Origin of the sequence: Paenibacillus xanthanilyticus, from assembly GCF_042682185.1 — a bacterium.
Classification (GTDB): domain Bacteria; phylum Bacillota; class Bacilli; order Paenibacillales; family Paenibacillaceae; genus Paenibacillus_Z; species Paenibacillus_Z xanthanilyticus.
Window position 1 is genome coordinate 3,720,001 of record NZ_JBHUHA010000001.1, and the last position, 115,343, is coordinate 3,835,343.

A 115,343-nucleotide genomic window follows, 5' to 3' on the forward strand; every position below is an offset into this window, starting at 1 on the left:
TTACCGTCGATTGCAGCGCTTGACCCGGCTGGGAGTCATGGTTCTCAACGAACGTGACCGCTTTCGTCGGATTGCCCTTCATAAGTGTGTTGTTTAAGAGGTTGCGCATATCGTACCCGCCGCCGCTGTTGGAAGCAGAATACATATTGTAATGCAGCGGGACGTCGAAGAGCGACATAGCGCCGTTTGTTTTGGTTATGTAATTGTTCAGCCTGTTAATGTCACTGCTCCAGTATTCGCCAACGGCAAACAGGCTTTTACCCGTGTCGGTGCGGACGCCATTCAGCCAATCGCGCATACGGTCAAACTTGATATGCTTCACTGCATCAATTCGCACGCCATCCAGCTTGGCCGTATTGACGAACCACTTGCCCCACGTACGTGTTTCGCTGATAACCTCCGGATGATCCCAGTCGATGTCGGCACCCATCAGATAGTCATAGTTGCCGTTATCCGAGTCCACTTCCCAGTCCCAGGCTTTGCCGGTACCGCGGAACTTGAAGATCTTGCTCGCATTGCGGGACTGATCATAATCTACACCGTCAAAATGATACCATTTCCACTTGAAGCTGGAGTACGTATTGTTCCGTCCCGGGAAATTAAACTGCGTCCAAGCAGAGATCGTATAATCGCCCGATGTCTCCTGGTTGCGGTTGGAAGAGTTAACCTCAACGGCTGTAACGTTCTCCGTCGCATCAGCGCTCATCCGGTGGTTCAGTACGACATCCCCATAAACCTGCATCCCGTTAGCATGAAGCGCGTCGACCGCGCTGGTGAGTTGGGCTTTCGTACCGTATTTCGTGCGCACAGTACCCTTCTGATTGAATTCGCCCAAATCGTACATGTCATACACACCGTAGCCGACGTCGTTGCTGCCGCCTCCTTTATAGGCTGGCGGGATCCAGATCGCTGTAACGCCTGCATTCTTAAGGGAGGCCGCATTATTTTGGAGCTTCGTCCAGAGCGTTCCGTCGTTTGGCAAGTACCATTCAAAGTACTGCATCATTACGCCATTCACACCGTCGGCGGCATACGCTTTTTCTTTACCTGGCACAATGGATATCGAGATTGCCATAGATACGCTTACAAAAACCAAAGCTGCCTTGCGAATGGTCTTGATTTTAAACATCATTACACGGCTCCTTCATGAGTATAGTTTGAGACCAAAGGTTGAACAAAATAAAAAAGGGCAATCTCCTCCTTTCTTTAATTGTTAGCGCTTTCAATTAGCTTGCTTTTCGAGTATATCTGTTTTTTCGGGTGAGAAAAGTGGAGAATGATGAAGAAATAGGTGGAGATTTTTGACCTGAATAGCAGCACCATGGATGCACAGGGTGAAGCACCAATCCGAAGGAAGGCGTGGTGACGCACAGTTGCATACGAAAGAGCACCCCTCTAGAATAGGGGCGCTCAACATTCGTATTTATTGGATCTTCGGAAAGTGTGCCTCCAGCTGCCTTCGGGTTCCCCCTCACGATGGACACCCTTGCTCTTGGCTAACGGTAGGTGTTCCCCCTCCCCCATTCCGGACTTTCACCCTAGAGATGACGCCCACCCTGGGCATACACGAAGAAAAAGCCTCCCCTGCTACAGGGAGACTTCTTCATGCATGTATCTACTTCCGCGTAACCGTGTAACCTTTATCTTGCAGCAGCTTCACGATCCCGGTATCGCCCAGATAGTGTGCGGCGCCGACGACGACGAAGTATTCGGCTTTCTCCGTTCCTTTCAAGAAGCCGTCGATTTTGGCCGCCATGGCGATATTACGGTCATCGAGCATCGCTTTACGATACTCCTCGTTCACGGACATGCTCTCGGTAAACTTGAGCAATGCGGCATCGTCGCCTTTCTTCCACATGTCCGCCATTTGATCGACGCTCTCGTCTACCAGTTCGAAGTTGTCCAGCGTAGTTTTCAGGTTTGCTTCCTGCAAGTCCTTCGAGAAGCTGTTGAACATGGTCAACTGCGATTCGTAGGTTTCCAGTTCGATCACCGGTATTTTGCGTTCCATCGCTTTCTGGATGAAATGCAGATCGATGCCGACCGTGCTCTGGTAGCCCGCTTCCATGGACTTCAGCGTCGCGATCGTCGTCTCAACGACCCATGGCTTGAACTTATCCAACGCATCGGCCTTCAGATTGTTCTTGACCAAGATCTCACCCAACTGCTTATACGTCTCCGCCGAGATATGATCCTTGAGCGTCGTCCCATCCTGGTACGAGCCAAGCTTCTCGACCAGCTTCTGCACGTCCGACTCATTCGCGCTCGTGATATCGACCTCCACGGCCAAATAGTCCGATTCCGCAAACGCTTCCTCAAAGGAAGGATGAAGCGGATAGAAGCTGTCGTCCGCAATGTGCATGGAGCCGACGAGGTAGATGGTGTTGCCGCCGTTCTTCACTTCCCAAAGAAAGCCCTTGCCGCCTTCTTTGACGATCTTCGACGTCAGTTCGATCGTGCGGGAGGCGGCATCCCAGCGTACCTCGTAACCGGCCGCCTCTCCAATAATGCGAACGGGAACATACGTCACGCCGCCGATCGTCTTCGGCTTCGCTTGCAGGGTGACCTGCTTGCCGTCGATGACGGCCGTGATCGTCCCGTTCTTGGCGTCTTGGAGCGAAAGATTAAGCGCCTTGGACGTCGATTCCAGCGGAACGAAGGTCGTACCATCTTGGGCGATCGGCGCGTTCGACGCGAATTCGATTTTTTTGCCGTTTACCTCGACGTCCAGCGTGGCCGGCGCGGCGATTGCCGGGAAGGCGGATGCAAGCATCGTGGCGGATAAAGCGACGGATAATAGCGCGGTTTTCTTCTTTCTGGACATTGTAAATCTTCCTCCCTAATTAAGAAACTTCCCGCTCTCATGCTGTTCGGGCCAAGGAGGATTCATCCGAGAGCGGGCCTTGCGGCATTTCAGACGCTTCGACTAAACTGCGGACGGCTTTCTTCTGAATGTCGCCAGCGCGTAGACGTTGAATGCGACGGACAGACCCATTATGCCGCCTGTAACCGCGTCGTGGATCGGCACTTCGAAACGCGTAAGCAACGAGTAGGCGGCCAGCAGCAACAGGCCCAGCATAGGAATATACGTTTTCATTTGAAAAACCTCCCAAATACTTTTCGATCTTTTTCGAGGTTGCACCCTGTAAAATGGAATTACCAAGCGTTGGAGGATATACGGTACAGATGCCTTACACTTTGTAAGCTTTCATCGCCTTGCGCAGCTCTTTGATCGTTGGGCGTTTGCCGTACATGAGCACCCCGGCGCGGTAAATGCGAGCCGACAGCCAGCCGGCGACCAAAATCATGATCAGCAGCAAGCCGATCGAGACCCACACTTCCCAGGCGGCCGGATTGGCCAGCCCCAATCGCACGACCATCGCATAAGGCGAGAACAGCGGAATGAACGAGAACACTTTCATGACCATCGTATCCGGGTTGCTTAAGCCGCCGAACATGCAGACGTAGAAGCCGACAAGGGAGACGACCGTGATCGGCATGACCGCTTGGCCCAGATCCTCGGTGCGGCTGACAAGCGAGCCGATCGCGGCGAAGAGCGTCGCGAACAGGAAGTAACCCATTAAGTAGAACACGAGCGCGTAGACCAAGAGCACGGGATCGATATCGGCTAAACGGATGTTCAGGTCGGCGAGCGGCTCTCTATTGTGCGGCAGCGCCATATTCAGCAGGATCACGCCCACGAACGCGAGCATCTGAGCCAAGCCGACGAGGAACATGCCGAAGATTTTGCCGAACATGCTCGTAACGGGCGCCACGCTCGTAATGAGAATTTCCATGACGCGCGAGCTCTTCTCGGCCGTAATTTCGCTGGCGATCATTTGGCCGGTGACCATGATGGCCATCACCAGCAGGATGAGGATGACGTAGACCAAGCCCATATCCATCGCTTGCTCGGAAGCCGTCTTGCCCTCGCCTACGTTGCCAGCGCCGGCGCTTGTCGTAATCTGCAGCGTCTGAACGCCCACCTGCGCCAGCAGCAGATCGCGCTTGGCCTGCGACAGGTTGGAGTCCTGCAGCACCATCTCGGTCTTCACGGCCTGCAGGGCGACGGTCAGCGATTCGGTCACGTTCGTGTCCATCAGCTTCTCGGATTTGTAGACCACGTCGGGGAAACCCTCCGGGAATTCGCCCGTCGCACCAGCTTGAAACTCGATATAGCCTTTGATTTTGCCATCGGCGATCGCTTGCTTGAACGCCTTCTCATCGCCTTCCGGCGTCCCGGTAGCTTGGAACGGAACGAGCTTCAGCTCCGGCTCCGGCTGAGCTTCGAAGTACTTATTAACCGCTTGGGCCAAATATGCGTTATTGAACGTCGAGGATTGAAGCGTATCTTCCGCCTTCTGAAGATATCCGACTGATGCCGCCTCGTTCTTATCGCTGCTGAATTGCGAAATGATATAAGGCAGGTTGATGCCGATGCTTAAAATGATTGCGATAACCAGCGTCGTAATAACGAATGCCTTGCCTCTGAATTTATTGCGAACCGTGAAGCCGACCACTGTCCAGAAACTACTATTCATGGCTCTCACCTACCGTCTTAATAAAGATTTCGTTAAGCGTGGGTTCCATCACTTCGAAGCGTTGGACGTTCGTCTGGGCCAGCGCCAGCTCCAAAATCGGCCGCGCCGCTTCTTCCCGGTCGATCAGCAGCTCGTATCCGTTCTCCCGACGGTCTACTCGCAACACGCCGCCGATCGCCTCCAGGCCGCTAACGTCTCCATCCGTATGCAGAATGACGCGCTCCCGCGGGAACTGCTTCTTGATCGCCTTCAAATTGCCCTGCAGCACCGGGTTGGACTTGTGCAAAATCGTTATGTTGCGGCACAGCTCCTCGACATGCTCCATCCGGTGCGTCGAGAACAGGATCGTCGTGCCCGAATCGCGCAGCTCCTTGACCGTGCTTTTCAACAGCTCGACGTTGACCGGATCGAGACCGCTGAACGCCTCGTCCATGATGATGATTTTCGGCTGATGGATGACCGCCGCGATGAATTGAATTTTCTGCTGATTGCCCTTAGACAGCTCTTCGACCCGCTTCCCGTAATACTCCGGCACGCCGAACCGATCAAGCCACCGCTTCAGGTTGGCGTCCGCGTCCTTGCGGCTCATGCCGCGCAGCTGGGCCAGGTAAAGAATCTGGTCGCTGACTTTGACCTTCGCGTACAGGCCTCGCTCCTCCGGCAAATATCCCAGCCCCCGCAGCTGTTCCGCGCTATAAGGCTTGCCATGGTACTGGATCGAGCCGCCATCCGGATAAATCAAGCCGAGCACCATCCGCATCGTCGTCGTCTTGCCCGCGCCGTTCCCGCCGAGCAGCCCGTAAATCTCGCCTTCGCCTACCTCAAAGCTGATGCCGTTCACCGCCGTTTTGTCGCCGTATTGCTTGAAAATTCGGTCTACTTTTAATGGATTCATTCCGTTTGGCTCCTTTTCCGAAATATGGCTATCCATCTCGTTCGCTATGAGTGCATGCGCAGGCGTTCCTGCTCGATGAGTACGGTCAAAATGTCATCCAGTTCCAATTTCTGTCTCCCCGTGATGCGCAGCCCTTGCTCGGCACACCATCGCTCGGCTTCGAGCACGTCGCTCGTGACGACCTTGCATTGCGCGCCGCCGGCCTGTTCGTGATTGCAATAGCCCGGTATTGCCTTCCAATTGGCGAGCGGAGTCCCCGCCTCGATATAGAGCGCGTACCACGATTCGAGCAGCGCGTCTTTCTCGAACATGCCGAGCACCCGGCCATGCACGATGAACACGATATAGTCAGCCAGCCGCTTCACCTCGTCGACGATGTGCGACGCCATCAGTATCGTACGGTCGCCCCGCTCCATGTAGCGGTGGAGCACCTCTATCATCGTTTTCCACGCGATCGGATCGAGGCCCGAAGAGGGCTCGTCGAGCAGCAGCAGCTCCGGATTGTGCGCCATGGCCAGCGCGATGTCGAACTTCCGCCGCATCCCTTTGGACATTTTGCCAAGCTTGATCGAAGGGTCGATCTCGAATCGCCGAAGCAGCTCCTGATAACGGTTCAGCTCCCAGCCCGGGTACCATTGGCTCGTGAAAGCCGCCTTCTCCTCGGCGCGCAAATGATCTTCGATGTCGATCGCTTGATCCGGCACATAGCCGATCCGGGCTTTCAACTGCCGGTCGTCTCCGCCGACGTGCTCGCCGAGCACCGTCATCTCGCCCTCGTCCGGCTTGCTCAGATCGAGCAGCAGCCGGAACAGCGAGCTTTTGCCGGAGCCGTTGGGCCCGACGATCGCCGTCACGTATCCCCTAGGCACCGCCAGCTCCACGGGTCCGAGCTGAAAATGCTTGTGCCGCTGCACGACGCCTTTCACTTCAATCGCCGTCTCTTCCATCAACATCCGTCATTCTCCTCCTTCGCTTACCCTTCGCGCCGCTTGCGCAAGATCTCCTCGAGTATCTCCCGCATCTCGTCCTCGCCGCACTGGACCCGAACGCCAGCTTCGACCGCCGACTCGAACGCCTCGATGACCGCGCTTCGGCGGTGTACGTCCCGCATCTCTTCCCCTACCTTCGCGACGAATGTGCCAGTCCCTTGCCGGGTACGCAGCAGCCCTTCGTTCTCTAGATCCTGATAGACGCGCCGTACCGTGATGACGCTGCATTTGACCATCGACGCCAGCTCTCGGATGGAAGGCAGCAGCGTCCCTTCCGCCAGTTGTCCGCTGACGATCAGCGCCCGAAGCTGTACTTCGATCTGGTGGTATAACGGCTCTGCGCTCTGTTCGTTAATTTGTATCGGAATCCACACCGTGCACACCTTCTATCGTATCGGCCGACGTCGCGCCATGATCGTAAGATGCGGACGCCGTCGCCGGAATCGTCATTCGTGAATTAAACTGCGTCTTTCAAGTCGCTGCCGAATATAGTGTCCCGATACGAGCAGCGCGCCGATGCCGACCACCACCATAATCAGCGCGCCCGCCGGGTTGCCCGCTTCCGCCAGTTCCATGGACAGCAGCGTCGGCGAGAAGTCCAGCGCCCATAATCCCCACACAATCAGCGCGAACAGCATGACGTAGCCCCAACATACGAGGAGGTACGTTCGGCCGCTGTAGCACTGCTCGGCGAACATGTATCCTGACGCAAACGTCAGCGCGTAGCCCATCCAGAAAAGGGCGAAGATCAGGTATTGCCCGAACGAGAGCGCCTCGCGCAATTCTGCGACCAGCGCATATTCGAGGCCGAAAAAGTACACGCCTACGAGGGATAGCATAACCACCAGCTGAAGCATTCGGGAGAGAACGATCGATTGAAACCCGATCGGCATCGTGCGCCAATAGGCGATTTTGCGCGTGAAGGAGTTCGTCTTCCAATAATGAAACAACGTGCGGTTCATCACGAAGCCCATATTCGGCAGCAGCGTCAGCATCAGGAAGTCGGCCGGGAATACGATCAACTCCTCGCCGGCTCCCCTCCCCTCGAACAAGTCGCCGAGCACCATGGTTAAGACGAAGCCGATATAAGTGAAAAACCCAATCGTAATCAGCACGCCCACCCAAGACCGTCGCATTTCGTGACGAAATAACCGGATCGCTCCTTGCCAGCTAGACATTCCCGTTTCCTCCAGTTCTATCTGTGCTCACTGTGTTTAGTGTGTTTACTGTGTATATCTTTATATACAGTATAATCACACCTCCACCTCACAGTCAACACTTTCCAGTAAAAAATCCCCAAATGCTCCAGACGCAGCTTGGCACCGAGGAACTGGCGAGAAGGCGAAGAAGGGAGCGGAGATTAGGCGGATCGATATGAGCGCCGTACTTGCCCCCGGCCGTCCGCTTGTATGGAAGTCTCACTCGTGCCAGGAGGCCCCAGTCGCTACACTTTACGAACATCCGTTCTTGCCAACTGGAGTCCTCGTGATATAATAAAACCAAAATTAACCAAAACGTGAGGAGGAGCGACGATGCCCGCTAAGGACTTTCCGCGAAACGAAATCGACAAACCGGGCTATGTCTTGGTTTTCCAGGACGATTTCGAGGGGAACGAGCTGAACCTTGCGAAGTGGCTGCCGTATTATTTGCCGCAATGGAGCAGCAGAATGCATACGCAAGCCAACTATCGTTTTGAAGACAGCCGGCTCATCCTGCAAATTACCGAGCATCAATCGCCTTGGAGTCCCGAATTCGACGGAGGCGTTAAAGTCAGCAGCCTGCAGACGGGCGTATTCTCCGGGCCACTAGGAACCGAATTCGGGCAGCACAATTACTCGGGGAACTGTATCGTTCGGGAAGAGCAGCCTGTGGAACGGCTCTTTACACAGCAATACGGCTACTTCGAGATCCGCGCCAAAGGGCTCGGAAATCCCAACAATGTTTGCGCCTTCTGGATGATTGGGTTCGAGGATGAGCCCTATAAATCGGCTGAAATTTGTCCTTTCGAGTTAAAGGGCTGGCAGGTGCAAGCGGACCGATGCACGGTCGGATTTGGCCTCCGCCCTTTTGGCGATCCCGACATCAAGGATGAATTTTTTGAACGCGAATATGCGATGGACCCGACCGCGTTTCATCTTTATGCCGTGGAGTGGACCGAGCAAGGCGTCGATTTTTATATCGATAACCAGCTCGTCCATCGCTCGGCGCAGTCGCCGCAATATCCGATGCAGTTGATGCTGAATATCTATGAACTCCCGCCCCAGAAGAGCGGTGCCACGACGGATCCGGTGTATCCTAGCGAGTTCGCGGTCGATTACGTGCGCTGTTACCGCAAACTTGCTGGAACTTAGGGCCATGAACCATTAAACGGATGCACGATCAGGGCGCGAGCGAAAGATTAACGACGTCAATAAATAAACCCATCGCCATGTACCGGCGATGGGTTTTCGATTCATCCTATGAATAATTCCCCTCGTTAATGCCCGGTCGCTTCCTTCACTTTGGCGATCGCGCCGGCTCTGTCGGCCACTTGCAGCTTGTTGAAAATGTTGGTCATATAGTTCGACACGGTCTTGGCGCTGAGCTCCAGCCGCTTGGAGATCTCGGCGTTGGCATGGCCCTCCACGACCATGCTGAGCACTTCCCGCTCCCGGTACGTGAGCTCGGTGAACATCTCGAGCGGCTGCATCGGCTTCGTCGCGAAATCGATCATGCGCGCGGCCACGTCCCCGCTGAAGATCGCTTCCCCGGAAGCGACGGCCCAGATCGCCCGGATAATGTCCTCTCGATCCGCATCCTTCAGAATATAGCCTCTCGCGCCGGCCTTCATCGCGGTAATGACGGAGGCGTCGTCTTTGAACATCGTGCAAATGAGCACGCCGATCTGCGGATTGGAAGCCCGGATACGCGCGGTCGCTTCGATGCCGTTCAAGCCGGGCATCCGGATATCCATCAGCACGACGTCCGGCGCAAGCTCCAACGCAAGCCGGACCACTTCCTCCCCCGTGGCCGCCTCGCCGACGACGGTCACATCCGGGGCGCTCTCCATGATGCTTCTGACCCCTTCCCTGAACATCGGGTGGTCATCGGCAAGCAAAACTCGCAGCATCTAATATCTTCCTCCTCTTAGCGTTGTACGAAGCGGTAGCTGCGCCACGACCTGCGTGCCGCCGCCGGCGACCTCCCGGATGCTGCAGCTGCCGCCCAGCTCTTCGGCCCTCTCCCGAAGGGAATAGAGGCCAAGTCCGCCTTCGGTTGGAACCGGATTGCGCTCGAATCCGATCCCGTTATCTGTCACTTCGATCATCATTGCGCCCTCTTTTTCGCGCAGCGTCATCCGGATGAGGCATCGGCTCGCGCGCGCATGCTTCACGACGTTAAGGAACGCCTCTGTCACGATCCGGTAAGCGCCCACCTCGATCGCCGCAGGCAGGATCGGCAGCTGATCAGGCAGCGCAAGCTCCACCTGCAGCGGCGGATTGCTGGCCGCGATGTCCCGGACCTGATTGATCTGCCCGATCTGCTCCACCCGCTGGCGGATCGCGCCGTTCAAGCCCAGCTCGTCGAGCGCCTGAGGCCTTAAATCATAGACGATCCCTCTAATTTCGTCCACGGTGTCTCCGATATCCTGCTTGAATTTGTTCATGATGTCGATCGCTCGGTTCGGGTCCTTCTGGATCCAGTCCACCACGAGGCTGGACGTCAGACGCATGGCCGCCAATCTCGGCGCGATATCGTCATGCAGGTTCTTGCGCATCGAGCGACGCTCCTCCTCCCGGGCGAAGACGAGCTGCTCCCGCGTATCCTGCAGATCGCCGAGCAGCCGCTCGATCTCCGTCGCCTGCTTGACGCCCTGCGCAACGGTGCCCGCCTGCCGGGCAAGCAGGCGAAGCAGCTTCCAATCGGCGTCGCTGAAGCTCTCCTCCGGGGCGCGCGCGCATACGAGCAGCCGGCCGATCTCTTCCCCGCCCGCGATCAGCGGGATGGCGATCGCGTCCCCTTGCTCCTCGCCAACCGATACCGCGCCCAACGGTTCGCCGCCGCGCATCAGATGGATGGCGGCGTAGGGCAGCCGAAGCGAATCTTTGACGGTCCGGACCACGATCTCGAGCACAGCGGCCGGGGAGGACGGCTCCTTGAGCCGGTTGCCCAGCTTCTCCAAGACGGAGAACGGATCATTGTGCGCGCCGTATATCATCCGGTTGGCGACCCGCTGCAGCCGCTCCTTGAGCGGGGCGAACGCGAAGGCGACCAGCGCGGCGCCCATAATCGAGAAGATCATGTTCGGTCCGGAGCGGAACAGCACCGACAGGTACCACACCGTGACCGAATACAGCGCAATAATGATGGCGCTCAGGCAGCCGTATACGAGCGTGCGGTTCACGAGCGGATCGATATCCCACAAACGTCTGCGCAGCATAGAGATGCCAAGCGTGATCGGGATCGGCAGCATGACGAGCATCACGGCCACGTCCAACACGAATAACACCGCGGGATCTGGCGACTGATAAAAATCGATGTCCCGGATTAACGGCAAAATCGACACGATGAACATGGCGGCGATCGCCATCAGCAAGCCGTAAAGCACCCATTTGGTCTGCTGCTTCTCGGTGACTTCGGCATAGCGGCGATAGCGAATGAGCTGATTCCATACGATCGTGCCGTAGAGCAGCGTCATCCACAGCAAGGTCAGCCAGATGGGCCAATGCGCGGCCCCCCAAGGATCGGGGACGTACCAGGACGCGTTGCGTATCACGACCAGCCCGATCGCCCCCCAGAACATGGGCCTGACCACGATTCTCCCATTCGGGAACAGCAGCAGGAAGAGCATGAACGACAGCGAAGACAGCTCCTCCAGCAGGTTGGTCAGCCACGGCAAGCCGGGCCATTGAATGACGATGAAGCTCGCGCTGTGAAAGGAAATCATGGCCGTCGCCGCGATCCACGACATGGGCTCATTCGGCCGTTTGCGCAAGACGAGCAGCGCGACCGCGAAATAAACGGCGAAATCGAACAGGGCGATGCACGTATACAAGGCGGCATACCCGCCGTTCGAAAGCCCCCAGCCGGCGGCGACGTCGGCCGGGAGCGGCGTTAGCACGGCCAACTCGCAGGACGATTGCAGGCAGCTGTCCCTAAGGTACACATAGTAAGACGGGATTTTCGCCAAAAATAGTCCCGCGTAAGCCGCGCATAAGAGGAAAGCGAACCAACGCGCGGCAGACCGCCACCCCGTAGGATAGCGGCCGGTTCTAAGCTCGCGTTGCGTCTGGATGCGGACGGATGTCATAGCATTCTCACCTTTGCGTTCAGCTCATGATTGAATAGCATTCGGCCTTGCGACGGAAGTCCCGGGAGCCAGCTGCCGGAGGACGACGACGACATAGACCAGCCCGTAGGCGATTGCGGCGGCGCCGCCCAACAGGCCCCAGCTTCCCGGATGCTCCGGCAACGTGATCGAGGCTGCGCCCATATAGACGTAGGTCGCGCCTTGCAGGATGCCCAGCGTGCGCGCCCCCGTGCGGGACGTCGCCGTCAAGTAACCCGCGTAGACGAGCGCCAGGCCGAGCGCCGTCCCTTCGCCCCATCGGAATTGCATGTCGTTGTCGCCGATCTGTCCCGTTACGCCGTTGATCATGAACGGAAGCAGGCCGAGCAGCGCCACGCCCGTCATGGCGAGCAGCGTGCGATTCATCGCCTTCGGTTCGCGCGGACGGAAGATGTCGCGCCGCTTCGGATACGCGGCGAACAATATGCCGAGCACCACCGCGAACAGAATAAAGACGAAGAACGACTGCTTGGCAAGCGCCGGATCCGTCAGCAGCAGCGTGCCGAGGAAAATCAGATGGCCGATCACATAAAACCGGAGCACGAGCGGCTTAGACAGCGGCGCGCGCAGCATCGCAAGCAAACTCACGCTGAACAAAATGCCGATGAGCGCGCCATGCGACGCCGCATGGAACCGCAGCTCATCCGGGAGCGGCGAGGAGGCCATGAAGCCGCGAACCCAAGGCTCCAGCCCTTCCGATAAGCCTTGGAGCATGATCAAGCCCGCTGCCGCGAATACGATCGCGAAAAATCGATAAACCACGCCAAGCCAAGATTTGTTTGTACTGTTGTCCGTTTTCATTGTACGCCTCCGTTATCGTGTTTTGAAGCAATTCTTTGTCTTCAGCATAACGGAGGCGTATTCCCGGTTATAGAGAGCCGTTCCCGGCGGGATGGGAAAAAGAGTTAGGAAAGCGGCACGGCGGGGGACGCGTGACGCGGGCGTCGGAGATTAAGCGCATGGGGACTTATCATAAGCGAAATATCAGTCCCCGTTGCACGCCAAAAAGGGCATTCCCGCGTCATGGCCTGACGATGGGATGCCCCTTGCATGGCGCCGTTCTGGGCGTGATCGAATTGCCTCCTGCGGCATGTTGGCGATGGTTGGCGCGATCCGGTTACCGTTTCCCGTTAAAGTCTCGCACCGTCTCGAACGACTTACGGCTGCGCGCCGCTTGGCGAATCCATTCAAGTACGATTTTGACGCCCGTCTCCGACCCTTGCGAGCCGTTCACGATGAGATCAGCGTGCCACTTGGTCGGTTCGACGAATTCGTCGTGGCGGTAGCGGACCAGCTCCAAATATTCGTTCACGATATCCTCGTACGCATAGCCCTTCTGCAGAAAACGAGCCGTCCGCCTTAGCAGCCGTTCGTCGGCCGGGCATTCGACGTACAGCTTGACGTCCATCCACTCGCGCAAATAGGCATGGTGCAGCACCAGTATGCCCTCCACGATGACAATCTCCGTCTCCCCGTCGTTGGCCGCGCGGAGGAGATCCTCCAGCATTTTCGGAAAATCGAGCGAGTCCGGATGGTTGAAATCATCGTACGTCTTGCCGGTGAACGGCGCCGCCGTCTTCATCCGCGTGCGGAAATAATACTTGTCGGCATGGATGCTCTTGACCCGGTAACCCTCCAGCTCCGCTTCCATCCGCGTGCACAACGTCGTCTTGCCGCTGCCGGAGCCGCCTCCTATGCCGATAATGATCGGTTTCCCCTGCTGCATCCTGCATGTCCTCCCATGCGCTAATCCTTTTCCGTATCTCTATATTACCATGAATGCCCAGCTAAAGCTTACGAAAACAAAAAACGCCCCGGACAGCCTTATTAGGCCATCCGGGACGAATCTTTGCGGCTAACGTTAGCTTATTAAGGCTGCAGCTTGCCGAGCAATGTAAATACGACTTGCGCGGCTTCCGCGCGGGTCAGCTTGGCTTGCGGGGCAAAGCGATTGCCGCTTTGGCCCTGCACGAGCCCGAGCTGCGCGGCCTTATCGACCGATGCCGCCGCCCATGCGCTAATCGCGGCGCGATCGGCGAATTCGCTGGCAGCTGCCGGCTCCGCGTCTTTGCCTTGCTTGGCTTCCAGCGCGCGAACGAGCATAACCGCCATCTCTTCGCGGCTGATCGTCCAGTTCGGCGCGAACTTGTCGCCGCCGACGCCGCCGACGATGCCCGCTTTCACGGCTGCCGCGACGTAGGCCGAATACCAGGCGCCGGAAGGCGTATCCGCGAAGGTCGCCTGGCCTTCCGCCGCAAGGCCCATCGCCCGCGCGAGCAGCGCGGTGAATTCCGCCCGGCTGATCGCTTGCCCCGGTTTGAAGGCGTCCGCCGTTACGCCGGTTACGATTTGCTTCGCTGCAAGCGACTGGATCGCGCCTTGCGCCCAGAAGCCCGCCGGTACATCCGTGAACGACTTGCGGATTTCAAGCGCCGCATACGTGCTGAAATGCTTCACTTGCGCGGTGACGATGCCGTCCTTCACCGTGCCGCCGATCCATTCCAGCTTCCCGTCCGCGCCGATGAAATACACGCCCAGCAGATCCGGGTTCGCGCCGTCCTTCAGACGGAACGACAGCGTGATCGGCTGCGCGAACGCGCTCACGTTCTGGCGCGTGCCGTCCTTCTTCACAAGCGCGAGCGTGAACGCAACGACTTCGGAGACGGCGCTCGCTTTGGTGCTGCCGTTCGAGAGTCCTTGCATAAGCGCTTGCGCTTCGCCGCTCGGCAGCGGCTTCGCCGCGAACGCGATGCGCGCTCCGGCCGCATCCGCGCCGGATACGAGCTTGCTAATGGCGCTCAATACTTCGTTCGGTACGACCGCCGTCATGTCGCCCGACTTCACGAGCAGGTCGCTCGCGCCAAGCGTCTTCGCCGCGTCGATCGGCAGCAGCGCTTCGGTTTTACCCGCCGGAAGCGTCACTGCCGCTTGGCCGTCCTTGCCGTTCTTGAGTTCGGCTTCGGTGACGATTTGCGCGTCTTCCGCCGCGTTCGGCGTGCTTGGCGCTGGCACGCTGCCCGAACCATTCGATACGAACGTGAAGATCGCGGTACCGCCGTCATTGCGGCTCGGCAGGTCAACCGTTACCGTTCCATCGTAAGCTACCGTATAGGTGGAACCGCCATAAATGTCTTTGATGATCGCGTAGGCGCCGAATGGCACCGGAATCGTCGCCTTGACGGCTTCCGCCTTCGTGTTGATGGCCGTGACGACGTCGACATTGCCGTAATGCTTGTTGAACGCGAGGTAGCCGAGGGCATCCGATCCCGCCAGCTTTGTCCGCGTGCCTTTGGCGAACACTTTGGAGTATTCCGCGCGGATGTTCAGCAGCTTCTGGTAGTGATCATGAAGCAACTTCTCTTCCTCGAGCTTATTCCATGGCATATCCTTCCGATTCTCGCTCAATTGGCCTGCCGTCATGTCGCCGGCGTTCCGACCCGAGTTACCCAGCTCTTCGCCGTAGTAGACGACCGGTTGGCCCTTCGCCGTAATCTGCAGCGCCGCCGCGATTTTGAGCTTGCCTTTATCCCCGCCCACATACTCGGAGAGGAAGCCGTGCTCGTCATGGCTGCTCAGGAACTGCGCCATCATCTTCGTGTTATCGATGCTTGCCTCGCGGTCCTGCAGGTACGCATCGACCGCCTCGACTTGCCCGTCCGTGAATTGTCTCGCCCGTTCCTTGAAGCCAAAGTCGAGCAAGCTGTCCATCTGGCCGGTCTGCAGCATGCCGCCGTTGTTGTTGACGGTGCCGCCGAAATACTCGCCGACCATTTTGAAGCTTGGATCGATCGCCGTCAGGGCGTTCTTGAACGCCTTCCACGTCGTGTCCTCGACATGCTTGACGGTATCGACGCGGAAGTAGTCGATTGTGTCGCCGCGCTCCGTACGGGCATTGTTCAGCCAGCCGGTCTGCCAGGCGATCACTTGATTGCGGACCGCCTCATCCTCGGTGATGAAGTCCGGCAGGTAGGCCAATTCGCCTTTGACCGGATTCACGTCCGCGCTCAAGCCGTCCGTGCGGAGCATGCCGTTGAACCGCTGCTTATCCGCGATCGATACATCTTCTGTATCGTCCCACTTCACCCCGTAGCCGGTGTGGTTCAACACGACGTCGACCATGATTTTAATGCCGCGGTCGTGCGCCTTGTCGATCAGCTCTTTGAAGGTGTCCATGTCGCCCAAATGCTCATCCAGTTGGGTAAAGTCCTTCGCCCAATAGCCGTGGTAGCCAAACTGCTTGCCCCAACCGGCACCCTGGTTAAAGTCGATGTTATCCACGATCGGCGAAATCCAGAGGGTATTGATGCCAAGCTCCTGCAGATAGTCCAGCTTGTCGATCATGCCTTTGAAGTCACCGCCGTGGTACGCTTCCAGATGCGTTTTGTCCACGTTCTGATTGTTCGTCGTATCGCCGTCATTGAACCGGTCGGTCAGCGCGAAGTAAATCCGTGCCTCATCCCAGTCAAAATCAAGCTCGCTGCCCGTGTACGTGCGGGCTTGCACCGTAACCGTCGCATTGTGACGGTGCGCATTGCCGTACTGATCGACGAGCACGACCGGAATTGTCTTCGCGCCGGCGCCGATCGAATCCTTCACCGCAATCGTATGCTTCATTAACGCGGTGTCGAAGTTCGCTTTGGCTGGTCCGCCAAGCGCGGTGAGATCCAAATAGCCTTTCGTGAACTGCACGCCTTCGGCCGTCTGCGCGTTCACGCTCAGCACCGCGTTCGTGTTGGCGTTCAGCACGTTCGGCGCCGCAGCCGATGTGAGGGTTACCGCCGGCTTGCGGTACACCAGCGCCGTATCGCCGTTCTTCGGATCGGCAATCTCGGTCGTCTCGCCGTTCTTCGTCACGAGGAACGTATACGGGTGATCGCCTTCCTGTACGCCGGTCAATTTGTACGCGAACCATTCTTTGTCCGCGTCGTAAACCATCTTATACACGTGGCCGCCGAATTTGACTTTGACGTCGGTAATCGCGGACATGCCGCCGCTCTTGAACAGCGCCTCGTCCCGGTAGACGAGCGTAATGCCGTCTTCCTCGTAGATCGGACCGTTGTTGGCCGGCACGAGGTGAATGTCCCGCTCCATGCTCGTCACGACAACCTTGGTCAGCGCTTGGCCGGCCGTGAGCGAAATGCTGCGGTCATCCGGAATATCCTGTTTCGCGGTATTCCAGTCCGTTCCTTTGCGAAGCACGAATCCGACGCTTGTCGCTTGCGGATGCACCTCGATCAGGACGCTGGCGGTGCCGTTCTCGAACGTCGTGAAGTTGATTTGATCGTTCTTGGCTCCTGTGCCCCATACCCACAGGTTCCAATCGGTGTAATTCTTGTCTGGACGAACATACGTGAAGAGCACGTACCGCTTGTTGTCTGCGGCTTCGTTCGTCACGTTCACGAGCAAGACCTTCGTTACGCCGCCGTAGGACACCGTAATTTTGGCCGTGCCCGTGCTAACGCCTTGAACGACGCCCGCGCTCGATACCGTCGCGACGCCCGGTTTGTTCGACGCGTATACGGCCGTGCCGGTTACCACGCGCTTGCTGCCATCCGCGTATTTCGCCGTTACCGTCGTTTGGTGCGTCTTGCCGACTTGCAGCGCATAGGCCTCGCTGTCGACTTCAAGAACGCGCAGTTCGGCGTTCGGCTCCATCCGAATGATCACGGTCGTCAACGGGTCGATCGTCAGCGTGGTTGCGGTCAGCGCAAAGCCCGATTGCTGCGCGGCCGGGATCGATTCCTTGCCTGCTTGGTCGTTGTCGGCCAGCACTTGCCCCGCCGTCAAGTTCTCCGGCAGCGTCAGTGTTCTGGATACGTTATCGGCATTGACGAACACGTAGTAGCTGCCCGTGCCGTCGGTCGACCGGTTCTTGTAGCCGATGACGAGGTCATTGGGTTTGATCTCCGGCGCCGTGATCAGCGTGACGTTCTGATCGACCGCTGCTTTGTCGCCGAGACGGAACGCGTTCGTCGACTTGCGCAGCTCGATCAGTCCGGCCGTATAGTCTTTCGTTTGATTCTGCACCGGATACGTCTGCGCATCCGTGACTTTGGACCAGTCGAACATGTTGACCGCGTCCGTCGAGTCGTAGGAATCGTGGATGAAATACCCGAAGGATTTGCCGCTCGCGTCTTTCAGCTCAGTATACTTCTGTTCTGGTACCGCTTCGCTCTTCCACTGCTTCGTACGGCCGTATTCCTGGCCTGCGTGCAGGAACGCCGTGCCTTGCGAGGTCATGATCAGCGTGTTGCCGAGTCGAATCCGCTTCTGGATTTCAAGCTCGTTCGCCGGTACCGCTGGATCCTTCTTGATCGACTGCGCGATGACGTCGTGCAGCGTCAAGTTATCATGAGCTTCGATATAGCTCACCATATCGCCCGGATCGTCGGCCGGCGTATTGGAAGGCTGCGCCTTGATATTGTTCAGGATCGTCGCGATCGGACGTGCGCCTCCCGTAATGAACCGCGGTTCCCCTTCCGAGCCGTAGCCGGATTTCAATTCATTGCGAATTTCGTCGGAGAATACGCCGACGTCGTTCGTTTTGTCCATCCAAGCCTGATCAGCGCCCTTGCCCGCCAATGACGGGTCGGCGGATGCGCCTTTAAACGTCTTCCAGCCTTCGCCGATGAACAGCGCCTTCGGATTGATTGCGATCGCCGCGTTGTACGCGTTCTGTACGGAATCCTGCGTCGCATCGCCCATCATGTCCCAGCGCATGCCATCGATTTTGTATTCCTCGAACCAATATTTTACGGAATCGATCATCAGCTTCTCGGCCATCTTGTGGCTGGTCGCCAGATTGTTGCCGAAGTCGCCGAGGAATTTCCCGTTCGCGTCCTGGAACGCGTAGTAGTTCGGCACGATGTCGCCAAGCAGCGTCTCCTTCGACATGTGCGTGTAGACGACGTCCAGCACGACGCCCATGCCCGCTTCATGCACGGCATCGATCAACCGCTTCAGTTCCCGGATACGCAGCTCGGGATCGGTAGGATCCTGCGAATACGCGCCGTCCGGCGAGAAGTAGCTGTGCGGATCATATCCCCAGTTGAACTCGTTGTCCTTCGTGGAGTAATCCAATTCGCGCTCGCTCATCTTCGTCTCGTCGCCATAGTACCAAGCCATGACGGGGAGCAGCTGAATATGCGTCACGCCGAGCGATTTAATGTAATCGAGCTTCTGAATAAAGGCATCGTACGAGCCCCATCTTTCGCCGTTCAAACTAATCTCGACGGACGGATCGGACGTAAAGTCGCGTACATGCACCTCGTACATGATCGCATCCTCACGCTTCTCGTAGCCGGCAATGTCGGCATATGCGAAGCCCTCCGGGTCGGTCCCGCTTAAGTCGACGATGGCGGCTTTGCCGACTTTGTCGCCGTCCGCGCCGGCCTCGTCCTTCGTATTGACGGTGAAGGCCGCCATCGACTTGGCATACGGGTCGAGCACTTGTTTCGTGACGCCGTTGTTCGTGACCTCGTACTGGTAGAAGTAGCCGCGCACATCCTGCACGCTCGTCAGGTCTGCCGGCTTCAATTCGACGGACCAGACGCCTTGCTCGCCTTTCGCGAGTTCGACGCTGCCGACCAGCTTTGAAGCATCCGCTATGTCGTAGACTTTCGCCACGACCTTGGTCGCAAGCGGCGCCCACAGCTTAAGCATCGCGGTCTTGTTCGCCGCATCATACGCGGCGCCCAAGTCGTCGCCCGTGTAATGGTACATCTCATCCAGCAGGCGCCAGCCCGATGCGGCGCTTACCGTCTTGCCCTCGTAGCTGACGCTAAGCGGCAGCTTCTCCAGCTCGAAAGGCTCGGTCGAGGCTTGAACCTGCGTCCCGTCGATAATGGTCGCGCCCGTCACTTTGATGGCTGCTCCAGTCTTGTCTTTCACGGTCAGGCCTTGAACCAGCGCGACATCGTTCAGACTGCTCGTGAGCGCAAATCCGAGCAGCAGCTTGTTCGTCGACAACACTTCGGCCGATTGGAAAATGTCGGCGGTTTCGCCGAACGGCGACACGTACACCTTCGTGTCATTCTCTTTCAGCCACAGCTGGTTGTAGCGACTGAGCATCGCGAACGTGCGATTCTCGCCGTCTTTGTCGCCGCCGACCGGCTTCATGACGATCATGCCGATCTTCTGCGCGTTCGCCTTCAGCGGCACGTCGACGTAAGCGCCGAACCGGTCCGTCTTCGCGAATGGCGTCGCGGCGCCCGGCCAATCGCCGTTCGCTTCCGATGTCTTCACGACATCGTCCCACAGCCACAGGCCGTAGTCGGTTGCCTTATCGTCTGAGCGGGTATAGTGGATCCGTACGGAGCCTTCCGCCAGATCGGCAGCCGGCGGGTACGGCGTGACCACATCCGAGCCCTGCTTGATCCAGATCTCGTTCGTTTGCGCGTTCGGGATGGTGTAGTTCTTGTCGCCGCCATCCTTAGCGCCCGATGTCGGAATCCGATTGACGACCAAGAAGGAGATCTTCTTCGCCCCGGCCTTCAACGGCACGTCGACATAAGCGCCGTAATCGTCCAACTGCCCTGCCGGGAATGGCATCGCGCCTTGCGGCCAGCCGCTCGTAGGCGTCTGCACGTCATTCCATGTCCATAAGCCTTGATCGGCATAGTCATGGTTGGTCCGCTGGTAGTGCACGCGCATATGGCCAGCCGGCACCGGCGGAGCCTCGAGCTGCGGCACTTCCGTCTCCGGCGTCTCCTCTTCCGGCGTCTCCTCTTCCGGCGTTTCAACCGGAGGAACCGTAAATTCGGCGTTCACATCGTGCGTTACCGCGTTGAGTTTGAACGTGACCTGCAGGTTCGATGGCAGCGTCAGATTCGCTGGTTCCGCCGGATACAGCGCGTTGTCCGCTCCATTCGCGCCGGGCACCGACACTTGGTACGTGTAGCTGCCTTGCGGTACGTAAACCTGTTTGGTGTAAACGTTATCAAAATCCGGATCGGTCAGCGCGATCGCCGCATCCGACGGTGTCGTATCCGAAGCGTCATCGAGCACCTTAACGTTGCCTGCCACGAGAGGCAGCTTGTCGGCCGCAATCGGGGCGTAGAAGGTAGAGTCCGCGATTTTCTTCGTTGTATCGTTGTAGTAGAAGGTGACCGTTCTCGCTTCGGTCAACGTGAATTGAATATTGCCGTCTTTGTTCGTTCCTTGCGGATTCGTATAGCTTCCGAACCCGTAGCTCTCGTCCCACTTGCCGTTCAAAGCGACTTTATACTGATACGTGCCCGCGGGTAATTTCCCGGTAAACGCATAATAACCGCCGCCAAGATCCGTCATTCGCGACGCTTCCGCATCCTGCTTCCAATCGGCCGGCGGCGTCTGTCCGTCGTCGAAGATCAGCTTCGACTGCAGATCGCCTACGAGGTAGGCTGTCCGGCTCTCCGCCCCCGCACCGTTCGGATACAATCCGATACTGGATATCAGCAGCGCGGCAATCATGACATATGCAAAAGCACGCCGCACATTTCCCCTGAATTTCATGTTCGCGTAACCTCCTATGTACTATTGCAAGCGATTTCAAAATGACCGATCAGCAGAATTCGCCATTTAAGCTTAGCGCTCGTTCTATCTATGCAGCCTGCGAGACAATCACACTTTCATGGCGCCTCTACTCCGAGTTCAACCCCCTCTCTTTGCTTATCGCTCTTCGTTTGCACAAACGTTTGCACAAAATGCGACAAAAACCTACCCATTCCAGGCTTATTTCGTCGCATTTAGCGTATCATATAGACCTTTGGCGAAATCACGCGCCTCATGTTGTACAAACGTTTGCACAAATTCTACATACTATGTTATCACGGGCGTCGCTTGATGTAAACGGTATCATTTCAGCTTCTGACAGAAGTTGCTTCATAGCGCGCGAACAACAATTAACGGCGAAAGGGCATTTTGATTGGCAGGTGTGTTTTAATATCTGGAGGCAGCTAGACGTCTCTCCCCTAGTTACAGTCTATTCTCGCATAAAAAAAGCAGCACCCGTGGGGTACCGCTTGTCTGTCCTATGATAAGCCAAAAATAGCGTCCAGCATCGGCTTCGTATGGCCGCCCGGATACATGACGTACAGCAGAACGTATACGGCCACGCCTGTCACCGCCGTGAAAAACCACATGATCGACGTGACGCGTCCGATTTTCCGGTGTTTGGCGAACCGCTCTTTGAACCCCAATACGAGGGTCGAAATCCCGAACACGGCGGCAACCGTGGCCAAGACGATGTGGAAAATAAGGAACACCCTGTAATACGGCTCCAGGCTGTCCGGACCGCCCCACACCGTGTTGCCGACGAAGATCGTCCGCGACGAATACACGATGAAGAACAAGGTCGCGAACACGGCGCCCGCAAGCATGACCTTCTTGTGCGCATCCAGCCTGCGCTTGATGGCCAGGTTCCACCCGATCGCGACGAGCACGGCGCTTATCACGATGAACGTCGTGCTGATCGTCGGAAATAACGTATAAATCGACACTTGCACATCCCACCAATTCATTGATCAATCCTGTTGTGTTCCTGCGGGCGGAGGAGCCCTTACTCATCCGCCAACTTCTTGCATGTATACTTGCCCGCGGAAAGCGGAGAACACGCCCTATCCGCGAGCGATGCCGCCAAAGCGGATTTTACGTGTTCGCGCCTGCCGGATCGAGCCTGCCGCTGCCCGTATCCTCCGTATCCACATCATCGGCATGCTCGCGCTTGTACCATTGTTTAAACACGTAAATCAAAATGCCGCCGTACATGAATTCCTGCACGAGCTTCATAATAATGCCGCCCGTCTGCTGATCTTCGAGCGCGCCCATGAGATTAAAGAACGTCGGGCCGCTGAACTGGCTTAGCAGGGTGGATACATCGCCGCCAACGCAATATCCCATGGCGTACGCCCAAATCTCGGGATCGTTATAGGTGGCGTACATTGGGGCGCCGGCAAAGATAATTAACGCGCAAGCAGGCGTCAACAGAAGACCGTTCGCGAATATGTAAGCCATCTTGCGTACATCGGCCAGACGGTTCCACTCCGGCACCGGCCCCGCAATCTGCCACCACATCATGAACGCCGAAATGAGCAGGACGACGTAATAGACACGGTGCACGAAGAAGTGGGTCATGACAAAGTCATGCACGACCGGGAAGTGATAGACCGAGAACAGGACGTTGAATGCCAACAGCGTCAAGATCGGATTCATCAAGAAACTCAACCGCTTCCAGAACGAAGCCCGGAACATGAGTCGCCACATAAATACCGGTACACCAAGCATAATGATTGGCGGCACAATGAGATAAGAGAGGGACATGCTTGCCATATGGAACGAAAACATCATATGGCCCAGCAGATCGATCGGTCCTCCCTGTGCGAGATAGAACAGGATCGCGCCGCTGACGAACCATGTCTTCTGTCCGGCCGTTACAGGCGGCTCATCGGGTTGATGCTTCAATCGCCATGGTCCGGCGATATAGAAATAGAGCAGCACCAGCGCAGCCATCAAGAAGAAGAACATGGGACTCCACAACTCTTCAAAGCTGAAATATTGTAAGCCTAGCACGCCCAGTTGAACTCCCCTTTCGGTAACTTACATTACGTACGACAAAAGAGGGAGTCGAAAAGACCTCCCTCTCCCTCATTCGATTTTACCACCAAGTCCAATACTCGGCCATAACGACAATTGTCAAAACGACGAACACGCCGGTTAGAATCGCGATAATCGGATACAAATGTCCGCGGTCCTTCATGTGCATCCAGAACGACATCTGGATAAACACTTGAATGACGGCCATGACCAGCAGCATGATATAGACAAATGTCGAGTTGATCTCGCCCGCTGCGACCATCGCGAATGCGATGACCGTCAGCACGACCGAGAAGATAAACGCTACGATATGCTTCTGCGGGCCTTCATGCTTATGGCGTTTGCCATGCTCTTCCGCAGCGGAATGATGATTTGCCATTGATTAGCCCACCTTTCCCATCAGGTACACGACGGTGAAGATGAATACCCATACGACGTCGATAAAGTGCCAGTACATACCGGCGACGTATACTTTCGGCGCGGTAACGACCGTCAGACCTTTCTTGGTCGAAATCTGGATAATCAGCAAGGTGATCCACAAGACGCCGAACAATACGTGCGCGCCGTGGAAACCGACGAGCGTGTAGAATGAGGTACTAAATGCGCTAGTCGAGAACTTATGTCCCTCGTGCACATACTCATAGAACTCGTAAATCTCGAGGCCAAGGAAGCCGAAACCCAGTACTACGGTAATAATCAACCAGTTCAGCATGGCTTTCACTTGGTTGCGATGCATCGCTTGAATCGCGAACACGCTCGTAAGCGAGGACACCAGCAGGATCGCGGTCGCGATCGCAACGGTCGAGAGCTTGAAGAGCTCATCGGCCGTTGGGTTGCCGTCGCCGACTTGATGGCGAAGGGCTAGGAATGCGGAGAACAGGGTACCGAACAGGACCGTCTCGCCGCCAAGAAACAGCCAGAAGCCAAGTACTTTATTACGGCCTTCCAGGGTTGCCTTCTCAGGCTCATGAGGCAATTTGCCTTCTACGTGCGATGCGCTCATCCTTTTACCCCCTTATCTTGCAGCTCGTCTGGCTCGATATGGAAGCCATGGTCATCGTACACCGAGCGGAGGAACATACAGAGCAGCGTAATCCCCAGACCTGCGATCGTAAGCACATGCCAGTGATACATCAAACCGAAACCTGCAATGAATAATCCTACCGACATCACGAAAGGAAGAATCGATGGCGAAGGCATATGGATCGGTCCGAGCGGTTCTGCCGGCGTCATGGCCTTCTTGCCTTCCATTTTCTCTTTCCAGTATGCATCATAACCGCGTACGAGCGGAGTCTGTGCAAAGTTGTACTCAGGCGCTGGCGAGGAAATCGTCCACTCCAGCGTACGGCCGTCTTCCCACGGATCGTTCGCCGCATCGCGCGGTTTGAACGCCGTGATGACAACGTTGATGAGGAAGAACACGGTGCCAAGACCCATGAGCATAGCGCCGATCGTACTAATCAAGTTCAAGTTATTGAAGCCAAGGCCGTCCAGGTACTGCCAAACGCGACGTGGCATGCCCATCAGACCAAGGAAGTGCTGGACGAAGAACGTCAGGTGGAAACCGATGAAGAATGTCCAGAAGCAAAGTTTGCCCCAGCCTTCATGCAGCATGCGGCCGAACATCTTCGGCCACCAGTAGAACAGACCCGCGAAGATACCCAGGATCAAACCGCCTACGATAACGTAGTGGAAGTGGGCAACGACGAAGTAGGAGTCATGGTACTGGAAGTCCGCCGGCGCAGCCGCAAGCATGACGCCCGTGACGCCGCCCATGACAAACGTAGGTACGAAGCCTACGGCAAACAGGTTGGCCGTCGTGAATTTGATCGAGCCGCCCCACATCGTGAACAGCCAGTTGAAGATCTTGATACCGGTTGGAACCGCGATCAACATCGTGGCGATCGAGAACAACGCGTTCGCTACCGGTCCGAGACCGACGGTGAACATGTGATGCGCCCAAACCATGAAGCCAAGGAAGCCGATCAGCACGGTCGCAAATACCATCGAGCTGTAACCGAACAGGCGCTTGCGGGAGAACGTACTGATAACCTCAGAAATGACGCCGAATGCCGGCAAAATGAGGATGTAAACCTCAGGGTGACCGAAAATCCAGAAAATGTGCTCCCATAGCACGGCGTTACCGCCGTTGGAAACTTCAAAGAAGTTACCGCTAAAGAGACGGTCGAACATCAAGGCAACCAGACCAACGGTCAGTGCCGGGAAAGCGAACAGGATCAGCGCGGATGTAATGAACGCCGTCCATGTAAACATCGGCATCCGCATAAAGCTCATGCCTGGCGCGCGCATGTTAATGATCGTCGCCAAGAAGTTGATACCGCCGACGAGCGTACCGATACCCGCGATCTGAAGACCGAGCACGTAGTAATCGACGCCTTTGTCGGAGCTAAATGTCGTAGTCGAAAGCGGTGCGTACGACGTCCAACCGGCATCCGGCGCTCCGCCCGTAAACCAGCTGACGTTCAGCAGCACGCCGCCAAAGAAGAATGTCCAGAAGCCAAGCGCGTTCACGAACGGGAACGCGACGTCGCGCGCGCCGATCTGGAGCGGCACGATCGCGTTCATAAGCGCGAACAACAGCGGCATTGCAGCCAAGAAGATCATCGTCGTGCCGTGCATCGTAAGAAGTTCGTTGTATGTATCGGCACCAACGAAGTCATTGAGCGGCTTCCATAGTTGAACCCGGATTAGAAGTGCTTCCAGGCCGCCGACCAGGAAGAAGAAACCGCCGGCGATCAAATACAGAATGCCTATTTTCTTATGGTCAACCGTCGTCAGCCAGTCCATCAGACCGCTGTAACGTTTGACCGCATGTCCATGAGCCAAAGTAGGTACCCCCTTAATCCGCCAGTATTAATAATCAAGCTTCAGATCGGCCAAGTATTTCGCAATCGCATCCAACTGCTGCTCGGACATTTCGACCTTCGGCATTAACGAACCCGGTTTGATTCCTTGTGGATCTTTGATCCAAGCTTTCAAGTTCTCTTCCACCGAGCCTTCGTTGGCATACTTCGGATCGTCCGTGTTGATCAGAATGCCTGCTACCGATTCGCGGCTGCCGATACCCGTCAGGTTCGGATACATGAGACCGCCTTTATCGCCTACCGCATGGCAGGACAAGCACTGATTCGTGAGCAAGTCTGCGATTTCTTGGTCGGCCGGAAGCGCTACCGGAGATTTCTGAGCTGCTACCCACCGTTCGAACGATGCGCGATCCACGACCTTGACTTTAAAGTCCATCAAGGAATGGGAAGGTCCGCAAAGCTCGGCGCACTTACCAAGATATACGCCTTGTTTCGGTGCTTCGAAGTACATGATATTCACGTTGCCGCCCGGGTTCGTATCTATCTTGCCCGCCAGCGAAGGAATCCAGAACGAGTGAAGCACGTCAGCCGTCTTTGCTTCGATCGAGATGACCGCGTCATCCGGAATGAGCAATTCTTGGGCTGTTTTGATTTCGTATGTAGGATACTCGAACTCCCACCAGTACTGGTGAGCCGTTACTTTGACTTGTACCGCGTTTGGATCTTTGGTGTAATCTTCTGCAAGGCCGAAAACGGTCTTGATCGTAGGCACACCGAGGATGATCAGCAGGATAATCGGAATGACCGTCCAAATGACCTCTAGCTTATGGTTGCCCTCCACCTGGACCGGAACCGTTTTGTCGCCTGGGCGACGGCGGAATCGAATAATTACGTAGAGCGCGATTGCAAACACGACAATGACAACCAAAATCATGATCGTGATGGACAGTTTCATTAGTCCGAATTGTTCTTCGGCAACCGGTCCTTGCGGTCTTAGTGTCGACAGGTCAGCTCGTCCGCATGCTGACAGCAGCAACACCATTCCGGCAAGAAGCGGCATGAGCCGTTTTAGAACGTGCCACCGATTCATCATCAATCAACCCCACTTTTGACGTTTTCGCTTCGGCCGTGATGGCAAAAAAAAACGACCTACTGCGTGAAATACCTAGCTGTGTAGACAACTTCCGCAATCTAATCACTTTAATTAATATAAAGTTGGAGGTGCTTTTTGTCAATGTGAGTTCACACATTGTTCTCAAAGCTGTCATATTTGCAATTTGACTGTTTTCAAAGGTTTTGCACCTCCGAAAACCCGTATCACTATCCTTCATTGTGCTCCAAAACCATGGGTCTTTATGTATGGGACGCCCGCGCATATTTCGATTGGCCTGGCTCATCATAAGAACAATCCGATACGGAAGGAGAAACTGATTATGACCAGGGAGTATTTGCGGAGGACGCTCGTGCCTCTAATCGTCCTTGCCCTCGCGTTCGGTCCCGGCTTGAGCGGCTGCGGGTACAAGCGATACGTGCAAAACAGCACCTACGATTACGGAACGAAGCAAAAGAGCGATCCGAAGATGCTCGGCAGCCGCATGTACGGCGCCGCTACCGCCAATCCGTACCAGCACGACAACCACTGGGTCGAATACAGCTCCATCCTCTCCGCCGACGTCTCCAACATTAACGGAGTTGCGGCCGCGCTCGTATTCCTGACCGATAAAAACGCGTATGTCGGCATGACGCTCGATTGGACTGCGACCGGCACGAAGAAGACAGGCGGCGCGGGTTCAAGGGAACAAGACAATACAGGCTCCAACGAAGGCGTATATAATGTAGATAATGGCAGTCCTTATTGGAATAACCAGCGCATTGCGGGCCCTTACAATTCTTACTTCACGGTTAACGACCACAACCAAATATCGAGCGAGCTCAAACAAACGATAGCCGTCCAGATCCGCCGCATAGCACCGACGGTGCAAGAGGTGCATATCTCGGCCAATCAGGAGTTCGTCAACCATCTCGTCCAGTATGCGCAAGAAGCGTGGGCCGGCCGACCGCTTGCCCCATGGCATGATTCATTCAACCAGCTGGTGAAGCATCAGTTCGAAGGCGGCAACGAAGTACCTGCGCCGATCAACGTCCAGAAGCTTCAGCACGCCGGTTCGGCGGGCGGCACGATCGGCTCGGATCTGCAACATTAATGAGACACGAATAGACCAAGACCGCTTCTTACGAAGCGGTCTTATTCATTCCCTACCAAAAAAATCACTTCTATTATATATAGCAACGTAGGCGTGCATTCCTTGTAAAATAAAGGTTGAACCAACAGCCGCATTAGGTTATGATAACGTTCCGCTGATTTTACGCATTTCACCACCGCATCCGCGCAGGGACCGGCGCCGTTACCCCGCTCCCGCAGCATCTGATGAAAGAGGTGGACCATGCTGTTCCTCGTTTTGGCGCGCAAATCGTATTTGCGCAATCTGCAGTACCGAAGTTCCCACATGATTCACAATATCGCCAGCTGCTTATTCGGCTTCATCTACATTTACATCTGGGTAGGGATTGCCGATGATAATTCGCTTGGCGAATACGGCGTAAACGGCATGATTAGTTACGTCGCGTTCAATCAATGCAGTCTTTGGGTCACCTCCTTCTTGACGAACGGCTTGGGCATCGGGCAATCCGTCCGGACCGGACAGATCGCCACCGACTTGATGCGCCCTGCGCATTTGTTCTATCAGTCCATGAGCAAAGAATGGGGTCAAATCGCGTATCAACTCACGTATAAATTCATCCCGATCTATCTCCTCTACTTCATCGTGTTCCCGCTTCATGTTCCCGGTTCTTGGGCCACGATCGCATGGACAGCTGTCGCGCTCCTGACAGGCGCATATATCTCGATTTGCATCAATTATCTGATCGGCGCCGCTGCGCTATGGACAACGGAATCACACTGGCTGTATTGGGTGAACTTCGCGCTCAGCCAGCTGTTATCCGGTTTCCTGATCCCGGTCGACTGGCTGCCCAGCTGGCTGCAATCGGTGAGCGGTGCCTCCTTCTATCCGTTTCTTCATTATATCCCGGCAAAAATCTACCTCGGTCTCGAACAAGCGGATGCGCTCTTCGCCGCATGCGCGTGGGCCGCGGGGCTTACGTTGCTGTGCTTAGCCATGACCGGATTGATGAGACGGAAAGTCGAGGTGCAGGGCGGATGAATACATGGCGAATATACCGCCTGCTCGTGGCCTCCAGCTTGCGAAGCCGCATGCAGTATAAATTCAATTTCTGGTTCTCTTCGATCATGTCCGCCTTCATTAGCGCGGTCGAATTCGCCATGCTGGCCGTCATTCTCCATAAGTTCGGACACATTCAGGGGTGGAGCCTCGCGGAATCGGGTTATTTGTATGCGGTGCTGCATCTGGCCAGAACGTTATACCGCACCTTCGCCTCCGATGTGCACCACCTGGAGAAATATTTGGTCAGCGGCGATCTCGACGGCTTGCTGCTTCGTCCTGTCCCCGTGCTGCTCGGCTTGATGACGCTGAACGTCTCCATCCGCTTCGGCGAACTCGTACAAGGATTCGTCATCCTCGTCTGGTCGATGCACAGACTGATCGCGAGTGGGCAAATCGGTTTTGCATCCCTGCCGCTTACGCTCATCGCTATCTTCTCCGGCGCGGTGTTGATGTTCGGCATCGGCCTTGCGACCGCTTCGGTCGGATTTTGGATCACGCGCATCGAAGTGCTCCAGAACATTACGGAAGATGCCTCGCGAACGGCCGCGCAATACCCATTGACGATTTACCCCAAATGGATGCAAGGTTTGCTGCTTAGCCTCATTCCGATCGCCTTCGCCAACTATATGCCGGCGCTCTATATTCTCCGCGGACAAGGCGGTTGGTGGCTCCTTGCGGCAGCCGTCGGGGTCGCCCTGTCTGTGCTGGGCGCAGGATGGGCACTATGGCGCATCGGCTTAACCCGTTATCAAAGTACAGGCAGTTAGCCGAGTACGATACTTAGCGATTGATCGATCAAGGAGGCCACGCATGATTACCGTATCGAACTTAACGAAGCAATTCCGTCAGACCGTGCCAAAGGAAGGCCGATTTAGCGGCATACGAACGCTGCTGTCGCGAGACTACAGGGTCAAATATGCCGTGTCGGACATCTCCTTCTCGATTCCGAAGGGCGAATTCGTCGGGTATATCGGTCCTAACGGCGCCGGCAAATCCACGACGATCAAAATGCTGGCCGGCATTCTGCATCCGACTTCCGGCTCCGTGCAAATCGACGGGCTAAGCCCGCATCGCCACAGACGCGCCGTCGCTCGCAAGCTGGGCGTACTCTTCGGGCAGCGCACGCAATTATGGTGGGATTTGCCGACGGTGGACTCGTTCGACATTCTAGCGGCGATGTACGGCATAGAGCCGAAGCGTCAACGGGATCGCATGGGGCTGCTCGCCGAGCTGCTTGAGCTGGATGCCTTTATGACGACGCCCGTCCGCAAGCTCTCGCTTGGCCAGCGCATGCGGGCCGATATAGCCGCCGCACTGCTGCACGATCCGGACATTCTGTTCTTCGATGAACCGACGATCGGGCTGGACGTGACCGCCAAGAAAAACATTCGGGGGTTCCTGCGGCAAATCAACCGAGAGCTCGGCAAAACCATTCTGCTCACCACCCACGACATGGATGATATCGAGCAGTTGTGCAGCCGCGTGATCGTCATTAATGAAGGCGCGCTGAGCTTCGACGGTACGATTCCCGAACTTCGCCGCCGGATCGGACTGCCCACGTTGATGTCCGTTACCTATCGAGGCGAGATCGCCGTGAATCCAAGCGTGCTGCAAACCCTCAACATTAAAGAAGTCGATGGCCGCACCGTCGTTGCCACCTGTAACCGGGAAAAAATGAGCGCGATGGAGGCGCTGCGATTACTCGAGACGCTCGGCGAAATCGAGGACATTCATATGGAGGAACCGAACTTCGAAGATATTGTGCATCATATTTATTAGAAGAAACACGGAGCTGGCCTGCGGTTGGCTCCTATCTAGATGAACTTTTTAAAATAAACGGTTGACATTGTCGTCAAAATCATTTATCTTTAAATCAAGATACTTGATATAAAGAATTGTGAGGAGGTGCCCATCATGAACGAACAACGGGATGCGGAATTAGACAGCGCGCTTCGCTTATTCATCGTCCTCTCCCGGTCGTTCCAATCGGTTAGCGCTCATGCGGCCGCGGATATCCGAAGCTACGGCTTGAATACGACCGAGTTCGGCGTGCTCGACGTGCTCTATCATAAAGGCGAAATGCCCTTGCAGCAGATCGGCGATAAGGTGCTCATGTCCAGCGGGAATATTACTTACGTCGTCGATAAGCTCGAGAAAAAGGAATACGTCCGGCGCAAGTCCAGCCCTTCCGACCGTCGCGTCATCTTTGCGGAGATTACCGAGAAAGGCCGTGCCTTCTTAGACGAGGTGTTCCCGAAACACGAGCGCGTCCTGGAACGAGCGTTAAACGGATTGACGCACGAAGAACGGCTCCAAGCCGCCGCCTTGCTGAAGAAGCTGGGACGCGCCGCGCAAGAACAACAGCTGCCATAGCGCCTCAACGGCAGCTTTTACAAGCACTAATATCTTAATTTAAAGAAACTTAACTTAAAATAATGGAGGTTATTACAATGAACATGGATCTTGGTCTGCTTCTTATTCGTCTGGTTATCGGTATTCTCTTCGCCTTGCATGGCGCCCAAAAGCTGTTCGGCTGGTTCGGCGGTTACGGCATTAAAGGCACGGGCGGCTGGCTCGATTCAATCGGCGTCAAACCTGGCGTGCCCATGGCGATCGCGGTTGGTCTGGCTGAACTCCTCGGCGGCTTGCTCGTTGCATCAGGCTTATGGCTTCCGCTCGGATCGGCTATTCTGATCGCCACGATGATCGGCGCCATCGCGACCGTCCACGGCAAGAATGGACTGTGGGCGACGCAGAACGGGATGGAATACAACCTTGTGTTGATTGCCGCTCTCCTCGGTCTGGCCTTGATTGGCGCTGGCAGCTACTCGGTCTTGTAAGGTATCCTAGTCATAATCGATCTGAATAAGGAGGCGTGCATCATGCAAACAATGATCTACGGACCGGCGCTGCAGGGGAAAGGCTCGTTCGATAACGGCAAAATTGTGGAGCAGAAGCCGATCGGCTTTCCCGGTGAAGGCTCGGTTATGAAAGGTATCGGCCCGCTCTTCTACTGGGCTTGGGCGACCGCATCCGGCGAAGGCGCGATTCCGCTCCACCCTCATCAAGGCTTCGAAATCATGACTTACGTGACGAAGGGCCAGGCGCAGCACGGTGATACGCTCGGCACGCAAAGCACGGTCGGCGCAGGCGGCGCCCAAGTGATGCAGACCGGATCCGGCGTCAGTCACGAGGAGCGTTTCCTCGGTCCCGAAATGGAGGCGTTCCAAATCTGGTTCGAGCCGCACATCCGTCTTGCGCTCCTTCGCCAGCCGACCTATACCCAAGTCGAGCATGAGCGATTCCCGCTGGAGGAAGGCGACGGCTACACGAGGAAAACGGTGCTCGGGGAGACTTCTCCGATCGAGCTCGTGGCCGATGCGCGCATGTGGGATGTCGAGGTGCAACCAGGCCGCACGATTACCCATACGGTGCCGAAAGACCGGACGCTTACGACCTTGGCGATCCGGGGCGGCGGTCAGGTCGACATTGTCGACGAATCGAGCGCGCCATCCGCCTTCGCTCATCGCGATTTCCTCGTCCAACGAGCCGAACGCACACATGAGATCGAGTTTACCGCCCGTGCGGAAGAATCGCTTCGCCTGCTGCTGATCGAAGTCCCTTCCAAAGTCGACTATCCACTGTACCCTAGACGCTGAACCCGTCTCGGTGTCGTCTGATACGCAAAAGTAAGAAGGCCGTTCTCCGCCGCAATGGCAGAACGGCCTTTTTTGGTTCACCTACTCCCCGCGATGCGACGCTAGGAGCATGCCTTGGCCATACGCCCCGCACGCCGATCTCCGTCTCGCTATCCGATCGCTTGCAGCCTTCCCGCTGCTTGCCGACTCGCGATAATCGCGTCCGCTGCGCGGATCGCGCTCTCCGCCGCGGCATCCGCGAGCAGCTCGTCATCGTGGCTGGCCCAGTCGCCGGCCACGGACAGTCCTTCCACCTCAGGCACATGAGGACCTACATTCCTCTGTGAACGGCGCGTATGCATATAATCATGGACGACCGTAATGCGGGGCAAAAATTGTCTCGCGATCAGCTCCTTACGCCAGCCAGGTTGGGCAAGGTCCATCATGTTCTCCAGCAGCCGTTCGTCCGCCTTCGGATCGGAAGGCTCGGTCCCATGGTATTTCGTCACATGGACGACGACCGAACCGTCATCGCTCAGCCGAGCCGAAGCCGAATGATTCGAGAAAAACAGGGGTTGATCGATACCGAGCACGAAGGGGCGCCCCGGCACGGGCAGTTTGCGCAGGCACAGATCCAAGCTCGCCACTGCCGAAGATCGCGCCTCCTCCTTCCACCGGCGCAGCGCGGTCTGCTCTGCATCAGGCACAAGTCGAACGCATTCCGACGGGGACACCGTCATGATCACCCGATCCGCCTCCAGTATGGAGCCATCCTGCAGCCGCACTCCGGTTACCATTTCGCCGCCGGCGCCCCGGACGACTTCCGCAATCCGCTGGCCGGTTCGAAGATCCGCCCCCGACTGAACGGCCGCCGATGCCAGCTGATCCACGATCTGCTGCCAACCGCCATCCACATACAGAAGCCCCTCCTTGAACGAGCGCAGCAGTGTGCGAACGACCGGCTGCGCCAGCTGATGGTCCGGATCCAATGTGTACGACGCCGTCCGGAGCAAGGCGTACAAGATATGCCGAACCGACGGATCGCCCGTCATCCGTTCGGCATATTCGCGAAGCGTCATTCGGGAATCCGGCATGGAAGAAGGTCGGCCTATTTTGAACAACAGCCCCGCCAGACTCGCCTTCCCCTGGATCGTCAAGCAGCTGCCCGACGCGAGCAGCTTCGGCAAGCCGACAAGCCGTCCGCCCCACATCAGCTGCACGCGGTTCGCAGGCGGCGCCGCGCCCGTCACCTTGACGTTCAAGCCGGTCAATACCCGATCGAAGGCGCCGCCTTTGTAGAATGCATGCCCCCCGAGATTGAACAAAGCCCCTCCTTTGCGCACCGACATGCCCCTGCCGCCCAGCGTATCGGAGCGCTCCAGCAGCACGACCGATTCACCAGCTTTCGCCAAACACCCCGCCGCCATTAATCCCGCCAAACCGCCGCCAATAACAACCGTCCTGCCCGACTGACCGCCATATGCCATCATCTTCATCCATCCTTTCGTTATCGCCAACGCCAGGTGATACCGTAAGCTTCCTCCTGGGCGACGAAGGGTCCCATCTCGAAAATCGCCCTTTATCGGCCCCGTGATCGCGGCATTTGCTAACAAGACGGTTGGGACGTACGGGTTGTGACACGGGCGCGGCACTTTTTCGAGGCGTCCAACTAGAACACCGGGCATACCCCGGGCGGCCGAGCAGCCGACCGGAAGACCAGCGCGCAAAAAAAAAGAACCCCTTCGCGCTAGGCGATGGGGCGAATGTGATCGGCTTGCAGCCGCGCCAACTTCTCCGGATTAACCACATAAAACAAATTGACGATCTGCTCGCCGCGCACCTCGAACGACAGGACGCCATGCGGACGTCCATTCTTGAGCGTCACGATGCCGCCCAGCCCGTTCACTTCCGCGAACGCGAAGCTGTACGCGCCCTTCGCCTTCGCCTGAATGCCCAGGAAGAACCGAATAATCCGGTCCGCGCCCAGAATCGGCTTCGTCGCGGCGAGAATTTTGCCCCCTCCGTCATTGCGCATGACGGCATCCGCGGCCAGCACCTCGAGCAGCTTCGGCACGCTGCCGCTCTGCATCGCTTCCGCGAAGCGCAGCACCAGCTCGGCCGTCTTTCCATGCAGCGACGGCGTGGCGAGCGGCGCCTCGCCGATGCTGCGTTTGGCCCGCCGGAAAATTTGACGGCAATTCACGCTGCTTTTCCCCACGACGTCCGCGATCTCGTCGTATTCGAAATCCAGCACCTCCCGCAGCAGAAACACGGCCCGCTCCGTCCAAGTCAGCTGCTGCAGCAGCAGCAAATAGGCGGTGGACAGCGACTCTTTGTGCACATACCGATTTAACGGATCGCCCTCCAAGCTCCCGCCATCGTCCGTGATGACCGGCTCGGGCAGCCACGGCCCGATGTAGGTCTCCCGCTTGCTCGCGCTGCCGCGCAGCTTGTCGATGCAGCGGTTGGCGACCATTTTGCACAAATACGACTTGGCGCTGCGCACGTTCGCCTCTGGTACTTGAGCGAACGCGATAAACGTATCCTGCACGATATCCTCCGCGTCCGCCGCGCTCCCCAGCATCCGATACGCCAGTCCGATCAGCATCCCCCGATGCTCGCGGTACAATTGTTCCGTCTCCATTCAAGCCCCACGCTCCGATCCGCAATCTCTTCCCTTACTCCTATGACGAACATCAGCCGCTGAATGTGACAACATGCGCTTATATAAAAAAAGCACATCCGCCTCGTCATCCGAGTCCTGATGTGCAATCTTGCTCCCTTATTGCGCCGCCTGCGCGGCTCTTCCATCCGTACGGCTGACGGTTACCCGCTTGCCGGCCTTCGTCAACCGGTCGACGGTCTTCGCAAGCGCCAGCTCGGCCGTATGATCCCACACCTTCGTACCGGTCAGATCGATATGAACCTCTTCCGCTTCGCACGCATCGTCGATGCGCATCTCCAGTTCGGCCGCGGAGGCGAAGAACAACTGGCCTTGAATGCGATACGTCCGTTTCTTACCTTCCCATTCGCTGCCCACCTGCATCCGCGAGGCGTTCACCGCGAAGAGGATGAAGCTGACGAGCACGCCGACAAGTACGCCGATCGCCAGATCATGCGTGGCCACGACGGCCCCGACCGTAATGAGCATGACGATCGTCTCGCTGGCCGGCACCTGGTTCATCTTGAAGATCGACTTCCAGTCGAAGATCGAGACGCACACCATGAGCATAATGCCGACAAGCGCCGCCATCGGCACCATGGCCAACACGTCGCCAAGCACGAGGACGAGCAGCAGCAGGAAGAGCGCCGCCACGAGCGTGGACAATCGGTTCCGCCCGCCCATCTTCACGTTCAGTACAGACTCCGCCACGAGCGCGCAGCCCGCCATGCCGCCGAAGAAGCCCGCCACGAAGTTCGCGATGCCCTGTCCGCGCATCTCGCGGTTCTTGTCCGTCCGTTGGCCCGTCATCTCGTCCAGCAGATTATGCGTGAGCAGCGTCTCGGTGAATCCGACGATCGCAAGCGAGAACGACGTGGGCAAAATAATCATCAGCGTCTCCCAATTGAGCGGCACGTCCGGGAACAAGAACGCCGGCAACGACGCGTCGATCTCCCCGACGCGGGCCACGCCGTCCATGCCGGTCGCCCACACGGCGAATGTCAGCAGCACGACCGCGACGAGCGGCGACGGGATCGCCTTGAAATAACGCGGCAAAATATAAATAATCGCGAGCGCGGCCGCAGCCAACGCATACATCGTCCACGACGCATCCTTGAAATAACGCAGCTGCGACATGAAAATCAGAATCGCAAGCGCGTTCACGAAGCCGATCAGCACGCCTTGCGGCACGAAATTCATCAGCTTCCCCAGCTTGAAAACGCCCATTAAATATTGAATGACGCCCGTCAGCACCGTGGCCGCGAACAAATACTGAATCCCATGCTCTTCCACCAGCGTCAGCATCAGAACCGCCATCGAGCCGGCCGCCGCCGAGATCATCCCGGGCCGACCGCCCAGGAATGTAATAAGAATCAAGATGCAGATCGTCGCGTAGATGCCGACCTGCGGCGGTACGCCCGCCATGAACGAAAACGCGAGCGAGTCCGGGATGAGCGCAAGCGTGGCGGTCATCCCCGCCAGTACGTTGCCTTTCACATCCATCGTCCACTGCTCGCGCCATGAAGTTGCCGTTAAAGCCATAGTCCACCTCGTCCTTAAGAAGATCCCGTACCATACCGTCCCAGCCGGGGGTAATTCGCTTCGGTTATGATACCCTCTTTAGGATGATGCAGTCAAGCGTTTTGATTCGTTACTTTATATTGGTTATCGGCTGCCCGATTACTTCGCAGCCACCGCGTTCGCTTGGCGGTAAGCTTCGCGCTTCGCCTCGCGGTCGTTCTCCTTCAGCTTCGGACACGTATAGCAATATTCCTTGGCGCTCGTCTTGTAATACATGCAGCAGACGTTCTTCATGCGCACTTGTTTGTTGCAGTCCCGCATATCTTCAATGTACCTCGGCTTGGCCGTGAACGGGTTCTTCGCGCGATCCAGCAGCGCGGGATCCAGCTGCTTGAGCAGCTCGTAATCCTGGGACAGCCGAGTCTTCGCCGCTTCGTCCTCCAGCGTGGTAAGCAGATACTCCACGTAGTAGTTCGAATAGGTAGGCATTTGACCCCACAGATGGCCGATATTCATACCGGAGACCGCTTCGATCGAGCGGAAGATCGGCAGAATCGTCTCGTGATAGAATTCGCCCAGCGCATTCGTTACCCACGCTTCTCGCTCCGCTTCGCCGGTCGGGCCCTCCGGGCAATCCGTACCGATGACGAACGAGATTTTATAATAGGTGCCCATGGAAATGAGCTGAAGCGTCACCTGATCGAGCGAGGCCGGAAGCCGCCGATTCCAGAGCGACAACGCTGCTTGATAGCCCTGGGCAAAGCTGCCGAACGTGCTGCCGAAAATCGCGCCCACCGTATCGAGGCCTTCCGCCTGGAGCAGCGGCACGTACGTATCCAGCACTTCGCGGACGACTTCTGGACGAAGCAAATCCGCCGCCGGCACTGTCATGAGCGCCTGCTCCTGCAAGCTCGTGCGTATGCCGAACGTCTGCTCCAGCTTGCCGTAATCGATCATGTTCTCCATCCCTCATGCGCCTCCTTGGTTCCCGACCGGTTATCGGTCTATACCTCGTTCTCATTCGCTCTCATCTATTGCGCCACAGCGTTAGGCCGGGGATACTCCGCAAGTTCCGCCAACAGCCTACGCATCCTGATCAAATCGATATCGGGAGTCGCATCCCGTCATTATTGATTCTCATTCTCAATCCATTATAGCCGATTTGCGAATTGAGAACTAGTTTCAATTGCAAAAAAATAAAGACGCTTCCTCCGATTTCGGAGAAAGCGTCTGAGAGCAAGGCCGGCGGTATGCGGACCTGCTTGGATGCCAGCTATCGTTTAGAAACGGAAATCGTCGTCCGTCAGCGGCTCGACGTGGATCGTCCGCACATAGCCATTGCCCTTCTTCGAGAAGAAGTCATGCTGCTTCGTGCGCGTGCTGATGCCATTGAACACGATCGGATTGACGTCCTCTTCCGGGAAAATCGGATCGAGGCCGAGGTTCATGAGCGCCTTGTTCGCGTTGTAGCGGACGAACTTCTTCACTTCCTCGGTCAGGCCGACCGTGCCGTAGAGCGACTCCGTATACTTCTCTTCGTTCGCGTGCAGCAGCTGGAGCAAGCCGTGGAACGTCTCGAGCGCCTCGCGCTGCTCCTCCGCGTCCAGCTTCGCGAACACCTCCTGCGCCAGCACGCCGACGTACAGGCCGTGGATGCTCTCGTCGCGCAGGATCAGGTCAATGATCTCGCCGCTGCTCGTCATTTTGCCTTGACCGGCCAAATAGAGCGGGTAGAAGAAGCCGCTGTAGAATAGGTAGCTCTCCAGCAGCACGGATGCCGCCATCGCCAAGTAGAGGCTCTTCGGCGAGTCGATGTCCTTATAATACTGGGAAATGGTCTCCGCTTTGAGCTGCAGATGTTCATTGTTCTCGACCCAGCGGAATACGCCGTCGATCTCTTCCGTGGACGCCAGCGTCGTGAAGATGCTGGAGTACGACTTGGCATGGATTTGCTCCATCATGCCCATGAAGCCGAGCACCGCCTTGCGCTGCAAGCCGTCGACATGCTCGAGAATCTTCGGCATGCCCACGCCGCCCTGAACGGTATCGAGCAGCGTCAAGCCGCCCAGCACCTTCATGTACAGCTCGCGCTCCGCGTCGTTCAGCGTCAGCCACGACATTTTGTCGTCGGAAAGCGGGATTTCCTCGTCGGTCCAGAATTGCATAATATTCTGATTCCAGAAGGTGATCGTGAAATCATCGTCCGGTCGGTTCCAATTGACAGCTCTCATGCTCATGCGTGTTTCCCCTTCCCATGGTAAAACTGCGCGGTTTACACCGCGCAGCTGATGCACTCTTCCACCGAAAGGCGGTTCGTGCGCGTATAGTAGAGCGACTTCAGCCCTTTGCTTGCCGCATAGATATAGTAACGGGCCAATTGGCGCGTTGTCACGTCGCTGTTGACGTGGAGCACCGTGGAGATGCCTTGATCGACGTGCGGCTGGATCTCCGCGATCAGGTCCAGCACCTTCAGCTGATCCATCTGGTAAGCCGACTTGTAGAAGAAGAAGTTCTCCTTGTTCATGAACGGCATCGGATAATACGTCGTCGAGTTCGCGTACGTGCGCGTCTCGATCTGCTCGACGATCGGCATGACGCTGCTCGTCGCGTTCTGGATGTACGAGATGCTCTGCGTCGGCGCGATCGCCATCCGGTACGCATTGTACAGGCCGTGCGTCTTCACTTGCTCGCGCAGCGCCGCCCATTGCTCCGGCCCCGGCACGTCCATGCCTTCGAAGAGTCCTTTGACCTTCTCGCTCGTCGGACGGTAGTCCGTCGCCACGTAACGGTCGAAGTACGTGCCGCTCGCGTAGTCGGACTTCTCGAAGCCTTCGAACGTGATGCCCGTGTCGCGCGCGATCTCCATGCTTTTCTCGATGGAATAGAAATTCATCATCATGAAGAACGTGCGGGCGAATTCCTTCGCGTCCTCGCTCTCGTAGGCGATTTTGTTCTTGGCGAGGTAACCGTGCAGGTTCATCGCGCCAAGACCGACCGAGTGCAGCTCGCGGTTCGCTTTCGCGACGCCCGGCGCGTTCGCGATCGTCGTCATGTCGCTGACGGCCGTCAGCGCGACCATGCCTTCGAATACCGATTCGCGCAGCTTCTTGTGCTCCATGACGTTCGCGATGTTCAGCGAAGCCAGGTTGCAGCTGATATCGCGGAGGATCTTGTCCTCGGTGCCGTAGTCGCCGATCTCCGACGTCTCCTGCAGCTGGAAGATCTCCGTGCACAGGTTGGACATCTTAATCTGTCCGATCCCGGAGAGCGCATGCGCCGCGTTGGCGTTCGTCTTGTTCATAATATATGGGTAGCCCGATTCGAGCTGGATGGTCGCAATCTTCACGAGCATGTCGCGCGCGCTCATAACCGCTTTCTTCTTGACGCGGTCGTCCGCGAGCAGCGTGTCGTACATCTCGTCCATGTCCAGGTCGTCCAGATGCTTGCCGTACGCCTTATACACCGTGTACGGGGCGAATACGTGCAGCATCTCGTTGGCTTCGGCCAGCTTGTAGAAGCGGTTCGGCACGATCAGGCCGATCGACAGCGTCTTGATGCGGGACTTCTCGTCCGCGTTGATCTTCTTGCTGTCGAGGAACTCCATGACGTCCCAGCCGAAAATGTTGTAGTACGCCGCGCCGGAGCCTTTGCGCTGACCCATCTGGTCCGCGTAGGAGAACGCGTCCTCCATCAGCTTCAGCACCGGCATGATGCCTTTGGCCGCGCCTTCGACGCCCTTGATGGATTCGCCGCGCCCGCGCAGCTTGGACAGGTTGACGGCTACGCCGCCGCCGATCTTGGACAGCTGCATGCACGTCGCCAGCACATAGTTGATCGAGTTGAGCGAATCGTCCGCTTCGAGCAGGAAGCAGGACACCATCTCGCCGCGGCGGCTCTTGCCCGCGTTCAGGAACGTCGGGGTCGCCGGCTGCAGCCGCTGCTCCATCATGGAAGCCGCGAGCGTGCGCGCCGTGGCGCCGTTGCCGCGGCCCAGATGCAGCGCGACGATCGCCACGCGGTCCGGGTAATGCTCGAGGTACAGGGAGTGGTCGTTGCTCTTCACGGCATAATCCGTGTAGAACTTCGACGCGGCCATATACGACGGGAATCGGAAATCGTAGTCGTGCGTGATCCGGTATACGTCCTCGACTTCCTCGGCCGTATACTTCTCGTACAGATCCTCGTAATAGTCGTTATCAATCATATACCGGACTTTATCGGCCGTGCTCGTGAACACCACGCTCTTCCGGTATACCTCTTCCATAAACGCCTCTACGGCTTCTTGATCGCGCTCCAGCTGAAAAAATCCGTCCGCATCGCGCTGCATGAGCAAATTGTTCAATTCAATATGCTTCAACTGCCCGCACCCCCTGTTCAAATCGCTCAACGTCTCTCGCCGTGCCGGCGAGCTCGAATTTATGCAAGACCGGAACCCCGTACATACGAGATATAGTGTCCGCGCTCTTGGCGAACCCCTCTCCCCAATTTCGGTTTCCGCTTGCGCAAACGCCCTTCAATCGCTCATGATTCCGGCGCAAGAAAGCTTGCACCCGGTCAGGGACTTGCCCGAATCCGGTCGTATAGGTGATCAGCACGAAAGGCTCGTCCACCGTCATCGTTTCATCGATTTGAACCGAGCGGGCTTGGACTTTTTCGACAAATCTTCGTACGTTTCCTGTACGGGAATCATAAGCGATCAACATGGCCATTCTCTCTCCTTATACACAGATACTACGAAAGTTGTTCGTAAGTATGCTATACACAGTCTGCTTCGACTTCAACCATATGTAGTCGGCCGAAACTAAATCTATATCAATATATAGTGTTTGTCAATCGTTCTCCCCCTCTCAAACTCGCAATGATACCCTTCATTCCAGCAACCGCGCCACTTTGCTAGATTCGAAAAATTTTTCGACACAAAAAGCGCCGTTTCGTAGCAATCGGCGGTAAGCCTTTTCACTGCGGCACTTCTGAAATTCCTGCCCGAAAATCGGGATTTTGGGAATTTTTTTCGTTCTTGTGGACAGCCTGTGGACGGGATGTGGAGCATTTGTGGACGGCGTGTGGATGGCATGTGGACGATTGTCGAATGCGGGGAGGAAATCGTTGGAGCGGCATCCTTGCAAGCGGTGTTTATCAACAGGCCACCACTAGATATAGTGTTGCCTGCCCAAGGTTAGACGGGGCGGAAACGGTACCGGAGGATGGCTTAGAAACGGTCGATGATTGGACTTGGAGCGACGGGGATCCGAGATGCGGCGAACAGCTCGCGAAGCGGGCCGACGCAAGCGGCATTTTAAGATCATTTTCAGCTTCGCTTTAGGAAGGCTTCAGCTTGCCGCGCTATAGTGGGAAACAATGGCATGATGCCGCAAGCACGCAAAAGGAGGACGCCCGCCGATGACCACCGCGCGACGATGCGCCAGACTCGCCCTTAACCTCATCCTCTCGCTCGCTCTGTTCGCCTCCGGCGCGACCGTCTTGGCGTCCGCGGACCGCTGGTTCGCCGGTACGGCGCGAACGACCGGAGCGCAAGGCGATCCGGCGATCCGCGCACACGCCGCATCCGCGGTTGCGGAGGGAATCGTACGTCCCCCTTTCTCACGCGCGCGGATGCCGGAACCCGGCCTTCCCCTTGGCTTCTTCGCCCGGCTCGGCCTGCTGATCGCGGTCGATCTGGCTGCCGTCAGCGCCATGCTGCTGGCCGTATCGCGCGTGGTTCGCGGCTTACGGACGCAACGCGGTCCGACCGCTCCGCTTCCAGGGAAGGCCGGGCTGCGCCCTCCGTCCGCCGATCGGTCATAGGAGCGGCACCCGGAAAAGAACCAGCCATACCCCCGCGCAGACGACGCTCAGCGCGTAGGCCATCCGCGGTCGCTTGCTGTGCAGCGCCAGCATCGGGAACATTTCGCAATAGAACAGCAGCGACCACGACATGCTCCAACCGTTCTCGTGCGATATTCCCCTCAGCATCAAAAATAACCACTCCCATGTGGCATAAGCCGCGATCCATCCCAGCATATACCGCCCCTTCGCCTTCCATGTCCCCTCCCACGGAAAACACGCTAAGTAAAGCAGCGCCGTCAGCGGGAGAAACATCAGCGTATACAGAAGCTCCGTGGCGTAACGGCTCCCTATTGGCTTCTGGAGCTCATACACCCATAGCGGATATTGCGCGCAGAAGTAATGGTAAGCCAGATCGCAAATGATTATGTACAGAATCGTGGCGTGGTAGTTCCTCCATTTCGCGAATGCGGCTTGCCGCCAATTTATCGCCAGCAGAGCTGCGACGACGCCGATATGCATCATTCCTTCGTTACCTCTTTCATATTACTTTATTTTCCAACATTATGTTCCCTTTCCCCTCCCCTCATACGATTATTTTCCAATTATCTGTAAATTATTGCGTTGCGCGGGCGGCGCTGGGCGCCTGGGTTTCATTCGGGTGGATCATAAAGGTGATGGCGGCGTCTTCGTTGCGATTCGCGTTTCACGCGTTGGCGGCCGGCATTAGGCAAGAATCGAGGATTAACAATTGAGGATTAAGATTGCGGGAGAAAATCGAGCCGGATATCGACCGGCCGGCGGAGAAGTGCAGGAGGGATGCAAGCAGCCCCGCAAAATACGGAGCATGCTCTCATGTCCGGGAAGTACGGATTCCCATCCGGCCTGCCCCGTTCTCGCGATATGCGGGCCATCCGGCTTAACCCAGCCGCATCAGCGCCTCCGTCCAGCGTTCCACGGCTAGCGCGCGTTCGCCCATTTGGCGCGCAGGCCCCAGGCGCTCCGGCCTGAAGCCGGTCTCATACGACGCGGCCGTTCGCTTGCGGAGCGTGGATTTGGAGCGGTGCAGCACCATTTTGACCGCGGGCACCGTGCATCCGAGCCGCTGCGCGATATCCTGGTAGGAATACCCGAGCACCTCAGCCAGCATGAGCATCTCGACCTCGCGCTCCGACAGCGTCTCGGCCATCCATTCCATCATTCCCCGCATGGTCGCGTAATTCGGGTCGTGGCTCGGATGCTGCATGGCTTCATCCACCGGGACGTGCACGCCGCGCCTTCTGCGATGGGCGTCGATCGTCAGGTTGCGGGCGATTTTGTACAACAAGGAGCGCGGATGCCGGAACTCGCCGTCTTTGCGGTAATGTTGGTACGCGCGCAGCATGACGTCTTGAAACAAATCCTCGGCTTCCCATGCATTGGCCGTCAAATAGCGGCAGTACGTCCGAAGATGCGCAAAATGCGGCGTCACGGCATCCTCAAATTCGATCATCCACGGCGGCATCGCGCTTCCCCTCCCGGTTGCAAGTTCGTCTGCTACCAGTGTACCAGCGCAATGTGAACAACCGATGTCCGCGGGGGCCGCCGAGGATGGCCTTGTGATTTAAGCTTCAACGGCGATGAGCCGCGCGTTCAGCCATAGCAGCATGGCAGCGAATACCTCGCTTCGGCCTCGTTCGTTGTGCAGCTCGTGCTTGAACCCCGGCCAGGCCATGAATTCGCACATATCGCCCGCGCGTTCGGCGAACTGCTTGCTGGCCTCCATCGAGGTCACCTTGTCGTCCCCGCCGTGCATGAGCAGCGTCGGCACGCTCAGCTCGGCAGCATGCGCAAGCGCCCACTGCCCCGCCTGCTGCACGCCGAAGAAGAAAGCCGCCGTAATATTCCCGTGCCCAAGCGGATCCTCGATATACCGTCTGGCCATCTCCGGGTCGGTCGTCAAGTTCTGCACGGCCAGCGGGCGCGCATTCGAGAAGCCCGGGTACACCTTCTCCACGATCCGGCCTACGACGACCGCCAGCTTCGGCGGCTGAAAGGCCAGCTTCAGCCACGGCCCCGTGATAATGGCCCCCGACAGGTTCGGCTGCCGGCGCAGCAAGTAATTGATCGCCACGTTGCCGCCCATGCTGTGCCCGAACAAGAAGCGCGGCACGTCCGGATAACGCTCGGCCGCCTGCTTCAGCAGCCAGTCCACACCCTCCAGCAGCGCCTCGTACGCCGGCGTATGGCCGCGCTTGCCTTCCGTTCGTCCGTGCCCCCGCTGATCGAACGCGAGCACGACCCAGCCGTCGGCCGTCAGCATATCGGCCACGTGGCTGTAACGCCCCGCATGCTCGCCCATGCCGTGCACGAGGCCTACGACGCCTTTGACGGTCGCGCCCGTCTCCGGGGTCCATGCGCAGCCGTACATGCGCGTGCCGTCCGCCGCCTTCCAATCAAGCTCCTTGTGAATCATGCATCCGCCCTCCTTTTTTCCAATCTCGCAGATGACCTTCTCTCATTAGTATACCCACCCCCATTCGCTTCCGGTCAAGCGGGGACGCCGCCATCGCGAAATAAAATGAAGTCCGCTCGTTGGAACCCTGACAAACTGCTGTCAGGTATAGACGGCTATACTAAAACTAGCCGAAAAACAACTGTTTTAAATTACGCGGCTCCAAGGTATCATATGTGAAGGTCAATTATGGAAACTTCCACGACCGACACACGTGGACCAATCCAAGCGAGAAAGGAATCCACCCTTACATGAGCACGAAAATAAGCACCAAACCTAAATCCTCCGGCGTCGTTATCGCCGGCCTCCTCCTTGCCATCTTAATGGCATCGATGGACAACACGATCGTCGCGACCTCGATGGGCACGATCATCGGCGAGATGGGCGGCTTGGACAAATTCGTCTGGGTCACCTCCGCCTACATGGTCGCCGAAATGGCTGGCATGCCGATCTTCGGCAAACTGTCCGACATGTACGGGCGCAAACGCTTCTTCGTCTTCGGCATCATCGTCTTCATGATCGGCTCGATCCTGTGCGGCACCGCGGATTCGATCGTCGAGCTGTCGCTCTACCGGGTCATCCAAGGCATCGGCGGGGGCGCGCTCATCCCGATCACCTTCACGATCATGTTCGATGCCGTCCCGCCGCAGGACCGCGGCAAGCTCGGCGGTCTGTTCGGCGCCGTCTTCGGCATGTCGAGCATATTCGGCCCGCTGCTCGGCGCGTACATCACCGACTACATCGGCTGGGAATGGATTTTCTACATCAACTTGCCGCTCGGCCTGATTTCCTTTGCGATGATCGCGTTCTTCTATAAGGAATCGCACGAGCACAGCAAACAACCGATCGACTGGTTCGGCGCCATCACGCTCATCGGCGCGATCGTCTGTCTCATCTTCGCGCTGGAACTCGGCGGCAAAGAGTATGCATGGAGCTCCGGCGAGATACTCGGCCTGTTCGCGGGCTTCGCGGCGTTCGGCATCGCGTTCCTGTTCATCGAATCGCGCGCGGCAGAGCCGATCATCTCGTTCAGCATGTTCAAGAACCGCCTGTACGCGTCAAGCAACCTGATCGCGATGCTGAGCGGCGCGGCGTTCATCACGGCGTCGGTGTATATCCCGATCTTCATTCAGGGCGTGCTGGGCGGCAGCGCGACGAATTCCGGCCTCGTGCTCTTGCCGATGATGCTTGGCTCCGTCGTCACCGCCACGGGCGGCGGCTTCCTGCTCACCAAGCTGCCTTACCGCTCGATCATGCTCCCGACGCTGCTTATACTCGTCGTCGGTCTTGCCCTGCTGACGACGCTGTCGCCGGATTCGTCCCGGTTGACGGTGACGGCGTACATGGTATTGGTCGGTCTTGGCATTGGCGCTTCGTTCTCCGTCCTGAGCAACGCCGCCATTCACTCCTTCTCCGCCAAGCAGCGGGGAGCGGCGAGCTCGACGCTCAACTTCCTGCGCTCGCTTGGCATGACGCTCGGCATCACGATCTTCGGCATTCTGCAGAGCCACGCGCTGACGCGCAAGCTGACCGACTCGTTCGCCGGCACCGGTCAGACCGTGCCGGAAGGGCTCGACTTCAGCGATCCGCATGCGCTGCTCAACCCGGCGGTTCGTCAGAACATCCCGGGCGACGTGCTCGACAAAGTCACGGAGGGGCTCTCGTCCTCGATTACGTTCACGTTCGCGATCGGCGTCATTCCCGCCGCGCTCGCCCTCGTCTGCGCGTGGATCATGAGCAAGGAACGCATGGACCCGGCGGCCGAAGAAGCCGAATACGCGGCATCTCATTAACGCCGCCCGCACAAGATAACAAGACGATCGCCGTCCTCTGGCGGCGGTAGGAAGTTTCATACCAGAGATAAGCAAGGCCCGGAACCGCAAGTCGGTTCCGGGCCTTTTGTCGCGCGCAGCTGCGTTTGAATGACGAACAACCGACAGGCCGCATGGGCTCGTCGGTTGTTCCTTGCCTGGATCCGGCGCTGCGCGAGCCTGCTCGGCCGCTTAGTCTCCGATCGGCATCATGTTGATCGAGACGATCTCTTCGCTGCGCTCGCCTTGCTTCCAGTCGATGCGCACGTCCGGGGCGGGCTCCAGCCAGAGATCTCCGCCCGTCTCCAGAGCGGCGCTGGCTTCGGATTCCGCCGCCGCGCTAGCTTCCGACTCCGTCCCATGCAGCTCGTCGAACCAGGTCAACTCCGGTCCGCAATCCCGCATGAGGAAACGCCCCTGCCTCGCGTCGCCCGACCGATACAACTTCAAATAGGCCCGGCCATCCTCGACGGCCAGCACTTCGACGACGCCGGAAGCATGATTCATTGACAAGCGTACCCGTTTGCCGAGGCCGGTCGTAAGGACCTTCGCCTCCTCGACCAATTCATAGGCGCGGACAAGCGGGAGCGCATGTGCCTCGTGCGCGCCGTTCGGGTTCGCCATGGCCAAATAATACGGCGCTATGCCTGCCCAAACGAGCTTGTCGAGCAGCTCACTCAACACCGCGGCGTCGTCGTTGATCCCGCGCAGGAGCAGCGTCCGGTTGACGACGATGGCGCCCGCTTGCTGCAGCGCTTCCAAGCTCAACTTCGCTTCGGCGGTCAATTCCCGGGGATGCGTAATATGCGCCATCACATAGATTCGTCGCTCGGGCGTCGAATGCGTCCGCAGCAGCTCCAGCAGCGCCTCGTTCTCGTAAATGCGCCGCGGCTGGCGAACGGGAAGCTCCGTCGCCAACCGGATGATTTGCACGTGGCTAATCGCGCGAAGCCGGCCAAGCAGGATCGACAGCTGCTGCATCGAGAGACCAAAGCCGTCGAATCCGTTAAGCAGCACGTGGTTAATCTCCGGATGACTGGCAATGTATGCGAGCCCCGGTTCGAGATTGGCCGTATCGGCCAACCATTCCGGCGCGATGTTCAGCAGCGCGCTCGACCCGAATGCATGTTGGCAGCCCGGCACGGTGTCCTGCAGCCCGTCGTGCGGCGGAATCGCCCCGGTGCGCCCGTTCAGCCGATTCAGCGGCTCATGCAGCTGGCGAAGCGGATCATGCGGGTCGTTCCAATCGATCAGCGTCGCGTAATAATCCGATTCCTCGGGAAGGCGGGGGAAGACGTCGTCTGTCCGCTGATGGCCGCCGGCTAGGGCGGCAGATGCCTGGATGACGGCCGGATTCATAGGGTCCTGGCTTGGCATTGGCAGAAACCTCCTTCTCGTATAATGATCGGTAGGATGATCTAAAAGTGTTGCAAGGGAAACGGTTGACGTCTAATGCAGCGGCGTCGCGTGTTTCATTCCAGAGAAAAAAAGACCAGCGCATTCGCCCGAAAGCCTTACGCGCGCACGGCGCGACAAGCCATCGGACTGAAACCGGGTCTTCAGGAAATAACAAAAAGACCCGTTCGTTCGGGTCTCCTGAATGTGAGCGAAGTTGGTGCTGATCACGGGACCCATCTTCTGCTGACGAGGTTAGCTGACGGACTCGGGATAGATGGTTCCCTACGTTACCGGCGTAACGATTCGCCCCTGCCCGCAGATCATTAAACCTGCAAGCGTTCCGGCCGCAGCGTTCCTCTTGCACGTGGCAAGCGGAGCGTCAACGGGGCCGAAATTGGTTCCCCCGCTTCCCGATCCTTGGCGTCACGGGAATTAAGCGTACGCTAAGTGTACCCCCATCTGTCAGAATTGTCAAACGAATATTCGGACATCCGCCTCCCCCGCCAAGCGTTATTCCGGCCCCATCGCCTCCTCCGCAGCTAATGGCGCATAAAAAATGACCGCCCTGTTTGAGAGCGGTCATAATCCAAGCGTATACCCCCATAAGGTAAAGTAGGCACACTCGCTTTCATCGCTGGAAGCCGGGTGTGCTACGGCTTTGTGCGGGTCAGACATTCGCTACCGGCGCACATGCCCCAGGCGGCGGAACAATTTGACACAGACAGCCAGCCAGCAGGCGCTGACCCAATACCCGCCGAGCACGTCGGACGGATAATGCACGCCCAGGTAGACGCGGGAGATGCCGATGCAGAGAATCATGAACACGCTGAACGCGATCAGTACGCCGCGCCAGCGCTTCGACGGCATATGGCGCCACAGCAAATACGTCAGCAGGCCGTAGAACGTGAACGACGCCATCGAATGTCCGCTCGGAAAACTGTAGCCCGTCTCCTCGATAATCCGGTGAATATCCGGCCGGGCGCGCTCGTAAAGCCGCTTCAGCCCTTCGTTCAGCAGCGTCGAACCGAGCATGCCGCCGATGAGCAAAATTAATTCTTTCCGGTGCTTCAGCACGACGAAGAGCACGGCCGCCGTCGCCAGCACGAGCGGTATGACGACCTTGCCCGAGCCGATCGTCGTCACGGTCTTGGCGAACGCCGTAAATCCCGGGGACTCCAAGCCTTGAATGAAGTCGATGACAGCCAAGTCGAACCGCATTAATTTCTCGCGCGACACGAGCATCGCTAGCCCTTGAAACCCCGCTGCCGCCAAAATCAAATACACCCACCACAGCATAATAATAAGAACCCCCAAGCTAAATTAGGTATCCGGTTCCGGTTCCGGGTCCGGCCGGAACGTTTACAAATATTTATTATAGGATAAGCGCCCGCAAGTATGAAATCCTCCCGCAACATTCCTTCCCGCCCGGCAGCCTGGCCGTGTCGGAAGCGCGACGAGCCGCATAGACTGATCTTAATAAGGAGGATGGCGATATGCAGGCGAGAAGCGATAGCAATGTCGATGGCATTGACGTTAGTAGGTATCAAGGCGACGTGAATTGGAACCGGGTCAAAGCGGCCGGCAAATTGTTCGCCTTCATCAAAGCTTCGGAGGGCAACAGCTCGACCGACCCTCGGTTCGAACGCAACGTCACGGGCGCCAAGGCGGCGGACGTGAAAATCGGGTTCTATCACTATGCGCATCCGGAGCGCAATACCCCAGCCGCCGAAGCGGCGCACTTCGTCGGTACGATCAGCGGATACGACGTCGATTTCCCCCACGTGCTCGACGTGGAAGGCGCGGCGTCCTCCATCGGCGCGGCGGCGCTCACCGACTGGGTCGACGCCTGGCTCGAGGACGTGCGCAGGCAGACCGGACATCCCGTCATGATCTACTCGGGCGCAAGCTTCGCGCGGTCTTATCTGGGCAAGGAGCTCGCCGAGTATCCGCTCTGGATCGCCCACTACGGCGTGAATAGGCCGATGGCCAACAGCACATGGAACCGCTGGGCCGTCTTCCAATATTCGCAGAGCGGGCAGACAGACGGCATTAGCGGCAATGTCGACCTGAATGTGATGGAACGCGCTTTCTTCGATCAATATACCGGCGATCACACCGAGGTGGACGACGTCGACACGACGCAGCCGGATAATATCAAAATCGTCATTAACGACAAGCTGGCCGGCTATGGATGCAGCATCGACGGCCATGTCTACACCCCGCTCCGCCAAGTCGGCGCGGCGACGGGCAATCCGGTCACGTGGGACAACGCGCAGAAACAGCCGCAATTCGGCGGCACGACCGTCACCAACTTCACCGTCATCGATTCGACGACGTACGTCCCCGTCCGCACCGCCGCGAATTTGCTGGGCGGCAACGCGTATTGGGATGGCGAGACGAAGAAAGTATACATTTACTATCGCGGTTAGGGGCCGTCCCGCCACGCATAAAAGCCGCGCCCGCCTGGCAGCAATGCTGCTCGGCGGGCGCGGCTCTATGTTGCGTAACGGGAAATTTACGCTTGCGCTTCGATCTTGGACAGGAACTCGGCCTCAAGCTTGTCGAGGTGCTTATCCATGCACTTGCAGTAGTAGTCCTTACGGCACATCGGGCACGGGATGTTCAGCAGGCGGTTGGCCGCTTGCAAGTTCCACTCCGGATTTTTGCTAAGAAACAAGCGATACTTCGACTTGTCCTGAAGGGTCACAACGTACTGGTACAGTTGCGTTTTGTCATTGATATCCGACACTTGCATGTCCGTAATTTTAGGGTTGAATGCCATTGTTCAGACCGCCTATTTTCAAGATTTGTATGTAAAATAGCATAGCGTGTTACACCTCTTGTTGTCAATTTATTGTACCCCGCCGAGCCAGCGAATATACCTGTCTCCGCCTCGCCGCGGCAAGGCTCACGCCAAAAAGCGGCGCCCCTTTGGACGCCGCCGGAATCTATTCATTCCCGCACCTTAACGAGGGAGCAGGCCGACGATCATGCCGTTGCCCGAACGGCTGACGACGACTTCCGCGAACTTGGCCGTTCGCTCCACCTCGCCTCCCGTCCCCTCCGGGATGAAGAAGTGCTCGATGCCGTATTCGATCCGAAATCCTTCCCATCGTCCGTTCATCACAACCTCGCCGGCGCCGAGCTTCTCTCCGCTTTGGTAAACGCGGATGAATCGATGCACGCCCGAAGCGTCCGGCGCGAGCACGACCTTGATCTTGGCGCCGTAATCGAGCTGCTCCAATGCGCTTGCTTCCCGATCGGGAGGCGTCGAAATCCCATAATTAAGCTCGACGTAATCTCCCTGCAGCAGCGAGCGCGGATCCAGTGGGGCCAGCTCCAGCTTGACGGTCGTTCCGCCCGCCAGCGCCGTCTCGTTAACCGCGATCGCACCGCCCAGCAGCAGGACCTGAAGCAGCAGAATCGACGCGAACGCTTTGGAGCCTAGACTTGGCACGGAAGGCGCCGCAGCAGCTTCCTGGCCGCCGAACCGGCGGTCGTAGAGCGCCGTCAAGGCGATGGCGAGCGCGCCGGCTAAGGCGAGACTGAACGATTTGTGCAGCAGCTTCCACGCGGTATCGTAATATTTGACGGCGAGGAAGACAGCCCATGCGGCAGCCCCCCACCGGTAATAAAAGCGGTTGACTCCGTGCGCTTGCGTCAACAACAGCGCCGTCAGCGCGCCGAAATAGAGTAAGCTGGCGCCGATGAAACGCGCCATGTGGCCGGCTTCATCCCACGTGAGCAGAAGGCCGAGCACGAGCAGCCCCAAGTAAGCGGAGTAGCGCAGCGACCGCTTCCGGTCGACGTCCCGTACGAGCGAGCCCGCCGCCCAGGCCAGCGCGTTGATCGCAAACAGGGCAGCAAGGAGGTTCCACCCGCCCCGCAGCGAATCCGACAGCGCCGCATCCATCAGCCAGAAGGCGTATACGTTCGCCAGCGCATAGAAGAGCAGCGGCTTCGCGATGCCCTTGGTTAGCGCCCACGCCACAAGCGACAGCGCGACATAGAGCAGCGCGTACATCGGCTTGCCGGCCCACGCGGCCGTCACGAGGCCGAGCAGCACGGCGGTCATCAACACGGTGAAGCGGATCGGCGCCGGCACGCCCTTCATGGCGAAGGCCGCCGCGAGCAGCAGCAGGACGCTGATGACCGCCAGCGCTTCGGGCGTGGCGTCCTCCGCTGCCAGCACGGTCAGTCCGACGATGCAGGCCGCGCCGATCACGACGCCGACGCCGCTGACGACGGCCCATAGCACGCGCTGAATATCGAGCGCGGCCACCGTTCTGCGGCGAGCGCGCTTCCGCCCCGCTTCCGTCGAAGGCGGCCTATCCGCGGCTTGCGCTCGTTCGATTTCCCGCGCCTGGCCCTCCTCCTCATCCTCATTCGCATCCAGCCGGTTCAAGAAGCGGATGAAGGCGGCGCTCGCGGCGAGCAGTCCGACGACGAAGGCGACGCCAAGCGCGAAGAACAGGACGTTAGGGTAATGGACGACCAACTCGATATATTTCAGAATGAGAAAACACGCCGTATGCAGGCCGGCCATCGCCAGCAGCTGCTTGCCATCCCGTCGGTGGCGCAGCGCGTACCGGGTGACGGCGGCAACCCATACGGCGAATCCCGCGTTCATCAGCAGCCCCGCCGTATCGAAGCTTAAGGAATTCGATAAATAGACAAGCTGGAAGCCCGTCATCAGAAAAGCCAGCGTGCGCAGCAGCTTTTCCTCCCCGCGATATTTCGCCAGCAGCAAGAACAGCACGAGATTCGCCGCGGCCACGATGGCGCCGACGATGAAGTTCAGCGTCTCGTCCGGGCTCCGCCAGCCGGCCGCGTCAACATAAGCGTAAAATGCCAGATGCAGCAGCGCGTAGGCGAACAGCTTGAATGGCCAATACCCGACCAACCAAGCGAAGAGCAGCGCGGGCACGCTCCATAGCAGAAACAGCCCGTAGCTGTCCGCGTGCGAATTGTAGATCCGGCCCAACAGGGCGACGCTGACGCCGAACGCCGCGCAGCCCGTCACCGCCGCGATCCGGCCGAGCCAAGCGGTGCGGGGGCGGCGCCAAAGCGCGAAGGACGCGCCGTACAGCGCGGCGGTCAGCAGCACGCTAAGCGCGATCCGCGCGGCGCGGCCGAACGCCTCCCACCCCGAAGCAAAAAAGTAAATCGCCGCGGCGGCGATCATGGCCGCCCCCAGCGCGTATCCCGTTCGGATGACATAGGTCTTCTGCATAGAAGTACCCTCCTAGTTGAAGTCATGGCTTCGGTCAAAGCTCGGCAGCGTATTCGGTCTATAGAACCGTGCTTGGCTGCCGATGCTCTCAGTATACCGGCCGAACGAAAGCCGAATAAGTACCATCTTCGTCTGGTACCTGGTCCTTAAACCCGCCTAATAGCAAGTTGTGTATGGTATACCCCTATTCAAGGTCATCCACGCTCATGCGCCGGGATACGGATGGACCAACGCAAGACAAGACGCGCTATGCCTTCTTTCGCGCACACGAATAAGACCGGCGGATGATCCCGCCGGTCTTCATGGGCTCGCCGCTAAAGCTGCTCCGTTCGCGCGGTACGCCGCGCTACTTGTGCTTGCGCCAGTCGAGCTTGCTGTTGTTCAGCAAATGTTCGAAATCGTTATCCAGCCGCTTCTGCTCGGCTTTGCGCGCTTCTTCGGCTTTGACGCGCGCTTCCTCCCGCTGCTGCGCCTCTGCTGCCTTCAGCTGGTCGGATTGCGCCTTCAGCTTCTGTACCAGCTCGGGACGAAGCAGGTCCGCCAGTGTCGCCGGTTTGTCCTGCGCGGAGGGTGCGGCCGGTGTGGCGGGTTTTCGTTTCTTCGCCATATGATGATCACCTCGGGTTCGTTAGCTCTCCTGCCATTATAACACGAACTTCTACGCGCGGCCCGGCGGAACGACGCCGCGATTCACGCCGCTGGTCATGCCGGTAAAGAAGCTCGTACGCGTCATGACGAAAGGAGAAGGATGTTATTGAAAACGGTCTATACCGCCCATGTCACTTCCCACGGGGGCCGCGAAGGCTTCGTACGCTCCGATGACGGCCAATTGAACCTGAAGCTCGGGATGCCGCAGGAAGGCGCGCAGAACGGGACGAACCCGGAGCAGCTGTTCGCGGCCGGCTACAGCGCCTGCTTCCACAGCGCGCTGAAAATGATCGCCCGCGGCAAAGGTGTCGAAGCGGCGGATTCCCAAGTCACCGCCCATGTCGCGCTGAACAAGGACGAGCGCCATACATACAAGCTGTCGGTCGTGCTGGAAATCGCGGTCCCTGGCACGAGCGAGCAGCAGGCTCGCGAACTGGCGGAAGCGGCGCATCAGATGTGCCCGTACTCCAACGCGACCCGCGGCAATATCGACGTCGAGCTTCGCATCGCGCAAGCATCGGAGCAGCCGCAGCGCTGATCCGTGCGATCTCGCTACCAAACTGCATAGACAAGCCTGCGGGCGCTCCGCGTACAATGCGACAGCGCCCGCAGGCTTGTTCTCGTTCCCTCTGGCTGGCATCACGCTGGACGAGATAAGCTACCGCTTGCGAGGAACCTTCGCCGCCAGCCGCTCGAGGGTCCCGTCGAACGGAAACCCGCCTTCTTCGATGCGCCGTTGCAAGGCGGCAAGCTCCTCATTTACCCGCGCGGTCAACGCTTCCGGATAACCGAAAGCGACCGAGTTGCGGGCGAATTCGTCTTCGTCGACGACCCGCCACTGCCCGTCCGCGCCCAACAGATCCAAATCGAGATCGACGAACGACACCTCGCGCTCGCCGATGCAGGCCGGTTCGTTCAAGTTGCAATAATAATGCACGATTCGTCCATCCGCCACGTCGGCGCTCACCGTGAACCAGCAGTCCGCCGCGAAATACTCCACCGTCCATCGGTCGATCGTAAACACGGCGTTCTTCGTAAAATGGCGCAACCGCCGCCCCGGCGCGCTCAGTACGAACACGTGCGCGTCGCCGCGCTCGAGCAGCGTCGTCTCCCACTCGTAATGCGGACGCGCACCGTACTTGAATGCGCGCACCGTCATGCTGCTTGGCATCGGTCTTCTCCCCCACTCTCCCCCGCCTTCCGCGGGAGTCCCTCCACCCGATCGTATGCCCGCGGCCCGCATGCGTCAAGCGTCCTGCCCGCTTGGACGCCGGCTCGCCTTCAGTTTATCGAATTCGGGCTGCAGCCTCCTAATGAGCAGACGGGTCTGGCGCTGCCGGACCAGGCGGTTCACTTTGCCGGTCAATTTGGAAGAAATAAAAATAATCATCGCCCCATCCCCTCCACCGTTATATCGTTACGACGGAACAGACGCGCGCGAAGTTTGTCGAGTTCGAAATTAGAAGATGCTCAGGATGAAAACGGAGACGCCCGTTACTTTACCTATCAAATGATTAGAACGGCGAAACATTCGCGCCCCGAATCGTTCACGCGGTTTATAATGGGAGCAGCACGCAACGAACGACGGGAGGATTGCCGCATGAAGGACATTTTGTTCCGCTATATGAACCGGTATACGACCTTGAGCGCGGAGGAGCAGCAGGCGATCGCCAGCGATATTCGGGTGGAGGAATTCGGGAAAGGCACCGTTCTCCTGCGCCAAGGGGAGCCGACAACGGCCTGTTATTTCGTGCTGAAGGGCTGCGTCCGGCAGCATGCGGTCGACGAGGCGGGCCGAAACATCACCTCCAATTTCTACACGGAGGAGCACACCATCGCGTTATTCAACGAGCATCGGCCGGACCAGACGTCCGAGCACACGCTGACCTGCCTGGAAGACTGCGTGCTCGTCGTCGGCGAGCTTGCGATCGAGCAGGACTTGTACGGCAAGCATGCCCAGCTGGAGATGTTGACGCGCCGAATGATGGAGGCGAACTTCGGGCAGATGCAGGAAGAGTTCGCCGCCTTCATCGCCTCCACGCCGGAAGAGCGCTATCGCGCCATGCTGCGGCGAAGGCCCGGCCTTGCGGAACGCGTCCCCCAGCATCAGCTGGCCAGCTACCTCGGCATGACGCCGGAATCGCTCAGCCGGATCAAGCGACGGGTGCGGGAGGACGAACGTTGATGGGGAGCCAGGCGATCGAAGCGCCGATCATGACCGGGTCGGGCGCCGGCCGGCTAGACCGCCACGCAGCAGCAGCCATATGGCAAAACCCAGCTCCCCCGCCACCATCGGCACGGTGAGCGCCGTCTCCATTCTAGCCCCTCCCGTATTGGTTGTTGATTGCAGTGTACAACGCGCATGCGGAAGCGGCATTGACTTAAATCAAGCGCAGGAATAGAGGTGCGTTTCGCCTATGCGCTCAAGAAAGCGCTTACGTTTTCGCTCCCGAGGTTTTAATAAAACTTAAGGTGTTTCGCTCCCGTTCGCAGTCAAAATCCGACAAATTGCGCAAGCGGCTCCTGATAACATAGGGACAAGTTGCGTCGCCCTATCTGCATCGAACCCACCCCAAAAGGAGCTGAACTTTGCATGCGCTTTGTCATGAACCAGACATTCGAGAACGAAACCATTCAATTCGATGGCTTTCACTACATCGGATGTTCCTTCAAGGACTGCACCGTACTTATAACATCGATGGATTTCGGATTTGACCGCTGCTCCTTCTCCGGCACGACCTTCCACGTGGCCGAAGGGCTGCCGTTGTTCCTCGATACGCAGACTTACGAAGCGTATGAAGCAGAGGTCGAACCGTTCGAGCCGTCAGGCGGCAAAATCCCGATCGAAATTTAACCGGCAGCACGCAACCGAGCCGTGCGCCGTCAATGACAATAGCGTCCCGGGGACTGATCCCCGCGGCGCTATTTTAATGCCCATAGTCAATCGAGCCCCCTTCTAAAGGAAGCCTCTTCCTTTTTTGTCGAACGAAACCGAAAAACGTGCTCCAACCTCCCTCTTCCTAGTATTCCTTCCCTATTGCATTCTCCCTGTAAGTAGATGTCCGCCTTATTGCCTATTGGATTATTTTCCAGCCCAATTTGGTTCTTGCCGTTCATTTGCGGAGCGTTGCAATCGTTTACCATGAGGATAAAGCGGCAACATCGGTACACGATCTTGCGAACAAAGGAGACCGCACCCTCTATGAAAAAGCTCCACGCTGCCGCGGCAGCCATCTCGCTAGCGGCCCTCATTGCCATGGCCGTCTCCGCCGGCACGGCGATTGCCGAACCGGTAGCGGACACGCAGCAATCGCCCTCGCTCGCGGTTAACGCGCCGGCAGCGATCGGCGAAACCTTGGTTTCCCCTTGAATCGACGTCATGTAGCGGAGCGCCGAGGGGGCTTCGTTCAGATCGAATAAGAATCCGTAAAGAGTACGAATCGTAAATACGTCCTGCCGGCGGGACGTTCTCGCCATGCCAGAGCGGCGCACCGCCGTGCCTCGCTCTGGCCGCCATGCGACCACTGCTGATCACTCTCCGCGCGCTAGACGCAAAAAAGGCGCTCCCGCAAGCAGAAGCGCCTCTCTCCCTATTGGACTTAGTCCTCCAAAAACAAATTCGTGGACAAGTATCGTTCGCCCGTATCCGGCAGCATAACGACGATCGTCTTGCCCGCATTCTCGGGCCGCTTCGCAAGCTCGGACGCGGCGAAGACGGCAGCGCCGGAGGAAATCCCGACCAGCAATCCTTCGCGCCGACTCAGCTGGCGCGCGGTCTCGAGCGCCTGCTCGTTGCCGACTTGCACGATCTCGTCGACGACGTCGCGGTTGAAGTTCCCCGGCACGAAGCCGGCGCCGATGCCCTGAATCTGGTGCGCGCCGCGCGCGCCGCCGGAGAGGACCGGCGAGTCGGACGGCTCGACTGCGATGACTTTCAGTTCCGGCTTCAGCTCCTTCAGGCGGCTGCCTGCGCCGCTGATCGTCCCGCCCGTGCCGACGCCCGCGACGAATAGATCGACGGTCCCTTCCGTATCGCGCCAAATCTCCTCCGCCGTCGTCCGCCGGTGAATCGCCGGATTCGCCGGGTTCTCGAATTGCTGCGGGATGAACGCGTTCGGCAGCTCCGCCGCGAGTTCTTCCGCCTTGCGAATCGCGCCCGCCATGCCCTCCTGCGCCGGGGTCAGCACGAGCTCCACGCCGAGCGCGCGCAGCAGCTTGCGGCGCTCCACGCTGAACGACTCCGGCAGCGTAATAATGAGCTTATACCCCATCGCCGCAGCCGCGAAGGCCAGGCCGATGCCGGTATTGCCGCTCGTCGGTTCGATAATGACCGAGCCCGGCTTGAGCAGACCGCGGTCTTCGGCATCCTTGATCATGGCGTATCCGATGCGGTCCTTCACGCTGCCCGCCGGATTGAAATATTCCAGCTTCGCCACGAGCTTCGCCGCAAGTCCGTTCGCCTCGCTATAGTTACGCAGCTCCAGAAGCGGCGTGTTTCCGATTAAGTCCGTTAAATTTTGCGCTATTCTCACTACGATCGCCCCTATAGAATCCTGATGTGTTTCGGCTCCATAACTATATCATGTTTCATCTTCGCGCCTCAAATCCGCCCCGGCCTTGTCCGAACCCGCCCGTACTTGTGTATAATCAGGACATGCCGATAGACGAAAAGAGGAAAAATGGCCATGAACATCTGCTTATTGGGCGGTACCGGACGAGTCGGCCGCGAGTTGGCGGCGCGCGCGCTTGAAGCCGGACATACCATAACGGCGCTGGCGCGGGATCCGCAGCGTATGGCGCTGCAGGACGAGAAGCTTCGCATATGCACCGGAAGCGCATGCGACCCGGGCGCGCTCCGCGCCGCAATGGCGGGCGCGGACGTGGTGCTCAGCGCCTTGAACACGGACGGCGGCAGCGTGCTGAGCGAGAGCGCGCCGCTGATCGCGGCCGCCATGCAAGAAGCCGGCATCGGACGCATCATCGCGATCGGAACGGCCGGCATTCTGAACAGCCGCTCGGAACCCGGTCTGCTGCGTTATCAATCCACCGAATCGAAGCGCAAGCTCACAAGGGCGGCCGAGGAGCATCACGCGTTCTACCGGACGCTCGCGAATTCGGGACTTACGTGGACGATCGTCTGTCCGACGTATTTGCCAGACGGCGAATACACGGGCGTCTACCGGGCGGAGCGCGATTATTTGCCCGAGGGCGGCGTAAAGATCTCGGTGCCCGATACGGCAGAATTTGCGTTCCGCCAAATCGACAGCATGGAATACGCGAACGCGCGGGTCGGCCTCGCTTATTGAGCATCATGGGCAGGTGGCTCGAGAAGGAAGGGACGGTCGTCACCCTCCTTGCCATACCTTCTAAAGCCCGCCCCTTTGTGAACAATCCGCGAACGCTAAAAATGCCTATTGCAATTCCCGTGCCGCGGCCGTATGATTAAGCAAATAAGAGGTTGTGAAAATAATCACATAACATTTGACGAAGGTTGTGAAAATAATCACAGCCGTTAAATATAACGTACATTGTGAATTTAATCACAACCATACCCGAGGAGGAAATGACAATGAAAGTTATCGTGATTGGATGCACCCATGCCGGAACCGCCGCTATTACGCAAATGGTCCACCATCATCCCGAGGCTCAAATTACGGTGTATGAACGGAACGACACGATCTCCTTCCTCTCGTGCGGCATCGCCCTCCACGTCAGCGGCGTCGTGAAGGAAGCCGAGAAACTCTTCTACGCGACGCCCGCCCAGCTTGCGGAACTCGGGGTCGACACCCGCATGAAGCATGACGTGCTGAATGTGGATACGGCCGCGAAGACGGTTCGCGTCCGCAATCTCGCCACCGGCGAAGAGTTCACCGATGCGTACGACAAGCTCGTCATGACCACCGGCTCGTGGCCGATCATTCCGCAGCTGCCCGGCATCGGGATGGAGAACATCCAGCTGTGCAAAAACTACGCCCACTCGCAGACGATCATCGCCAAAGCCAAGGACGCGAAACGCGTCACGGTCGTCGGCGCCGGCTACATCGGCATCGAGCTCGTTGAGGCGTTCGAGCAGCTCGGCAAGGACGTGACGCTGATCGATAACATGGAGCGTACGATGTTTAAATACCTCGACCCTGAATTTACGGCCGTGGCCGAAACTGCCCTGGAGGAGCGCGGCATCCGGCTGGCGCTTGGCCGCACCGTTACCGGCTTCGAAGGTCAGGATGGCCGCGTACGCAAGGTGCTGACGACGAACGGCGAATTCGAAGCCGACCTGGTTATTCTGTGCATCGGCTTCCGCCCGAATACCGAGCTGCTCCAGGGACAGGTCGATATGCTGCCGAACGGCGCGATCATCGTGGACGAATATATGCGCACGAGCAATCCGGATGTGTTCGCGGCCGGCGACAGCTGCGCCATTCATTACAACCCGACCGGTACCCATGCCTATATCCCGCTGGCGACCAACGCCGTCCGGATGGGCACGCTCGTCGCTCGCAATCTCGTGACGCCGACGGTTCGTTACATGGGCACCCAAGGCACATCGGGCATCAAAATCTACGACTACAACATCGCGTCGACCGGCATGACGGAAGCCGCCGCGCTCGCCGCGGGCATGAAGGTCAAAACGGTTATGCTGAACGAGAACTACCGCCCCGAATTCATGCCGACGTTCGAGAAGGTGCTGCTGAAAGTCGTCTACCTGGAGCAAACGGGCCGGATTATCGGCGCGCAAGTGCTCTCGAAGGCTGATTTGACGCAAGCGATCAATACGCTGTCGGTGTGCATCCAGAACGGCATGACGATGGAGGAGCTCGGCTTCGTCGACTTCTTCTTCCAGCCTCACTATAACAAGCCTTGGAACCTGCTCAATCAAGCCGGTCTGCAAGCGATGTGAGCGAGTAGGTCCGGCTTGCTCCCGAGAGGACTGCCGCATCACCAAACAAGCCTCCTTCCCTGCACACGCAGCGGAAGGAGGCTTCTTAATTAGGCAAGGGCCACGCCGCGGCCCATCAGCTCCTCGGCGAGCGCCCTGCGCAGCTCGCGCCCGGCCCGCCAATAATGCACGTCTTTCACCAAGCACGTGATCGTGTATTTGGCTACCAGCTGATTGTCCGCCAGATCCGCCAATCCGTATAACTGCGGCGGCTCCACCGGCTGATCGTGACCGTCGCGCAGGAACAAATACGGCATCGATTCCGTCAGCCGCTCGGATACGGCTTGAACCGCTTCCTCGATCATCGCCGGGTCCGTATCGAACGGTACGGAGACGTTGACGATGGCGCGCATCCGCTCGCGGTTGAAGTTTTGGCTGATCTTAATTTCCGAGTTCTGGATCACGACAACGTGCTGCGCCCATGTACGGATTTTGGTCGCCCTCAAGCCGACGCTCGTGACGGTGCCGTTGATTTGTCCCCCGTTAATCGACACGTAATCGCCAACCGAGAACTGGTCCTCGAATATAATAAAAAATCCGGTAATCAGATCCTTCACCAATGTCTGGGCGCCAAAACCGACTGCCAGCCCCACGACCCCCGCGCTCGCGATAATCGGACCGATATTGACTCCGATGTTGCCGATGCACATCAATGCCGCCACGATATACAAAATATATCGGGTGAGCGACATGAGCAGCGATTCCAGCGTGGCGCGCTGTTTATCGTCCAGCCGGGTTAACGCGAACACGCGCCGGATCAACGAGCGCCGGATTTTTAGAATTACCCAAGTAATACCCAGTATGATGACGATAACGGCCAGTTTGCTCCCGATGACGTTCAGACGCTCCCACCACAAGGCGCCGTTCATCCATTCGGTCATTCTTCTCTCTCCTCCCGCCAAACACTTTATCCTTTTCATAACACATTACGGAATGAAAAGAAACGAGCTGCCGCCAGCTTTAGGGCTTCTCGTCTTTCGTCGGTTGAACGCCGGCTGCGTTCAACCAAAAGAAAAACGCGGGGCCGTCAGGCACCCGCGCTGTATTACGCGCCGGTCTTGATCCCGGCGCTTCGCGTCAAATTTACGTCGCTACGCGTCTCGCGCGCAAATAGCGTCTTGCCCACGTACCGGACTTAATCGAGCTGATATGCACCCCGCCGCTATTCGTGGAGAACGTGTGGATCATTTGGCCGCTGCCGATATAGATGCCGACGTGGCCGACTTTCTTGTCGGATTTGAACCGCCCCGGCACCGAGAAAAACACCAAGTCGCCCCGCCGCAGGTTCGCTTTGCTGACGAAAATGCCCTGCGTCGCCTGGTTGTAGGATACCCGTCTCAATTTGATGCCGTACTTCGCGAATACGTATTGCGTGAAGGACGAGCAATCAAAACGCTTCGTCCGCGTGTATGGGCCCGCACCGAACAAATACGGTACGCCGCGGTATTTCATGGCGGTTTGGATCATCGCGTCGATGTCGATGTTCGGCAGCCCGGCCGCCTGGATCCTCATCCCGTCGCCATCTTCTTCGCCCTCGATAACGATCGGCCCGCCGCCTTGTTTCTCCTCGCTCTGCTGCTGGCCGCCAATCTCCTCGCTGACGTCGGCCTTCTCCAGATCACGCATGCTCTCTCCGTCTTCGGATAACGGGCTTAGCTTAATATCCGAGCCGCCGTTCGTATAGCGGATGTCTTCTTGAAACAGATCGCCCAGCGCCGACTCCGGAATGAGCACGTCGTCGCCCTTCCGTTTGGCCGGTTCGTCCAGCATGATGGTTTGTCCGTCGCGCTCCGCTTTGGCGGAGTCCAGACCGATCTTGTACAGCGGATCGGTGCCGCCGATCATCACTTCGCGGCCGTCGTCGGAGAGCCGCATCTGATAGCCGACCGGTCCCAGCAGATCGCGCAGCGACACGTACGGCTTCCCGTCAATTTGCTGAAGACCGATCGTCGCTTCTTTATCGGTTACTTGCAGCTTGCTTGGCTGCGCTTGGTTCGACTTGGCTTGCATACGACCGCCGGATTGCGCCTGGCTCTTGCCTTGCGTTTCGTTGCCGCCCTGCAGGATTGGCCGGCCTTCGCCGGATTTCTGCGCCTTCGATTCGTTCTTCTGCGCGCTCTTGCCGTTCTCCGCGCCGGAAGGGTTCTTCGGCTGCTGTCCCGCACAGCCCGAAGCAGCCAAGGCTAGCAGCAGCGCCGTCCCGGCCAATAACACGCGTTTGGATGTCATCAACATTCTTGTGCTCCCTCGCCTCGTTTTCGATTTCGAGGATAGCTTGACCCAAGACCCAAAAACTATGCGAGGGAGGAAGCTGAATTTCCGTTTGTGCCCCGGCAGCCAGCCCGAGCGAACCTTCGAGCGACGCCGAAAAACGCCAAAATCGCCGTTGCCAATGGTCTGAATGCGCGCCGATTACCAACCCTTGCGTGCCCGAAGCGTCGTAATATGCGCCGCGTGATGATTGCCGTGCCACGCATAAAGTCCAAGGTTCCGATCCAGCGGCACGGTCTCCCCCGACTCCGGATGGTAGAACGCGCGCGCGTACTCCGCCTCCGTCATCGATTCGAGCAGCAGCACCCAACGCTCGTGCAGCGCCTCGATCAGATGCAGCGACAGCTCGATCGGGGCCCTCTTCGCGTCGGCGAGCTCTGCCCAGCGATCTTCCGCGTAAGGCTTGATCGTCGGCTGTTCCTCGGTCAGCGCGAGCTTGAAGCGCGTCAAGCTGTTCATGTGGCTGTCCGCCACATGATGCACCACTTGCCGCACGGTCCAGCCGCCGTCGCGGTACGGCGTGTCCAGCTGCTCCTCGCTCAGACCTTCTACCGCCAGTCGCAGCTTGGCCGGCAGCTTCTCGATCTCCCGAATCCATAACTCCCGTTGCTCCGGCGTGACCGTTCCCTCATGCGCGAACGGCCCGATCGGATAACGATAATCCATCCCTCATGCCTCCTTCAATAAGTCGAATAGAAAGTCGACGCCATGCATCGCGTATTCCCGCGCCCGCACTTCGCCCGTCTCGACCACGATCAGGCAAGGCACGCTCGCAATCTGCCAGCGCTCGCGCAGCTCCCGCGCGTAATTAATATTCAGCTTATGCAGCGGAATGGCTTTGCCCGAAGCTTCGATGACCTGCAGCATCCGTTCGGCGACTTTGCACGTGCCGCACAGCGGGGTGAAGAACAGGACGGCCTCCCGGCTGCCCGATTCCGCCAACCGGCCCAACAACTCTTTCTCCGTTAACTCTTCTAGTTCCTTCATGTCCGTGCCGCCTCCCGCTAACTTCCGTTCGTTGCGAAGCTTATCGCGCCGACGAGGAGAAGAAACAATAGGAGGCAGACGATAAACGACACGACGTATCCTTTTGCGAATTCGACGATCCGCTCCAGCATGGATCCCGTTCCTCCTTACTTGACGCGCCTATACGTTCATCTTACCCGCCATACCAGGCTGGGATCAAACAAGAGAACGAACGCGATTCCCTTCCGAATGCCTAATCTGCTTCGTCGGATTCACGCTTTCGTTTGGCTTCCCAATACGCGGCTTCGAAGGCCCGGTTGTTCTCTCGAATTCGCTCGCGCTGCCTATGGATGAATCCGCCAAGACCAAGATCCATGAGCAGCACGAGGAAGCCCAGCACAGCTAGCAAGATCCCGAGTACGCCGACGGTCATGAAGCCGTTGCCGCGGAGTGACGAGTTGTATAACATGCGAACCCCGTCCTCCGTATAGGTGTGCTGCGGTCCGATGACCAATTCCGTGAATTTCAGCGCCGCCAAACGCGTGCCGACGTACAATCCAATGCCGCCGAGCAGCATGAAGCCGCCCGCCAATGCTCTTCTCACTTGTGTCCCCTCCGTTCTGGTGGGCAAATCGCAACCTCGCGGCATTCCTTCTTCGGCGCAGCCGCTCTTCGCCTTTATGGTTCATCCGTCCGCTTGGCGAACTCGAACCGATGGATGCCGAAATCCCGTATTCCGGACGCGAGCACGGTGTCGCGCAGCGCGTGCAGCTCCGGCATGAACCGCAGCTCGATCCCCTTGGCAAGCAGTCGGCCGATCAGCCCGCCGTATGCCTCGACACGTACGGGCCGGACCGGTTGCTCGGAGATATAGTAGCCTGCGGTGGCGTCGAACAGCTCGAATCCGTCCGGCTCGAAGACGTACCGATAGATCGTGAAGCTCTCCAGCTCCGCATGCCACCGGCTCTCCATCGCGAGCACGCTGTCCGCGCCGGACGCTGCGAACAGCAGCCGTTCGGCTTCCTCGCTCATCGGCCCCGTGCGGCGGTACGCGATGCGGGGACAATTGCGCGGGCAATAGAAGGTATATTCATGCGCCTCGTCGATCGCCCAGACGACGGGCGGCATGTTCGTCCGGTTCGCCTTCCGTCTCGGCTCGAATAGCGGGATATGCGGATTTTCGCTGAAATGGTAGAGCATCTGAGCGCCTCCTCCGTCCTTCGCCTCGCCGGCGGCTCTATGGCCTCGCGTGCCTGCCCACCGGCAAGCCTTCAATCATAGAAAACCATATGCGACTTTTCTTCCCGGTAGTAGGCCATGCGGTCGGCCAGCGACCCCGTATGGAACTCGAACCGATGGCCGTCCGGATCGAGGAAGTAGACCGAGCGCTTGTCCCGCTCGTCGCGCAGCCGGCCTGGCAGCACGCAGACGTTCAGCTCGTTCAGCCGCGCGACGGCCGCGTCGAACTCTGCTTCGTCCAGCGTGAACGCGATATGCGTATAGGTACCCGGCTCCGTGGAGCGCTCGATATCCTCCTCCTGGTTGAGGGCGATCCAGATGCCCTGCAGGTCGAAATAGGCGAGCTTGCGGCCGGTCACCAGCAGCTTCGCCCCGAACACATCCTGATAGAACGCCACGGACCGCTCCAGATCCGAGACAGAGAAACAAAAATGATTAACGCCTTTAATATTCACGCGGTATAAACCTCCTGTGCCTACGGCACCCGTCGCTTGCGCGCGGATAGATCGCCGTTTGTATTCCTGACGCGAATGAGATTGCAAAAGTTCTTGCTTGCGGCAACCATCGCGGTTCCGGGCATGATAGCCATGATGATGCCGGAGAAATCTTTCATCCAATTAACGATTAAAGACCTTTTTTATTTCGATCCGACAGGGCAATTATCCTTTTATTCCCTAATGAATCGCAAAAAGCATCTCTTTGCTGCGGCTGCAGCAAAGAGATGCTTGTCGATGGACGAGCCGTCCGGTTAAAAGACGCCGACTTCGAACAGGGAAGGGCCATATGGCGCGAAACCCCTGCCCGTCATGTAGAGCCGGACGTAACGGCCGCGAACGTCTTGCTCGCCGAGGTCCACCGTCTCCGCGAGGCTGCTCTCGTCGAGCGTCCGGTCGAGCGTCGCGACGGTCTGCCAATCGTCGCTGCCAGCGGCCGTATCGGCTCCGTCGGCCGCGACCTGCACGAGCAGCGCCGATGCGTAGGCGCGCTCCCAGAGCAGCTTCAGCTTCTCGATCGCCTGCTCGGCGCCCAGATCGATCACGACCCATTCCACCGCGTTGTTCGCCTGCCAGTTCGCTTCCCAGCGCGTATCCGCCCGTCCGTCGGTCAGCAGCTCCGATGCGAACGGCGCATTGTGGCTCGATACGGTCACGCTCTTGCCCAGCGCCAGGTTCGCGTCAGCTGCCGCGACGACCTGCTCGGTCTCGGATGGCTTGTAGCCTGGCGCGGAGACGCTCACCGTATAGGTGTCCGCCGCCGGAAAAACGGAAGCGCGAATGGTCAGGCTGCCGTCCGCCAACGAATACTCGGTATCCTTGACGAGCGCTCGGCCTTCTACGGCGACGCCGTTCACCGCGGCGATCCAAGCGGCGTTAGCCGGGAACGTCAGCGTCATGTCCTGACCGACCTTGTTCTGCGATACATCGGCGGCGAGAACCGGCGGATCAAGCAGCGCCGGCTCTTCTTCGCCAGGGTCTGCTCCACCGGCTGCCGGTACGCCGTAGGCTTCCAGCTCCCATAGCGAGTAGCCATACGTCGTGCCTCTAGCTGTTCCTGTCATCCGTAAATGCCTCGCCTCAGCGCCGCCCAGCACGATCGTGTCGATCGCGCCGTTGCCGGCCGCTTCCGAGTAGACGTCCGTCCAATCGGCCTCGCCGGGCGCGGCCGCCGTTGCGGCTTGGAGCTTATACGTTTTGCCAAACGCGCCTTCCCAGTTCAGAACGACCGCGTCGAGCTTATAACGCTTCCCCAGATCGACGCTGATCCACTGCGGATCGGCCGCGGCCGATTCCCAGCGGGTTGCGCCGTTGCCGTCCACCGCGCTGGCGGCCGGCTGGCTTGCGGTCGATGCGGTCGCCGTCTTGCCGAGCGCCACATTCGGCGCGTTCGTCTTCACATCCTGCGCCAGACTCACAATACCGTAACCTTCCGCTTCGATGCCGATCTTGTACGTGCCCATCGCTGGGAACAGGTCTGCCGCCAACTGAATGCGCCCCGCTTCGACGACGGCTTGCTCGCTTGGCACGGTTACGCCGTTCACCGTGATGGCCGTGATCGCCTCGCGCCAAGCCGGCGCGTCGGCGAACGTCAGCTCGATCGGGCTGCCGACCTTGTTGTCGGTGCTATCAGCTGTCAGCGCCGGAGCCGCCTTCACTTCCTTCAGCAGCACATCGTCGATCGTGATGACATGCGGCTCGTTCGGCGTCGCGTTGGCGCCATCGACCACATTGCCCAGCAAATAGTTGAGCGTGAAGGTGACCGGCGCGGCGGGTTGAAGCGTCGTCCGATATACAGCGGCGTTTTCCTTAATGGCAAATGCCGTCTTCTGGTTGTTGTTATAACCGGTGAACTCGATTAGGATCGGTCGGCTCTTCGTCGAGGAAGCCTTGAAGCTCAGCTCGTAGGTCTTGCCCGCTTCCAGCTTGATGTCCTTCTGCATGAACTGCGTCGACCAGCTGATCGGAATCTTCCACTGTTCGTGAATTCCGCCGTTATAATGAATGGCGATCTTCGCCGCGCCTTCCGCCACTTCGAAATCCGATACGCCGCCGTCGCCTTCCCAATGCGTCCAGTCCTCGCCGCCGCCGGCGAAACTGCCGTTGCGCAGCAGGTTCCCGTCGCTGGCGATCAGGCTTTGTTTCACCGTCGTATCGCCGTATCCGGCTGCTTTCACCGTTACGGTATGCGCGCCTACCGCCGCGAACGCGCTGCCCTTGAGTTGAAGGATGCCGGACTGAACCGTATAATGTTCGGCGGCCAGCGCTTGACCGTCCACGCTCACCGACGCGATCGCCTCGCGCCATGCCGCGTTATCCGCGAAGGTCAGCTCGACCGGTTGGCCGAGCCGGTTGTCGGTCGCGTCCGCCAGCAGCAGCGGCGGGCGCTTGACCGGCGCATCCTTGACTTCCAGCACCATGTTGCGGAAGAAGACGTCATGCGGGCCCGCCGGACTTTGCGCCGTCTTGCCGAGCAGCAGCTTGAGCGCGAGATTCGCGTCGGCCGTCGGTTTCACCTCGTAGGCAAACGTCTTCCACTCGCTGCCGATCGCGAGCGATCCGGTTTGGAAATGACGGTTGTATCCCGCGTCCTCCAGCGAGGCCTCGATATCGCGCGCGACCGAAGCCCGGGCGTCGAAGGAGAGCGTGTACGTCAGCCCTTTCTTTAGCTCCAGACCGGATTGATTCAGCATGACGTTCCATGCCTCGGTACCAACGCTGGCGACGGCGACCTTGGCCACGCCGCCTTCGGCGCTGAATTGCGCGGACGCGCCCTGCGTGAACGGCTCCCAGCCGGACAGTCCGCCGGTGAAGTCGCCGTTGACGAGCGGGAACAGGTTGATACCGCTGTAATCGACGTTGTTGTTCGTCGTGCGGATCAGCTTCACATTGTCGAGCGTCACATCCGCGCTGCTGCCGCCTAGATCGAAGACGAGCTGGCCTTCCGCGTCGGTGACTTGGGCCGGCATCGTGAACGTGAACGTCTGGCTGGACGCGTCGGTATCGAGCGCGATGCCGGATTGGGCGCCGTATTGGACGGTCCCGTCCTTACTGACGAATCGGACGCCGATCGTACGGGCCGCTTCCGCCTTCGCGTCGAAGGTGAGCTGGTACGTGTCGGTTTGCAGTAAATTGATGCCTTTTTGCGTGACCGTAACCGCCTTCGGATCGGTGCCGCCATTGCCGATCGCGACTTCGAGCGCCCGTCGTTCGGCGTTCACGCTCGCGGCAGCGCTAACCGGCGTGCTTGCCGTCTGGACGTTCCAGTATTTCATGCGGTCCATCGTGCCGAGATCGAACGTACCGTTATAGACGTGGTTGCCGTCCGCTAGCGGCGCTTTCGGACCATTCGGTTCCTCGGCGCTCTCGACCTCCTCCAGCCGGACGTTGCCGATCCAGACCGTGTTCGCGTTCAAGCCCAGATTCAGCTCCAGCCGCGCCCCAAGGTCCGTCTCGTTCGTCATCTGGAAACGGTATTCGTAATGTTTCACGTCCGTGCCGAGCGGCACCTGGAACTGATCGGAATACGCGCCCCAGCCGTTGTCGGCGTCGCCGCCGAGCTTGGCCGCGATCGTGCGGTTGGCCGAAGCCTTCGCGTCGAAACTCAGTTTGTACGCACGGCCCTTGACCAGCGTGGCATACTGGATCAGCTGCAGCGCATGCACCGCATTACCGGGGGTTTGAACGGTCACCTTCGCATACGGCTTGCCGTCCACCGTCTCGATCGTGCCGCTGCCCGCCCCGCCGAAATCCGGCGCGTGCAAGAAGTTCCAATAGAGCGGATCGAGCGTCTGGTCCAGCGCGGTAATATCCTTGAGCCCCTTGGTGTAGGCCGGGTCGTAAATATAGCTGCCGTCGATCGCCGCTTTGGCGTTGGCCGGAATCGGCTCCTTCTGCGTCTGCGGTTCGATCGGCGTACGGTACGGTTTGCCCGACAATTCATACGCCCGCACGTAGTCGACTTCCATCGTCGCCGGAAGCATCGAGTCGCTCGGGAGGCGATTGCCGTCGTATTGCCCGCCTACCGCCAAGTTCAGAATCATATAGAATGGCTTATCGAACGGCGCCGGATAGGCGTATTTGTCCGGCTGATCAGCCCCTTGGCTGTTCCAGTTATTCAGCGTCTGATACAGCTTCCCGTCCACATACCAGCGGATCTCGCCCGGCTCCCACTCTACGCCGTACGTATGGTAACCCGTGATAGACTCGCCCTCGGGGAACGTGTACGCATTGCCGGTCGCCTTGTTGTTCGGCCACGGCTTGCCGTAGTGGATCGTGCCGCCGACCTCGTGCGGCAATCGGCCGCGCGCTTCCATAATATCGAGCTCGCCGGAGGACGCCCACACGCCGTATTCGCTGTCCTTGGGCATCATCCAGAACGCCGGCCACAAGCCTTGGCCTTCCGGCAGCTTCATCCGCGCCTCGAATTTGCCGTAGGTCTTGCTGAACGTCGGCGACGTCCACAGCCGGCCGGACGTATACGGCTTGCCGGACATCGTCTGTTTCTTGGCCGTGATGACCAGCTTGCCGTCTTTGACTTCAATGTTGTCCTTCGTGTAGTACTGCTGCTCGCCGTTGCCCCATCCATCCAGACCGTACTCCGCGCCGGTGCCGTTCTGGTAGCCCCATTTGGACTTGTCGACGCCGTTCGTATCGAAATTGCCGCCCGTGCCGCCGTCGAACTCGTCGTTCCAGACGAGGTCCCATTGCCCGACCGGCTGCGCCAGCGTCACGTTGGGATAGCCGCTGGCCGAGATTGTCACCGTCAGGCTGCCCTTCTCCGTTACCGCCGCTGCGGCAATCGTGATCTGCCCTGCGGCGATGGTATACTGCGCGGGCGCGAGCTCCTTCGTCCCCAGCTTCACCTTCCTGATCGCCGCGCGCCACGAAGCGTTGTCGGGGAAGGTGATGGTTAGATCTTTGCCGACCACATTGTCGGTCGTATCGGCCGTGAGCGCCGGCGGTGTCGGAGGCCCGCTGCTTCCGCCTCCGTTGCTGCCGCCGCCATTGCCGGAGTTCCCTTTTGGCGGCGCGGCCTTGACCTCGCCCTTGTTAACTTCATAGCCGCCGCCTTTTTGTACCGGCCGATCGTTCAGCTTGACGCCGTCCGTCTCGGATTGCAGCTTGCCGACCGTCCCTTTCACTTGCAGATCGGTACCGTCTGCGCCTTCTGTAATGGTTAGCTCGCCGACCGACGCGTCCGCGCCGACTTCGACTTTGGCTCCGCTCTCGACGTCCAGCTCGCCGACCGACGTATCGCCTTCGAACACGACGCGCACCGGTCCATCGATCTTGTCGACGACGATCGCTTCCACCTTCGAGTTGCGGATGTGCACCGAATTGGCGCCACCGCCGCTAATGACCAGCGTTCCGCCGATTTCCGCGCCGTCGAGCGTGACATCGCCTTCGCCGACGCCGGGCGCAATGATGACGCTGCCCGCAATTGCGCTTTGCCCGATCGTCACGTCCGGACTGCTGATGAACAATCCTCCCGGGAGCTTAAGGCCGGTCCGCTCAGACGGCTGGTTCGCGATCTCGCCCGCCAGGCGGTCCAGAAGGACGACCGCTTCCGCTCTCGTGATCGGGGCAAGCGGACGGATGGTGCCGTCAGCGAAGCCCTTCAGGTAACCGCCGGCCACGAGGGCCGCCATCGGCTCCTTCGCGAACGCGCTAACTTGCGCCTGGTCGGCGAATGCGGCGAGCGTATCGGCCGATGCCGCTTGGAGCGGGAAGAGCGCCGCCGCCATCTTGGCCGCTTCCTGCCGGGTGACCACTTGCTCCGGCTTGAACAGGCCATCCGGGTAGCCGGCGATATACCCCGCCTGCTTCGCGATCGCGACCGTATCGGCATACCACTTGGTCGCCGCCACGTCCCCGAACGCGGCAGCCGCCTTCGCCCGGAAGCCGAACAGCGTATTGAGCAGCTTGGCGAATTCCGCGCGGCTGACCCCGTCGTTCGGTCGGAATTGCCCGTCGCTGCCGGCGGCGAGGCCAAGCTTCGCCCACTTGGCGATTTGCTTCTCGCTCCAATTGCCTGCTATGTCGCGAAATACCGGCTCGCCCGCGCTGCCGGCCATTGCTGCTCCGGCGGTTTCCGAAGCGCCTTGGCCGGTCGCGGCCGCTCCCGGTTCCGCCGCCCAGCCTATCGTGGCCGGTCCCGTCATGAGTGCCGCGCTAAGCAGCAGCGCCGTCCATTGCCGTCGTTTCTTGCCCGCATGATTTGCCATGTCTCGTGTTCGCTCCTTCTGTCTGATGATTGCCGATTCGTTTCGTGTATCCGCTTACACCTATTAATGAAGAAAAAATGCTGTCGGTTCGTTGAGGTGGCCGGTTCCGACGCAAAAAAGGAACGCCACAATCTCTGTGCTGCAGCGTTCCTTCCCTGGTGTCGTCGTGCTGATCGGCGTGCGTGTTACATTCGCGCTTCGCGCATGGCGGTTTGTCCCTAACCCCTTACTTGCCCGAAGCCGACTGGAACCACTCGTTAACTTCCGTCGTGATTTGGTCGCCGCCGGATTTCTTCCAGTTCGCGACCATCGTGTCGAATTCGTCGATCGGCGATTGGCCGTAAATGATTTTGGAATACGTCTGGTTGATCAGCTTGTTGAGCAGCTCGTTCTTCTGCTTCATCGTCTCGGTCAGCGGCCCTTGGAAGTAGTTCTTCATCCGGATGTCCTTCTGGTCGAGGACGATCTTCATCGCTTCGATATTCTCCGGCTTGCGAACGCCGGCCGTCTGCTTCTCGTACGGCGTCTCCGGCGTGCCGCCATTGGCCAGCTTGATCATCGTGTCCGCGTACAGCGACGGGATGCGCGCGCCTTCGAACGTCAGCGAGTAGTAGATCGGTTCGACCAAGTGCGTGCGGTCCGCATAGTCCGGGAACAGGTCCGGGTATTTCGCCGGGTCCTTCGTGATCGTGCCGTCCGGCAGCTTCGCCCAGTCGTAGCCTTCCGCGAAGCCGTGCTCGAACTCGCTGCCCGCTTGCGGATTCGCCCAGTTCTCGAAGAAGAAGTTGTAGTAGCGAAGCAGCGCTTCCGGGTTCTTCGCGTCCTTGTTGATGAGCATCCAGCCATTAACCGACGGGTTGCCGCTCTGCGCGCCGATCTTGCCGTCCGGTCCCGCAGGCAGCGGATAGCCCTTGTACTTCGCGCCCGGCACGTTGTTCAGCAAATCGCCGAACGGCCAGTCCGGCAGCCAGTTGCGGCCGACGATCGCGCCCGCTTGGCCTTTGGTGAACAGCTCGGAGCCGGACACTTCATCCTTGATGCCGGAATCCTTGGAGATGTAGCCTTTGTCCATCCACGTCTTCAGCGTCGACAGCGCCTGCTTCGCCGCCGGATCGACCGAGCCGTACGACAGCGTGCCGTCCGCGCCTTTGTTCCATTGCCCCGGCAGCGTGCCGTAAGCGCCGAACAGCCAGCTGATGTCGCTCATCCAGCCGAGGTACGTGTTCTTGAAGCCGGTCGCGAGGCCGATCGTGTCCGACTTGCCGTTGCCGTCCGGATCCTTGTTGACGAACGCGTCCATGATCGCTTCGAAATCCGCGACCGTCTTCGGCGCCTGCAGGCCGAGTTTGTCCATCCAGTCTTGACGCAGCCACAGCAGCATGTCGTCGTTGTAGGCATAATCCAGCACCGGCAGCGCCATCCGCTGGCCGTCGCGCGTCACCGGCAGCCACGTGTCCGGGTTGAGCGCCACGCCCGCCTTGTACGTCTCGCCCGCGTATTTGTCGAACAGCTCGCCCACGTCCATGAACTGGCCGGAGTCGATCAGCATGTTGACCGTTTCCATATCGCCGCGGTACGTGATGACGTCCGGCATTTTCTCCCCCGAAGAGAGCATGAGGCGCAGCTTCGTTTTGTACGCGTCGTTCGTATCCGTCACGACCCAGTCGTACTTCACGTCGATGCCCAGGTTCTCCTTCATGTACTTCTGCAGGACGTTGTTCTCCATCGTCTCGCCGGATTTGAAGTAATAGTTCGTACCGACGCCCTTGACCGTCGTCAGCGTGACCGGCTCCGCGTATTTCTTGCCGTCCCAGCCGGTCTCGTCCACGTTCGAGCCCGACGCTGCGCCGCCGCTGTTCGCATTCGCCTCCGCGCCCGCATTGCCGCCGCTGCTGCCTCCGTTGTTCGCCGGCTCATTGCCGCCGTTGTTGTTGCCCGCGCATGCCGCCAGGCTAAGCGACAAAGCCGCCACCAGCGATACGCTCAGCATTCGCTGCCATCTGAAGCCCATTGTGTGTATCCCCCCGATACGTTGTTTGAAGACGCCTGAGAACGCTTACCGCTATCTCTCACAGTCACTATAAATCCGTTTGGGCCTTGTCCGAAATACCACGATTTCGAGGACGATGCCAATTTGTTATCCTTTTGCCGATCTTCGGCGATTCCTATTCCTTCACCGCGCCGAGCACAATGCCTTTGACGAAATACCCCTGCAGCAGCGGATAGACGAGCAGCACCGGCAGGATCCCGATGAAAATTTGCGCCGCCTTCACCGTCCGCTGCGAAATGTTCTTCAGCTCGTTCACGTCCGGATTCAGCTTGCTGAAATCCTGCTGGACGATGATCGTCTGCAGGAACGTCGCGAGCGGATAGTTGCGGTAATCGTTAATATACAACAACCCGTCGAACCAGGCATTCCAGTTGCCCACGATCGAGAACAGCGACAGCGTCGCGATCGCCGGCATCGCCAGCGGCAAATAGACGCGGAACAGAATCGTGAAGTGCCCCGCTCCGTCCATGAACGCCGCTTCCTCGAGCTCCTTCGGCGTCGCCTTGAAGAAGTTCATGAGCAGGATCATGTTAAATACCTGCACCGCCCCCGGCAGCACGAGCGCCCACAGCGTGTCCATCAGGTGGAGGTTGCGCACGATGATATACGTCGGGATGACCCCGCCCGTGAACAGCATCGTGAATACGAAATACCACGCGTACACATTCCGGCTCTTGAACGATGCGTTCTCCTTCGACAGCGCGTACCCCGCGAGCGTGATGACGGCCATCGTGATGAACGTGCCGAGCAGCGTCCGCTCGATCGCCACGAGGAAGGCGCGCCCGAAGTTCGGATTGTTCATCGTCTTCGTATACGACTCCATGTTGAAGTCGACCGGCCACAGGCCGACGAGATGGGCGTTGGCGGCGGCGCTGGCGCTAAAGCTGACGGCGAGAATATGCACGATCGGCAGCACGCACAGCACGGAGGCCAGCAGCAGAATGAAATAATTAAACCCCGTGAACAACCGGTAGCTTGTCGATTTGTAATACATGACGCCCGCCCCTTAGAAAATTTTGTAGTCCGCCAGCTTGTATGCGATCCGGTAGCCGATCACAATGAGCACGAACCCGACGACCGATTTGAATATGCCGACCGCGGTGCCGAAGCTGTACTGGCCGTTCAAAATGCCGGTGCGGTACACGAACGTGTCGATAATATCGCCTTTGTCGTACACGAGCGGATTGTACAGGTTGAAGATTTGGTCGAAGCCGGCGTTCAAAATGTTGCCCAACGCGAGCGTGCCGACCACGATCACGATCGGCGTCAGCGACGGAATCGTCACGTGCAGCGTCTGCTTCCAGCGCGTCGCCCCATCCACTTCGGCCGCTTCGTAGAGCGATGGATTCACGCCCGCCAGCGCCGCCAAATAGACGATCGTGCCGAAGCCGAATTGCTGCCAGACGTCGCTCACGACGACGACGATCCGGAACCAGGTGCCGTCGCCCAGGAACAGAATCGGCTCGAGGCCGAACCAGCTCTTCAGCACGCTGTTCACGATGCCGTCGGACGCCAGCATGTCGTTCAAGATGCCGCCCAAGAACACCCACGAGATGAAGTACGGCAAATACACGAGCGTCTGCACGGTCCGCTTGATCGAATTGCGCCGCACCTCGTTGAGCAGCAGCGCGAACACGAACGGCACGATAATGCTGCACATGATTTTGAACCCGGCGATGAGCGCCGTGTTGATGATGACCTGCTTGCTGTCGGGATACTCGAACATGAACTTGAAGTGCTCCAGCCCCACCCATTTTGATCCCCAAATGCCGTCGTACGGCTTGAAATCCTTGAACGCGATCACCAGACCCCCGAGCGGCAAATAACCGAACAGAAATTGCAAAATCACGGCCGGCAGCAGCATCAGATGCAGCGGCCAGGTCCGCCGGAGAAAGCTCCCCGCCTTGGTCTTGACGCCGCTTCTAACCGGCGTAAGCGCCTCCGTTGTCGTACTCATGCCCATACCCTCTCCACTCTTTATTGCGGATTGACATCTGCGCCGTCATCCTGCAATAGTAAGTATAGCAATGGCAAAAATAGCGCGTCTGTGCCATTAATTTTGGAACGATGCCCGAAATTTTGTTTCCTGATCCCTTCCTCCGGAGGCGATGCGCCACGTTCACTTTACGATTGAATACGTTTACAAAAATCGTCGGCCTGATCCTCATGCTGGTCATCCCGATCATCGGCCTCTACTGGTTCTCGTATAAGACAAGCCTGAACGTCGTCTCCGACGAGGTCGAGAAATCGATGTACAAGGATCTTAGCTACTTCGCCACCCAGACCGACAATATCGCGCTCCAGCTGTCCAAAAGCGGACTCGTCATCAGCGAGGACATCAACGTGCGCGCGCTCGAGTTCATCGAGATCGCCAGCCTTTACGAGCAGACCGCCGAGAAGCTGCGCATCGACGACAAGCTGAAGCTGCTCATCGCCTCCTCCACCTGGGACACGACGCTCAGCATTTACGCGCCCGACACGAAGACGTTCGTCTCCTCGAACGCCTCGCTGCAGTACGATCCGGCCGTGCTGGACCGGGGCTTCTCGCGGGTGTGGAACTATACGACCGACGTGCCCGCGTACTTCCGGAAGCAGCCCCGGTTCGTCCGCTACATTACCGAGCCGTTCGACGCGCCGCTGCCCGAAGCGACGCTCATCGTCGAGATGAGCTTTCCCGCGACGGAGCTCGTGAAGTCGCTCGACCGCTTCAAGGCCGGCGGCAAGGGCGATCCGTTCTTTATTACCTCCGAGGGCGAAGTCATCGCGTCGAACAGCGCGAATCGCGACCTCCAGCGCGAGCTGACGGCGTCGCTCGACCTCGGCCAGCTGTCCAAGAAGCCGTTCACCCGGTTCGCCTTGGCCGGCAGCGAATACGCGGTCAGCTGCGTCTGGATGCAGGAGCTTGGCCTCTACTTGGTCGACTATCTGCCGATTCAGGACGTCGTGCGGCCGATCACGCTGAACAGCTACCTGTTCTACGGGGCGATTTTCTTCCTGCTCGTGGGCAGCACGATCGGCGCGTATTTCCTGTACACGAACGTGCAGGTGCCGATCCGCGAGCTCGTCCGCGGCGTGCGGAAGCTGAAGCGCGGCGACTACCCGACGCTGAACGTGTTCCACCGGAACAACGAGTTCCACTTCCTGCTCGTCAGCTTCAACGACATGGCGCGGCAGATCGAGCAGCTTATCCAGAACGTATACCTGGAGACGATCCGCTCGCGGGACGCGAATCTGAAGCAGCTGCAGTCGCAGATCAACCCGCATTTCCTGTACAACTGCTTCACGCTCATCCGCAGCCTCGCCCGGCTCGGCGAAAAGGAGACGGTCATGGAGCTGGCGATGCACCTGAGCAAATATTACCGGTACACGACCCGCTCCGAGCGGATGAGCGCCGAGCTGCGCGAGGAGCTCGATCTAGTCGGCAGCTACCTGGCGATACAAGCGATCAAAGTGCAGGATCTGCAGTACGAAATCGATATGCCGGAGTCGATGCGGGAGCTGGAGCTTCCGCGCCTGATCCTCCAGCCGCTCGTCGAGAATGCCGTGCTGCACGGCATCGAGCCCGCAGGCTGCGGGACGATCCGCGTCACCGGCGCGCGCAACGACCGGTACAACGTCATCACGGTCGAGGACGACGGCGTCGGCGTCACCGAGGAGCAGCTCGCCTTGCTGCAGCAGCAGATCTCGATGCCGCCGACCGAGGACAAAGGCTGCGCGCTGTGGAACACCCGCCAGCGGATGCAGCTGCAGTTCGGCCCCGAGGCGGGCCTGCGCATTATCCGGCGCGAGCAAGGCGGTCTGACCGTCGAGCTGTATTGGCCGAATAAGTCGGAGGAGAGCTTGGCCGCGTCGTAGTCGGCCCGACGTATGCAGGTTCAACCGTTTGAATTCAACGATGAGGGACGTGACGCAACATGCACCAACTGCTTATTATCGACGATCAGTCGGTACTGGCCGACGATTTGGCGGATATGCTGCCCTGGGAGACGATCGGCGTCGACGTCGTGCACAAAGCCTACTCCGGAAGGGAAGCGCTGGAATTGATGCGCGAGCATTCGATCGACGTCGTCGTCACGGACATCCGCATGCCGGGCATGTCGGGGCTGGAGCTGATCGCGGAGATCAAGAAGACGTGGAAGCATACGAAGTGCATCCTCCTGACGGGCTACGCGGATTTCGAATATACGAAGCAGGCGCTGCAGCTGAAGTCCAGCGATTACCTGCTGAAGCCCGTCGCCGACGAGGAGCTGATGCAAGCGGTACGCAAGGCGCTGGAGGATCTGGAGAAGGAGTGGCAGGACATCGCCTCGACGCAGCGGGCGATGTACGCGCTCCGCGAGCAGCTCCCGAAGCTGCGGGAGTATCTGCTGCTCGATCTCATTACCGGCAAAGCCCCGACGGCCGCCCAGCTCACCCGCAAACTGGACATGTACGAGGTGCCGCTTGCGCTCGGCGCCCCTTCGCACCTGATGCTGCTGCGGATCGACGACACGGCGCAGCGTTATGACGCGCAGAGCGAGGCGCTGATCGACTATGCGCTGACGAATATGGCGACCGAGCTGTTCGGGGACCGGATGGAGGTGTGGACCTGCAAGGACGCGCACGGGTTCATCGTTTGCTTGCTGGCCGAGAAGACGACGCTCGGGTCTAATGGCCAAGCGGGTACGCCTCCCCTCCTGGCTTCCATCGAAGCATCCGGACAGCCGCTCGACGATTGGATCGAGAGCCGCGCGTTCCAGCTGCAGCACGCGGCCAAGTCGTATTTGCGCGTCGGCATCTCCGTGCTCACCAGCAAGGGCGGCGCCTTCCCGGACGAGATCGGGTCGATGTACCAATCTTCGCTGGCGAACTTCCGCCATTTTATCGGCCGCGATACCGAGCTGTTCGTCTCGCTCGCCAAGGAGCCGACGCGCGGCGAGGCGCAGCAGCTGGGCGAGTTGTACCGGTCGCCGGGCATTGGCGCGCTGCTGGAGATCGGGAATTGGGAGGCAGCCGAGGAGAAGCTGGAGGCGATCTTCCGCGAGCTGGAGGAGCAGTGGCAGGCGTCCCAAGAGCATATTCTGGAGACCTATTTCTCGATCGCCGCTTCCATCGCCGCGCTCATTCACAAGAATAAGAAGTGGCTGGCGGACACGATCGGCGACGACTTCTATGCGGTGGCGAGCGGCCGTCCGATGGACACCGTCGAGGAGCTGCGCAGCTGGACGGCGCGCGTCGTTGCCAGCTACCGCCGATCGGTCAGCAGCGTCGAGCAGGATTCCCGCTCCGCGATCATCCGGCAGGTGCAGGAGTACATTCAGCAGCATCTGGACACGGCGTCGCTCCACACGATCTCGGCCAACGTCTTCCTGAACCCCTCCTACCTCTCGAAGATCTACAAACTCGAGACGGGCGAAGGCATCAGCGAATACATGCTGCGCGTGCGCATGGAGAAGGCGGCCACGCTGCTCGCCCAGTCGCCGGACAAAATTTACGAGATCTCGGTCATGCTCGGCTACCAGAAACCGAGTTATTTCATCCAGCTGTTCAAGAAGCATTATGGGCTGACGCCGCAGGAGTACCGGAACAAAATCGGGGTGTAGGGGGCAAAGGGCTCTGCCCTCTGGACTCCCCCTTTCGCGCGGGCGCGCCGTGATCGTCATCCCTCCTCCCACCTCCTCCGCCGAGGAGGCTCCATAGGGCCCTGCCCTCTGGACTCCCGCGCTTCGTGCTGAGACTATTGTTCGTAGTAAGCGGAAGGTTCGGAGCTGGGCACGCTCTTGTCCTTGCGGACAAAGCTTCATACGCGAGTCCCCTCCCCTCCCCCTTCCCCCTCCGCCGAGGGGTACCAAAGGGCTTAGCACCCTCTGGACTCTGCTAATCAGCGTGACTCGTTCGTTACGCCTTGCCTCGGGGTGGTATCCCGCAGGGGATATGCGCTTGATACGGCTTCGTGCTGACCTTCGCTTTCGTCCGCTTTCGCGGACACGCTATACGTTATCGACCGACAAGTCTCAATCATCGTTTCCTAAACAGCACTAAAACGCCAAGAAGCCACCGCTGCGAAGCGATGGCTTTTTGACGTTCATGTACACGATTCGAACTATTTCACGATGCTCTTCAGAATATTGTCGATCATCTGCGAGTTGGCGATCGCACCCGTGTACAACCAGCTCTGATCCGGACCGAACTCGTATACTTGACCTGCTTTCACCGCAGGGATGCTCTTCCAGAGCGCGTCGCTCAGCGCAGCGGCGCCTTCGCCTTCGCTGTTCACCAGGAACAGGTGGTCAGCGTCGAGCTCGACCAGCTTCTCGAGCGAGATTTCGCTCCAGTTGCCCGTTGCGCTCGCGGAGATTTCCTTGACGACGGCCGGCACTTTCAGACCGAGGTCGCCGTACATGACGGCGCCGCTGGATAGCGTCTCGCTTACCATGAAGAACTTGCCGCCGACCAGCCAGATCGCCGCCGCGGACGGATTGCCGACCTTGTCCGCGATCGTCTTTTTCGCCTCGGCCGCCTTCGCGTCGTAATCGGCCAGCGCTTTCTTTGCCTCTTCTTCCTTGCCGAACACTTGTCCGACGCGCGTCAGCTCGTCGCGCCAGTCGTTGTTCACTTCCGTGCCGATGACGTACGTCGGCGCGATTTGATTGTACTGCGCGTATTTGCCGCCTTCCACCATGCTCGCCGAATCCATGATGATCAGGTCCGGGCTGAAGCCTTGCACCGCCTCGAACGGCAGATCGTGCGGGATCGTCGGGATGCCGCTCAGCTCTTTTTGCAGGTAGCCTTGGACGCTCTTGCCGTCTTTGACGCTCCACTGCGCGATTGGCTTGATGCCAAGGGCCACCAGGTTGTCCTCAAGATAACTCGCGATGACGCGCTGCGGGTTCGCCGGCACGTTTACTTGATTGCCCATGGCGTCGGTCAGCGTTCTCGCTTCCCCTTCCGCCGCCGCGTTATTGGTAGCAGCGTTGTTCGCAGCCGCATTGCCTGCGCCGCTAGCGCCGTTATTTTGCGTTTGCTCCGCCGCCTGATTGGTTGGCTGCTCCGCCGCTTGGTTGTTATTCTCTTGGCCGCATCCCGCCAGGACAACGGCGAACGCGCCGATTCCGATCAGCTGCAGCATGTTTTTCTTGTTGATGACATGAAACAATGTAAATCCCCCTAAAAGTATGTTAGAATAAATGTCGAAAAACCATGATAACGATTCTCATTATCATCATTTAAATCGTTTATGCCATGAAAGTCAAGTTACTTTTCATTACTTACATTTATTGTTAAGGGGATTAATTCCAACATGACTACCGCGCACTCCGCCCCCGCGCCTGCTCCCGCCGGCCGCAACCCGCTCTTCAGCGCAAGCTTGCTGCTGCTTTTCGCAGGGGGACTATTTCTTCTCGTGATGGCCTCGATCCATCTGGGAGCGTCCAATTTGAGCTTCCGGGACGTCGGCCGGGCGCTGTTCGCTTATGACCCGGACAATCCCGCGCACGTCATCGTCCGGGAGCTCCGTCTGCCCCGCGCCATCGCCGCGGTCGCCGTCGGCGCCGCCCTTGCCGTCGCCGGGGCGATCATGCAAGGCTTGACCAACAACCCGCTCGCTTCGCCCTCGACGATGGGCGTGACGGCAGGCTCGACGTTCCTCATCGCCATCGCGCTGGCCGTCATGCCCGCGATCTCCTATAAAGGCATGATGACGTTCTCGTTCGTCGGCGCCGGCATCGGCACCGCGCTCGTCTTCGGCGCCGCGGCGATGGCCCGTGGCGGCATGACGCCGGTCAAGCTGGCGCTGGCCGGCTCGGCGATCGCCTCCCTGCTCAGCTCGCTGTCGACCGTTATCGCCTTGCGGTTCAACGTCTCCAAGAACTTGAGCTACTGGTTCGCGGGGAGCGTCTCCGGCGTACAGCCGCAGCATGTATATTTCGCCGTTCCGTTCATCGCAGTCGGGCTCGTGCTGGCGCTGCTGATCGCGCGTTCGGTGACGATCCTCAGCCTCGGCGACGATATCGCTCGTAATCTGGGCCAGCGCGTCGGGCTCGTCCGGCTCATGGGCACGGTGACGGTGCTGGTGCTGACCGGCGCGGCCGTATCGGTCGTCGGCATGATCGCCTTCGTCGGACTCGTCATTCCGCATATTACGCGCCTGCTGATCGGGCAGGACTACCGCTGGATCGTGCCATATTCGGCCGTGCTCGGCGGCGCGCTGCTGATCGTGGCCGACATGGCCGGACGGCTCGTCAACCCGCCGTTCGAGACGCCGCTCGGCGCCATCACCTCGCTCATCGGCGTGCCATTCTTCCTCTATCTCGCCCGCCGCGAAGGGAGGGGGCTGTAATGCGCACGCGTTGGATGAATCCGGCCAATCGGTTCCGGCTGCTGCTCCTCCTGCTGTTCCTTCTGACGATCGTCATGGCCGCGATCAGCGTGAACGCCGGCCAAATCCGGATTCCGCTCGGCGACGTGATCGCCACGCTGCTGGGCGGCGGCACGCCGGAGAACGAGCTGACGCTGTTCCAATTCAGGCTGCCCCGCATCGCGCTGGCGATTCTGATCGGCATGGGCATCGCCGTCTCCGGCGCGCTCCTGCAGGGGATTTCCAATAACGACCTGGCGGACCCCGGCATTCTCGGCATCAACTCCGGCGCCGGCTTCGCGGTCGTCATCTATATGTTCTTCTTCCAAGGCACGACGTTCCTGAACGGATGGGCCTCGGTCTTCCTGATGCCGGCTATTGCGCTGGCGGGCGCGTTTCTCGCCGCCTTCCTCATCTACGCGCTGTCTTGGAAGCGCGGCAAGGTGACGCCCGTGCGGCTGCTCCTCGTCGGCATCGGCATCAACGCCGCGTTCGGCTCGGGCCTAATCATTTTCCAGATGAAAATGGAGCCGGTCGACTTCATGAAAGCGATCATCTGGCTGTCCGGCACGATCTGGGGCACGAACTGGCTCTTCGTCGGCGCGCTGCTGCCTTGGATCCTCGTCCTGCTGCCGCTCGCCTGGTATAAATCCAGACCGCTCGACCTGCTAAGACTGAACGAAGCGAGCGCCACGAGCGTAGGCCTTCCGGTGGAGCGGGAACGCCGCCGGATCGCGATCATCGCCGTCGCCTTGGCGGGCGCCTGCGTCGCGGCGGGCGGCGGCATCACGTTCCTCGGCCTGATCGCGCCGCATATCGCCAAGCGGCTCGTCGGCGCCGGCCATGCCCAAGTGCTACCGGTGACGGCCGGGATCGGCGCGCTGCTGCTGCTGGCTGCCGATACGCTCGGACGCGTCATCCTCGCGCCGATGGAGGTGCCGGTCGGACTGGTCGTCTCCATACTGGGCGGGTCGTATTTCGTCTATTTGCTGCTGCGTAAAGCGTAGCCGGTATACGGGAACCGCCAATGATCGGCTTTTGATGCAAGCATTTTGCGTTCCCCGAGGAAACAGAAATACAAAAGAGACTTCTCCCGTCGTTATTTGGTTTGGTAACCAAAATAACTTCTCCAACCGGGGGGAAGTCCCCTTTTTTATGCTCGGACGCATTTGTCTCATTAGGGCTCGGATTTTGCAAGACGAGCATTCTCCTCACATTTAACGGTCAAATCAACTCGCTGCTCGCCAAGTTAGCCTCGCCCTTCACATTTAATCGGCTTTCGCTCAAAAAGACCGCGATTTCCTTGGTGAAGCGCCAGTCTCCGGCGGCATCGGAAAAATATGCGCCTTCTTGTCGCTTCAACATGCAAAGCGCCTCATCGGCTTGTCCGTCCAGGATGAGATGACCCGACCATTTTTTTCGTCTCGCCTGCAACAGCCAGGACGGCGCAAAGAAAACAACCGCGCAAGCCGGAACCGCCGAGCCGCCAAGCAGCTTGTCGATCGCTTCCATGTCGGCATGCGTATGCGACAGTACGACAACCCGCTCCGGACGCGACCCGGATCCGGCCTCGTATGCCTGCTCCACTTGCCGCATCAGCTGGCTGTGGCGGTTGACGGCAATTCTTTCGGTAATTCTGGAACAAATCAATAAGAACAAGAGACTTGCCAGCAAGTTAACCATGCGCTTTCTTCCATCCTTTAAACTGTCGAGTCGTCACGGCGATATCCAGGCCGACGATAACCGTCGCGGTTGCGGCGATATCGGACAACGTCACCGCCGATTGCGGCAACCAAAAGTGAAGCACGGTGGTCAGGACGACCAGCACGGCGATGGCACAATTTCGCGCAAACGGCATTCGGTTCAGCCATTCCATTTGGCCAAAGCAGCTACAGCTCTTCGCCCCGTTCTTCACGCGCTTGTAGTGCAGCGAGATAGAAAATACGGCAAGCAGGGCAATCGCTGCCGCCGCCTTTCCAACGATAAAATAGGGGAGCCAAAACGACCAGGCGATACTCAGCTAGGCCAGCAGCAGAACGTAGACCAGCCATGGCGCCGCTTTGCCTAAACGCCAATGATAAGAAGCAATTTCGTAGCGCAGGCTTATCCGGTCCTTATGCTTCATATAGAACGACAGTAGAAATAGAAACGAGATACTCAGATCCAATATTTTCATGTCAGGCAGCCCCCGCTCTGTCCTTACCTTGCATCGGCGCCCGCCGTTTCCCCCGCAATGCAGACGGTCAGGGGATAGCGGACTTTAAGCTCGTCGTCAATCGCCAGCTGGAAGGTATGAACCCCTTCTTTATAAAAGACGATGTGATGCTTGAAGCTGATATCGACGCCCGGCACTTGATTGGCGCTTCGCTGATTGCGGACGATTCTTGTTTCGGAAGCGGATATCGGCTCTCCGTCGTCTGTATAAGCGGTAATCTTAACACTGTGCTGTAGATCTGGAGCGATGTAGGACAATTTGGCGAGCGTGAACAACGGCACGACATACGGAACGGTCGGGATCGACAGTCGATTAACGACTTCCCCCAAACGGTGAGTGCCGGCTTCAGGCAAAAACTCCCCGCCATCGCATACGATCAACGATGCTTCCATTACGCACTCCCTCCTACCGCAGCCAAGCTTTTGTGCATAAGAAAATCAAAATCCTCCTTGTTATATACCGCACCTTTATTCAAAACCTTGCCGGAAGCGTCGACGAGCATCGCATATGGCAAATAGCTTACATTATAGATTTCCTCCATGGCGGATGCCTCCATGGAAATGACGGGGAAAGTCCATTCAAAAAACGTCGCCATCTCTTGGTGATCCATATCGTCGCCTGTGGAAAACAGCATTAGATCCAGTCCATGCGCCTGCTGAATTTCGGACAGACAAGGAATAAAATCAATGTCCCCACAATTTTTATAGGTTTAGTCGGTTTTATCCGTGACTTAATAGACTAGCAGCAGCCCGAGTAGCTCGTTTCGCGATAGTAGTCGCCTACCGTGCTGTTGTCTTTATCCGATACGCATCTGTCGTATATCTGGGTGTACGAGGAGTTGCCTCCCCAAAATGGGATGTAAGGATGGCAATCGCGTTGGGATGTGCAGCCGGTAGATCCGTAAATCGTTTCGGCAGAGTGGCTTCCTGTTGGGCAAGACATTGTTCATTCCTCCAATAAATCATACGAGCTCGCTAGCCAAGCGAGTCTTTCATCGCTTCGCCTGGCGCGACCTTCGTAATGTTACGGGAAGGGAAACCGTTCATCAATCCGGCCAGCACACCGATCATCACGACGGCAAGACCGATTTTCAGAAACGGATACTGGTAGGGAAGCGCGTTTAAATGGGCGGAGATCGCGCTTTGTCTGATTACACTCAGATACATGTAACCCCCTGTCGATCCGAGTATAGCCCCGATGATGATGCCGGCGCCGCTGATAAAGAACCCTTCCAGCAGAAACATCTTGACGATATGCCCGTCCTGGATACCCAGGCAGCGCATCATCGCGATCTGCTTGGCTCGGATTTGCACCGCGCGAATTTGCACGATTGCCAGTCCGCAGACGGCTACCAGCGCCGTGAACACCATGAACCCGATAAACACTTGGATCATTTGCTTGTTCATGAAGTTCTTGGAGCCGTTTTGCAGGTAAGGAATCGCAATTTCCTTTATCCCCGCATGGATGAAGGCATCTTCAATCGCCTTGGCTTCCTCGACGTTCCGGTAATCGAATTTGAGCAAGTAGTATCCCGAGTAAGGGAACTCGCTTGAGGAATATCCGTATTTGCGCAACTCCTCGAACACCTTCGGACTGACGTAGGTGCCATTGTAAAATTGGTTATAGAGGGTTTTTTCGGTGCTGGTTTTGACAAATCCGATGACCGTGAGGGTCTTCTCCGCCACAGGCGTCCATTCCTCGGCTGCCGAACGCAGCTTGTTCGCATAGATGGGCAGCTTCACCTGCTGACCCAGCTCGTAGACGCGGTCTGCCGCATGGCTCAAACGCACCGTCGAATCCTTCATAAACCGTTCGTCCAGAATAACGGCGTCCTCTCGAGAGCTGACCGCTTCCCATGCCGCTTGATCGGTCGCAAACGCGCCATCTCTAGCCAGCAGCGGCAGACGGGCATGGTCGATCAAATCCGTCGTGACCGGAATAAACGTGTTCGGCAACGCTTTGGCGGCCGTATTGATTTGGTAGGTTTGTACATCCACCGCCGCTTCGATCGAGGCGGCCAGCGTTTTATTTTCGGCTAACAGCGTCTCATATATCTCACGGTCCGTTGTCGCCCGATACGGGACCTGTCCTCCGTAGCCCAATATGGTCTGGTTGGTTTTATCGATATCGTCATATTGGCTTTGATTTTCCGTAATAAATATCGAAGCGCTAATAATAAGCACGATTAAAGCGAACAGGAGGGATACCACGTACGTCTGCTTCAGATTTTGCTTCGGATAGCGGGCAGACATAAACAAGGCGATTTCCGGCAGCCCCAGCCGCTTGCCGATGATAGCGAGCCCGGCAATCCATTTGTTCATCGTCCGCACGACCAGCCATAATGCAGCCAGGCAAGCGAACAACCAGACGAGATCCACCCACGCGAACCATGGGCTTTGCAGCAAGTTGGTGCCGGCATCGGTAAACGCATAATAAAGATGCAGAAGAATGCACGCGAACGCGGTCGCATCCAGCAGCCTGCGCAACCAGATTTGCCCCCGGCTGTTTCCCGTTCTCGCGCTCGAACGGCCGAGCAGTTCCAAAATTTCGCGTTTGCCCACTAGCCAGCCGGTTATGAACGTAGCCGATACTTGCACAACCAAGATGACCCCCATGGCGACCCCTATCCATAACCATGAAAAATGCGGCTCGATCGGAATCGAATAGCCGGACATCCGCTTAAGCATGTCCCCGTAATGCGCGTTGTACAACCGGACCAGACCAAGTCCGCCCATCGAGCCGAGCAGAACACCGAATCCGGCTTGGAAGAGCGTCAGCATAAACGCCTCGACGACAAACACGTTTCTGATTTGTCCGCGCGACAAGCCCAAAGCCCGCAGTATGCCGTAATATTGAGCGCGTGATTGCGATTGCATCAGCAGCAGCTGCAGCAGAAGCAACAGCCCGGCCAATATCGCGACGCTGGCAAGCAGCATATAGATGATCCCGTAGGAGCTGCGCAGGCTTCGAATTTGCTGCTCGGCTTCTCCTTTCGTGTTCTCGACCTTGAACATCCCCTTAGAGAGCGACACCGGAAACACGTTGTTGCTGTTCTCATATTGACTCGCCGCCAAAATCGAGGTGAACGTTTCCTCCGGCTGGTTCAACACCCGCCGCGCGGCGGTGATCGCCACGATTGCCGTCCCTTCGCTCGTCCCCCGCCGATAACCCGTAATGCCGTCGGGCTTGGTCAAATGAACCCGAAACAGCGATTCTTCATTCTTCGGGCCAATGACCGTCAGGGTCTGTCCTTCCGTAATGCCGTACCGGGCCGCGGTATCCTTATCCAGCACAAGATCGTCCTCGTTTAACGGCATCCCCCATCTGGATTGGTGCGGCTCAAAAGCAGCCGCCTGCTCCGCATCCAGGCCAATCAATTGAATGTGCGAAATCAATTGCGGCTCGGCGCCATTCTCCGTCCGCAACTGGACATCCCCTCGCAAGATAGGCAGCAGTCGGATGCTCACCTTATCCAGATTGGCGGCGATTTCTGCAATTTGCGGCGGATTAAACGCCCGTTGAGCCGTTTCGTCGGGAGTCAGTTCCCAGCCGATGCGACCGAAATGCTCGTTCAAGTAGACCTTCCCGCTCTCATCCAACGAGTGATAGAAGGAGAACGACAATCCGATCAGCACTGCCGCGATACTGCCGCCCAAGATCGACCATACCGTTTGCTTCCACTGTCTGAGCAGATAGTGAAGCGCCATTTTCCAAATGATTCGCGAACGCATCATGAGCGTGTTCCTCCGAGAATTTCGTAGCTCTTCACGATCCTCCCGTTGCTCATCATAATCGTCCGGGAGCTCGCCTTGGCCACGTTGGCGTCATGCGTCACCATCACGATCGTCGTATTCATCGTCTGATTGAGCATCCCCAGCAGCCCAACGATTTGCTCGGACGATTCGCTGTCCAGCGCTCCTGTCGGTTCGTCGGCCCATATGACGCGCGGAGCGCCGGCTATCGCCCTGGCGATGGCTACGCGTTGATTTTGTCCGCCGGACATTTCGGCCGGAAGCCGGTCCATTTTCGCCTCCAGGCCGACCTGCCGGAGCGCCGACGCCGCTTTGGCCTGGGCTGATTTCAACGGCTCCCCGCGGGCGAGTATCGGCAGCATAGCATTCTCCAGCGCAGACAATACGGGAATCAAATGATAGGCTTGGAATATGAATCCCATATGATGAAGCCGAAAGTCCGACAACTGCTTATCGTTCAAACGATGGATCGGCGTTTCATCCATCCAGACCTCGCCGCTATCCATCCGGTCGATTCCCGACAGCACTTGGAGCAACGTCGTTTTACCGCAACCGGAGGGCCCCATGATCGAGACCATTTCCCCCTTTTCTATCGTGAGGTTTATATCCTTCAACGCCTTGACAGAGGCATCTCCGCTACCATGGGTTTTGTGCAGATTCTGAATTTTAATCATTTGAAGTTCCCCCCTCGTTTGCTTGGATTTTCCTTACACGTTTATATTAGCAGATGGATTAGCAGATCTTATTAATAAAATGTGCAGAAGTTGTGCATTTCCGCGCGTTTGCGGTTCTGTAGGCGGGGAAGCGCGTTTCATTTCGGATCTCGGCAAAAAAACAGCCATTCGTCTGGACGATCCAAACGAATGGCCTAAGCCTTGCAACCAGTATGTTATTCCCGGAAAATTGCCGTCGCCACCCGAAAAATCGAGCCTTCGCCATATTTGCTCCGTACCTGAATCGTCCCCCCGTGCGCCAAAACCAAACTTCTCGCAATCGCCAGACCAAGGCCCATACCGCGTCCCTTATCCCGCTCGGGCGATGCCGAACTGCGGTAGAACCGCTCGAAAATATGCTCCAGCTCTTCCTCCTCGATCCCCACGCCGTCGTCTTCCACTTCTATTATGAAAAGCGAATTCTCATGCCAAACCCGCAGCTTCAGACGGAGCCTGCTATGGCGAATCGCGTTGCCCAGCAAGTTGATAAGCACCTGCTGATACCTGTCGGGGTCGACATAAACGAGCAGCTTCCTGCCGGCTTCGAATTCGAGCGTGAGCTCCTTGCCCTCTGCGCCGGGCAGCAGCAAGTCCACCGTATCCTCCACCAGCTCGCAGATATTGATCCATCGCTTTTGCAAAGACAAGTTTCCGGTTTCCGCCAGCGATAATTGTTGGAGATCCTGCACGAGCTTGGACATCCTGTATACCTCTTCGAGAATGCTGTATGTACTTTCAATATCGACCGGCGTTTGCTTTTCCAGCGCGGATTCGAGTTTCATGCGCATCAAGCTGATCGGCGTCCGCAGCTCGTGGGAGAAATCCGCTACCATCCTTCTGCGCACAACCTCCAGCTTGTTCATATGCTCGATGGCCTTGCGCAAATTCGCGCGAATAGCCGGGTCGGCCACCGAGCTGAACTGCTGCTCGTCGGGAATTTGTCCCCGGTCCAGCATGGCGGCAAAAATGTCGTTGACGGCGCGGCTTTGCGCCGCCTGTCGCCGCCGAAAGCGATAAAGGATAGCGAAGAAGCCCGCGCCGGACAGCGCGCCAACCTTCAGCGACGAGCGAAACGCTGAGATGTAGGGCTCTTTATGCGCCCAGGCAATGTCGTAGTAGCCGACGATCGCTCCCTCATGGAGAATCGGCCGATTTTCCAACTGAAAGGCATGTCCGGTTGCAACGTAGCGGGCGCGGTAAATCCGGCTCCCCGTGCGATTCGACAGCTGAAAAGCTTCGATCCGCGCCGGTTGCACGCTGACAAGCTCTTCGAACCATGGCTCAATGCCGCTCCAGCTTCGATTGGTATGATAGTAATGATAGAGCGAGCTGTCCCATAACGCTTGGAGCGCTATTGAAGTCCTGCTGGCGACCTGATTTTCCTTCCAATAAAAGTAGGGGAATGCGATCACCCCGACGAGGATGGCAAACCATACAGTCGGCATGACGTACATGCGGCTCATTTGCTTGCTTCTCCGAACTTATACCCCACGGAATATACGGTATGGATGAAAACTGGCCTGGCGGATTCCGGCTCGATTTTCTTTCGCAAATTGCGAATATGCGAGTCGAGCGTCCGCTCATATCCGAAATAAGAAATGCCCATACAGCTTTCAATTAGCTGGCTGCGGGTAAAAACTCGGCCTTGAGCGGACGCCAGAACCGTAAGCAGCTTGAATTCGGTTGCCGTAAGCGGAACGAGCGCGTCATCGATACGGGCCTCGTGCTTATGCAAATCAATCGACAAATTAAGAAACTGGATTCGGTCCGAGGAAGGAACGGCCGCCGCCTCCTTCTTGCTGCGCCGCAGAACAGTGCGAATCCTGGCAACCAGCTCCCTCATGCCGAATGGCTTGGCCATATAGTCGTCCGCCCCTATTTCAAGCGCCAGCACTTTATCGAACTCGTCGCTTTTGGCCGTGACCATGATAACGGGTATTCCCGGCCCGTTTACGATCCATTTGCAAGCGTCGAGACCAGATATACCGGGCAGAAGCCAATCCAGAATGACGATATCGGCAGGCTCCTGCCGAAGCAGCGTCATCGCTTCTTCAAACGAGCGAAAGCCCTTTACCTGAAACCCTTCTTTTTTTAAATAGTCCATGCCATTCTCGAGAATCTTCATTTCGTCCTCTACCCAAACAATCGAACAACTCAAGTTCTCTATCACCCCGGGTTACAAAAGGCTTACAAACTACTTCACACATAATCCTTTTTATGGTAAACCCTAGGAGATTGTTCGTCAAGCAGTTTCATCAGGGAACGACACGCGCCAAATTGATGTTTCCGCTTACTCAATCTTTCAACCGTCTTCTTAATCATGCCTCAAACTTTAGCTCCACCACCTGCCCGCAGGAGACGAACCCCACGTTTCGGTACACCTTGTTGGAAGCCGGATTGGCGACGTCCGCGTAGAGCGTCGGCGTCAGTCCCTCCATCTCGAGCAGGCTGCACAGCTCGCCCACGACGGCGCTGGCGTAGCCCCGTCCCCGACGATCCGGCTGCGTGTAGACGGAGTTCAGCCGCGCGTGCCGGGGGGAGCGATGCGCGATGTTCGCCATGGCGACCGGCTCGTCGTCCGTCATCCATAGGTAGAGCTCGCCGCGGCGAATGAGCGATTCCGCCGTCGGCCGCTGGCTCTCCGCATCGGACTTGCGGCCGAAGGCGTCCGCGACGAACCCGACCAGCCACCGGGCGACCGTATCGACGTCGTCCCACACCGCCGAACGCGCATAGCCCGGCACGCCGGCCGGCGGCTTCGCTATCGGACAGCTGTACGCCTCCATGCTCATATAGTGCCGATAGCTTCCCCCGGTTCGCGCTGCGTACAGCTTGGCGAATCGCTCCGCAATGCGCGCCTCGCCCGTGACGCCGGGCGGCGGATCGCCTTGGGCGATCGCGTCCGCCAAGGCGGCCAGCTGCTCCTCCAGCTCCCCGCTGTCTTGATCGCCCCACAACCAGCCGTTAAATCCGGGCGTCTGCGCATAGATGAGCGACCCGCTCGGCGCCATCCATCGAACGGATGTCTCCGAACCCGCAATGAGGTGCAGCAAATTATACGCGACCTCGTCCTTCAGAAACCGTCCGGTCAATACGTCCTCCGACGAAGCGAACGTCTCCAGCATCCCGCACTCCTCCCCATTCCGATCTGAGTTCTTTCGGCACCCTCGCTGCGCTCGCATCGCCGTTAGTCATGCCGCTTCTCCTGAAATTAGCAATATGTTAAATCCTTCCTGATAAGCCGTCAAGATGTTCTTCGTTTCGTAAGCGTTTCCATCGGTTTTTCCGATTTCATCCATTCAAAACTATGGATAACGCTCTCCGCCGATCCGATGGTACGATGACATCACCAAATTTGTAAGCGGCCCGAACGACGGACAAATCGATATGCAATCTGCCCCATTGCTCGCAACGCGCACCCGATCGGCCGCTGCACCACCACTTTCGAAAGAGGGGGCCAAAAAGATGTTGAACGAGGAATATTTAGCCTATAAACTATGGGAATACGAACGCCGAGAAGTGGAACGGAAGCTCGAGCTCATGCGCAAGCGCGGCGAGTTCGCGCACAACTTCAAGACGCGTACCCGTGTGCTTGCTTCCTATCTTCCCTTCACCCGGCTTTTCTCCAAAATCCTTTAACGACGACGTACGGCGGTGATGCAAGTGGACTTCACGTATTTGAAAACGTTCATGGAGGTCGCCCGCTGCCACAGCTTCACGAAGGCCGCGGAAAACCTCGGTTATGTGCAATCCAGCGTAACGAGCCACATCCAGAAACTCGAGAATGAATACGGCGTCGTCCTGTTCGAACGGTTCGGCCGCTCCATGCGGCTGACCTCGGCCGGCGAGCAGCTTCATGCGATTTTCGGGCAAATCTTGACGCTGTACGACGATTCCAAGCATGTCCTCTCCCGGCAGACGAAAGGCAATCTGATCATCGGCACGATCGAGTCGATGGTCGCCTTCTTCCTTCCGCCGGTCTTCCACCGCTTCCGGCAGTGTTATCCGCATATTAATTTGCAGGTACGGCCCCTAAGCGAGCAGCAGGTCATGCAGGGCGTCAAAAGCGGCGAGCTGGACGTCGGCGTCACGCTGGATTTCCCGTACGACGATGACGATCTGACCCCTATTATCGTGCGCGAAGAGCCGCTCGTGCTCGTCTCCGCGCCGGGTCATGCGCTGCACGGCCAAGAACGGCTGGAGGTCGCGGAGCTGTTCGGGCAGTCCTACATCGCCACCGAGAAAAACTGCGTCTATCGCTGTGCTTTCGAGCGCCTGCTTGCCAAGCACGGCGTCGATTACCATATCCACAACGAATTCGGCTCGCTCGAAGCGATCAAGCAGTGCGTCGGCTTCGGCCTCGGCATCGGTCTCATGCCCCACATCGCCGTCAGCCGGGAGCTCGACGAAGGCAGGCTCGTGCCGCTCGCGTTCCGGCACCCTGACATTACGTTCTACACTCAAATTATCCACCATAAACGCAAATGGCTCGATCCCGTCACCCGTCACTTTATCGAACTGGTGCGGGAACAAGGCCAGAAGACGACGTAAGCAAACGGCAAAAGCCGTCCCCGCTCCATGCGCGCGCATGACGGGGACGGCTTTTTGAATGCCGGCGGTATGCATGAAGTCTTCCAAACTCATCCGAACCAGTAAGTAATGTACACCATCGCCAGCAAACCGCCGATGAACGAATACGTCGACGAGCGCTCGAAGCCATGGCCATGGCTTTCCGGTATGAGCTCCTTATACACGATGAACATCATCGCCCCGGCTGCGAAAGCGAGCCCGACGCCGATCAAATTCTCGACGTAGCTGGCCAGCCCGTAGCCGGCCGCCGCGGCCACCGCTTCCATGAGACCGGTCAGCGTGACAATGATCAGCGACTTCAGCTTGCTCACCTTGGAATTGATCAAGAACACGGCCAGAATGAGACCCTCCGGCATATTTTGCGCGCCGATCGAGATCGCCACGAGCGGACCGAGTCCCGCGTCCTCGCTCGCATAGCTAAACCCGGTGCTGAGCCCTTCGGGAATATTGTGAATAAAGAGGGCGATGATGACCAGCAGCGACTTGCTATCGAACGAGCTCATCCGACTGCCTTCCCAAGCGTCCACGTGGGGAATGTTCTTCTCGATCATGTCCAGGATGAAAATGCCCAGCGCGATGCCGATCGTCAGCGCCAGAATGCCCGATTCTTCGATTGCCTGCGGCATTAGGCCGAACGTGGAGGCCGAGACCATAATGCCGGCTGTAAACGCGATGAGAATATCCTTCCACTTCTCCGATAGTTTGCGAATGAAGAAGATCGGGGCGGCGCCGAGGACGGTCGCCATCGCGGAGATGAAACTTCCGATAAGAGCTGCTTCCAATGCTCCGAACTCCTTTCTGATGTTCATGAAGACAAGGTGCGATATACAGCGAACGGGCCGGGGAGCGTCAGCGAGCGCCTTCCAGCCGCGCTTCACCTATTCTCCCATAGAATTATGTTCCCTCCAACCCTTTCCATGCATACCCGCTCCAAAATACCGCCAAACGGTCTACACGATCTCTTCACGCGAAGCTTACAATCCGATAATCAAAGGCAGGTATGATACCCAATAAGCAACGAAAATACATAAGAATTCAAGATAAAACATTATTTAAAGATGGATTACGTTGCGAATTTACTATTCAAAGGAGAGAAAATGATGAACAAAACGCTTCGCCTTTCCACCGCGGCTTTGCTCGCCGCCATGCTGACGCTGCCTGCCCACGCAGCCTTCCAACCGGCATCGGCCGCGGCTGCCGTCCCGACCGATGCGACCCTCCACTTGAAATTCGAGGGCAGCGCGTCCGATTCCTCCGCGACCCAGACGCCGGTTACCGCAAGCGGTTCGCCTTCCTATGTTGCAGGGCGCGTCGGCAGCGCGATCTCGTTCACCGCCGCCGGGCAATACCTCAATCTCGGCAAGACGGCCAGCACGACGTTCGGCGCCTCGACGGACTACACGGTCGCCTTCTGGATTCAATCGTCCGGCGTAACCGGCGATCCCGTCATTATCGGCAACAAGAACTGGAACTCCGGGGCGAACGCCGGCTGGATCCTATCGCTGCAGTCTAACGGCTCGATCAAATGGAACTATACACCTGCTGGCCAAACGCGCACGGATGTGACGATCTCCGGCGTCGCTGACGACGCCTGGCACTATATCGCCGTGACGCACAACCGCGACGGATCGGCGAAATTTTACAAGGACGGTCAGCTGGTCAACACGGTCAGCATCTCGGCCAAGCAGGGCAGCATCGACACGACGTACAATACGAACGTCGCGCAGGACGGCACGGGGTCGTACGGCTACGCGCTGAATGCCAAGCTCGACGAGTTCCAACTGTTCAAGCGCGAGCTGTCCGCAGACGAGATCGCTGCGCTGTACCAATCCGCGCCGGCGCTGCCGAAGAAGAAGAAAGTCCTCGTCATCGGCATTGACGGGGCGCGCCCGGATGCGCTCCAAGCAGCCAACACGCCGGCCATCGACGCGCTCGTCGCCAGCGGCGCCTACACGTGGACGGCCAATGCGAACTCGAATTATACCTGGAGCGCGACCGGCTGGTCCACGCTGCATAACGGCGTCTGGTACGCCAAGCACGGCGTGACGGACAATTCGTGGACGAACGCCAATTTCACGCAATATCCGTCGCTCATGAAGCGCGCCGAGCAGCACCAATCCGCCTTGTCCACCGCTTCCATCGTGCATTGGTCGCCGATCAACACGTCGCTCGTCGACGGCATCGATCTGGAGAAGAACGTCGCGACCGACGCAGCCGTCGTCACCGAGACCGTCAATCTGCTGCAGAACGGCAATCCCGACTTCCTGTTCCTTCAATTCGACGACGTTGACCATGCCGGCCATTCGTACGGATTCGGTCCTGCGGTTCCGCAATATCTGAGCGCCTTCCAGACGGTCGACGGCCAGATCGGCACGATCGTCAGCGCAATCAAGAACCGCGCCACGTACGCGCAGGAGGATTGGCTGATTCTGTTGTCGACCGACCATGGCGGCAAAGGCACCAGTCACGGCGGCAGCAGCGCCGAGGAGCGCACGATCTTCTTCATCGCAAGCGGCGATGCCGCGGCCAAAGGCCCGATCAGCGCGGCGACGAATCAGACCGACGTCATGGTGACGGCGCTCAAGCATCTGGGCGTACCGGTGCAGACGTCCTGGAATCTCGATGGCAAGGCGGTCGGGTTGAAATAGAAGACTAAGCTCAAATAGACCCTCATCCCGTCTTGCCCGGGATAGGGTCTATTGCTGCATACAAGGTATAATTACGGCCACCAGCCTCTTCATCGTGATCCCCGCGTGGGGTGTTAGTCTTCTGTCGGTTCGTGAACGGTTGACGCCGAACAAGCCCGCCGGTCGCCCCAAGCCAAGTTAACCAACCGGCCGAGACGCGTCTTCGCATCCTTCGCCAGCGTGCGCCATGCTCCCGTTGCCGGTGTCATCGCCACCCGTTACCCAACGAGGCGCAGCGCCTTCTCAAGCGCGCCGGTCGCGCCGAAGCCGTCATGATAATCGATCTTCTTCCCTTTCTTCTCTGCCAGCTCGCGCACCGCCCACATCGACGTATGCTTGATCGCCCCGCGCAGAATGATGATGACGTCCGCCTTGTTGATAATCCGCTGAAAATAGCTTTCCACCGATCCGCCGCCGGTCTTCCCGTCATGATGCTCCACGATGAACCCCAGCTTGTCGCCGAGCTTCTTGAACGTATCCGTCTGGCTTCCGCCGATAATCGCGACCCGTGTTTTGCTCATCATTACGCCTCCCGTTCATGGTTATAATTCGAATGTCCCTGCAGGGTTACTTCCATCTTAAACCAATATACGTAAATGTCAATCGAATTAGTCGGAAAAAGAACGAGCCTACCGCCTATTTTTTTGCAAGGGCGAAAGCCCGACCAGCCGCGGATCAGAATGGGGTAAGAATAGAAACATGGCGGTGTTTGGAGTTTGGTTCTGCCCAGCCCCAACCTAGCCTGCAACTATTCCCCCCGCCGCTTCGTTTATACCATTGGAGGTGCTTAACGATGAACAAACCCAAACAACTGGCAGCCATCCTGATGACAGCCGTGCTGGCCGTGTCGCTCGCGGCATGCAACAACGGCGGCAATAGCGCGAACAATCAGCCCGACAGCGGCAATGCCACCACGAATAACGAAGGAACTCCGCCCGGCAACGCGAGCGGCGTAACCGATCCGGCGCCGGCCGACAATCCCATCCTGCAAGGAACCGGCACATACAACGGCGCAGCCGATTCGCATACGATCGAAATCGAGACGCCGGACGGCCCGATCGCCTTCCAGCTGGGCGAATCGATCGATCCGGCCGTCCTCGATCAGCTGCAGGAGAAAGATCCCGTCACATTCGAGTATCAAGAGATGGCCATCGAAGGCGACGCGACGGCGAAGCAGCGGGTGCTGACCAAAATCGAGAAAGCGGAATCCAGCTCAGTCGGCGGCACGGAAGGCGGCGCGGTACGCCCGGAGACGACCGAGCTGACGCTCGAAATCGAGGGCAATAAGGAACAGAAGACCGCCAAGCTGGCGCATGGGGAAGGCTACTCGCTGTACATCTTCGACGAGTTGTTCAACTTCGATGCGAAGTCTGGCACGCTGTCGATGAAGAGTTTCCCGGATTACAAGGTCGAAATCGTTCAATTCCCCGTCGATTACAACCTGGATATGCTCCGGAAAGAAGCCGAAGCTGCCCTGGCCAAGATCGGCGAGGTGCGCGAGCTGAAGGGCGACGAGATCAACTCGACGATGCGCGATGCCGATCTGTTCCTGCTGGCCAGCTCCAATAAGGAGACGAAGGAAGTGATCGTGAAGGACATCGACGGCATCGGGTATCAATTCAACGTGACGATGCCGGTCGGCGAAGCGTCCGATGGCTTCGGCCCGCACGCGTTCGCGTCGCTGAACACGATTGCCAAAGAGTAAGCTGCGGGAGGAATAACGCAATGAGAATCGTACGCGCATGCGCGGCCGTCCTGTTGGCAGGCGTACTGCTCGCGGGCTGCGGCGCCAAGTCGTCAACCGGCGGCGAGACGTCCGTCGAAGGCGATAAGCCCGGCCAATCGACCTCGGGTTCGGCCGGGGGCCAGACTCAAGCCCCTTCTCCGGTCCCCGCGGATCCGGAGAAGGTCCAATCGTTCCTCGCGGAGACCAGCTTCAAGAACGGCGACATCTATCTTGACGGCGGGAAAGTTCATATCAACGTGGTCGGGTTGGACGAGGACATCGAGCGGCAGTTTGCCGTGCGTTTTACGTCCGGCTCCTATGCCCTGCACGACGTCGATTTCTCCATCGGACAGTTGGAGGAAGCGCAGCAGAAGCTTCATGACGCCGATCCCGATAACGAGCTTGGGATCTATGGCACGAGCATCGACATCATCGGTAACCGGCTGGACATCACCCTGCCCGAGGAAGCCGCGGACAGCGTGGCCCGGATTGAGAAGATCGTCGGCAAGGAGATCGCCGACATTCAAGTAGCGCCGCTGGGCGAGCCCGAAATCAAGGCGACCATTGCCGAAGTAGACGCGAAAGGTTCGCGGATTCTTGTACAGGAACAAGGCTCGGCGGAGCCGAACTACTGGTTCTCGTTCGAGGAACGGTCGGTTCTCGTCGACGAGCAGGGGGCAGCGGTTCGATTCGACGCCCTGCAGATCGGCCAGTCCGTTCACATCTGGACGACCGGCATGATCCAAGATTCGTTCCCCGCTCAGGGCGTCATTCGCCGAATCGCGATCGTGCCCGAGCCGGCCAATCCGTCATCCTAAGCCTGCAAACGGCAAAAAGTGGCCTGAGAATAGCAAATGGCGTCACAGGGATAAGACCCTGTAACGCCATTTTTTGTGCATGTGGAGGCCATCTTAAGGTAGTAGTCACGTACTTCCCTTTTGAGACGGCTCTTTTGTTTGGCTCCATAAAGATGTTACGCGCCTTGCAAGCGGAACGCTTCCGCCAGCAGCTCGTAGGAACGGCGCTTCGCCTCAAAATCGTAGACGATCGTGGCGACCATCATCTCGCTCGTCCCGTACGCGTCCGCCAACCGCAGCAGCTCGTACTTGACCGTCTCCGGCGAGCCGACGACGATCCGTTTGCGGTTCTCGCGCACCCGCATCATTTCGACCGCGGTGTACGGATACGCCAGCGCCTTCTCCGGCGGCACGACGCCCTCGGACAGACGGCCCTGCTCGAGCTGCAGGAACTGGTAGTCGAAGCTCGACGCCAGCCGTTCCGCTTCCTCGTCCGTCTCGGCGCACACGGCGAATATGCTCACCATCGCCTGCGATTCCCCACCCGAGACGTTCGGCTGGAAGTGATCGCGATACGCCTTCACCGCATACGCCCCGCCGGCGCCGTTAATGAATTGCGCGAACGAGAAGGAGACGCCCTTCTCCGCGGCCAGACCCGCGCTGTCGCCGCTCGAGCCCAGCAGCCAGATCTCGGGCGCCGCCCCGATAACCGGCGAGGCGATCAAGCCCGGGAAGCGATGGTTCTCCTGCGGCACGATATCGAAATAATGCAGCAGATCGTCGACCTGCTGCGGGTAGCGATCGATGCCGCCCATCCGCCCTTCCTGCAGCGCGCGGGTCGCGACCGGCATGCCGCCGGGCGCACGCCCGAGCCCGAGATCGATCCGCCCCGGATAGAGCGCCTCCAGCAGCCGGAAGTTCTCGGCCACCTTGTACGCGCTGTAATGCGGCAGCATGACGCCGCCCGAGCCGACGCGAATCGTCGACGTATGGGCCGCAACCGCCGCGATCATGACCTCCGGCGACGAATGTCCGAGCCCCTTCGTGCTATGATGCTCCGACATCCAGAATCTGTGGTAGCCGAGCCTCTCCGTCAGTTTCGCCAATTCAATCGTATCCTGCAGTGCTTCCGCCGCCGATTTGCCCTCCGGCACGGGCGTTTGATCCAATACGCTCAAGCGCAGCATGGCCATTGCACCTCCATCTTCGTTGACAACGTTACATATCACTCACGAAAATAAAGTATATATAACTTTCGCACAAAAATCTATCGATTGGCCTAATCGGACGCCTCTGTCGCTACTCAGCCGAATCCTTCTTCTTGCTCCCCCACTGAAGGTGCGCAAGCTTCCCGCCTCGGCCGGACGCTTCGATCAGCTCCGCCAGCCGCTTGCTCCGCGTTGCCTCCCGTTTGGCGCCGGATACCCACCACAGCGCCATTTTCCGGTATGAAGCCGCCATCTGCTCGAACTGCGTCCACGCGTGGTCGCTGGCGCGGAACAACCGTTCCTCTTCCTCCGTCAGCGAGGCCGGCTTGTCCTGCTCATGCGCGTAGATGGAAGACTTCGCCTCCTTGCGCAGCTCGTACGCCCGAAGCCCCTCCGGCCGCATGCGCCCTTCCTCCGTCAGCTCCGCTACCCGCTTCATGTTGACCGCGCTCCAGATGCTGTCTGGCTTGCGCGGCGTGAAGCGGATCATGTACCGCTCGGCGTCGATGCTTTTGCGCAGCCCGTCGATCCAGCCCAAGCAGAGCGCTTCGTCGACGGATTCCGGCCACGTCATGGTCGGCTTGCCGGTCCCCCGCTTGTAATACCCGACCCACTGCACGCGCTGGCGCTCATGATTGTCGGCCAGCCACTGCCGGAACGCGGCGGGCGATTCGAAAAATATCGGTTCTCCTTCGTCTTGACGCGCCATGGCGAGCCCTCCTTGGACGACTTAATCCGCGATCAGCCACTCGAAGCGGACGCCCGTCAGCTCCGCGATCCGCTCGACCTGCTCTGGCGTCGCGCAGCCGATCAGTCCGTCCGAGCCTTCCCACGCATAGCACGTGAACCGAAGTCCCGTGCCGGCCTGCGCTAGCAGATGCTCGAACCCGACGAAGATGTTCGTGTCGGTCCAATCGCCATCCACCGCGAACTCCCACATATGCCGCTGTTCTTGGTAGGTAAACGACAGATACGCGCGTTCGTTCTTCGCATCGAACTCGTCGGCGATATCCGTAATCGCCAGCGCGCCGCCCGATAGCCGGCACAGCTCTGCCGCGATGGCCGCGTAATCGCCCGGCCCGTGGATACTGGCCATGTCGAAATGCCAGATCTGGTCCGACATCGGCACGCCTTCCTCTACGGTGCCCCCCATGACGATCAGCAGCGTCTCCGCGTCGTCGATCGTATCCGCCGCTTCCCGGATATCCGCCGGCACCTCTTTTCGCAGGGCAATCCCCGCTTCTTCAAATTGTTGGCGCAACGTCGTCATCATTTCATTCCTCCGCTTTCCCGCATCGGCCCTTATCGGGCAAAAACAAAGCCGGCACGACCGCGACGCGCATCATGCCAGCCCTCTTACCTCCAGTATAGCCCAATTCGTGCTATTTGCGATGCATCTTGAACTCGAGGAACAGCTCGTTGTAATGCGCGAGCATTTTCTTCCCGAGGTTGTCGTACACTTCCAGCTTCTCCGTCAGCTCCGGGCTCGGATAGAAGCGCGTGTCGCCCGAGATGTCCTCCGGCAGCAGCGCGAGCGCCTCCTTGTTCGGCGTCGAGTAGCCGACGTACTCGGCGTTGCGGGCCGCGTTCTCCGGGTCGAGCATGAAGTTCATGAACGCATAAGCGCCTTCGATGTTGCGCGCCGTCTTCGGGATCACCATGTTGTCGAACCATAGGTTCGAGCCTTCCTCCGGCACGACGTAGTCGAGCTTCTCGTTCTCGGTCATGATTTCCGACGCATCGCCCGACCAGACGACGCCGACGGCCGCTTCCTCGTTCGCCAGCAGCATCTTGATCTCGTCGCCCACGATCGCCTTCACGTTCGGGGTCAGCGCGTCGAGCTTACGCTTCGCCTTTTGCAGATGATCCTCGTTCGTATCGTTGAGCGAATACCGCAGGCTGTTCAGCCCGAAGCCGATCACTTCCCGCGCCCCGTCCACGAGCAAAATATTGTTGCGCAGCGACGGGTCCCATAGATCGTTCCAGCTCGTCGGCGTCTTGCCCTCGAGCAGGTCCGGATTGTACACGATGCCGACGGTTCCCCAGAAATACGGCACCGAGTAGGCGTTGCCCGGGTCGAACGACAGGTTCATGAACCGGTCGTCGATATGCTTCAAATTCGGCAGCTTGCTGTGGTCGATCGGCAGCAGCAGGTTTTCTTCCTTCATTTTGCTGATCGCATATTCGGAAGGCACGGAAATATCGAACGTCGTCCCGCCCTGCTCGATCTTCGTCATCATCGCCTCGTTGGAATCGAACGTCTGGTAGATGACCTTGATGCCGCTCTCCTCTTCGAACTCCGCGAGCAGATCCGGATCGATATAATCGCCCCAATTGTAAATGGTCAGCGTGTTGCCGCCGGAATAGCCTTCGGACGAATTAAGCAGCGACGTCGCGTACATGAGACCGAACGCGACGATGAAGACCGCGGCGAATAATTGCACCAGCTGTCTCATCGCACCGCACGCCCCCCTTCGGCGCCGCGTACGTGCGAACGGCTCGCGCGCTGATTAATGAAGTAGTAGCCGATGACGAGCAGCACCGTGAACAGGAACAGCAGCGTCGACAGCGCGTTGATCGACAGCGACACGCCTTGGCGGGCGCGCGAGTAAATCTCGACCGACAGCGTGGAGAAGCCGTTGCCGGTCACGAAGAACGTGACGGCGAAGTCGTCCAGCGAGTAGGTGAGCGCCATGAAGAAGCCGGCGAAGATGCCCGGTTTGATATAAGGCAGCACGACTTTCGTCAGCACGTCCCAGCCGCTCGCGCCGAGGTCGCGGGCCGCGTCGATGAGCGACGGGCTCATCTCCTGCAGCTTCGGCAGCACCATCAGCACGACGATCGGCACGCTGAAGGCAATGTGCGACAGCAGCACGGACGTGAATCCGAGCTTGATGCCGATCATCGTGAACAGGATGAGGAACGACGCTCCGATGATGACATCGGGACTGACGATCAGTACGTTGTTAAGCGACAGCAGGGCGTTGCGCGGCTGCCGTCTGCGGACGTGGCGGATGGCCAGCGCCCCGATGACGCCGAGGATCGTGGAGATCGCCGACGATAAGAGCGCGATCACGAACGTGTTCAGTACGATGATCAGCAGCCGCGTGTCCGCGAACACCTCCTCGTACCATTCCAGCGTAAAGCCGTCCCAGCCGTGCATCGTGCCGCCGCTGTTAAATGAATAGGCCATCAAATACGCGATCGGCGCATAGAGGATCGCGAACACCGCGATTAAATACAGGTTAGCCAAGCGAGCACCTTTCTTGTTCATCCCGCCGATCTCACCTCCGATTCCCGGTCACAAGCATAATGAGCGCCATCGCGATGATCAGGAAGACGGCGATCGTCGCCCCCATGCCCCAATCCTGCGTGACGAGAAAATGCTGCTCGATCGCCGTGCCGAGCGTAATGACCCGGTTGCCGGCAATGAGCCGCGTTATCATAAACAGCGACAGCGCGGGGATAAACACCGCCTGCGCCCCCGACTTCACCCCATCCAGCGTCAGCGGGAATACGACCCGGCGGAACGTCGTCCACCAGGAAGCGCCCAGGTCGCGCGACGCGTACACGAGGGTCGGGTTGAGCTCCTCGAGCGCGTTGTAGATCGGCAGCACCATGAACGGAATGAAAATGTACACCGACACGAACACGAAGCTGAAGTCGGTGAACAGAATTTGCTGCGTGCCGATGCCGATCGTCTCCAGCACCGCGTTGGTCAGGCCGTATGTGCCGAACAGACCGATGAAGGCGTACGCTTTCAGCAGCAGGTTAATCCAGCTCGGCAAAATAATGAGCAGCAGCCACAGCTGCTTATGCTTCGTCCGGGTGAGCAAATACGCGGTCGGATACGCTACCAGAAGCGAGAACAGCGTAATGAGCAGCGCGTACCAGAATGAATTGAGCGTCATTCGCAAGTAGACCGGCGTGAAAAATTTCGCATAGTTGTCGAACGTGAACGCTCCGTTCACATCGAAGAACGAGTAGTACACGATCAGTACGATCGGCGCGATAACGAACAGCGCGATCCACATCGCATAGGGGATTAAGTAGAGGTTGCGCGCCTTAGTGACCATGGCCGCCACCGCCGGTCACATTACCCTCGTACGACTCCAGCCGCTTGTCGAACTCTTCCTCCGTTTCGCCGAAGCGCATGACGTGGATGGCCTCCGGATCGAAATCGAGTCCGATCTGCGCGCCGACCTCCGCTCGCTTGGTCGAGTGGACGAGCCAGGCGTTGCCCGCCGCGTCGATGCCTTTGATCTCGTAATGGACGCCGCGGAACAGCTGGGAGTCGACGCGCACCTGCATCTTGCCTTTGCCGCTCGCCGTAATCTCCAGGTCCTCCGGACGGATGACGATCTCGACCGCCTCGTTCGGCTGGAGCCCTTTGTCGACGCACTCGAACGTGCGGCCCGCGAATTCGACGACATAATCCGCCTTCATCCGAGCCGGCACGATGTTCGATTCGCCGATAAAATCCGCCACGAACCGGTTGATCGGCTCGTCATAGATGTCGATCGGCGTGCCGGACTGCTGGATGCGGCCCTGGTTCAGGACGAATATCTCATCCGACATCGCCAGCGCCTCCTCCTGGTCATGCGTGACGAAGATGAACGTGATGCCGAGCCGGCGCTGCAGCTCCCGCAGCTCGTACTGCATCTCGGTGCGCAGCTTCAGGTCGAGCGCGGACAGCGGCTCGTCGAGCAGGATGATCTCCGGCTCGTTCACGATCGCCCGGGCGATCGCGACGCGCTGGCGCTGGCCGCCGGACATTTCCGTAATCTCGCGGTTCTCGTAGCCCGCCAGGTTGACGAAGCGGAGCGCTTCGGTCACTTTCTTCTGAATCTCCGACCTCGACACCTTCTTCACCCGCAGGCCGAACGCGACGTTCTCGAACACGTTCAAATGCGGGAACAGCGCGTAGTCTTGAAACACCGTGTTCACCTGCCGTTTGTTGGCGGGCACGTTGTTGATGATGCGTCCGTTGAAATAAATATTGCCCTGCGAAGGCTCGATGAACCCCGCGATCAGGCGCAATATCGTTGTTTTGCCGCAGCCCGACGGGCCGAGCAGCGTGTAGAACTTGCCCCGTTCGATCTCGAAGCTGACATTGTCGAGCACCGGCGCGTCCTGATCGTACCGCTTGGTCACGTGCTCGAAGCGGATAATCGTCTGATCGGACATGTCCGCTCTCTCCCCCTTCCTTCTTTCCCGAAGAACCTCGAATTTTGGCTTACGCCGTATGCTACTATCATAAACGAAAGATGCGGTTTTACAACAGTTTTCACGGGATTCTGCAGGCGGATTCGGGGTAGGCGCAAGGTTGGCGGAGCGCGTCGAGCGGTGGCGAATCTGAAGTGGTCCCTTCCGTCCGGCGCAATAAATAAGGCAGGTCTGTCGTGAGGTGACAGACCTGCCTTATATGGAGGTTAAGGGAAATTAGTTCAACGACTCCAGAAGCGTCTTGACATCCGGGTTCAAATTGAGCGTGTTCAAGATTAGCACTAACGCTTCGGCGCGCGTCGCGTTGCTTTTTGGATCGAATTTGTCTTTCTCTTTGCCGTTTATGATGCCGGCTTCCGCCGATTGTTTAATCGCATCGGCCGCGAAGGATTTTGCCGTATCGTTAAAGTTGCCCTTTGTTGTATCCTTTGCGACATGATCCATGTTAATAATGCGGCTTATGATCGCAACCATCTCTTCGCGCGTAATGGTTTTGTCCGGCTTGAAGGAGCCGTTGCCGTACCCTTTGATCACGCCTGCGCTAGCCAAGGCTTCGATTGCCGACTTCGCCCAATGGTTCGAGACGTCATTCAAGGCAACCGGCGACTGGCTTGTCGAAAGTGTAAATACGCGCGAAATAATCATCGCGAACTCACCGCGGGTAATGTCCGAATCCGGTCTAATCGTACCATCCGCATATCCATTAACAGCGCCCAGATTGGCGAGCTTTTGAACCGCTTGCTCTGCCCAATGGCCTTTAATATCTGCAGGTTGGGTTGGGGCAGGGTCTTTCTTCGCTTCTTCGACTTTCGCTGCCAACGCACTTACTACTTCTTTATTATTCACAATCTCGCTCTTGAACACATCCGCCGGCTGAGGGGCTGGGGTTGGTTCTTGAGGCACGGTCGGCTTAACCGGTTCGGTCGGCGTAGTCGGCGTTGGCACAGATGGGGCGGTCACTTGAACGGTAACCGTTACAGGAATGGTCACCGTAATGCCGTTAAGCGTACCCGTAATCGTAGTCGCTCCGGCCTGCAATGCCGTTACTAATCCCGCTGCATTGATTCCTGCAATTTGCGGATTGGCAACGACCCAGTTAAGAGATGAAGCTGCAAGCGCATTGGTCCCCGCATCGTCATAATGGCCTGTGAGCGTCAGCGTGATGGTAGATCCGATATCCATGTTCAAAACGGCCGGCGTGGCCGTCATGCTCAAGAGCGATGGTGCGGCTTGTTTCAGAACGGTTACCGTGAAGACGCGCGTATCTTGCACCCCATTCTTGACAATCGTTGCGGTCAGCGTCACCGGAATATCGCTCGCTGTATAAGCAGGCCGCGCTACTTGTCCTGCATTCGTAAGGGTTGTCTGTAAGTCGCTCGACCACGTAATTGTTGTTCCATCGATGCCGGCAGCCGGAAGCGTCACATTCTGCGTAACGGATGCTTCAGAATCGCCTTGCGCGAACGTGATGGCAAGAGCTGCTTTCGCCGCTGCGACCGCTTCCTGGTCCGTTTGCGATTGCGGCAGCACCTTGAGCGTGAATGTGCGTGCCTCGGATACAGTACCTTTGGCAATCGTAGCGGTCAGAACAACATCCTGAGGACCTTCTGTATAGGAAGGACGGACAACAGTGCCGTTGTCGGAAATAATCGCGATGTTGTTGGATGACCACGTTATCTGTGTTCCATTCGATCCCGTCGAAAGAAGCCCCACATTGGAACTGACACCAGCTTCGGAATCCCCTGTCACATAACCTACCGCAAGCGCAGCTTTGTCGGCCGCAACCGCTTCGGCATCGGTCATCGCGGATGCGAGCACGAGGATCGGGAATTCACGGGTCTCGCTAACGCCATTGCGTTCAATAGTCGCCGTGAGCTTAACCGACTGGTTGCCCTGCGCGAAACTCGGACGTGTCACGGTACCGTCAGCTGCAACAACAGCAGTGTTATCGGAGGTCCAAGTGATGGTCGTCCCGTTCGTGCCCACAGTCGGCAGCGTAATGCCTTGCGTCACGCCCGTGGCGGAATCCCCCGCCGCATAGCCTACCGCAAGCGCAGCTTTGTCGGCCGCAACTGCTTCGGCATCGGTCATCGCGGATGCGAGCACGAGGATCGGGAATTCACGGGTCTCGCTAACGCCGTTGCGTTCAATGGTCGCCGTGAGCTTAACCGACTGGTTGCCCTGCGCGAAAGTCGGACGTGTCACGGTACCGTCAGCTGCAACAACAGCAGCGTTATCTGACGCCCAAGTGATGATCGTCCCGTTCGTGCCCGCAGGCGGCAGCGTAATGCCTTGCGTTACGCTTGTTGCGGAATCCCCCGCCGCATAGCCAACTGCAAGAGCAGCTTTGTCGGCCGCAACCGCTTCGGCATCGGTCATCGCGGATGCGAGCACGAGGATCGGGAATTCACGGGTCTCGCTAACGCCGTTGCGTTCAATGGTCGCCGTGAGCTTAACCGACTGGTTGCCCTGCGCGAAAGTCGGACGTGTCACGGTACCGTCAGCTGCAACAACAGCAGTGTTATCGGAGGTCCAAGTGATGGTCGTCCCGTTCGTGCCCGCAGGCGGCAGCGTGATGCCCTGCGTCACGCCCGTGGCGGAATCCCCCGCCACATAGCCAACCGCAAGCACAGCTTTGTCGGCCGCAACCGCCTCGGCATCGGTCATCGCGGATGCGAGCACGAGGATCGGGAATTCACGGGTCTCGCTAACGCCGTTGCGTTCAATAGTCGCCGTGAGCTTAACCGACTGGTTACCCTGCGCGAAACTCGGACGTGTCACGGTACCGTCAGCTGCAACAACAGCAGCTTTATCGGACGTCCAAGTGATGGTCGTCCCGTTCGTGCCCGCAGGCGGCAGCGTAATGCTTTGCGTTACGCTTGTTGCGGAATCCCCCGCCGCATAGCCAACCGAAAGCGCAGCTTTGTCGGCCGCAACCGCTTCGGCATCGGTCTGATTAAGCGCAGGCAAGGTTAACACGAATGGCTTCGTGTCCGAAACACCATTCTTGCTCAGCGTCGCTGTTAAAGTAACGGATTGGTTTCCTTGCGCAAAAGTCGGGCGAGTGACCGTACCGTTATTCGCAACGAACGCGGGATCCGAACTAGTCCAGGATACAGTGACATCATTGGACGTACCGGCCAGGGTAGGGAGCGTCAAATTGCCGGTTACGCTGGCTGCGCTGTCCGAGCCAGTATAGCCAATAGCCAATGCTCCCCTTGCGGCCGCGACGAGATCGCTGTCGCTTGGAGGCAACTGCACTTGAGGAGTGGCGTGCACCTCAGTAACCCTGTTTGAGTCTACATAAAGGTTGGGGTCCGGGTCACCGTTGTTGTTTAATACCATTTGGGTATAAGCATCGCGGAAATCGAATTCTACCGTGCCGTCAGGCGCGTCCGCCTTCACGCGGAGCTTAAAGGTCGCAATGACTTGATCGGTCGCCGGAATAGGGTTAGAGCCAACCGACTGATCCATTACGACGAGACGCACTTCGTTCATCCCGGATGGAACATCCGGATCATTCGCAGAGGTGACAACCGTGGGCGTGTAGAAATCATATTTGGTTTCGTCCGCCACGAGGTTGCCTTTCGTGAAGTTACCTGCTGTAAATTCTTGAACCCCGCTGCTTGTTTGTGTGTATGGCGTGCTGTCGAAGACCGATGCGTCGTACAGAACAGCCACCGATTCGGACCATAACCCGGAAGGATCTACGTTGCCGATGTCTTTCAGTTTAACGGATACGATCACTTCGTCGCCGGGTGCATAAGTTGCTTTATCCGTCGTGACTTCCACCGTCATATTCGGCAGCGGCGTCGCGCCAGCCACCCCGCTAAAGGCTGAAGCGACTATCGAAGCAATCAAGGCGCTGGAAATAACCGTTTTCGGCGCAGCTTTGAGCATGTTCTTCAAGCTGTTGATACTTGCTTTCTTGCTAACCATAAGATAACCCCCAGAAGACTGAAATGGTATGAATGCGCATAAGGACTTATAAGGTTGTGCGTGACAACTAATGAGAGTGAGAGTTAGCCAACGAAATTTAAGGAATGACTAGGTTACCAGCTATAGAGACAGGAGAAATGCGCTTATGCGCTCCCCCCACATTTGATACTCATTACGGAAGGGGGTTAAGCGATGCAATATACTTCTTCAAGCCGAGGAGATCTGCTGCGGTCAAGTTGGAGCCGCTCGGCGTAAAATCTAGTACCGATTTATAAATCCCGCTCAACGTAATACCTTTAATATGGTCTTTCAACAGATTCACGTCGGTGTCATCGGCAAGGCCGTCCCCCGAAGCGTCACCCTTTATCCCTAAAATAAAGGACTTCGTTTCCACTCCATTCGTTACCTTTACCACATATCCCGTGCCGACAAAGGAAGATGCCCCTGCTACCGTTACCCCATCAGCGGCGTAGATTTCCATGGAGCCCCCCTTTGCCGTAAGCAGCGATTTAATCATCGCTGGCGTACTCTTGGGCGAAACTCCCATGACGGTGTTGGCAACCGCATCAACCGTATAAGTCGAAGAACTCAGTCCAAGAGGCAGAATCACTTCGCCTGCTGGATCAGCAATTTTCTGAATGACGATTTTGTCAATATAGTAATTGATTGTAGGATGGTTATTGGACACGATTAGGTTTAACGCCGTTGCATCTCCATCGTAGCGGTAAATACCGAACACGTTTACCCAAGAAGATGTGTTCGCTTGACCGTAATTTGTCGCCAAGTCCCTCGTGGTGATGTTGTCAACCGTACGTAAGCCGTGGAGCGCTACTGAACCGCTAAGATTTTGCACTTTAATATAAGCGGAGATAAAGTAAGTGGCGGTTGGCTGCAAAAGGTTTTTCACATTAAGCTTAGGACCCTCATACTCGCCGTTCCGGCCTGTAACCAACAAGCTTTTGGTACCCTCATAAGCAGTAATCGAACTACTCGTCAATGCGGTTGTTGCGCCGTCAGCGGTAAATCCACCGGTCGTCCCGTCTTCAAAAGTGTACGTCGCGATATCCGTATAGGGTACTCTCGTGTCTGCAATCTCCGTGACTACGAAGTCATCAATATAAACCGTCGATGTAGACGACGGGGTGATTTGAAGATACAGATCCGTAACCGTGGGATCAAACGAATAAGTTCCGACAAGTTTTACCCACTTGCTATTCAAAACTCCGCCGTTCGCGCTTTTCGTCACGGAATCATATACCATCGATCCGCCCATTATACGACCCATCGTGACATTCGCACTCGTCTTTGTAAGACCGGCTACACGAAGCTTCATTTCGATTTTGTACGTGTGATTCGGCTTTAGAGCGCTGAACAAGTTAACGGCGGGGACCTTCGCGGCCGGTTGCGCCGATAGCTTTAATGAGCGTGAGCCGCTTACGGCCTGCTCCGTCGTTGTTGTTGGCGCCGTACCGCCATTAGTGACATACCAACCCTGCGTAGAGCCGTCCTCGAAATCATGGTTGACGACGACTTTGTCGGCTGCTAAGGCCGTGTGCGCCCCGAAACCAAACGGCACGGCCATAATGATGACAAGGACGACAAGAAACATTGCGAAACACTTTTGCCACTTCAGCATTTGATGCTAACCCCCACTTTGATGTTTGATTGTGACTAGCTGAATAAATGAAGAATTTACCATCATTTTAACACGAGCGATTTAGAAAAATATATATTTTTGTAGAATTTTATCGAAATTTGTCGTTTACCCTCTTCAATAATTCTCCATTTTTACGAACTTGACAGTCGATCCGCCGCCTGATAGGGGAAGAGAATAAAGAGAGAACCGCGCCCTTTCGCGCATCCTCAGCAGGTGAACGCTTGTCCTCCCCGGTCCCCCTTCCCGATCAGGCTAGCTCCAATAAAAATGCAAAAAGCAGCGCCCTCTCGGACGCTGCTTTGCAGAAAACTTTCTATTACCCTTGGCTGCCAACCAGCACGTAGCGCAGGACGATCAGCACGGCCAGAATCCACATGAGCCAGTGGATCTTGTATTTGCCTTTGTCGCGCAGGTTGCCGAACACGGCGAGCAGCACATAGGACACGATACCGAGCGAGATGCCGTTGGCAATGTTGTACGTGAACGGCATGAACGCGATGATGAAGAACGCCGGAATCGCATAAACCATGTCTTGGAAATCGATTTCCTTGACGGATTGCACCATCAGTACGCCGACGATGATGAGTGCCGCGGCCGTAGCCGAACCCGGAATGAGGGAGATCAGCGGCCACAGGAACAGCGCGGCGAGGAACGCGACGCCCGTCGAGACCGCCGTCAGACCGGTGCGTCCGCCCTGCGCGATACCCGCGGAGCTTTCGACATACGCCGTCACCGTGCTCGTGCCGAGCATCGCGCCGCCGCTGACCGCAACCGCATCGACGAACATCGCTTTGCCGATACGCTTCTTGCCTTCGACCGGATCTTTCATAATGCCCGCGCGGTTCGCCGTACCGATCAGCGTACCGAACGTATCGAACAATTCCACGAATGTGAACGTCACGATAACCGAGACAAGGCCTGTCTCCCAGACGCCCGTGAAATCGAAGTTCCAGAAGTTCAGCTGGCTGAAGTCCGGTACCCAGTCGCCTTTGCTCAGCGTGTCGCCGATCTTCACGTTACCCGTCACAAGCGCCACGACCGTCGTCGCCAGGATCCCCCACAGAATGGCGCCCGGCACGCGCAGCACCATCATGATCGCGATGAGCGCCAGGCCCGTGAACGTCAGGTAGACGCTTGGATTAGCGAGATCGCCCATATGAATAACCGTTTCAAAACCAAGCACGTTCGTGAATACGCCTTTCGGAATATCCGTCACCGTGTTCTCGACGCCAATCGTCATGATGCCGCTGTTCTTAAGTCCGATAATCGTAATGAAAAGGCCGATACCGACCGTAATGGCATGCTTCAAGCTGTCTGGAACCGCCACGATCAGCATTTGGCGGACTTGCGTAATCGTCAGAATGAGGAAGATAATCCCCGACATAAATACCGCGGTGAGCGCCATCTCCGGCGTAATCGGCGAATCGGTCGCCTTGGAAGCCAATACCGTCGAGGCAAAATACGCGTTCAACCCCATTCCTGGCGCGAGCGCGACCGGGAAGTTGACGAACAATCCGAGCACGATCGTGAAGATCCCCGCCGCAAGCGCCGTCGCAAGGAAGACCGAGTACGCGCTAAGGCCCGATGCGCCGAGAATGTTCGGATTCAGCGCCAGGATGTACGCCATTGTCATGAAAGTCGTAAGGCCTGCCAAAATCTCTGTTCTAACATTTGTTCCGTGTTCCTTCAACCGAAAGAAACCATTCATGATTGTATTGCCCTCCCAGGGTAATATGTCAGAACAAACAAAAGAGCCTAGAAAATGATGCCATACGGCATGTTCTCTAGGCTCCCGCAAAACAGCAAAATTCGGCGGAGATCCGCCCTATAGGGGCAGGGAATCCACGCGACTTCTCGCTGCTTTTCGTAGATAGATCATTTACGGTGACCTCGTAGAGACTCTTGAGCCGATTCTCAAGATTATACGAAATATGCATATTTGTGTTCTTAGCTGTACTCATCATACGAGGATGATGCGACATTTGTCAACAAAAAACTACGAACGTTCGCCTTTCATGTCGATGGCATCATTCGCCATTTACAGAGATTGGTGGACTCATCCTCAGACGAAACGCGAAAAGGAGCGGTTTATGCGAACTTTCTGAAAACAAACTGCATTAAAATTCAACAAGTGGAGGACGAGCAATGTTCGGAAACGCGCACAGCTGTAATTAAAAAAGAGGCTGGCAGCAAACATAATCCTCAGTCGAACGGTCAAAGAACTGAAAATCATAAAAACTCCCTTCTATTCGCTAACCAACGCAAATAGAAGAGAGTTTTTTTGGCAGCCTTAGCCCCTGCCGCTAGGCCAGGACAACGAAAACAAGCGTTACGAGTGCAGGCAAACCCTGAACGAGTAGAATGGATTTCTTCGCGGTGGCCCCTCCGAATGCGGCTGCGATGAGCACGCACACAAGGAAGAAAATCTCGATCGATCGCCCAATCGTTGCATCCGGGTGGACAAGCCCCCAAACAAGACCAGCTGCTAGAAAACCATTGTAGAGTCCTTGATTAGCGGCCAAACTCTTCGTGGTCTGAGCAACTTCTTTCGTCATCCCAAACGACTTCATTGCACGTGGAGTTGTCCATAGGAACATTTCCAGCACTAGGATATACAGATGCTCAAGCGCAACAAGTCCGACCAAAATCGCTGCGATTATTGCCATAACCATTCCTCCAATCCAATACGCAATATCGATAATGTAACATATTTATCCATTCATCTCTCCTAAAAAATAAAGAACTCGCTTTGAGCTGTGTGCTTACAGCTCAAAGCGAGTTCTTCTTGCACACTATTGGCGTTAATTAATCTGCAGCTGCTATTCCCACTCGATCGTCGCCGGCGGCTTCGACGTCACGTCATACACGATACGGTTAACGTTGTCGACTTCGTTAACGATGCGCACGGAGATTTTCTCCAGCACGTCCCACGGAATACGCGCCCAGTCGGCTGTCATGCCGTCGATGGACGTAACGGCGCGGATGCCCACGGTATAGGAGTACGTGCGCGCGTCGCCCATAACGCCAACGCTCTTCATGTTCGGCAGCGCCGTGAAGTACTGCCAGATCTCGCGGTCGAGACCCGCCTTGGCGATCTCGTCGCGCAGGATCGCGTCGGACTCGCGAACGATCGTCAGCTTCTCTTCCGTCACTTCGCCCAGCACGCGGATCGCAAGACCCGGACCCGGGAACGGTTGACGCCATACGATCGCTTCCGGCAGGCCGCACTCTTCGCCGACTTTGCGCACTTCGTCTTTGAACAGCGCCTTCAGCGGCTCGACGAGCTTGAATTTGATGTCCTCCGGCAGACCGCCGACGTTATGGTGCGATTTGATCGTTTGCGCCGTAGCCGTACCGCTCTCGACGATGTCGGTGTACAGCGTACCCTGCGCGAGGAATTCGAAGTCCGCGAATTTCGCCGATTCTTCTTGGAACACGTAGATGAACTCGTTGCCGATGATTTTGCGCTTCTGCTCCGGATCGTCGACGCCTTTCAGCTTGCCGAGGAACCGCTCGCTCGCGTCGATCTTGACCACGTGCATGTCGAACTTGCCGACGAACGTCTCCATTACGCTCTCGGCTTCGCCCTTGCGGAGCAGGCCGTGGTCGATGAACATACAAGTCAGCTGATCGCCGATCGCCTTATGCAGCAGGATCGCGACAACCGAGGAATCTACGCCGCCGGACAGGGCGCACAGTACTTTCTTATCGCCGACTTGATCGCGGATGTCCT

At 57.9% G+C, this 115,343-nt stretch carries 99 protein-coding genes, 1 pseudogene and 2 riboswitches (2 of these 102 only partly in view); of the genes and pseudogenes, 26 read left to right on the top strand and 74 right to left on the bottom strand.

Annotated features, from left to right (window positions below; genetic code table 11):
* From amyS to ACFSKT_RS16035, 8 genes are all read right to left on the bottom strand, one after another.
* Positions 1-1,132, bottom strand: the 5' portion of a protein-coding gene (gene amyS, locus ACFSKT_RS16000) for an alpha-amylase (RefSeq protein WP_377717892.1). Its footprint begins 425 nt before the window's first position; the window shows 1,132 of its 1,557 coding nt (coding positions 1-1,132); its start codon is at positions 1,130-1,132; its stop codon lies beyond the left edge, outside the window.
* Between the two features lie 483 nt (positions 1,133-1,615).
* Positions 1,616-2,824 carry a TraB/GumN family protein gene (locus tag ACFSKT_RS16005; RefSeq protein ID WP_377717893.1) on the bottom strand — a complete coding sequence of 403 codons (1,209 nt, stop codon included), beginning with the start codon at positions 2,822-2,824 and terminating at the stop codon, positions 1,616-1,618.
* A 102-nt stretch (positions 2,825-2,926) separates the two neighbouring features.
* Complete coding sequence (locus tag ACFSKT_RS16010) at positions 2,927-3,097, bottom strand: hypothetical protein (RefSeq protein ID WP_377717894.1); 171 nt, start codon at positions 3,095-3,097, stop codon at positions 2,927-2,929.
* Positions 3,098-3,191: 94 nt separating this feature from the next.
* Positions 3,192-4,541, bottom strand: a complete 1,350-nt coding sequence (locus tag ACFSKT_RS16015) for an ABC transporter permease (protein WP_377717895.1) — start codon at positions 4,539-4,541, stop codon at positions 3,192-3,194.
* Positions 4,534-5,436: an ABC transporter ATP-binding protein gene (locus ACFSKT_RS16020; RefSeq protein ID WP_377717896.1), complete on the bottom strand. Its 903-nt coding sequence runs from the start codon at positions 5,434-5,436 to the stop codon at positions 4,534-4,536. Before ACFSKT_RS16020 ends, ACFSKT_RS16015 begins: the two co-directional genes overlap by 8 nt.
* A gap of 44 nt (positions 5,437-5,480) precedes the next feature.
* Entirely contained in the window at positions 5,481-6,389 is a 909-nt protein-coding gene (locus ACFSKT_RS16025) for an ABC transporter ATP-binding protein (protein WP_377717897.1), read from the bottom strand.
* 20 nt (positions 6,390-6,409) lie between these two features.
* Complete coding sequence (locus tag ACFSKT_RS16030; protein ID WP_377717898.1) at positions 6,410-6,799, bottom strand: GntR family transcriptional regulator; 390 nt, start codon at positions 6,797-6,799, stop codon at positions 6,410-6,412.
* Between the two features lie 72 nt (positions 6,800-6,871).
* Positions 6,872-7,603 carry a hypothetical protein gene (locus tag ACFSKT_RS16035; RefSeq protein ID WP_377717899.1) on the bottom strand — a complete coding sequence of 244 codons (732 nt, stop codon included), beginning with the start codon at positions 7,601-7,603 and terminating at the stop codon, positions 6,872-6,874.
* 354 nt (positions 7,604-7,957) lie between these two features.
* On the opposite strand from ACFSKT_RS16035, the gene ACFSKT_RS16040 reads away from it, so the two are divergent.
* Positions 7,958-8,776, top strand: a complete 819-nt coding sequence (locus ACFSKT_RS16040; protein ID WP_377717900.1) for a glycoside hydrolase family 16 protein — start codon at positions 7,958-7,960, stop codon at positions 8,774-8,776.
* A gap of 125 nt (positions 8,777-8,901) precedes the next feature.
* Here ACFSKT_RS16040 and ACFSKT_RS16045 read toward each other — a convergent pair whose 3' ends face one another.
* From ACFSKT_RS16045 to coxB, 11 genes are all read right to left on the bottom strand, one after another.
* Positions 8,902-9,534, bottom strand: coding sequence for a response regulator transcription factor (locus ACFSKT_RS16045; RefSeq protein WP_377717901.1), 633 nt, complete (start codon positions 9,532-9,534; stop codon positions 8,902-8,904).
* Entirely contained in the window at positions 9,535-11,715 is a 2,181-nt protein-coding gene (locus ACFSKT_RS16050) for a GAF domain-containing sensor histidine kinase (RefSeq protein ID WP_377717902.1), read from the bottom strand.
* Positions 11,716-11,739: 24 nt separating this feature from the next.
* Positions 11,740-12,555, bottom strand: coding sequence for a hypothetical protein (locus ACFSKT_RS16055; protein ID WP_377717903.1), 816 nt, complete (start codon positions 12,553-12,555; stop codon positions 11,740-11,742).
* A 316-nt stretch (positions 12,556-12,871) separates the two neighbouring features.
* A complete protein-coding gene (locus tag ACFSKT_RS16060) occupies positions 12,872-13,480 on the bottom strand; it encodes a uridine kinase family protein (RefSeq protein ID WP_377717904.1) in 609 nt (202 codons plus the stop codon).
* Between the two features lie 143 nt (positions 13,481-13,623).
* On the bottom strand, positions 13,624-21,246 hold the full coding sequence (locus ACFSKT_RS16065; RefSeq protein ID WP_377717905.1) for a pullulanase: 7,623 nt from the start codon (positions 21,244-21,246) through the stop codon (positions 13,624-13,626).
* A 518-nt stretch (positions 21,247-21,764) separates the two neighbouring features.
* Positions 21,765-22,232, bottom strand: coding sequence for a DUF420 domain-containing protein (locus tag ACFSKT_RS16070; protein WP_377717981.1), 468 nt, complete (start codon positions 22,230-22,232; stop codon positions 21,765-21,767).
* A gap of 148 nt (positions 22,233-22,380) precedes the next feature.
* Complete coding sequence (ctaG, locus tag ACFSKT_RS16075; RefSeq protein ID WP_377717906.1) at positions 22,381-23,301, bottom strand: cytochrome c oxidase assembly factor CtaG; 921 nt, start codon at positions 23,299-23,301, stop codon at positions 22,381-22,383.
* 85 nt (positions 23,302-23,386) lie between these two features.
* Complete coding sequence (locus ACFSKT_RS16080) at positions 23,387-23,704, bottom strand: cytochrome C oxidase subunit IV family protein (protein WP_148932095.1); 318 nt, start codon at positions 23,702-23,704, stop codon at positions 23,387-23,389.
* 3 nt (positions 23,705-23,707) lie between these two features.
* The gene (locus ACFSKT_RS16085) at positions 23,708-24,328 is read right to left on the bottom strand and encodes a cytochrome (ubi)quinol oxidase subunit III (protein ID WP_377717907.1); all 621 of its coding nucleotides are present in this window, start codon (positions 24,326-24,328) and stop codon (positions 23,708-23,710) included.
* Positions 24,325-26,133, bottom strand: a complete 1,809-nt coding sequence (gene ctaD, locus ACFSKT_RS16090; RefSeq protein ID WP_377717982.1) for a cytochrome c oxidase subunit I — start codon at positions 26,131-26,133, stop codon at positions 24,325-24,327. The genes ACFSKT_RS16085 and ctaD overlap by 4 nt, the downstream gene beginning before the upstream one ends.
* A gap of 66 nt (positions 26,134-26,199) precedes the next feature.
* Positions 26,200-27,243 carry a cytochrome c oxidase subunit II gene (gene coxB, locus ACFSKT_RS16095; protein WP_377717908.1) on the bottom strand — a complete coding sequence of 348 codons (1,044 nt, stop codon included), beginning with the start codon at positions 27,241-27,243 and terminating at the stop codon, positions 26,200-26,202.
* Positions 27,244-27,583: 340 nt separating this feature from the next.
* Here coxB and ACFSKT_RS16100 point away from each other — a divergent pair, with 340 nt between their 5' ends.
* The 7 genes from ACFSKT_RS16100 (at position 27,584) to ACFSKT_RS16130 (ending at position 33,051) form a co-directional block, all read left to right on the top strand.
* On the top strand, positions 27,584-28,354 hold the full coding sequence (locus ACFSKT_RS16100) for a hypothetical protein (protein WP_377717909.1): 771 nt from the start codon (positions 27,584-27,586) through the stop codon (positions 28,352-28,354).
* 240 nt (positions 28,355-28,594) lie between these two features.
* Positions 28,595-29,371, top strand: a complete 777-nt coding sequence (locus ACFSKT_RS16105; protein ID WP_377717910.1) for an ABC transporter permease — start codon at positions 28,595-28,597, stop codon at positions 29,369-29,371.
* Positions 29,368-30,159 carry an ABC transporter permease gene (locus ACFSKT_RS16110; protein ID WP_377717911.1) on the top strand — a complete coding sequence of 264 codons (792 nt, stop codon included), beginning with the start codon at positions 29,368-29,370 and terminating at the stop codon, positions 30,157-30,159. Before ACFSKT_RS16105 ends, ACFSKT_RS16110 begins: the two co-directional genes overlap by 4 nt.
* Positions 30,160-30,202: 43 nt before the next feature.
* Complete coding sequence (locus ACFSKT_RS16115; RefSeq protein ID WP_377717912.1) at positions 30,203-31,171, top strand: ABC transporter ATP-binding protein; 969 nt, start codon at positions 30,203-30,205, stop codon at positions 31,169-31,171.
* A 135-nt stretch (positions 31,172-31,306) separates the two neighbouring features.
* Complete coding sequence (locus tag ACFSKT_RS16120; RefSeq protein ID WP_377717913.1) at positions 31,307-31,765, top strand: MarR family winged helix-turn-helix transcriptional regulator; 459 nt, start codon at positions 31,307-31,309, stop codon at positions 31,763-31,765.
* Positions 31,766-31,848: 83 nt separating this feature from the next.
* The gene (locus tag ACFSKT_RS16125; RefSeq protein WP_377717983.1) at positions 31,849-32,232 is read left to right on the top strand and encodes a DoxX family protein; all 384 of its coding nucleotides are present in this window, start codon (positions 31,849-31,851) and stop codon (positions 32,230-32,232) included.
* A gap of 42 nt (positions 32,233-32,274) precedes the next feature.
* Positions 32,275-33,051, top strand: coding sequence for a pirin family protein (locus ACFSKT_RS16130; RefSeq protein ID WP_377717914.1), 777 nt, complete (start codon positions 32,275-32,277; stop codon positions 33,049-33,051).
* A gap of 149 nt (positions 33,052-33,200) precedes the next feature.
* Here the strand turns inward: ACFSKT_RS16130 and ACFSKT_RS16135 are convergent, their stop codons facing one another.
* From ACFSKT_RS16135 to nrdI, 7 genes are all read right to left on the bottom strand, one after another.
* Positions 33,201-34,520, bottom strand: a complete 1,320-nt coding sequence (locus tag ACFSKT_RS16135; RefSeq protein ID WP_377717915.1) for a phytoene desaturase family protein — start codon at positions 34,518-34,520, stop codon at positions 33,201-33,203.
* A 257-nt stretch (positions 34,521-34,777) separates the two neighbouring features.
* Positions 34,778-35,674, bottom strand: coding sequence for an RNA polymerase sigma-70 factor (locus ACFSKT_RS16140; protein WP_377717916.1), 897 nt, complete (start codon positions 35,672-35,674; stop codon positions 34,778-34,780).
* Positions 35,675-35,812: 138 nt separating this feature from the next.
* Complete coding sequence (locus tag ACFSKT_RS16145) at positions 35,813-37,234, bottom strand: SulP family inorganic anion transporter (protein ID WP_377717917.1); 1,422 nt, start codon at positions 37,232-37,234, stop codon at positions 35,813-35,815.
* 138 nt (positions 37,235-37,372) lie between these two features.
* Positions 37,373-38,179 carry a (2Fe-2S)-binding protein gene (locus ACFSKT_RS16150; RefSeq protein ID WP_377717918.1) on the bottom strand — a complete coding sequence of 269 codons (807 nt, stop codon included), beginning with the start codon at positions 38,177-38,179 and terminating at the stop codon, positions 37,373-37,375.
* A 314-nt stretch (positions 38,180-38,493) separates the two neighbouring features.
* On the bottom strand, positions 38,494-39,444 hold the full coding sequence (gene nrdF / locus ACFSKT_RS16155) for a class 1b ribonucleoside-diphosphate reductase subunit beta (protein WP_377717984.1): 951 nt from the start codon (positions 39,442-39,444) through the stop codon (positions 38,494-38,496).
* Between the two features lie 41 nt (positions 39,445-39,485).
* Positions 39,486-41,570 carry a class 1b ribonucleoside-diphosphate reductase subunit alpha gene (gene nrdE, locus ACFSKT_RS16160; protein WP_377717919.1) on the bottom strand — a complete coding sequence of 695 codons (2,085 nt, stop codon included), beginning with the start codon at positions 41,568-41,570 and terminating at the stop codon, positions 39,486-39,488.
* A complete protein-coding gene (gene nrdI, locus ACFSKT_RS16165) occupies positions 41,557-41,916 on the bottom strand; it encodes a class Ib ribonucleoside-diphosphate reductase assembly flavoprotein NrdI (protein WP_377717920.1) in 360 nt (119 codons plus the stop codon). Before nrdI ends, nrdE begins: the two co-directional genes overlap by 14 nt.
* 697 nt (positions 41,917-42,613) lie before the next feature.
* Here nrdI and ACFSKT_RS16170 point away from each other — a divergent pair.
* Positions 42,614-43,018, top strand: a complete 405-nt coding sequence (locus tag ACFSKT_RS16170) for a hypothetical protein (RefSeq protein WP_377717921.1) — start codon at positions 42,614-42,616, stop codon at positions 43,016-43,018.
* On the opposite strand, the gene ACFSKT_RS16175 is transcribed toward ACFSKT_RS16170, so the two are convergent.
* The 3 genes from ACFSKT_RS16175 to ACFSKT_RS16185 all read right to left on the bottom strand — a co-directional run bounded on the left by ACFSKT_RS16175 (position 43,013) and on the right by ACFSKT_RS16185 (position 45,452).
* Positions 43,013-43,522 (bottom strand): CBO0543 family protein, encoded by a 510-nt coding sequence (locus tag ACFSKT_RS16175; protein WP_377717922.1) that lies wholly within the window; start codon positions 43,520-43,522, stop codon positions 43,013-43,015. The genes ACFSKT_RS16170 and ACFSKT_RS16175 overlap by 6 nt on opposite strands.
* Positions 43,523-43,916: 394 nt before the next feature.
* On the bottom strand, positions 43,917-44,501 hold the full coding sequence (locus tag ACFSKT_RS16180; protein ID WP_377717923.1) for an RNA polymerase sigma factor: 585 nt from the start codon (positions 44,499-44,501) through the stop codon (positions 43,917-43,919).
* Between the two features lie 99 nt (positions 44,502-44,600).
* Positions 44,601-45,452 carry an alpha/beta hydrolase gene (locus ACFSKT_RS16185; RefSeq protein ID WP_377717924.1) on the bottom strand — a complete coding sequence of 284 codons (852 nt, stop codon included), beginning with the start codon at positions 45,450-45,452 and terminating at the stop codon, positions 44,601-44,603.
* A gap of 290 nt (positions 45,453-45,742) precedes the next feature.
* Here ACFSKT_RS16185 and ACFSKT_RS16190 point away from each other — a divergent pair, with 290 nt between their 5' ends.
* A complete protein-coding gene (locus ACFSKT_RS16190; protein ID WP_377717925.1) occupies positions 45,743-47,284 on the top strand; it encodes an MDR family MFS transporter in 1,542 nt (513 codons plus the stop codon).
* Between the two features lie 210 nt (positions 47,285-47,494).
* On the opposite strand, the gene ACFSKT_RS16195 is transcribed toward ACFSKT_RS16190, so the two are convergent.
* Both ACFSKT_RS16195 and ACFSKT_RS16200 read right to left on the bottom strand, forming a co-directional pair.
* Entirely contained in the window at positions 47,495-48,679 is a 1,185-nt protein-coding gene (locus ACFSKT_RS16195) for a KamA family radical SAM protein (RefSeq protein ID WP_377717926.1), read from the bottom strand.
* A gap of 249 nt (positions 48,680-48,928) precedes the next feature.
* Positions 48,929-49,149, bottom strand: a riboswitch (cyclic di-AMP (ydaO/yuaA leader).
* A gap of 229 nt (positions 49,150-49,378) precedes the next feature.
* Positions 49,379-49,996, bottom strand: a complete 618-nt coding sequence (locus tag ACFSKT_RS16200; protein WP_377717927.1) for a phosphatase PAP2 family protein — start codon at positions 49,994-49,996, stop codon at positions 49,379-49,381.
* Between the two features lie 197 nt (positions 49,997-50,193).
* On the opposite strand from ACFSKT_RS16200, the gene ACFSKT_RS16205 reads away from it, so the two are divergent.
* Complete coding sequence (locus ACFSKT_RS16205; RefSeq protein ID WP_377717928.1) at positions 50,194-51,129, top strand: GH25 family lysozyme; 936 nt, start codon at positions 50,194-50,196, stop codon at positions 51,127-51,129.
* A gap of 86 nt (positions 51,130-51,215) precedes the next feature.
* Here ACFSKT_RS16205 and ACFSKT_RS16210 read toward each other — a convergent pair whose 3' ends face one another.
* From ACFSKT_RS16210 to ACFSKT_RS16220, 3 genes are all read right to left on the bottom strand, one after another.
* Positions 51,216-51,482: a hypothetical protein gene (locus ACFSKT_RS16210; RefSeq protein WP_377776326.1), complete on the bottom strand. Its 267-nt coding sequence runs from the start codon at positions 51,480-51,482 to the stop codon at positions 51,216-51,218.
* Between the two features lie 183 nt (positions 51,483-51,665).
* On the bottom strand, positions 51,666-53,933 hold the full coding sequence (locus tag ACFSKT_RS16215; protein WP_377717930.1) for a GDYXXLXY domain-containing protein: 2,268 nt from the start codon (positions 53,931-53,933) through the stop codon (positions 51,666-51,668).
* A 346-nt stretch (positions 53,934-54,279) separates the two neighbouring features.
* Complete coding sequence (locus tag ACFSKT_RS16220; RefSeq protein ID WP_377717931.1) at positions 54,280-54,540, bottom strand: YqkE family protein; 261 nt, start codon at positions 54,538-54,540, stop codon at positions 54,280-54,282.
* A gap of 141 nt (positions 54,541-54,681) precedes the next feature.
* Between ACFSKT_RS16220 and ACFSKT_RS16225 the strand changes: the two genes are divergently transcribed.
* Positions 54,682-55,119 carry an organic hydroperoxide resistance protein gene (locus tag ACFSKT_RS16225; RefSeq protein ID WP_377717932.1) on the top strand — a complete coding sequence of 146 codons (438 nt, stop codon included), beginning with the start codon at positions 54,682-54,684 and terminating at the stop codon, positions 55,117-55,119.
* Positions 55,120-55,239: 120 nt separating this feature from the next.
* Here the strand turns inward: ACFSKT_RS16225 and ACFSKT_RS16230 are convergent, their stop codons facing one another.
* Together ACFSKT_RS16230 and ACFSKT_RS16235 are read right to left on the bottom strand one after the other, a co-directional pair.
* Positions 55,240-55,752 carry a DUF402 domain-containing protein gene (locus ACFSKT_RS16230; protein ID WP_377717933.1) on the bottom strand — a complete coding sequence of 171 codons (513 nt, stop codon included), beginning with the start codon at positions 55,750-55,752 and terminating at the stop codon, positions 55,240-55,242.
* Between the two features lie 75 nt (positions 55,753-55,827).
* On the bottom strand, positions 55,828-55,971 hold the full coding sequence (locus ACFSKT_RS16235) for a hypothetical protein (protein ID WP_187434416.1): 144 nt from the start codon (positions 55,969-55,971) through the stop codon (positions 55,828-55,830).
* Positions 55,972-56,181: 210 nt separating this feature from the next.
* Between ACFSKT_RS16235 and ACFSKT_RS16240 the strand changes: the two genes are divergently transcribed.
* The 3 genes from ACFSKT_RS16240 (at position 56,182) to ACFSKT_RS16250 (ending at position 57,951) form a co-directional block, all read left to right on the top strand.
* Positions 56,182-56,766 carry a Crp/Fnr family transcriptional regulator gene (locus ACFSKT_RS16240; protein WP_377717934.1) on the top strand — a complete coding sequence of 195 codons (585 nt, stop codon included), beginning with the start codon at positions 56,182-56,184 and terminating at the stop codon, positions 56,764-56,766.
* 408 nt (positions 56,767-57,174) lie between these two features.
* Positions 57,175-57,435 (top strand): hypothetical protein, encoded by a 261-nt coding sequence (locus ACFSKT_RS16245; protein WP_377717935.1) that lies wholly within the window; start codon positions 57,175-57,177, stop codon positions 57,433-57,435.
* A gap of 348 nt (positions 57,436-57,783) precedes the next feature.
* Positions 57,784-57,951, top strand: a complete 168-nt coding sequence (locus ACFSKT_RS16250; RefSeq protein WP_377717936.1) for a hypothetical protein — start codon at positions 57,784-57,786, stop codon at positions 57,949-57,951.
* Between the two features lie 229 nt (positions 57,952-58,180).
* Here the strand turns inward: ACFSKT_RS16250 and cysK are convergent, their stop codons facing one another.
* Positions 58,181-59,119 carry a cysteine synthase A gene (cysK, locus tag ACFSKT_RS16255; RefSeq protein WP_377717985.1) on the bottom strand — a complete coding sequence of 313 codons (939 nt, stop codon included), beginning with the start codon at positions 59,117-59,119 and terminating at the stop codon, positions 58,181-58,183.
* Between the two features lie 147 nt (positions 59,120-59,266).
* On the opposite strand from cysK, the gene ACFSKT_RS16260 reads away from it, so the two are divergent.
* Positions 59,267-59,887, top strand: coding sequence for an NAD(P)-dependent oxidoreductase (locus tag ACFSKT_RS16260; protein ID WP_377717937.1), 621 nt, complete (start codon positions 59,267-59,269; stop codon positions 59,885-59,887).
* A 263-nt stretch (positions 59,888-60,150) separates the two neighbouring features.
* Positions 60,151-61,479 carry an FAD-dependent oxidoreductase gene (locus ACFSKT_RS16265; RefSeq protein ID WP_377717938.1) on the top strand — a complete coding sequence of 443 codons (1,329 nt, stop codon included), beginning with the start codon at positions 60,151-60,153 and terminating at the stop codon, positions 61,477-61,479.
* Between the two features lie 89 nt (positions 61,480-61,568).
* On the opposite strand, the gene ACFSKT_RS16270 is transcribed toward ACFSKT_RS16265, so the two are convergent.
* The 11 genes from ACFSKT_RS16270 to ACFSKT_RS16320 form a co-directional block, all read right to left on the bottom strand.
* Positions 61,569-62,399: a mechanosensitive ion channel family protein gene (locus ACFSKT_RS16270; RefSeq protein ID WP_377717939.1), complete on the bottom strand. Its 831-nt coding sequence runs from the start codon at positions 62,397-62,399 to the stop codon at positions 61,569-61,571.
* A gap of 202 nt (positions 62,400-62,601) precedes the next feature.
* Positions 62,602-63,747, bottom strand: a complete 1,146-nt coding sequence (locus ACFSKT_RS16275) for a C40 family peptidase (RefSeq protein WP_377717940.1) — start codon at positions 63,745-63,747, stop codon at positions 62,602-62,604.
* 183 nt (positions 63,748-63,930) lie between these two features.
* Positions 63,931-64,455, bottom strand: a complete 525-nt coding sequence (locus ACFSKT_RS16280) for a YfiT family bacillithiol transferase (RefSeq protein WP_377717941.1) — start codon at positions 64,453-64,455, stop codon at positions 63,931-63,933.
* A 3-nt stretch (positions 64,456-64,458) separates the two neighbouring features.
* Positions 64,459-64,776: a thioredoxin family protein gene (locus ACFSKT_RS16285; RefSeq protein WP_377717942.1), complete on the bottom strand. Its 318-nt coding sequence runs from the start codon at positions 64,774-64,776 to the stop codon at positions 64,459-64,461.
* Between the two features lie 232 nt (positions 64,777-65,008).
* Entirely contained in the window at positions 65,009-65,359 is a 351-nt protein-coding gene (locus ACFSKT_RS16290; protein ID WP_377717943.1) for a hypothetical protein, read from the bottom strand.
* Positions 65,360-65,433: 74 nt separating this feature from the next.
* A complete protein-coding gene (locus tag ACFSKT_RS16295) occupies positions 65,434-65,955 on the bottom strand; it encodes a DUF6886 family protein (protein WP_377717944.1) in 522 nt (173 codons plus the stop codon).
* 71 nt (positions 65,956-66,026) lie between these two features.
* Positions 66,027-66,449 (bottom strand): metallothiol transferase FosB, encoded by a 423-nt coding sequence (fosB, locus tag ACFSKT_RS16300; RefSeq protein WP_377717945.1) that lies wholly within the window; start codon positions 66,447-66,449, stop codon positions 66,027-66,029.
* A gap of 293 nt (positions 66,450-66,742) precedes the next feature.
* Positions 66,743-72,715, bottom strand: a complete 5,973-nt coding sequence (locus tag ACFSKT_RS16305) for a hemoblobin-interacting domain-containing protein (protein ID WP_377717946.1) — start codon at positions 72,713-72,715, stop codon at positions 66,743-66,745.
* A gap of 226 nt (positions 72,716-72,941) precedes the next feature.
* Positions 72,942-74,726: an extracellular solute-binding protein gene (locus ACFSKT_RS16310; protein WP_377717947.1), complete on the bottom strand. Its 1,785-nt coding sequence runs from the start codon at positions 74,724-74,726 to the stop codon at positions 72,942-72,944.
* Positions 74,727-74,880: 154 nt separating this feature from the next.
* A complete protein-coding gene (locus ACFSKT_RS16315) occupies positions 74,881-75,759 on the bottom strand; it encodes a carbohydrate ABC transporter permease (RefSeq protein WP_377717948.1) in 879 nt (292 codons plus the stop codon).
* A gap of 12 nt (positions 75,760-75,771) precedes the next feature.
* A complete protein-coding gene (locus tag ACFSKT_RS16320; protein WP_377717949.1) occupies positions 75,772-76,722 on the bottom strand; it encodes an ABC transporter permease in 951 nt (316 codons plus the stop codon).
* A 173-nt stretch (positions 76,723-76,895) separates the two neighbouring features.
* On the opposite strand from ACFSKT_RS16320, the gene ACFSKT_RS16325 reads away from it, so the two are divergent.
* Both ACFSKT_RS16325 and ACFSKT_RS16330 read left to right on the top strand, forming a co-directional pair.
* Positions 76,896-78,620 (top strand): sensor histidine kinase, encoded by a 1,725-nt coding sequence (locus ACFSKT_RS16325; protein ID WP_377717950.1) that lies wholly within the window; start codon positions 76,896-76,898, stop codon positions 78,618-78,620.
* Between the two features lie 59 nt (positions 78,621-78,679).
* Positions 78,680-80,347 carry a response regulator transcription factor gene (locus ACFSKT_RS16330; protein WP_377717951.1) on the top strand — a complete coding sequence of 556 codons (1,668 nt, stop codon included), beginning with the start codon at positions 78,680-78,682 and terminating at the stop codon, positions 80,345-80,347.
* A 500-nt stretch (positions 80,348-80,847) separates the two neighbouring features.
* On the opposite strand, the gene ACFSKT_RS16335 is transcribed toward ACFSKT_RS16330, so the two are convergent.
* On the bottom strand, positions 80,848-81,900 hold the full coding sequence (locus ACFSKT_RS16335; RefSeq protein WP_377717952.1) for an iron-hydroxamate ABC transporter substrate-binding protein: 1,053 nt from the start codon (positions 81,898-81,900) through the stop codon (positions 80,848-80,850).
* 144 nt (positions 81,901-82,044) lie between these two features.
* Between ACFSKT_RS16335 and ACFSKT_RS16340 the strand changes: the two genes are divergently transcribed.
* Both ACFSKT_RS16340 and ACFSKT_RS16345 read left to right on the top strand, forming a co-directional pair.
* On the top strand, positions 82,045-83,082 hold the full coding sequence (locus ACFSKT_RS16340) for a FecCD family ABC transporter permease (protein ID WP_377717953.1): 1,038 nt from the start codon (positions 82,045-82,047) through the stop codon (positions 83,080-83,082).
* Complete coding sequence (locus tag ACFSKT_RS16345) at positions 83,082-84,107, top strand: FecCD family ABC transporter permease (RefSeq protein WP_377717954.1); 1,026 nt, start codon at positions 83,082-83,084, stop codon at positions 84,105-84,107. Before ACFSKT_RS16340 ends, ACFSKT_RS16345 begins: the two co-directional genes overlap by 1 nt.
* 217 nt (positions 84,108-84,324) lie before the next feature.
* Here ACFSKT_RS16345 and ACFSKT_RS16350 read toward each other — a convergent pair whose 3' ends face one another.
* The 11 genes and pseudogenes from ACFSKT_RS16350 to ACFSKT_RS16400 all read right to left on the bottom strand — a co-directional run bounded on the left by ACFSKT_RS16350 (position 84,325) and on the right by ACFSKT_RS16400 (position 92,905).
* The gene (locus ACFSKT_RS16350; RefSeq protein ID WP_377717955.1) at positions 84,325-84,783 is read right to left on the bottom strand and encodes a hypothetical protein; all 459 of its coding nucleotides are present in this window, start codon (positions 84,781-84,783) and stop codon (positions 84,325-84,327) included.
* On the bottom strand, positions 84,776-85,120 hold the full coding sequence (locus ACFSKT_RS16355) for a MauE/DoxX family redox-associated membrane protein (protein WP_377717986.1): 345 nt from the start codon (positions 85,118-85,120) through the stop codon (positions 84,776-84,778). The genes ACFSKT_RS16350 and ACFSKT_RS16355 overlap by 8 nt, the downstream gene beginning before the upstream one ends.
* Positions 85,121-85,276 (bottom strand): hypothetical protein, encoded by a 156-nt coding sequence (locus ACFSKT_RS16360; RefSeq protein WP_377717956.1) that lies wholly within the window; start codon positions 85,274-85,276, stop codon positions 85,121-85,123.
* A gap of 23 nt (positions 85,277-85,299) precedes the next feature.
* Positions 85,300-85,707: a DUF6941 family protein gene (locus ACFSKT_RS16365; RefSeq protein ID WP_377717957.1), complete on the bottom strand. Its 408-nt coding sequence runs from the start codon at positions 85,705-85,707 to the stop codon at positions 85,300-85,302.
* Entirely contained in the window at positions 85,707-85,856 is a 150-nt protein-coding gene (locus ACFSKT_RS16370; RefSeq protein ID WP_377717958.1) for a thioredoxin domain-containing protein, read from the bottom strand. The genes ACFSKT_RS16365 and ACFSKT_RS16370 overlap by 1 nt, the downstream gene beginning before the upstream one ends.
* Positions 85,857-86,289: 433 nt before the next feature.
* Positions 86,290-86,643 (bottom strand): FtsX-like permease family protein, encoded by a 354-nt coding sequence (locus tag ACFSKT_RS16375; RefSeq protein ID WP_377717987.1) that lies wholly within the window; start codon positions 86,641-86,643, stop codon positions 86,290-86,292.
* Positions 86,644-87,873: 1,230 nt separating this feature from the next.
* A pseudogene (locus ACFSKT_RS16380) lies at positions 87,874-89,049 on the bottom strand (FtsX-like permease family protein); the annotation flags it as partial.
* Positions 89,046-89,741, bottom strand: a complete 696-nt coding sequence (locus ACFSKT_RS16385) for an ABC transporter ATP-binding protein (RefSeq protein WP_377717959.1) — start codon at positions 89,739-89,741, stop codon at positions 89,046-89,048. The gene ACFSKT_RS16385 and the pseudogene ACFSKT_RS16380, both read right to left, overlap by 4 nt.
* 215 nt (positions 89,742-89,956) lie before the next feature.
* The gene (locus ACFSKT_RS16390) at positions 89,957-91,243 is read right to left on the bottom strand and encodes a sensor histidine kinase (protein WP_377717960.1); all 1,287 of its coding nucleotides are present in this window, start codon (positions 91,241-91,243) and stop codon (positions 89,957-89,959) included.
* A complete protein-coding gene (locus ACFSKT_RS16395) occupies positions 91,240-91,938 on the bottom strand; it encodes a response regulator transcription factor (RefSeq protein ID WP_377717961.1) in 699 nt (232 codons plus the stop codon). The genes ACFSKT_RS16390 and ACFSKT_RS16395 overlap by 4 nt, the downstream gene beginning before the upstream one ends.
* A 160-nt stretch (positions 91,939-92,098) precedes the next feature.
* Positions 92,099-92,905 (bottom strand): GNAT family N-acetyltransferase, encoded by an 807-nt coding sequence (locus ACFSKT_RS16400; RefSeq protein ID WP_377717962.1) that lies wholly within the window; start codon positions 92,903-92,905, stop codon positions 92,099-92,101.
* 340 nt (positions 92,906-93,245) lie between these two features.
* On the opposite strand from ACFSKT_RS16400, the gene ACFSKT_RS16405 reads away from it, so the two are divergent.
* Both ACFSKT_RS16405 and ACFSKT_RS16410 read left to right on the top strand, forming a co-directional pair.
* A complete protein-coding gene (locus ACFSKT_RS16405; protein WP_377717963.1) occupies positions 93,246-93,419 on the top strand; it encodes a hypothetical protein in 174 nt (57 codons plus the stop codon).
* Between the two features lie 18 nt (positions 93,420-93,437).
* Entirely contained in the window at positions 93,438-94,331 is an 894-nt protein-coding gene (locus ACFSKT_RS16410) for a LysR family transcriptional regulator (RefSeq protein WP_377717988.1), read from the top strand.
* A gap of 89 nt (positions 94,332-94,420) precedes the next feature.
* Here ACFSKT_RS16410 and ACFSKT_RS16415 read toward each other — a convergent pair whose 3' ends face one another.
* Complete coding sequence (locus ACFSKT_RS16415; protein ID WP_377717964.1) at positions 94,421-95,152, bottom strand: ZIP family metal transporter; 732 nt, start codon at positions 95,150-95,152, stop codon at positions 94,421-94,423.
* Positions 95,153-95,470: 318 nt separating this feature from the next.
* Between ACFSKT_RS16415 and ACFSKT_RS16420 the strand changes: the two genes are divergently transcribed.
* Positions 95,471-97,018, top strand: coding sequence for an alkaline phosphatase family protein (locus ACFSKT_RS16420; protein ID WP_377717965.1), 1,548 nt, complete (start codon positions 95,471-95,473; stop codon positions 97,016-97,018).
* Positions 97,019-97,275: 257 nt separating this feature from the next.
* On the opposite strand, the gene ACFSKT_RS16425 is transcribed toward ACFSKT_RS16420, so the two are convergent.
* Positions 97,276-97,578, bottom strand: coding sequence for a DUF2325 domain-containing protein (locus ACFSKT_RS16425; RefSeq protein ID WP_377717966.1), 303 nt, complete (start codon positions 97,576-97,578; stop codon positions 97,276-97,278).
* Positions 97,579-97,850: 272 nt separating this feature from the next.
* Here ACFSKT_RS16425 and ACFSKT_RS16430 point away from each other — a divergent pair, with 272 nt between their 5' ends.
* Together ACFSKT_RS16430 and ACFSKT_RS16435 are read left to right on the top strand one after the other, a co-directional pair.
* Complete coding sequence (locus tag ACFSKT_RS16430; RefSeq protein ID WP_377717967.1) at positions 97,851-98,762, top strand: hypothetical protein; 912 nt, start codon at positions 97,851-97,853, stop codon at positions 98,760-98,762.
* 20 nt (positions 98,763-98,782) lie between these two features.
* On the top strand, positions 98,783-99,601 hold the full coding sequence (locus tag ACFSKT_RS16435; RefSeq protein ID WP_377717968.1) for a DUF3221 domain-containing protein: 819 nt from the start codon (positions 98,783-98,785) through the stop codon (positions 99,599-99,601).
* Positions 99,602-99,756: 155 nt separating this feature from the next.
* Here ACFSKT_RS16435 and ACFSKT_RS16440 read toward each other — a convergent pair whose 3' ends face one another.
* The 12 genes from ACFSKT_RS16440 to guaA all read right to left on the bottom strand — a co-directional run.
* On the bottom strand, positions 99,757-100,767 hold the full coding sequence (locus ACFSKT_RS16440) for an LLM class flavin-dependent oxidoreductase (RefSeq protein ID WP_377717969.1): 1,011 nt from the start codon (positions 100,765-100,767) through the stop codon (positions 99,757-99,759).
* Positions 100,768-100,879: 112 nt separating this feature from the next.
* Entirely contained in the window at positions 100,880-101,497 is a 618-nt protein-coding gene (locus ACFSKT_RS16445) for a YdeI/OmpD-associated family protein (RefSeq protein ID WP_377717970.1), read from the bottom strand.
* A gap of 21 nt (positions 101,498-101,518) precedes the next feature.
* Positions 101,519-102,061, bottom strand: a complete 543-nt coding sequence (locus tag ACFSKT_RS16450; protein ID WP_377717971.1) for a hypothetical protein — start codon at positions 102,059-102,061, stop codon at positions 101,519-101,521.
* Positions 102,062-102,170: 109 nt separating this feature from the next.
* Positions 102,171-103,244 carry an ABC transporter substrate-binding protein gene (locus ACFSKT_RS16455; RefSeq protein ID WP_377717972.1) on the bottom strand — a complete coding sequence of 358 codons (1,074 nt, stop codon included), beginning with the start codon at positions 103,242-103,244 and terminating at the stop codon, positions 102,171-102,173.
* Positions 103,241-104,062, bottom strand: a complete 822-nt coding sequence (locus tag ACFSKT_RS16460; protein ID WP_377717973.1) for an ABC transporter permease — start codon at positions 104,060-104,062, stop codon at positions 103,241-103,243. Before ACFSKT_RS16460 ends, ACFSKT_RS16455 begins: the two co-directional genes overlap by 4 nt.
* Before the next feature lie 10 nt (positions 104,063-104,072).
* Entirely contained in the window at positions 104,073-104,864 is a 792-nt protein-coding gene (locus ACFSKT_RS16465) for an ABC transporter permease (protein ID WP_377717974.1), read from the bottom strand.
* Complete coding sequence (locus ACFSKT_RS16470) at positions 104,854-105,975, bottom strand: ABC transporter ATP-binding protein (RefSeq protein WP_377717975.1); 1,122 nt, start codon at positions 105,973-105,975, stop codon at positions 104,854-104,856. The genes ACFSKT_RS16465 and ACFSKT_RS16470 overlap by 11 nt, the downstream gene beginning before the upstream one ends.
* A gap of 255 nt (positions 105,976-106,230) precedes the next feature.
* Positions 106,231-109,953, bottom strand: coding sequence for an immunoglobulin-like domain-containing protein (locus ACFSKT_RS16475; protein WP_377717976.1), 3,723 nt, complete (start codon positions 109,951-109,953; stop codon positions 106,231-106,233).
* Between the two features lie 172 nt (positions 109,954-110,125).
* The gene (locus ACFSKT_RS16480; RefSeq protein ID WP_377717977.1) at positions 110,126-111,589 is read right to left on the bottom strand and encodes a carbohydrate binding domain-containing protein; all 1,464 of its coding nucleotides are present in this window, start codon (positions 111,587-111,589) and stop codon (positions 110,126-110,128) included.
* 337 nt (positions 111,590-111,926) lie between these two features.
* On the bottom strand, positions 111,927-113,318 hold the full coding sequence (locus tag ACFSKT_RS16485; protein WP_377717978.1) for an NCS2 family permease: 1,392 nt from the start codon (positions 113,316-113,318) through the stop codon (positions 111,927-111,929).
* A 139-nt stretch (positions 113,319-113,457) separates the two neighbouring features.
* A riboswitch (purine riboswitch) is annotated at positions 113,458-113,558 on the bottom strand.
* Positions 113,559-113,913: 355 nt separating this feature from the next.
* On the bottom strand, positions 113,914-114,276 hold the full coding sequence (locus tag ACFSKT_RS16490; RefSeq protein ID WP_377717979.1) for a DUF1304 domain-containing protein: 363 nt from the start codon (positions 114,274-114,276) through the stop codon (positions 113,914-113,916).
* Between the two features lie 153 nt (positions 114,277-114,429).
* A protein-coding gene (guaA, locus tag ACFSKT_RS16495; RefSeq protein ID WP_377717980.1) for a glutamine-hydrolyzing GMP synthase crosses the window boundary here: on the bottom strand, positions 114,430-115,343 show its 3' portion. Its footprint extends 625 nt past the window's final position; 914 of the gene's 1,539 nt are visible here — the last part of the coding sequence; its start codon lies off the right edge, out of view; it ends in the stop codon at positions 114,430-114,432.

Coding starts and splice junctions, on each gene's coding strand:
- ACFSKT_RS16085 (WP_377717907.1), bottom strand. CDS start 24,328: ATGAGCGCATCGCACGTAGAAGGCAAATTGCCTCATGAGCCTGAGAAG.
- ACFSKT_RS16065 (WP_377717905.1), bottom strand. CDS start 21,246: ATGAAATTCAGGGGAAATGTGCGGCGTGCTTTTGCATATGTCATGATT.
- ACFSKT_RS16285 (WP_377717942.1), bottom strand. CDS start 64,776: ATGAAGGAACTAGAAGAGTTAACGGAGAAAGAGTTGTTGGGCCGGTTG.
- ACFSKT_RS16140 (WP_377717916.1), bottom strand. CDS start 35,674: ATGGAGACGGAACAATTGTACCGCGAGCATCGGGGGATGCTGATCGGA.
- ACFSKT_RS16305 (WP_377717946.1), bottom strand. CDS start 72,715: ATGGCAAATCATGCGGGCAAGAAACGACGGCAATGGACGGCGCTGCTG.
- ACFSKT_RS16220 (WP_377717931.1), bottom strand. CDS start 54,540: ATGGCGAAGAAACGAAAACCCGCCACACCGGCCGCACCCTCCGCGCAG.
- ACFSKT_RS16240 (WP_377717934.1), top strand. CDS start 56,182: ATGAAGGACATTTTGTTCCGCTATATGAACCGGTATACGACCTTGAGC.
- ACFSKT_RS16455 (WP_377717972.1), bottom strand. CDS start 103,244: ATGAGACAGCTGGTGCAATTATTCGCCGCGGTCTTCATCGTCGCGTTC.
- ACFSKT_RS16310 (WP_377717947.1), bottom strand. CDS start 74,726: ATGGGCTTCAGATGGCAGCGAATGCTGAGCGTATCGCTGGTGGCGGCT.
- ACFSKT_RS16215 (WP_377717930.1), bottom strand. CDS start 53,933: ATGCAGAAGACCTATGTCATCCGAACGGGATACGCGCTGGGGGCGGCC.
- ACFSKT_RS16475 (WP_377717976.1), bottom strand. CDS start 109,953: ATGGTTAGCAAGAAAGCAAGTATCAACAGCTTGAAGAACATGCTCAAA.
- ACFSKT_RS16040 (WP_377717900.1), top strand. CDS start 7,958: ATGCCCGCTAAGGACTTTCCGCGAAACGAAATCGACAAACCGGGCTAT.
- ACFSKT_RS16315 (WP_377717948.1), bottom strand. CDS start 75,759: ATGTATTACAAATCGACAAGCTACCGGTTGTTCACGGGGTTTAATTAT.
- nrdI (WP_377717920.1), bottom strand. CDS start 41,916: ATGTTGATCGCTTATGATTCCCGTACAGGAAACGTACGAAGATTTGTC.
- ctaD (WP_377717982.1), bottom strand. CDS start 26,133: ATGGACTGGCTGACGACGGTTGACCATAAGAAAATAGGCATTCTGTAT.
- ACFSKT_RS16200 (WP_377717927.1), bottom strand. CDS start 49,996: ATGCTGTGGTGGGTGTATTTGATTTTGGCGGCAGCGGGGTTTCAAGGG.
- ACFSKT_RS16145 (WP_377717917.1), bottom strand. CDS start 37,234: ATGGCTTTAACGGCAACTTCATGGCGCGAGCAGTGGACGATGGATGTG.
- ACFSKT_RS16250 (WP_377717936.1), top strand. CDS start 57,784: ATGAAAAAGCTCCACGCTGCCGCGGCAGCCATCTCGCTAGCGGCCCTC.
- ACFSKT_RS16430 (WP_377717967.1), top strand. CDS start 97,851: ATGAACAAACCCAAACAACTGGCAGCCATCCTGATGACAGCCGTGCTG.
- ACFSKT_RS16175 (WP_377717922.1), bottom strand. CDS start 43,522: ATGATGCATATCGGCGTCGTCGCAGCTCTGCTGGCGATAAATTGGCGG.
- ACFSKT_RS16405 (WP_377717963.1), top strand. CDS start 93,246: ATGTTGAACGAGGAATATTTAGCCTATAAACTATGGGAATACGAACGC.
- ACFSKT_RS16170 (WP_377717921.1), top strand. CDS start 42,614: ATGACCACCGCGCGACGATGCGCCAGACTCGCCCTTAACCTCATCCTC.
- ACFSKT_RS16350 (WP_377717955.1), bottom strand. CDS start 84,783: ATGGTTAACTTGCTGGCAAGTCTCTTGTTCTTATTGATTTGTTCCAGA.
- ACFSKT_RS16055 (WP_377717903.1), bottom strand. CDS start 12,555: ATGAAAACGGACAACAGTACAAACAAATCTTGGCTTGGCGTGGTTTAT.
- ACFSKT_RS16270 (WP_377717939.1), bottom strand. CDS start 62,399: ATGACCGAATGGATGAACGGCGCCTTGTGGTGGGAGCGTCTGAACGTC.
- ACFSKT_RS16025 (WP_377717897.1), bottom strand. CDS start 6,389: ATGTTGATGGAAGAGACGGCGATTGAAGTGAAAGGCGTCGTGCAGCGG.
- ACFSKT_RS16445 (WP_377717970.1), bottom strand. CDS start 101,497: ATGGCGCGTCAAGACGAAGGAGAACCGATATTTTTCGAATCGCCCGCC.
- ACFSKT_RS16275 (WP_377717940.1), bottom strand. CDS start 63,747: ATGACATCCAAACGCGTGTTATTGGCCGGGACGGCGCTGCTGCTAGCC.
- ACFSKT_RS16390 (WP_377717960.1), bottom strand. CDS start 91,243: ATGAGCCGCATGTACGTCATGCCGACTGTATGGTTTGCCATCCTCGTC.
- ACFSKT_RS16150 (WP_377717918.1), bottom strand. CDS start 38,179: ATGGAGAACATGATCGATTACGGCAAGCTGGAGCAGACGTTCGGCATA.
- ACFSKT_RS16185 (WP_377717924.1), bottom strand. CDS start 45,452: ATGATTCACAAGGAGCTTGATTGGAAGGCGGCGGACGGCACGCGCATG.
- ACFSKT_RS16400 (WP_377717962.1), bottom strand. CDS start 92,905: ATGCTGGAGACGTTCGCTTCGTCGGAGGACGTATTGACCGGACGGTTT.
- ACFSKT_RS16410 (WP_377717988.1), top strand. CDS start 93,438: ATGCAAGTGGACTTCACGTATTTGAAAACGTTCATGGAGGTCGCCCGC.
- ACFSKT_RS16265 (WP_377717938.1), top strand. CDS start 60,151: ATGAAAGTTATCGTGATTGGATGCACCCATGCCGGAACCGCCGCTATT.
- ACFSKT_RS16420 (WP_377717965.1), top strand. CDS start 95,471: ATGAACAAAACGCTTCGCCTTTCCACCGCGGCTTTGCTCGCCGCCATG.
- ACFSKT_RS16110 (WP_377717911.1), top strand. CDS start 29,368: ATGAATACATGGCGAATATACCGCCTGCTCGTGGCCTCCAGCTTGCGA.
- ACFSKT_RS16050 (WP_377717902.1), bottom strand. CDS start 11,715: ATGACATCCGTCCGCATCCAGACGCAACGCGAGCTTAGAACCGGCCGC.
- ACFSKT_RS16020 (WP_377717896.1), bottom strand. CDS start 5,436: ATGAATCCATTAAAAGTAGACCGAATTTTCAAGCAATACGGCGACAAA.
- coxB (WP_377717908.1), bottom strand. CDS start 27,243: ATGATGAATCGGTGGCACGTTCTAAAACGGCTCATGCCGCTTCTTGCC.
- ACFSKT_RS16100 (WP_377717909.1), top strand. CDS start 27,584: ATGACCAGGGAGTATTTGCGGAGGACGCTCGTGCCTCTAATCGTCCTT.
- ACFSKT_RS16370 (WP_377717958.1), bottom strand. CDS start 85,856: ATGGAGGAAATCTATAATGTAAGCTATTTGCCATATGCGATGCTCGTC.
- ACFSKT_RS16190 (WP_377717925.1), top strand. CDS start 45,743: ATGAGCACGAAAATAAGCACCAAACCTAAATCCTCCGGCGTCGTTATC.
- ACFSKT_RS16440 (WP_377717969.1), bottom strand. CDS start 100,767: ATGCTGCGCTTGAGCGTATTGGATCAAACGCCCGTGCCGGAGGGCAAA.
- ACFSKT_RS16460 (WP_377717973.1), bottom strand. CDS start 104,062: ATGAACAAGAAAGGTGCTCGCTTGGCTAACCTGTATTTAATCGCGGTG.
- ACFSKT_RS16235 (WP_187434416.1), bottom strand. CDS start 55,971: ATGATTATTTTTATTTCTTCCAAATTGACCGGCAAAGTGAACCGCCTG.
- ACFSKT_RS16130 (WP_377717914.1), top strand. CDS start 32,275: ATGCAAACAATGATCTACGGACCGGCGCTGCAGGGGAAAGGCTCGTTC.
- ACFSKT_RS16345 (WP_377717954.1), top strand. CDS start 83,082: ATGCGCACGCGTTGGATGAATCCGGCCAATCGGTTCCGGCTGCTGCTC.
- ACFSKT_RS16210 (WP_377776326.1), bottom strand. CDS start 51,482: ATGGCATTCAACCCTAAAATTACGGACATGCAAGTGTCGGATATCAAT.
- ACFSKT_RS16365 (WP_377717957.1), bottom strand. CDS start 85,707: ATGGAAGCATCGTTGATCGTATGCGATGGCGGGGAGTTTTTGCCTGAA.
- ACFSKT_RS16080 (WP_148932095.1), bottom strand. CDS start 23,704: ATGGCAAATCATCATTCCGCTGCGGAAGAGCATGGCAAACGCCATAAG.
- nrdF (WP_377717984.1), bottom strand. CDS start 39,444: ATGAGAGCTGTCAATTGGAACCGACCGGACGATGATTTCACGATCACC.
- ACFSKT_RS16045 (WP_377717901.1), bottom strand. CDS start 9,534: ATGCTGCGAGTTTTGCTTGCCGATGACCACCCGATGTTCAGGGAAGGG.
- ACFSKT_RS16385 (WP_377717959.1), bottom strand. CDS start 89,741: ATGATTAAAATTCAGAATCTGCACAAAACCCATGGTAGCGGAGATGCC.
- ACFSKT_RS16225 (WP_377717932.1), top strand. CDS start 54,682: ATGTTATTGAAAACGGTCTATACCGCCCATGTCACTTCCCACGGGGGC.
- ACFSKT_RS16245 (WP_377717935.1), top strand. CDS start 57,175: ATGCGCTTTGTCATGAACCAGACATTCGAGAACGAAACCATTCAATTC.
- ACFSKT_RS16360 (WP_377717956.1), bottom strand. CDS start 85,276: ATGAAAATATTGGATCTGAGTATCTCGTTTCTATTTCTACTGTCGTTC.
- ACFSKT_RS16005 (WP_377717893.1), bottom strand. CDS start 2,824: ATGTCCAGAAAGAAGAAAACCGCGCTATTATCCGTCGCTTTATCCGCC.
- ACFSKT_RS16490 (WP_377717979.1), bottom strand. CDS start 114,276: ATGGCAATAATCGCAGCGATTTTGGTCGGACTTGTTGCGCTTGAGCAT.
- ACFSKT_RS16485 (WP_377717978.1), bottom strand. CDS start 113,318: ATGAATGGTTTCTTTCGGTTGAAGGAACACGGAACAAATGTTAGAACA.
- ACFSKT_RS16205 (WP_377717928.1), top strand. CDS start 50,194: ATGCAGGCGAGAAGCGATAGCAATGTCGATGGCATTGACGTTAGTAGG.
- ACFSKT_RS16015 (WP_377717895.1), bottom strand. CDS start 4,541: ATGAATAGTAGTTTCTGGACAGTGGTCGGCTTCACGGTTCGCAATAAA.
- ACFSKT_RS16260 (WP_377717937.1), top strand. CDS start 59,267: ATGAACATCTGCTTATTGGGCGGTACCGGACGAGTCGGCCGCGAGTTG.
- ACFSKT_RS16330 (WP_377717951.1), top strand. CDS start 78,680: ATGCACCAACTGCTTATTATCGACGATCAGTCGGTACTGGCCGACGAT.
- ACFSKT_RS16280 (WP_377717941.1), bottom strand. CDS start 64,455: ATGGATTATCGTTATCCGATCGGGCCGTTCGCGCATGAGGGAACGGTC.
- ACFSKT_RS16340 (WP_377717953.1), top strand. CDS start 82,045: ATGACTACCGCGCACTCCGCCCCCGCGCCTGCTCCCGCCGGCCGCAAC.
- ACFSKT_RS16010 (WP_377717894.1), bottom strand. CDS start 3,097: ATGAAAACGTATATTCCTATGCTGGGCCTGTTGCTGCTGGCCGCCTAC.
- ACFSKT_RS16295 (WP_377717944.1), bottom strand. CDS start 65,955: ATGCTCTACCATTTCAGCGAAAATCCGCATATCCCGCTATTCGAGCCG.
- ACFSKT_RS16465 (WP_377717974.1), bottom strand. CDS start 104,864: ATGGTCACTAAGGCGCGCAACCTCTACTTAATCCCCTATGCGATGTGG.
- ACFSKT_RS16180 (WP_377717923.1), bottom strand. CDS start 44,501: ATGCCGCCGTGGATGATCGAATTTGAGGATGCCGTGACGCCGCATTTT.
- ACFSKT_RS16480 (WP_377717977.1), bottom strand. CDS start 111,589: ATGCTGAAGTGGCAAAAGTGTTTCGCAATGTTTCTTGTCGTCCTTGTC.
- ACFSKT_RS16450 (WP_377717971.1), bottom strand. CDS start 102,061: ATGATGACGACGTTGCGCCAACAATTTGAAGAAGCGGGGATTGCCCTG.
- ACFSKT_RS16230 (WP_377717933.1), bottom strand. CDS start 55,752: ATGCCAAGCAGCATGACGGTGCGCGCATTCAAGTACGGTGCGCGTCCG.
- ACFSKT_RS16120 (WP_377717913.1), top strand. CDS start 31,307: ATGAACGAACAACGGGATGCGGAATTAGACAGCGCGCTTCGCTTATTC.
- ACFSKT_RS16115 (WP_377717912.1), top strand. CDS start 30,203: ATGATTACCGTATCGAACTTAACGAAGCAATTCCGTCAGACCGTGCCA.
- ACFSKT_RS16320 (WP_377717949.1), bottom strand. CDS start 76,722: ATGAGTACGACAACGGAGGCGCTTACGCCGGTTAGAAGCGGCGTCAAG.
- ACFSKT_RS16195 (WP_377717926.1), bottom strand. CDS start 48,679: ATGCCAAGCCAGGACCCTATGAATCCGGCCGTCATCCAGGCATCTGCC.
- ACFSKT_RS16425 (WP_377717966.1), bottom strand. CDS start 97,578: ATGAGCAAAACACGGGTCGCGATTATCGGCGGAAGCCAGACGGATACG.
- ACFSKT_RS16470 (WP_377717975.1), bottom strand. CDS start 105,975: ATGTCCGATCAGACGATTATCCGCTTCGAGCACGTGACCAAGCGGTAC.
- ACFSKT_RS16105 (WP_377717910.1), top strand. CDS start 28,595: ATGCTGTTCCTCGTTTTGGCGCGCAAATCGTATTTGCGCAATCTGCAG.
- ACFSKT_RS16035 (WP_377717899.1), bottom strand. CDS start 7,603: ATGTCTAGCTGGCAAGGAGCGATCCGGTTATTTCGTCACGAAATGCGA.
- ACFSKT_RS16060 (WP_377717904.1), bottom strand. CDS start 13,480: ATGCAGCAGGGGAAACCGATCATTATCGGCATAGGAGGCGGCTCCGGC.
- ACFSKT_RS16135 (WP_377717915.1), bottom strand. CDS start 34,520: ATGATGGCATATGGCGGTCAGTCGGGCAGGACGGTTGTTATTGGCGGC.
- ACFSKT_RS16435 (WP_377717968.1), top strand. CDS start 98,783: ATGAGAATCGTACGCGCATGCGCGGCCGTCCTGTTGGCAGGCGTACTG.
- ACFSKT_RS16125 (WP_377717983.1), top strand. CDS start 31,849: ATGGATCTTGGTCTGCTTCTTATTCGTCTGGTTATCGGTATTCTCTTC.